112 protein-coding genes (1 of these 112 running past the window's edge) are annotated in these 115,343 nt (G+C 35.5%); 32 read left to right on the top strand and 80 right to left on the bottom strand.

Going from position 1 to position 115,343, the window contains the following annotated elements:
* Positions 1-55, bottom strand: partial view of a metallophosphoesterase gene (locus tag H599_RS0109520; protein WP_026713926.1) — the beginning only. The gene continues 3,677 nt to the left of window position 1, outside the view; 55 of the gene's 3,732 nt are visible here — the first part of the coding sequence; it begins with the start codon at positions 53-55; the stop codon falls past the left edge of the window.
* Positions 56-80: 25 nt separating this feature from the next.
* On the opposite strand from H599_RS0109520, the gene H599_RS0109515 reads away from it, so the two are divergent.
* Complete coding sequence (locus H599_RS0109515) at positions 81-1,271, top strand: Pycsar system effector family protein (RefSeq protein ID WP_026713925.1); 1,191 nt, start codon at positions 81-83, stop codon at positions 1,269-1,271.
* Here H599_RS0109515 and H599_RS0109510 read toward each other — a convergent pair.
* The 9 genes from H599_RS0109510 to H599_RS0109465 all read right to left on the bottom strand — a co-directional run bounded on the left by H599_RS0109510 (position 1,268) and on the right by H599_RS0109465 (position 9,377).
* Complete coding sequence (locus tag H599_RS0109510) at positions 1,268-3,631, bottom strand: GAF domain-containing protein (protein ID WP_026713924.1); 2,364 nt, start codon at positions 3,629-3,631, stop codon at positions 1,268-1,270. The two genes, H599_RS0109515 and H599_RS0109510, sit on opposite strands and share 4 nt — an antisense overlap.
* Before the next feature lie 78 nt (positions 3,632-3,709).
* Positions 3,710-3,955 carry a hypothetical protein gene (locus H599_RS0109505; RefSeq protein ID WP_026713923.1) on the bottom strand — a complete coding sequence of 82 codons (246 nt, stop codon included), beginning with the start codon at positions 3,953-3,955 and terminating at the stop codon, positions 3,710-3,712.
* 195 nt (positions 3,956-4,150) lie between these two features.
* Entirely contained in the window at positions 4,151-5,209 is a 1,059-nt protein-coding gene (locus H599_RS0109500) for a nucleoid-associated protein (protein ID WP_026713922.1), read from the bottom strand.
* Positions 5,210-5,254: 45 nt separating this feature from the next.
* Entirely contained in the window at positions 5,255-5,614 is a 360-nt protein-coding gene (locus tag H599_RS0109495; RefSeq protein ID WP_026713921.1) for a four helix bundle protein, read from the bottom strand.
* Positions 5,615-5,692: 78 nt separating this feature from the next.
* Positions 5,693-6,232 (bottom strand): IS1096 element passenger TnpR family protein, encoded by a 540-nt coding sequence (locus H599_RS0109490; protein ID WP_026713920.1) that lies wholly within the window; start codon positions 6,230-6,232, stop codon positions 5,693-5,695.
* Between the two features lie 101 nt (positions 6,233-6,333).
* Positions 6,334-6,936, bottom strand: a complete 603-nt coding sequence (locus H599_RS0109485; protein WP_026713919.1) for an HPP family protein — start codon at positions 6,934-6,936, stop codon at positions 6,334-6,336.
* Positions 6,937-6,947: 11 nt separating this feature from the next.
* On the bottom strand, positions 6,948-8,222 hold the full coding sequence (locus tag H599_RS0109480; RefSeq protein ID WP_026713918.1) for a chloride channel protein: 1,275 nt from the start codon (positions 8,220-8,222) through the stop codon (positions 6,948-6,950).
* Between the two features lie 192 nt (positions 8,223-8,414).
* On the bottom strand, positions 8,415-8,804 hold the full coding sequence (gloA2, locus tag H599_RS0109470; RefSeq protein ID WP_026713917.1) for an SMU1112c/YaeR family gloxylase I-like metalloprotein: 390 nt from the start codon (positions 8,802-8,804) through the stop codon (positions 8,415-8,417).
* Positions 8,805-8,819: 15 nt separating this feature from the next.
* Entirely contained in the window at positions 8,820-9,377 is a 558-nt protein-coding gene (locus tag H599_RS0109465; RefSeq protein ID WP_026713916.1) for a sugar O-acetyltransferase, read from the bottom strand.
* A gap of 1,132 nt (positions 9,378-10,509) precedes the next feature.
* Here H599_RS0109465 and H599_RS19425 point away from each other — a divergent pair.
* Together H599_RS19425 and H599_RS0109450 are read left to right on the top strand one after the other, a co-directional pair.
* Positions 10,510-10,986 carry a TlpA family protein disulfide reductase gene (locus tag H599_RS19425; protein ID WP_051590695.1) on the top strand — a complete coding sequence of 159 codons (477 nt, stop codon included), beginning with the start codon at positions 10,510-10,512 and terminating at the stop codon, positions 10,984-10,986.
* An 11-nt stretch (positions 10,987-10,997) separates the two neighbouring features.
* A complete protein-coding gene (locus H599_RS0109450) occupies positions 10,998-11,603 on the top strand; it encodes a thioredoxin family protein (protein ID WP_026713915.1) in 606 nt (201 codons plus the stop codon).
* Positions 11,604-11,641: 38 nt separating this feature from the next.
* Here the strand turns inward: H599_RS0109450 and H599_RS0109445 are convergent, their stop codons facing one another.
* The 6 genes from H599_RS0109445 to H599_RS0109420 form a co-directional block, all read right to left on the bottom strand.
* Positions 11,642-12,421 (bottom strand): CDP-alcohol phosphatidyltransferase family protein, encoded by a 780-nt coding sequence (locus H599_RS0109445; RefSeq protein ID WP_026713914.1) that lies wholly within the window; start codon positions 12,419-12,421, stop codon positions 11,642-11,644.
* A 223-nt stretch (positions 12,422-12,644) separates the two neighbouring features.
* Entirely contained in the window at positions 12,645-13,673 is a 1,029-nt protein-coding gene (locus H599_RS0109440) for a COX15/CtaA family protein (RefSeq protein WP_026713913.1), read from the bottom strand.
* Positions 13,674-13,711: 38 nt separating this feature from the next.
* The gene (locus H599_RS0109435; protein ID WP_026713912.1) at positions 13,712-14,071 is read right to left on the bottom strand and encodes a four helix bundle protein; all 360 of its coding nucleotides are present in this window, start codon (positions 14,069-14,071) and stop codon (positions 13,712-13,714) included.
* Between the two features lie 77 nt (positions 14,072-14,148).
* The gene (locus H599_RS0109430; RefSeq protein ID WP_026713911.1) at positions 14,149-15,570 is read right to left on the bottom strand and encodes a CCA tRNA nucleotidyltransferase; all 1,422 of its coding nucleotides are present in this window, start codon (positions 15,568-15,570) and stop codon (positions 14,149-14,151) included.
* A gap of 29 nt (positions 15,571-15,599) precedes the next feature.
* Positions 15,600-15,983 carry a GxxExxY protein gene (locus H599_RS0109425; protein ID WP_026713910.1) on the bottom strand — a complete coding sequence of 128 codons (384 nt, stop codon included), beginning with the start codon at positions 15,981-15,983 and terminating at the stop codon, positions 15,600-15,602.
* A 40-nt stretch (positions 15,984-16,023) separates the two neighbouring features.
* Positions 16,024-16,593: an L-threonylcarbamoyladenylate synthase gene (locus H599_RS0109420; protein ID WP_026713909.1), complete on the bottom strand. Its 570-nt coding sequence runs from the start codon at positions 16,591-16,593 to the stop codon at positions 16,024-16,026.
* A gap of 184 nt (positions 16,594-16,777) precedes the next feature.
* On the opposite strand from H599_RS0109420, the gene H599_RS0109415 reads away from it, so the two are divergent.
* The 3 genes from H599_RS0109415 to H599_RS0109405 all read left to right on the top strand — a co-directional run bounded on the left by H599_RS0109415 (position 16,778) and on the right by H599_RS0109405 (position 19,261).
* On the top strand, positions 16,778-17,545 hold the full coding sequence (locus H599_RS0109415) for a lipopolysaccharide kinase InaA family protein (protein WP_026713908.1): 768 nt from the start codon (positions 16,778-16,780) through the stop codon (positions 17,543-17,545).
* Positions 17,546-17,617: 72 nt separating this feature from the next.
* Positions 17,618-18,433 (top strand): glycosyltransferase family 2 protein, encoded by an 816-nt coding sequence (locus tag H599_RS0109410; RefSeq protein ID WP_026713907.1) that lies wholly within the window; start codon positions 17,618-17,620, stop codon positions 18,431-18,433.
* Between the two features lie 15 nt (positions 18,434-18,448).
* Positions 18,449-19,261, top strand: coding sequence for a glycosyltransferase (locus H599_RS0109405; protein ID WP_026713906.1), 813 nt, complete (start codon positions 18,449-18,451; stop codon positions 19,259-19,261).
* A 73-nt stretch (positions 19,262-19,334) separates the two neighbouring features.
* Here H599_RS0109405 and H599_RS0109400 read toward each other — a convergent pair whose 3' ends face one another.
* On the bottom strand, positions 19,335-20,150 hold the full coding sequence (locus tag H599_RS0109400) for a 2,3,4,5-tetrahydropyridine-2,6-dicarboxylate N-succinyltransferase (protein ID WP_026713905.1): 816 nt from the start codon (positions 20,148-20,150) through the stop codon (positions 19,335-19,337).
* A gap of 99 nt (positions 20,151-20,249) precedes the next feature.
* On the opposite strand from H599_RS0109400, the gene H599_RS0109395 reads away from it, so the two are divergent.
* The 4 genes from H599_RS0109395 to H599_RS0109380 all read left to right on the top strand — a co-directional run bounded on the left by H599_RS0109395 (position 20,250) and on the right by H599_RS0109380 (position 22,778).
* Positions 20,250-20,483, top strand: a complete 234-nt coding sequence (locus tag H599_RS0109395) for a hypothetical protein (RefSeq protein WP_026713904.1) — start codon at positions 20,250-20,252, stop codon at positions 20,481-20,483.
* Positions 20,473-20,754 (top strand): type II toxin-antitoxin system RelE/ParE family toxin, encoded by a 282-nt coding sequence (locus H599_RS0109390; RefSeq protein WP_026713903.1) that lies wholly within the window; start codon positions 20,473-20,475, stop codon positions 20,752-20,754. The genes H599_RS0109395 and H599_RS0109390 overlap by 11 nt, the downstream gene beginning before the upstream one ends.
* Complete coding sequence (gene ruvX / locus H599_RS0109385) at positions 20,755-21,171, top strand: Holliday junction resolvase RuvX (RefSeq protein WP_026713902.1); 417 nt, start codon at positions 20,755-20,757, stop codon at positions 21,169-21,171.
* A gap of 113 nt (positions 21,172-21,284) precedes the next feature.
* On the top strand, positions 21,285-22,778 hold the full coding sequence (locus tag H599_RS0109380) for a malate:quinone oxidoreductase (RefSeq protein ID WP_026713901.1): 1,494 nt from the start codon (positions 21,285-21,287) through the stop codon (positions 22,776-22,778).
* A gap of 38 nt (positions 22,779-22,816) precedes the next feature.
* On the opposite strand, the gene H599_RS0109375 is transcribed toward H599_RS0109380, so the two are convergent.
* Positions 22,817-25,042: an FUSC family protein gene (locus H599_RS0109375; RefSeq protein WP_026713900.1), complete on the bottom strand. Its 2,226-nt coding sequence runs from the start codon at positions 25,040-25,042 to the stop codon at positions 22,817-22,819.
* A 198-nt stretch (positions 25,043-25,240) separates the two neighbouring features.
* On the opposite strand from H599_RS0109375, the gene def reads away from it, so the two are divergent.
* The 4 genes from def to H599_RS0109350 all read left to right on the top strand — a co-directional run bounded on the left by def (position 25,241) and on the right by H599_RS0109350 (position 28,875).
* On the top strand, positions 25,241-25,828 hold the full coding sequence (gene def / locus H599_RS0109370) for a peptide deformylase (protein WP_026713899.1): 588 nt from the start codon (positions 25,241-25,243) through the stop codon (positions 25,826-25,828).
* An 84-nt stretch (positions 25,829-25,912) separates the two neighbouring features.
* Positions 25,913-26,389: a DUF5606 family protein gene (locus H599_RS0109365; protein WP_026713898.1), complete on the top strand. Its 477-nt coding sequence runs from the start codon at positions 25,913-25,915 to the stop codon at positions 26,387-26,389.
* A gap of 81 nt (positions 26,390-26,470) precedes the next feature.
* Complete coding sequence (gene mazG / locus H599_RS0109360) at positions 26,471-27,244, top strand: nucleoside triphosphate pyrophosphohydrolase (protein WP_026713897.1); 774 nt, start codon at positions 26,471-26,473, stop codon at positions 27,242-27,244.
* A 443-nt stretch (positions 27,245-27,687) separates the two neighbouring features.
* Positions 27,688-28,875, top strand: coding sequence for a transglutaminase-like domain-containing protein (locus H599_RS0109350; protein WP_026713896.1), 1,188 nt, complete (start codon positions 27,688-27,690; stop codon positions 28,873-28,875).
* An 83-nt stretch (positions 28,876-28,958) separates the two neighbouring features.
* Here H599_RS0109350 and H599_RS0109345 read toward each other — a convergent pair whose 3' ends face one another.
* The 16 genes from H599_RS0109345 to H599_RS0109270 form a co-directional block, all read right to left on the bottom strand.
* Positions 28,959-29,321, bottom strand: a complete 363-nt coding sequence (locus H599_RS0109345) for a hypothetical protein (protein WP_026713895.1) — start codon at positions 29,319-29,321, stop codon at positions 28,959-28,961.
* Between the two features lie 336 nt (positions 29,322-29,657).
* Complete coding sequence (locus tag H599_RS0109340; RefSeq protein ID WP_026713894.1) at positions 29,658-30,290, bottom strand: response regulator; 633 nt, start codon at positions 30,288-30,290, stop codon at positions 29,658-29,660.
* A complete protein-coding gene (locus H599_RS0109335) occupies positions 30,287-31,942 on the bottom strand; it encodes a sensor histidine kinase (RefSeq protein WP_026713893.1) in 1,656 nt (551 codons plus the stop codon). Before H599_RS0109335 ends, H599_RS0109340 begins: the two co-directional genes overlap by 4 nt.
* A 790-nt stretch (positions 31,943-32,732) precedes the next feature.
* Positions 32,733-33,152: a hypothetical protein gene (locus H599_RS0109330; RefSeq protein ID WP_155960767.1), complete on the bottom strand. Its 420-nt coding sequence runs from the start codon at positions 33,150-33,152 to the stop codon at positions 32,733-32,735.
* A 197-nt stretch (positions 33,153-33,349) separates the two neighbouring features.
* Positions 33,350-34,144, bottom strand: a complete 795-nt coding sequence (locus H599_RS0109325; RefSeq protein WP_026713891.1) for an alpha/beta fold hydrolase — start codon at positions 34,142-34,144, stop codon at positions 33,350-33,352.
* A 167-nt stretch (positions 34,145-34,311) separates the two neighbouring features.
* Positions 34,312-35,811 (bottom strand): FGGY family carbohydrate kinase, encoded by a 1,500-nt coding sequence (locus H599_RS0109320; protein ID WP_035141395.1) that lies wholly within the window; start codon positions 35,809-35,811, stop codon positions 34,312-34,314.
* A 216-nt stretch (positions 35,812-36,027) separates the two neighbouring features.
* Positions 36,028-37,002 carry an ABC transporter permease gene (locus H599_RS0109315; protein WP_026713889.1) on the bottom strand — a complete coding sequence of 325 codons (975 nt, stop codon included), beginning with the start codon at positions 37,000-37,002 and terminating at the stop codon, positions 36,028-36,030.
* 2 nt (positions 37,003-37,004) lie between these two features.
* Positions 37,005-38,495, bottom strand: a complete 1,491-nt coding sequence (locus H599_RS0109310; RefSeq protein WP_026713888.1) for a sugar ABC transporter ATP-binding protein — start codon at positions 38,493-38,495, stop codon at positions 37,005-37,007.
* Position 38,496: 1 nt separating this feature from the next.
* A complete protein-coding gene (locus tag H599_RS0109305; protein ID WP_026713887.1) occupies positions 38,497-39,111 on the bottom strand; it encodes a DUF2291 domain-containing protein in 615 nt (204 codons plus the stop codon).
* A 2-nt stretch (positions 39,112-39,113) separates the two neighbouring features.
* Entirely contained in the window at positions 39,114-40,034 is a 921-nt protein-coding gene (locus tag H599_RS0109300) for a D-ribose ABC transporter substrate-binding protein (RefSeq protein WP_026713886.1), read from the bottom strand.
* A gap of 250 nt (positions 40,035-40,284) precedes the next feature.
* A complete protein-coding gene (locus H599_RS0109295; protein WP_026713885.1) occupies positions 40,285-41,244 on the bottom strand; it encodes a transketolase family protein in 960 nt (319 codons plus the stop codon).
* Positions 41,244-42,080 (bottom strand): transketolase, encoded by an 837-nt coding sequence (locus H599_RS0109290; protein WP_026713884.1) that lies wholly within the window; start codon positions 42,078-42,080, stop codon positions 41,244-41,246. Before H599_RS0109290 ends, H599_RS0109295 begins: the two co-directional genes overlap by 1 nt.
* An 11-nt stretch (positions 42,081-42,091) precedes the next feature.
* A complete protein-coding gene (locus H599_RS0109285) occupies positions 42,092-43,495 on the bottom strand; it encodes an L-fucose/L-arabinose isomerase family protein (protein ID WP_035141388.1) in 1,404 nt (467 codons plus the stop codon).
* Between the two features lie 50 nt (positions 43,496-43,545).
* Positions 43,546-44,307 carry a DeoR/GlpR family DNA-binding transcription regulator gene (locus H599_RS0109280; protein WP_026713882.1) on the bottom strand — a complete coding sequence of 254 codons (762 nt, stop codon included), beginning with the start codon at positions 44,305-44,307 and terminating at the stop codon, positions 43,546-43,548.
* Positions 44,308-44,645: 338 nt separating this feature from the next.
* Positions 44,646-44,969 carry a type II toxin-antitoxin system PemK/MazF family toxin gene (locus H599_RS0109275; protein WP_026713881.1) on the bottom strand — a complete coding sequence of 108 codons (324 nt, stop codon included), beginning with the start codon at positions 44,967-44,969 and terminating at the stop codon, positions 44,646-44,648.
* Complete coding sequence (locus H599_RS0109270; RefSeq protein ID WP_026713880.1) at positions 44,960-45,205, bottom strand: AbrB/MazE/SpoVT family DNA-binding domain-containing protein; 246 nt, start codon at positions 45,203-45,205, stop codon at positions 44,960-44,962. Before H599_RS0109270 ends, H599_RS0109275 begins: the two co-directional genes overlap by 10 nt.
* Positions 45,206-45,409: 204 nt before the next feature.
* On the opposite strand from H599_RS0109270, the gene H599_RS19420 reads away from it, so the two are divergent.
* Positions 45,410-45,868 carry a DNA adenine methylase gene (locus H599_RS19420; RefSeq protein WP_051590694.1) on the top strand — a complete coding sequence of 153 codons (459 nt, stop codon included), beginning with the start codon at positions 45,410-45,412 and terminating at the stop codon, positions 45,866-45,868.
* Positions 45,869-45,948: 80 nt separating this feature from the next.
* Here the strand turns inward: H599_RS19420 and H599_RS0109260 are convergent, their stop codons facing one another.
* Positions 45,949-46,626 (bottom strand): Crp/Fnr family transcriptional regulator, encoded by a 678-nt coding sequence (locus H599_RS0109260; RefSeq protein WP_026713879.1) that lies wholly within the window; start codon positions 46,624-46,626, stop codon positions 45,949-45,951.
* A 109-nt stretch (positions 46,627-46,735) separates the two neighbouring features.
* On the opposite strand from H599_RS0109260, the gene H599_RS0109255 reads away from it, so the two are divergent.
* From H599_RS0109255 to H599_RS0109215, 9 genes are all read left to right on the top strand, one after another.
* Positions 46,736-49,147 (top strand): heavy metal translocating P-type ATPase, encoded by a 2,412-nt coding sequence (locus tag H599_RS0109255; RefSeq protein ID WP_026713878.1) that lies wholly within the window; start codon positions 46,736-46,738, stop codon positions 49,145-49,147.
* A 113-nt stretch (positions 49,148-49,260) separates the two neighbouring features.
* Positions 49,261-49,476, top strand: coding sequence for a cbb3-type cytochrome oxidase assembly protein CcoS (gene ccoS, locus H599_RS0109250; protein ID WP_026713877.1), 216 nt, complete (start codon positions 49,261-49,263; stop codon positions 49,474-49,476).
* 34 nt (positions 49,477-49,510) lie between these two features.
* A complete protein-coding gene (gene ccoN, locus H599_RS0109245; protein ID WP_026713876.1) occupies positions 49,511-51,691 on the top strand; it encodes a cytochrome-c oxidase, cbb3-type subunit I in 2,181 nt (726 codons plus the stop codon).
* Between the two features lie 100 nt (positions 51,692-51,791).
* Entirely contained in the window at positions 51,792-51,965 is a 174-nt protein-coding gene (locus H599_RS0109240; RefSeq protein WP_026713875.1) for a cytochrome c oxidase subunit IV, read from the top strand.
* 21 nt (positions 51,966-51,986) lie between these two features.
* The gene (locus H599_RS0109235; protein ID WP_026713874.1) at positions 51,987-52,877 is read left to right on the top strand and encodes a cbb3-type cytochrome c oxidase N-terminal domain-containing protein; all 891 of its coding nucleotides are present in this window, start codon (positions 51,987-51,989) and stop codon (positions 52,875-52,877) included.
* A gap of 109 nt (positions 52,878-52,986) precedes the next feature.
* Positions 52,987-54,420, top strand: coding sequence for a cytochrome c oxidase accessory protein CcoG (gene ccoG, locus H599_RS0109230; RefSeq protein WP_026713873.1), 1,434 nt, complete (start codon positions 52,987-52,989; stop codon positions 54,418-54,420).
* A 39-nt stretch (positions 54,421-54,459) separates the two neighbouring features.
* A complete protein-coding gene (locus tag H599_RS0109225; protein ID WP_026713872.1) occupies positions 54,460-54,912 on the top strand; it encodes a FixH family protein in 453 nt (150 codons plus the stop codon).
* A gap of 87 nt (positions 54,913-54,999) precedes the next feature.
* Positions 55,000-55,701: a sulfite exporter TauE/SafE family protein gene (locus H599_RS0109220; RefSeq protein WP_026713871.1), complete on the top strand. Its 702-nt coding sequence runs from the start codon at positions 55,000-55,002 to the stop codon at positions 55,699-55,701.
* 229 nt (positions 55,702-55,930) lie between these two features.
* Complete coding sequence (locus H599_RS0109215) at positions 55,931-56,212, top strand: hypothetical protein (RefSeq protein ID WP_026713870.1); 282 nt, start codon at positions 55,931-55,933, stop codon at positions 56,210-56,212.
* A 129-nt stretch (positions 56,213-56,341) separates the two neighbouring features.
* Here H599_RS0109215 and H599_RS0109210 read toward each other — a convergent pair whose 3' ends face one another.
* From H599_RS0109210 to H599_RS0109035, 35 genes are all read right to left on the bottom strand, one after another.
* On the bottom strand, positions 56,342-57,013 hold the full coding sequence (locus H599_RS0109210; RefSeq protein WP_245600505.1) for an SNARE-associated domain-containing protein: 672 nt from the start codon (positions 57,011-57,013) through the stop codon (positions 56,342-56,344).
* Positions 57,014-57,071: 58 nt separating this feature from the next.
* Positions 57,072-57,647, bottom strand: a complete 576-nt coding sequence (locus H599_RS0109205; protein WP_026713868.1) for a dihydrofolate reductase family protein — start codon at positions 57,645-57,647, stop codon at positions 57,072-57,074.
* Between the two features lie 44 nt (positions 57,648-57,691).
* Positions 57,692-58,189, bottom strand: a complete 498-nt coding sequence (locus tag H599_RS0109200; RefSeq protein WP_026713867.1) for a hypothetical protein — start codon at positions 58,187-58,189, stop codon at positions 57,692-57,694.
* Positions 58,190-58,314: 125 nt separating this feature from the next.
* Positions 58,315-59,166: an SGNH/GDSL hydrolase family protein gene (locus tag H599_RS0109195; protein WP_026713866.1), complete on the bottom strand. Its 852-nt coding sequence runs from the start codon at positions 59,164-59,166 to the stop codon at positions 58,315-58,317.
* A gap of 294 nt (positions 59,167-59,460) precedes the next feature.
* Positions 59,461-59,994 carry a dihydrofolate reductase family protein gene (locus H599_RS0109190; RefSeq protein ID WP_026713865.1) on the bottom strand — a complete coding sequence of 178 codons (534 nt, stop codon included), beginning with the start codon at positions 59,992-59,994 and terminating at the stop codon, positions 59,461-59,463.
* 201 nt (positions 59,995-60,195) lie between these two features.
* Positions 60,196-60,672 carry a hypothetical protein gene (locus H599_RS0109185; protein WP_026713864.1) on the bottom strand — a complete coding sequence of 159 codons (477 nt, stop codon included), beginning with the start codon at positions 60,670-60,672 and terminating at the stop codon, positions 60,196-60,198.
* 156 nt (positions 60,673-60,828) lie between these two features.
* Positions 60,829-61,179, bottom strand: coding sequence for a hypothetical protein (locus H599_RS0109180; RefSeq protein ID WP_026713863.1), 351 nt, complete (start codon positions 61,177-61,179; stop codon positions 60,829-60,831).
* 268 nt (positions 61,180-61,447) lie between these two features.
* Positions 61,448-62,269, bottom strand: a complete 822-nt coding sequence (locus H599_RS0109175; protein ID WP_026713862.1) for an ABC transporter ATP-binding protein — start codon at positions 62,267-62,269, stop codon at positions 61,448-61,450.
* Between the two features lie 27 nt (positions 62,270-62,296).
* Positions 62,297-63,136 (bottom strand): ABC transporter ATP-binding protein, encoded by an 840-nt coding sequence (locus H599_RS0109170; RefSeq protein ID WP_026713861.1) that lies wholly within the window; start codon positions 63,134-63,136, stop codon positions 62,297-62,299.
* A gap of 66 nt (positions 63,137-63,202) precedes the next feature.
* Positions 63,203-64,291, bottom strand: a complete 1,089-nt coding sequence (locus H599_RS0109165; RefSeq protein WP_026713860.1) for an ABC transporter permease — start codon at positions 64,289-64,291, stop codon at positions 63,203-63,205.
* A 184-nt stretch (positions 64,292-64,475) separates the two neighbouring features.
* A complete protein-coding gene (locus H599_RS0109160) occupies positions 64,476-65,855 on the bottom strand; it encodes a CmpA/NrtA family ABC transporter substrate-binding protein (RefSeq protein WP_026713859.1) in 1,380 nt (459 codons plus the stop codon).
* A 28-nt stretch (positions 65,856-65,883) separates the two neighbouring features.
* A complete protein-coding gene (locus H599_RS0109155; RefSeq protein WP_026713858.1) occupies positions 65,884-67,146 on the bottom strand; it encodes an alginate export family protein in 1,263 nt (420 codons plus the stop codon).
* 424 nt (positions 67,147-67,570) lie between these two features.
* Positions 67,571-67,993, bottom strand: coding sequence for a DoxX family protein (locus tag H599_RS0109150; protein WP_026713857.1), 423 nt, complete (start codon positions 67,991-67,993; stop codon positions 67,571-67,573).
* A 125-nt stretch (positions 67,994-68,118) separates the two neighbouring features.
* On the bottom strand, positions 68,119-69,687 hold the full coding sequence (locus H599_RS0109145; protein ID WP_026713856.1) for a S41 family peptidase: 1,569 nt from the start codon (positions 69,685-69,687) through the stop codon (positions 68,119-68,121).
* Between the two features lie 68 nt (positions 69,688-69,755).
* Entirely contained in the window at positions 69,756-70,553 is a 798-nt protein-coding gene (locus H599_RS0109140; RefSeq protein ID WP_026713855.1) for an alpha/beta fold hydrolase, read from the bottom strand.
* A gap of 71 nt (positions 70,554-70,624) precedes the next feature.
* Positions 70,625-71,221 (bottom strand): Crp/Fnr family transcriptional regulator, encoded by a 597-nt coding sequence (locus H599_RS0109135; protein WP_026713854.1) that lies wholly within the window; start codon positions 71,219-71,221, stop codon positions 70,625-70,627.
* A gap of 185 nt (positions 71,222-71,406) precedes the next feature.
* On the bottom strand, positions 71,407-72,003 hold the full coding sequence (locus tag H599_RS0109130) for a hypothetical protein (protein WP_051590693.1): 597 nt from the start codon (positions 72,001-72,003) through the stop codon (positions 71,407-71,409).
* Positions 72,004-72,263: 260 nt separating this feature from the next.
* Positions 72,264-73,025 (bottom strand): tryptophan synthase subunit alpha, encoded by a 762-nt coding sequence (gene trpA, locus H599_RS0109120; RefSeq protein ID WP_026713851.1) that lies wholly within the window; start codon positions 73,023-73,025, stop codon positions 72,264-72,266.
* A 152-nt stretch (positions 73,026-73,177) separates the two neighbouring features.
* Positions 73,178-73,498 carry a gamma-glutamylcyclotransferase family protein gene (locus H599_RS0109115; protein ID WP_026713850.1) on the bottom strand — a complete coding sequence of 107 codons (321 nt, stop codon included), beginning with the start codon at positions 73,496-73,498 and terminating at the stop codon, positions 73,178-73,180.
* Positions 73,499-73,578: 80 nt separating this feature from the next.
* The gene (gene trpB, locus H599_RS0109110; RefSeq protein ID WP_026713849.1) at positions 73,579-74,760 is read right to left on the bottom strand and encodes a tryptophan synthase subunit beta; all 1,182 of its coding nucleotides are present in this window, start codon (positions 74,758-74,760) and stop codon (positions 73,579-73,581) included.
* Position 74,761: 1 nt separating this feature from the next.
* Positions 74,762-75,385: a phosphoribosylanthranilate isomerase gene (locus H599_RS0109105; RefSeq protein WP_026713848.1), complete on the bottom strand. Its 624-nt coding sequence runs from the start codon at positions 75,383-75,385 to the stop codon at positions 74,762-74,764.
* Positions 75,386-75,481: 96 nt separating this feature from the next.
* The gene (gene trpC / locus H599_RS0109100) at positions 75,482-76,273 is read right to left on the bottom strand and encodes an indole-3-glycerol phosphate synthase TrpC (RefSeq protein WP_026713847.1); all 792 of its coding nucleotides are present in this window, start codon (positions 76,271-76,273) and stop codon (positions 75,482-75,484) included.
* A 9-nt stretch (positions 76,274-76,282) separates the two neighbouring features.
* Positions 76,283-77,275 (bottom strand): anthranilate phosphoribosyltransferase, encoded by a 993-nt coding sequence (gene trpD, locus H599_RS0109095; RefSeq protein ID WP_026713846.1) that lies wholly within the window; start codon positions 77,273-77,275, stop codon positions 76,283-76,285.
* Positions 77,276-77,336: 61 nt separating this feature from the next.
* Complete coding sequence (locus tag H599_RS0109090; RefSeq protein WP_026713845.1) at positions 77,337-77,903, bottom strand: anthranilate synthase component II; 567 nt, start codon at positions 77,901-77,903, stop codon at positions 77,337-77,339.
* 66 nt (positions 77,904-77,969) lie between these two features.
* On the bottom strand, positions 77,970-79,370 hold the full coding sequence (locus H599_RS0109085; protein WP_026713844.1) for an anthranilate synthase component I family protein: 1,401 nt from the start codon (positions 79,368-79,370) through the stop codon (positions 77,970-77,972).
* Positions 79,371-79,616: 246 nt separating this feature from the next.
* Positions 79,617-80,888, bottom strand: coding sequence for a hypothetical protein (locus tag H599_RS0109080; RefSeq protein ID WP_026713843.1), 1,272 nt, complete (start codon positions 80,886-80,888; stop codon positions 79,617-79,619).
* Positions 80,889-81,087: 199 nt separating this feature from the next.
* A complete protein-coding gene (locus H599_RS0109075) occupies positions 81,088-81,651 on the bottom strand; it encodes a YceI family protein (protein ID WP_026713842.1) in 564 nt (187 codons plus the stop codon).
* 29 nt (positions 81,652-81,680) lie between these two features.
* Positions 81,681-82,313: an NAD(P)H-dependent oxidoreductase gene (locus H599_RS0109070; protein ID WP_026713841.1), complete on the bottom strand. Its 633-nt coding sequence runs from the start codon at positions 82,311-82,313 to the stop codon at positions 81,681-81,683.
* Between the two features lie 8 nt (positions 82,314-82,321).
* A complete protein-coding gene (locus H599_RS0109065; protein WP_026713840.1) occupies positions 82,322-82,777 on the bottom strand; it encodes a MarR family winged helix-turn-helix transcriptional regulator in 456 nt (151 codons plus the stop codon).
* A gap of 223 nt (positions 82,778-83,000) precedes the next feature.
* Entirely contained in the window at positions 83,001-84,227 is a 1,227-nt protein-coding gene (locus tag H599_RS19415) for a cation:proton antiporter (RefSeq protein WP_051590692.1), read from the bottom strand.
* Between the two features lie 171 nt (positions 84,228-84,398).
* Positions 84,399-84,692: a chaperone modulator CbpM gene (locus tag H599_RS0109055; RefSeq protein WP_026713839.1), complete on the bottom strand. Its 294-nt coding sequence runs from the start codon at positions 84,690-84,692 to the stop codon at positions 84,399-84,401.
* Complete coding sequence (locus tag H599_RS0109050; RefSeq protein WP_026713838.1) at positions 84,689-85,591, bottom strand: DnaJ C-terminal domain-containing protein; 903 nt, start codon at positions 85,589-85,591, stop codon at positions 84,689-84,691. The genes H599_RS0109055 and H599_RS0109050 overlap by 4 nt, the downstream gene beginning before the upstream one ends.
* 471 nt (positions 85,592-86,062) lie before the next feature.
* A complete protein-coding gene (locus H599_RS0109045) occupies positions 86,063-88,303 on the bottom strand; it encodes a cation:proton antiporter domain-containing protein (RefSeq protein WP_026713837.1) in 2,241 nt (746 codons plus the stop codon).
* Between the two features lie 142 nt (positions 88,304-88,445).
* Complete coding sequence (gene purB / locus H599_RS0109040; RefSeq protein WP_026713836.1) at positions 88,446-89,792, bottom strand: adenylosuccinate lyase; 1,347 nt, start codon at positions 89,790-89,792, stop codon at positions 88,446-88,448.
* Between the two features lie 154 nt (positions 89,793-89,946).
* Positions 89,947-90,642, bottom strand: a complete 696-nt coding sequence (locus tag H599_RS0109035; protein WP_026713835.1) for an SIR2 family NAD-dependent protein deacylase — start codon at positions 90,640-90,642, stop codon at positions 89,947-89,949.
* 288 nt (positions 90,643-90,930) lie between these two features.
* Here H599_RS0109035 and H599_RS0109025 point away from each other — a divergent pair, with 288 nt between their 5' ends.
* Positions 90,931-91,590: a TrmH family RNA methyltransferase gene (locus tag H599_RS0109025; RefSeq protein ID WP_026713833.1), complete on the top strand. Its 660-nt coding sequence runs from the start codon at positions 90,931-90,933 to the stop codon at positions 91,588-91,590.
* Between the two features lie 54 nt (positions 91,591-91,644).
* Here H599_RS0109025 and H599_RS0109020 read toward each other — a convergent pair whose 3' ends face one another.
* The 8 genes from H599_RS0109020 to thrA all read right to left on the bottom strand — a co-directional run bounded on the left by H599_RS0109020 (position 91,645) and on the right by thrA (position 102,712).
* On the bottom strand, positions 91,645-93,240 hold the full coding sequence (locus H599_RS0109020; protein WP_026713832.1) for a PepSY-associated TM helix domain-containing protein: 1,596 nt from the start codon (positions 93,238-93,240) through the stop codon (positions 91,645-91,647).
* Positions 93,241-93,334: 94 nt separating this feature from the next.
* Positions 93,335-95,491, bottom strand: a complete 2,157-nt coding sequence (locus tag H599_RS0109015) for a TonB-dependent receptor (RefSeq protein WP_026713831.1) — start codon at positions 95,489-95,491, stop codon at positions 93,335-93,337.
* Positions 95,492-95,585: 94 nt separating this feature from the next.
* A complete protein-coding gene (locus H599_RS0109010; RefSeq protein ID WP_026713830.1) occupies positions 95,586-95,966 on the bottom strand; it encodes a hypothetical protein in 381 nt (126 codons plus the stop codon).
* A 625-nt stretch (positions 95,967-96,591) separates the two neighbouring features.
* Positions 96,592-97,059, bottom strand: a complete 468-nt coding sequence (locus tag H599_RS0109005; RefSeq protein ID WP_026713829.1) for a hypothetical protein — start codon at positions 97,057-97,059, stop codon at positions 96,592-96,594.
* A gap of 27 nt (positions 97,060-97,086) precedes the next feature.
* A complete protein-coding gene (locus H599_RS0109000; RefSeq protein WP_026713828.1) occupies positions 97,087-97,740 on the bottom strand; it encodes a DUF4468 domain-containing protein in 654 nt (217 codons plus the stop codon).
* Between the two features lie 141 nt (positions 97,741-97,881).
* Positions 97,882-99,171, bottom strand: a complete 1,290-nt coding sequence (thrC, locus tag H599_RS0108995; RefSeq protein ID WP_026713827.1) for a threonine synthase — start codon at positions 99,169-99,171, stop codon at positions 97,882-97,884.
* A gap of 78 nt (positions 99,172-99,249) precedes the next feature.
* Entirely contained in the window at positions 99,250-100,170 is a 921-nt protein-coding gene (locus H599_RS0108990) for a homoserine kinase (RefSeq protein ID WP_026713826.1), read from the bottom strand.
* Between the two features lie 94 nt (positions 100,171-100,264).
* Positions 100,265-102,712: a bifunctional aspartate kinase/homoserine dehydrogenase I gene (thrA, locus tag H599_RS0108985; RefSeq protein ID WP_026713825.1), complete on the bottom strand. Its 2,448-nt coding sequence runs from the start codon at positions 102,710-102,712 to the stop codon at positions 100,265-100,267.
* Between the two features lie 582 nt (positions 102,713-103,294).
* Here thrA and H599_RS0108980 point away from each other — a divergent pair.
* From H599_RS0108980 to H599_RS0108970, 3 genes are read left to right on the top strand one after another with little or no spacing between them, the layout of a single operon-like run.
* Positions 103,295-103,939: a DUF47 domain-containing protein gene (locus tag H599_RS0108980; RefSeq protein WP_026713824.1), complete on the top strand. Its 645-nt coding sequence runs from the start codon at positions 103,295-103,297 to the stop codon at positions 103,937-103,939.
* A 31-nt stretch (positions 103,940-103,970) separates the two neighbouring features.
* Positions 103,971-105,305: an inorganic phosphate transporter gene (locus H599_RS0108975; RefSeq protein ID WP_026713823.1), complete on the top strand. Its 1,335-nt coding sequence runs from the start codon at positions 103,971-103,973 to the stop codon at positions 105,303-105,305.
* Between the two features lie 27 nt (positions 105,306-105,332).
* A complete protein-coding gene (locus H599_RS0108970; RefSeq protein ID WP_316930440.1) occupies positions 105,333-106,214 on the top strand; it encodes a DMT family transporter in 882 nt (293 codons plus the stop codon).
* Here the strand turns inward: H599_RS0108970 and rimK are convergent.
* The gene (gene rimK, locus H599_RS0108965) at positions 106,195-107,583 is read right to left on the bottom strand and encodes a 30S ribosomal protein S6--L-glutamate ligase (protein WP_035141384.1); all 1,389 of its coding nucleotides are present in this window, start codon (positions 107,581-107,583) and stop codon (positions 106,195-106,197) included. The genes H599_RS0108970 and rimK overlap by 20 nt on opposite strands.
* A 145-nt stretch (positions 107,584-107,728) precedes the next feature.
* Positions 107,729-110,278 (bottom strand): ATP-dependent Clp protease ATP-binding subunit, encoded by a 2,550-nt coding sequence (locus tag H599_RS0108960; RefSeq protein WP_026713820.1) that lies wholly within the window; start codon positions 110,276-110,278, stop codon positions 107,729-107,731.
* A 255-nt stretch (positions 110,279-110,533) separates the two neighbouring features.
* On the opposite strand from H599_RS0108960, the gene gyrA reads away from it, so the two are divergent.
* The 4 genes from gyrA to H599_RS0108935 all read left to right on the top strand — a co-directional run.
* Positions 110,534-113,179 (top strand): DNA gyrase subunit A, encoded by a 2,646-nt coding sequence (gyrA, locus tag H599_RS0108950; RefSeq protein WP_026713819.1) that lies wholly within the window; start codon positions 110,534-110,536, stop codon positions 113,177-113,179.
* A 45-nt stretch (positions 113,180-113,224) separates the two neighbouring features.
* Complete coding sequence (locus tag H599_RS0108945; protein ID WP_026713818.1) at positions 113,225-114,499, top strand: tetratricopeptide repeat protein; 1,275 nt, start codon at positions 113,225-113,227, stop codon at positions 114,497-114,499.
* A gap of 80 nt (positions 114,500-114,579) precedes the next feature.
* Positions 114,580-115,095 carry a transposase gene (locus H599_RS0108940; RefSeq protein ID WP_026713817.1) on the top strand — a complete coding sequence of 172 codons (516 nt, stop codon included), beginning with the start codon at positions 114,580-114,582 and terminating at the stop codon, positions 115,093-115,095.
* Between the two features lie 50 nt (positions 115,096-115,145).
* Positions 115,146-115,343 (top strand): IS3 family transposase (locus H599_RS0108935; RefSeq protein ID WP_155960745.1); only part of this gene is annotated, 198 nt, incomplete at its 3' end.

Raw genomic sequence — 115,343 nt, 5'->3', positions numbered from 1 at the left:
AAGCAACGGAAAATATTTTAATTTTGTTAAATCGCATAACCAAAAACAATTTCATAATTTAGTAGTATAAAAATTTACCTATGAACTTTACAGATCAAGTACAGGATTTTGTTTATAATTTACTCAAAGATAAACTTTCTAGTTCATTTTTATACCATAATTTCAACCATACTACTGATGTGGTTTCGGCCGTAAAAACACTTGCGCAAAGCGAAAGTATGGATGATAAAACCATTGAAATGCTGGTGGTTGCAGCCTGGTTTCATGATACAGGTTATGTTAACGAACCGGATAATCATGAAGAGGCAAGTGTGCAAATTGCAGCTGAATTTTTAAAAGCTAATGGAAAATCCGAGGATTATATCGCGCAGGTAAGTGCTTTTATTCGGGCGACTGTTTATCATAATATTCCGCAAAGTATTGAAGAAAAAGTAATTAAAGATGCTGATTTCTTCCATTTTACTACCGAAAACTATTGTGATCGTTGTGAACTTTTAAGAAGCGAATGGAAAAATGTAAAGTGTAAACAGGTTTCAGATTTAGAATGGGCGCAGGAAAATTTAAATATGCTCACCCAATGTCATCAGTATTATACGGATTATGCAAAAGAAAACTGGCAGCCTTTGAAAGAAAAAAATATTCGCTTAATTCAGGGAAAAATCAATAAGATGGAAGAAGGAACGACTCCTAAAAAATCTAAAAAAAATAAGGAAGCTAAGGCTGCTAAAGTCTCTAAACCTGATCGTGGCATTGACACCTTGTTTAGGATAACTTTGAGTAATCACACCCGATTGAGTGGCATTGCCGATAGTAAAGCCAATATTTTATTGTCCGTAAATGCCATTATCATTTCAATCGCATTATCTACGATAGTGCCTAAATTAGACAGCCCGGGAAACGCTCATTTAGTGATTCCTACGTTTGTGATGCTTACTTTTAGTGTGATTTCTATCATTTTTGCCATTTTGTCCACGAGACCTAAAGTAACCAGCGGCACTTTTACCCGAAAAGACATTGAAGACCGAAAAGTGAATTTGTTGTTTTTTGGGAATTTTTACAAAATGCCATTGGATGAATACGAATGGGCGGTTAATGAAATGATGAATGACAATACTTATTTGTACAATTCGATGATTAAGGATTTGTATTTTTTGGGTGTTGTTCTCGAAAGAAAATACAAATTGCTCCGCATTACTTATAATATTTTTATGTTTGGAATTATAGTGTCTTTCTTGGCTTTTTTCATCGCTTTTTACATTACCAGAAATTAATCTAAAGCACTTAATAATTCTTTGTACGTATAAGTTGTGTCTAAATTTTCATCGGTATTCATGACTTTGATTCGGATGGCTTTTAGTCCGTAAACGCCTTGTAATTCTTCGACTTCAAATTGTTCAATAGCAGGTTCTAAGATGTTTTTGAACTGAAGGAATTTGATGTATTTTAAATATTCAACTTCTTCGTATTGATGCGAATAAACAATCGTAATTTTCTCTTTTTGCGTAATTCTTTCGTTGGTTCCTTTAATATGGGCTTTGTCAATACGTTTTTTAACTACTTCATAGCGGGCATTGTAAGTGCCATCAACATCAAAACGCTTTTCGTCCATTCGAAAGCGGATGGAAATTGGCGAACTGAAAACTAATATCAATGAGCTGACTTCCAAATTATACGGCAAAACTTTTTTTAAGCGATGGTGTTCCAGTTCCATCTTGCATAAAGTTTGCAATTGCCACAATCTCAGGTTGTTTAAATACATTATATTAAAGGATTGCGCAGGAGTAATGCTGGCACCAATATATAAATTGTGTTCTACACCGTCGGTTTTAAAGCGTTCGTAATAATGTGGAAAAATACTTTGCGCTTCGTTTTGTTCCTGATCTAAAACATCGGCCATTTTTTTATTGACGATAGCCATCGCTTCGTCAAATTGTTTTCGGGCCTGATAAAACAGTCCGGTTTTAACATCCAGATTTTCAAAATAGCTTGCAATCAAATTTTGATCTTCGGCGTCAATAATTGAATTGTTCAATAAAGGATGAATTTCTTTATCAATATAATTTTGAATTTGTTGTTCGGTATCGGCCTTTAATTCTTTTGTTAATTCGCCTAAAAAAGAATGTATTTCAAATTTTTGTTGTTCTAACAAAGGAATTTTGCGAATACTTTTTGATTTTTCAAAAATTCTTAAAATGCTTTCTAACTGATTTTTTAAATCTTCTTTTACTGTGTTGTTGCGGTGTTCGGAAGATTTATTAATATCAATTTGTCCGTAAAGCGGATAGACTTCTTTGAAAACAATTTCTTTAAAATTGTAGTTTGTATTGGAAGCGTTAGTTTGCAAATATTTTTGTGCTTCGGCTTTGAATTTCCAGTAAACGCTGGAATGAATAGCCGTATATTCTCTTTGAATAACCGCTTCAATTTGATTTTGTAAATCGGTGTTGTAGCGCTCTAAAGTGTTGACAATATTAGGAAGTATTAAATTGAGATTGTTTGCATTAATACTGTTTAATTGTCGGGCAGTGCCCGAAACCAGCTCGATAACGCCCAGTAATTTACCTTCTTTGGCAATAGGAGTAAAGATGCAACTTTTAATATTTTGTTCTAATAATATTTGAGCAAAATTTTCATTTCCCGGAATTTGGGCAAAAGCCTCCACATTAGAAATGGTAAAAAGCTCCTGCGTTTCTAAAAGTTTGTTCAAAGAACAGCCTAAAAAGGCATTGCAACAGGCTACTTCGGTTTTGTTTTGAAGTATAAAACTTCCCATTTTTGCTTTTTCAAAAGGCAATTTGGTAAATGTTTTTTCTTCATCGTTATACAAACTGATTCCGATTCTTAAATCAGGAATTTTGAAAAAAGATCTGAAAATGTTTTCTAAAGTATTATCGTTTTCTTCAGGATCTTTTTTACTTCTTAAAAGATTACTTTTTAGGTTGGAAATAGCACTTTCTTTAGTAGCATCAAAAAGGCTGATGATTCCAAAACCTTTTAAAACCCAGCTTTCCAAAGGGAATTTTTCTTTCCACAGCGCCACATTTCCAAAGTTATCCATGAGTTCGTCTATGTCTTCCGAACTCAAATCAGGAGCTTCGGCTAAGGGATATATTTCTATAAAATCGGCGTTGTAAAGAATTCGATAATGATAGATTACATCATTGGCATCGGGAATATCATAAAATAAAGGTTTGTTATAATCAAAATTTTGTTTGTAATAAGCATTCAAAATCAAAATACAGCTGAGAACATAAAACTGATCCTGATTAAAATCACGGATGGTCAAGTCGAAATTTCCGGCGTTTTTAATGATTTTTTTAAATCTTTTGGTGTAATTGAAGGTTATATTCTGAAACGGAATAGTAACCGCCTTAATTTCATTATTAGTCAATGCCGTCGGGAATAAATCGGCAAGTAAATTTTTAATAAGTTTTTTGTTGTCCGTAATTATAGCTAAATCTTCGATCCCGGTTCTAAATTCGGGAATATGTTCGGTTTCTTTTAGTAACGATTTAGCGTAATTAGAGCGGTAATCAACATCTGATAAGGCAATTTCTTCCAGTGTCTCAATGAGTTTATGAAAAGAAATAAGGGTTTTGAAAGGACTCTCTTCAAATAAACGATGATTCATCTTGATTTTTGTTTAGCTTACAAAAATAGTGAATTATCCTGTTAGGACTGTTTTTATTTGAAATAGAAAAAAGAGATTTTAGTGTTGTTTTACTAAAATCTTTTTTTGATAAAAAGAGATTAAGGCTTCGTTCACTTCTTTCAATTCGGGAGTTAAATAGGTAATATCGCCTTCTTCGTCATTTGTTAACTCCATTTGACATACCGTACATTTATATTCTTTTAAGTGATTAGTAATGTTTCTGGAGGTAATCATTTTATGACCAAAAATGGAACATACAATCTTTTTACCAGTAATCAGTGCTTTGAAATCTGTTAAATTCATAATAAAAAGTAGGTTAATTTTGTTTGGGAGTGATAAAAATAGAAAATTATAGATAAAAATACTTAAAAAATCGACTAAGTACGCTTTTTTGATAATTTCATAAGTATAAACTTATTTTCTATTAAATGATTTTAAAAAAAAATCTCCAACTGCCTAAGCAATTGGAGATGAATTAAGTAGTGAATTGTAAACTAACTAGGATTTTTGCTCTTTATTGAAATAAACCAGGTAATAATACATTTGTTTTTCTTCGTCCCAGCCTTTTTCTACAAATTTTTCAGCACTTTCCGGATTAATAAAATCCATCTTAATCTGAATGTTAGTATCCAGATTGATAACGTTTTTAATTGATTTTCGGGCATCACTTACGGCGGCATTTGCAATTGGGAATGAAGTGACATCCTCAATGCTGTATTTTTCGCCTTTGTCAACTTTGTAGTTTTTAAATTCAGGAATCAAGTCCGGATTATCCAAAACTTCGTTTAAGAACTCTGTTTCTTCAAATTCATCATTTTTGGCAAAATAATTCACCGAACGGTTCATGAACATTACTTCTTCTTTTTTGTCTTCGGCAGGGAAAACTACGTCTTTGGCAAAATTTTGACAAAATTTCAAATACTTTTTAGTGATGAAGTTTTCGTCTTCAAAAGCATCTACCGATAAGAAATGCTCTAGCCAGTAGCGGGCATCATAACGGTTGCTGTCCACTGTCAGGATTTTGTAACCTTCTTCTTTTTTATGATTAAAAATCAAACAGCCTTTGTCTAATTTATTCAAATTGATTCCCTGTAGTAAAATCATCTCCAGATTAGATTCTTTTTCTTCAAATTGCAGGAAATCTGTTTGCAATTCGCTTTTAAAGATTCCGATAGCATCTACAGGCGTATTATCGATGTTTACGTTAGTTAAATAAGTTACATAAACTTCTCCGTTTTTGATGTGCGGATGATTGGATTGTTCAAAAAGATGTTTGGTGATTTTTTTGGAAGTTTCATGTAAACTCCCCGGATTGTTAAAAATCTCAGAAGTGTATTTGTACATGTCATTATAATCCAAATCGACTTCGTGAGCAAACTGATAATAGTTTTCTTCTTTTTCACGAAATGGTTTCAGGAAAAATTCTTTGATAAGCGGAACAATTTCGTCCTGAAGGTTAAAAGGCTGCTCCGATAAAAAGATAGCTTCATTTCGGCTTTTATTTCCTACCCGGTGGATAGAAAGGGTCTCAATGTGTGCGTTGAATAGGTTGATCATTTTTTGAAGTGGCTGAGGTTCTAAGTTTCTGAGGTTTTGTGTATGTTAGTTTCGTTCTTTTAATTTTTTAATGAAAGAAACTAACATACGTTCGATCTCTCGACTGTCCTCAAATATATTATTGAATTCGTTTTCGTTTAAATAGTTAATATTCTTTGCAATCTCCAATTGTGTTTGTAATTCAAATAAAGAACCAATGGAAATATTTAAAAATCGTAAGAAGTCCTGTTTGCTTTCCCGTCCAAAGCCTTCGGCAATATTACTTGGGATAGAAATGGCACTTCTCCTAATCTGTGAAGTTAAGCCAAAAATTTCTTCTTTTGGAAATTGATTTGTTGATTGGTAAATTTGTGTGATTAAGGTCATTGATTTTTGCCAAATCAAAAGGTCTCTAAATGTACTCATCTTTCTTTAAATTTAAATTTTATTAAAAATAAGAAAAACTTAACAACTCAGTGACTTAGAACCTTAGGAACTAAAAAACTAATTCCAATTTTCTTCAAATCCGTAATCTTCGTAGCTGTCGTCTCCTTCAAACATATCCATGTCGTCATCGTCTAAGCCGTCTTCAAATTCGTCATAAAAATCATCTGCATTGTCTGCTTCAAAGTTTTTCTCCAAAGCTTCATCAGGCATTTCGCCATGAGCAAATAAAGTTTCCGGATAAGTGGCTCCGGCAGTTTGATCTTCAATTGCTGCAAGTTCTACTAAGAAAGTCCACATATTGATAAAATCATATACATAGATAATTTTAGTGTTTTCTTCGTCAAGAATATCCGAAAGTTTATAATCGCTCATGATGCGTTGTTCTCCGGGAACATCGCCGGTGTCAAAAAGTGAAATTTCATCTTCCTGATTCCAGGTGTCATCACAAGTGTAAAAAGAAGCAACCTCCATACCATCAAATCCAAAAGAATTAAAGATAGCGTTGTGTAAATCTTCTAATGTATCGTCTTCCAAGATGGCGATATCTCTGAAAATATCTTCTTCTGCGTCTAAGATTACTCTAAATTTATAAACCATAATCGTCATTTTTATAAAAGCCAAAGGTACATTTAATCCTTTTTAATCCCAATGCGATTTGTGAAATTTTATCAAAAAAACAGCGAGGGTTTGGTTGTGAATTAGTTGCCTTTTATCAGCCGTTTGATACTTCTTAAATAGCGTTTGTGATAGGTGCTGTGCGCCGGGTATCTTCGGCTTGAAGTCATGTTGTTAAAAATTAAGGCGGTAAATAGCAGGATAAGCACTCCGGTTAAAACCGGCGATAGAACATACCAATAGCCTAAAGCTTTAATTTTTTGTGTTCCAATGATAGCAATCAAAGCCGTAGCTCCTCCTGGCGGATGCAGGGTTTTGGTTATTTGCATCATCACAATCGATAAGGAAACAGCCAGAGGCGCAGTAATAAATATAGTATCCGGAAATAATTGATGAACTGTCACTCCGATAAAAGCTGAAATTAAGTGTCCTCCAACCAAATTTCGGGGTTGGGAAAACGGACTTTCGATGATTCCATATACCAAAACGCTCGAAGCGCCAAAAGAACCTATTAAATATACCACATCCTGATGTGAGAATTGCTGGCTTTGGAAATAGGCAATCAGTCCGATGCCAACAAAGGAACCTAAAAAGGACCAAAATTGTTCTTTGTAATCAATTAAAGTTTCTTTGTAAAGGATGTAACGGGTTTTGCGGTAACCGCGTTTGATTTTGTGTGTTGGCATGATTTTAAAATTTAAATGCTGGGAGCAAAGGTGTAAACCGTATTAGGGTAAATCATTTTGGCTGTATATTTTGAAATGAAACAGGCTGCCAGAATTGGGAAAAATAAGGTGTAATTATTGGTCAGACCACAAACTAAAAAAATTGCGGTAAACGGAGCATGAATACTCGCACTTAAAACAGCAGCCATTCCGATAACCATAAAATTCATTGGGATAATTTGGGTATCAAAAAAAGTATTGAGTACCGAAGCAACTAAAAGTCCCAAAAAAGCCCCAATAAAAAGGCTGGGAGCAAAAACGCCACCGTCGCCACCGGAAGCCAGTGTAACGGAAGTAACAACCGGTTTTAAAAACAATATTCCTAAAAAGCTGAAGGCTAATGTAAGTGTTAAAGGAATTTCGTTATGGGTTGAAGTAATTGTTTTGATGGCATGATAACCTTCGCCGTAAAGCTGCGGAAAAATAAAAAGAGAAATGCTTAATACAACGGAACCAAAGATGATTTTGTAATAATGCGTTTCAATTTTGGCAAATTGTGCTTTGAAGAACAACACGCATTTCGTTAAATAAACCGAATTTATTCCCGCTAAAATTCCCAGTAAAATAAAATATGGAATCGCTCTTAAATGCCAGTTTGCAATCTTAACGGCAAAAAGAGGTTCTTCTTTTAAGAGCGTTAACAACCCAAAAGAAATAGAAACGGCAATTAAATTTGAAATGATAAAGGCACGGGTAATTTTTCTTGAAATAACTTCTATAGCAAATAAGATTCCGGCGATGGGACTGCTGAATAAAGCAGTGATTCCGGCTGCTACACCTGCACAAATTAATTCGGTTTTGTACTGACGGAAAATATTTTCTTTTTGGTGCGCTACCGAACCAATAGTAGCTGTAGCCACCACTGTTGAAACTTCGATTCCGGTAGAACCGCCAAAAATTACAGTTAGTAATCCATTAATCGTATGCGATGGGATCTTGTAAGAAGGAAGGTTTTTGGTTTTTGAATTAGTGCTTTCAAAAACTTCTTTGATGCCTTTGTTTTCTTTTTTCTTAAAAAGATATTCTCGCAGAAAATAAATTACCGATAAGCCAAAAACCGGAAAAAGAATATAGAAAAAGGGGTTTACGCTTGCCTGATGAAAGAAAATCTCTTCATAATATTCGGTAATTTTTTTTAGACTAATTCCTAAAAAAGCAGAAAGAAAACCAATTAAAAGAGAGACGATTACTAGTTTTTTAAATTTAATAAGGTGGTAGTTTTTTTTAATTTGTGCAGTAGTTTTCATTACTTGAAATCTTTAATGAATGGCAAAATTATATAAAAAAACAAAAAACCTGCGTTTTCGCAGCAAAAAACAAGTTTTTTTTAACTATAGAAAAAAGTCAAATATCTGTTTTTGATTTAGATTACTAATGAGATTTTATAATGAGAGGGTTTGTTAATCTGGTTTTTTGGGGTTTAGAAATAAATTAAGAAATTAAAGTTCGTAAAGTTCTATAGGTAATAAATCAGGGTCGGTAATGAAAGTAAAACGTTTTCGAGTGAATTCATCAATTCGAATTGGCTCTGCAATAATGTTTTTTGAATTCAAAAAAGAAACATTCTTATCTAAATTTTCAACGGCAAAAGCTAAATGACGCAATCCGCAGGCTTCCGGATTAGAGGGTCTTTCAGGTGGGTTTGGGAAAGAAAATAATTCGATGCAGTAATGTTCGTTGATGGCTAAATCGAGTTTGTATGATTTTCGGTTTTCGCGATAAACTTCCCGGATTATTTTCAGTCCGAGGATTTCGGTGTAAAACTGTTTGGATTTTTCGTAATCAGAACAGATGATAGCAATATGATGGATGTTTTTTAGAGACAGCATTTTGATAGTAGTTGGTTATTGATTCAGTTTTCGAATTACTTTGGCGGGATTGCCAACGGCGAGTGAGTTGTCGGGGATGTTTTTGGTGACAACCGAACCGGCGCCAATGACGCTTCCTTTTCCGATGGTTACTCCGGGACAAATGACCGAATTGCCACCAATCCAACAATCGTCTCCGATAGTTATGGGTAGGGCATTTTCAAGTGTCTTTCTGAGTTCGGCATCGAGCGGGTGAGTGGCGGTGTAAAGTTGTGTTGCCGGACCAAAAAATACATTCGAACCAATAGTGACTTTTGCGCAATCAAGAACCACGCAGTTGACATTGAAATAGATGTTGTCTCCGCAAAAAATATTATAACCGTAATCGCAATGAAAAGGTGGTTCGATGTATAAATTGTTTCCGGCGTTTGGGATGAGTTCTTTTAAAATTTCTTTCGCTTTTTTAGTTAGTCGGTATTCAGTTACATTGAGTCGGTGGAGTAAATTTTTAGCTCTTCGACGGTCTTTTATCAAGGTAGGGTCTCCGGCTAAATAATAGTCTTTGTTAATCATTTTTTCTTTCTCAGTTTTCATGTTTTTTGGGTTGCTTTTTTAGAGGTTATTTTTGGTGTTTTTTTCGGGTCAAAAAAGAGGTCTTTTTTAGTGTTGAAAAAGAGTCTGAAATAAGTGTTTTTTTAAGCTGGTTTTTAGGTGTTTTTTTGTTGCTTGTAAAGATAGGTTAAAAATGTAAAAGGACTGTTTCGGAGAAGAAGTAGTTTTAATAATTGCCTGGAAAAATAGTTCTTCTTGTTTGTGAGTTGTTAAAATGAAATTAAGAAAGGGGATTGTTTTTTTGGGGCAGATTGTTGTCTTTTTTGTGTTTGTATCTAAAGGATTTTTTTGATTGTTGTTTACTTAAAGTAATTGTTTAGATTAATCACTTTAAATTTTTAATTATGTTTTAGTGTTTTAACTGGTTTGGGTTTTCAATACGTGTTTTTGTTGTTTTTGGCTTAAAAACAACAATGTTAATTTTTTAGTTTAATTAATTATATATAAAAATCTGGTATTTAATTTTTTAATATATTAGTATAGATTATTTCTATGGTGATTTTTTAAAAGTTTTTGAGGTCGTATTTGTATTTTTTGATAATATAAAGAAGCTTATAGTTCGAAAAAAATTAAAAAAAATAAAATTAACTTTTATCAGTTATGTGTTGTGAAAATAGTTTTTATTTTTAAACCAGTAATTGTTTTTTTTTTGATGTTTTTCAGGCGGAATTTAGTCTTGCCGGATTTGTGGTTTTTGGGAAATTCGGATTATCTAAAAATGATTTTTTGCTTGTTGGTTTTTTAACTTATTTATGGGTTGTTTTTTTAGAGGTTGTTTTTTCTTTTTGAAATTTCGATTTTTAGGGGTGTTTTTTCGGGGTTGGAAACTTGTTTTTTTTGGGTGATTTCGAGGTGTTTTTTTAGCTTTTTTTGAAGTGTTTTTCGGAGTTGAAAAATATCAGAAATATATCTGTGAAAAAGGTTCTTTTTTGAGGTGAAAATTAGCTGTTTTTTCAGACTGTTTTTTTGATAAAATGTTCCTTTTTGAAGTAAGAAAAAATGGAAATAAAGAATGTTGTTTTGATATTGTTGAGCAATAATTTTTTGTTAATGAAGTTCGGAAAACAATTAAAAGATTGTAAATTCGTTTGGTCTATAATTTAAAAAAACGAATATGAAATATTATGTTTTAGCAGTAGCGGCATTTCTTTTTTCGGTACAAATTCAGGCGCAAAAAGTAGCTGTTTTTGATTCCTATTCTGATTTAGAAAAAGCCGTTTTGGGAGATGAAAACACCACTTATGTAGTCAATTTTTGGGCTACCTGGTGTGCTCCCTGCGTGAAAGAATTACCCTATTTCGAACAGTTAAATTCCGAAAATAAAAAGCTAAAAGTAGTGCTCGTAAGTTTGGATTTTAAGACACAATATGAGACAGCATTATTGCCTTTTTTGAAAAAAGAACAGATACAATCGGAGGTGGTTTTGCTTACGGATAAGGATTATAATACATGGCTTCCTGCTGTAGATGAAGATTGGTCGGGCTCCATTCCGGCTACTTTAATTCTTAAAAACGGGAAAAATTTTTTTGTAGAAAAGATGTTTTCTGACTACAATGAGTTAAATCAATATGTGAATTCAATTATTAATTAACAGTTTTTATTATGAAAAAATTATCGGTTTTGTTATTGTTTGTTGCTGTGCTATTGGTATCAGCTTTTACGGTTATAGCTCCTTCTGGCTATAAAATTGGTGATACCGCTACTGATTTTAAGCTAAAATCGGTTGATGGGAAAATGTACAGTATGTCAGATTATAAGGGCGCAAAAGGTTTTATTGTTGTGTTTACCTGTAATCATTGTCCTTTTGCTAAAAAATACGAGGATCGTATTAATGATTTGGCTAAAAAATATAAGTCTAAAGGCTATGTTTTATTAGCAATTAATCCAAATGATCCGTCCGTGCAACCTGATGATAGTTATGAATTAATGCAAAAAAGAGCTAAAGAAAAAGGATTTGTTTTTCCTTATTTATTTGACGAAGGGCAAAAAATTTTTCCACAATACGGAGCGACTAAAACGCCTCATGTGTTTTTATTAGATAAAAATCGTGTGGTAAAATACATCGGAGCGATTGATGATAATGTGGATAGTGCGGCTGAGGTGAAAGAGAAATATCTTGAAAATGCGATTGCTGCCCTGGAAAGCGGAAAAGCACCTTCTCCGGAAGTGACTAAGGCTATTGGTTGCAGTATTAAAGTTAAAAACTAACTTTTTGAAAAATAGCAGAAGAAGAGTAGGTGAAGAGCCTACTCTTTTTGTTTGATACAGTTTTTCCTAATGATAATTAAAACAGGGATTAGGAGTGAGTAAGCGATGAAAAAAGGAATGATGTGTTCTGTCCATCCCATAGCCAGCATTAATCCGATTAAGAGTAGTTGAAATCCTAATCCGTAAAGGGAAACTAAGGTCATAAACCAATGGGGGAAGTTGGATAAAGCCGCAGCTGAATAGTCTAATTTTTGAATGATTTTGTCAAAAACTCCATAGCTCATTTGGTAAGATTTGAATAGGATTCCAACCCATTTTTGGCTTTCTCCGGCAAAGGCTTTCGGTATTTTGTTTTCGAAAATTTGGCTTGTTTTGTCGGCTCCTTTGCATTTGGAGCGCAAAATAACATAATAATAATTGTATAAAGTTCCCTGTAATTCGATGCAAAAGAAAGCCAGAAGTGTGGCCTGAAAGGAACTGTCGGAAACGAAACAGATAGCGGTTAAAATTAAAAAGTTAAGAAGCATATCCAATAAACTATCCAGATATCTTCCGGTGTAAGAAGGCGTTTTTCTGATTCGGGCCAATTCGCCATCGGCTGCATCGATTATTGATTTTAAAATTAGAAAAAAACAAGCCCAATACTGGTGATTGCTGAGAATACAGTATATGGCAATTAAGCCCGAAACTCCAAAAAGCAAGCTTACATGAATAGGTGTAAAACGCGTGTTTTTTAGTGTTTGGGCAATTTGGGTTCCTGCAGTTCTTCCGTAATCTGAGAAATCAAGAAATTTGTCTTTTGTAGCAAGTTTGGCCATTTTTTACAAATGAATAAGAAAAATGCGATATAGTCTATTATAAATATAGGTAAAAAAATCGTATTTAAGCTGATTGCGGGATAAGACAGTTTGTGAAATAGTAATAAATTAAAGTATAATATGTCATTAAGTTAAATAAAAAACAGCAGGCAGATTATGCCGATTTGTTCATTGTTTTCTGCTCAAATCTGCAAAATCTGCGTGAAAATAAAAAATAACAATCTTATTTAGACAATCGGTGGAGGCTGTAAGTCATAGCCGAAAGCAGGAAAAATGCGTTGATTTGGTGAATTAAACCCAGCCATAACGGAACTCCGTAAAGTAAAGTAAAAACTCCTAGTGCAAATTGTACAAAAACAAGAAATACCAACGTTTGAATTCCTTTTTTCTGGTTAAAGTCTAAATTGAATTTTCGGCTTTTGAAGTATAAATAAAGCATTATTCCAACAACTACATAAGCTAAAGTTCGGTGGATAAACTGCACGCCGCTTTTCCCTTCAGTAAAACTCAAAAGTAAATTGTCCTGTTCCAGAAAAACACTGTCGTGAATAAATCGTCCGTCACTCATTAAAGGCCAGTGATTGTGGATTAAGCCTGCGTTTAAACCGGCAACAAATCCACCGTAGATAATTTGTAATAACAAGAAGAATAAAGCGTATCTGGCGATATTGCGAAGTGATTTTTCAACATTTCTCTTTACCGGATAAATTAAATCTAAAGCTACCCAAAGTGTGTAGGCAAAGGTGATAAAGGCGAAAGTAAGATGAAGTGCCAATCTGAAATGACTCACATCAGGATCGTTTATTAATCCGCTTTTTACCATAAACCAGCCAAAAAAACCCTGTAAAGCTCCCATTCCTAAAAGAATAATAGATTTTTTGATGGTTGGTTTGTCCAGTCTCTTTTTAATTAAAAACCATACAAAAGGGATGATGAAAACAATTCCTAAAATACGGGCGATAAATCGGTGGAACCATTCCCAGAAATAGATTTGTTTATAGTCTGAAATAGAAAAACCACCGTCTTTGAATTGATTGATTTTTTGGTATTCCGGAAATTGTTTGTAATGTTCAAAAGCTTCCTGCCATTTAGCTTCAGTGAGAGGAGGGAAGGTATCTTTGCCTAAATGCCAATCGGTCATGGACAATCCGGAATTAGTCAATCTGGTGATGCCACCAACAATAACCATTAAAAATATTAATAAACAACCTGAAAATAACCAGATAATTACGGCTTTGTTTTCTTTTTTCATTTTCTTTTTTAGGGTTTCAAAGTTTCAAAGTTTCAGAGTTACAAAGTTTCTTTTATTTTTCGAATAAAAGGACTTAGCATTCTTTCAACTTCTCTACTGTCATTATATAGTAAATTGAAATTTTCTTCATCAATGTATTTTAAATTGTAAGCTATTTCAATTTGTGTTTGGAATTCAAATAAGGATCCAAGTGAAATGGTTAAGAATCTAAGATAATCTTTGTTTGTGTCTCTGCCAAAGCCTTCTGCAATATTACTTGGAATTGAAATAGAACTTCTTCTAATCTGAGAGGTTAAGCTGAAAAGTTCTTCTTTAGGGAAGTTTGAAGTAATCGAATAGCATTTGGTAACTAATACCATTGCTTTTTGCCAAACTTGTAAATCTCTAAATGTTTTCATTTTCAATTATAAATTTATATACAATCTTGTATGCGACTTTATGGAACACTTTGAAAATTTGTTACTTAGCGACTTTGTTACTTAGTGACTTTTTGCAGTCCCATCTTTTCAGCGCGTTTTAATACAAATTGATAAGCAGCTTCATATTCGTTTGGAATTTCACCTTCCAAAATAGCTTCTTTAACCGCTTCTTTCAAAATACCAATTTCTCTGGAAGGTTTTAAATCAAAGATTTCCATGATTTCCTCGCCGGAAATAGGTGGTTGAAAGTTTCGGATAGAGTCTTTTTCTTCTACTTCGACGATTTTTTTACGAACGATTTCAAAGTTTTTATGGTATTTTTTGAATTTCGCCGGATTTTTTGTGGTAATGTCAGCTTCGCAAAGTGTCATCAGATTTTCTACATCTTCGCCGGCATCAAAAACCAAACGACGCACTGCCGAATCGGTCACAATATCTTGCGAAAGCACGATAGGTCTGGAACTCATTACGACCATTTTTTGAACAAATTTCATTTTTTGATTCAAAGGCATGTGCAAACGTTCAAAAATTTTTTTAACCATTTTTCCGCCTAAAAACTCGTGTCCGTGAAAGGTCCAGCCTTGTTTTTTGTTGAATTTTTTGGTTGGAGCTTTACCAATATCGTGCAATAAAGCTGCCCAACGCAACCAAACATCGTCGGTGTTTGGGCAAATGTTATCCACTACCTCTAGTGTGTGGTAAAAATTGTTTTTATGAGTTTGTCCTTCGATTTCTTCCACCTGATTCAACGCGGTTAATTCCGGTAATAAAAGGTTTAAAAGTTCCGTTTTGTATAAAAGCAAAAAACCAATTGAAGGTTTGTCTGTAGCCAGAATTTTGTTCAGCTCATCTACAATACGTTCTCCGGAAATGATTTTGATGCGCTCTGCATTTTTTGTAATTGACTGCAGTGAATTTTCTTCAATTTCAAAATTCAGCTGTGTGGCAAAACGAATGGCACGCATCATGCGCAAAGGGTCATCTGAATAGGTTATATCAGGATCCAAAGGCGTTTTTAGGATTTTGCGTTCCATATCCTTAAGTCCGTCAAAAGGATCTAATAAATCTCCAAAATTAGATTCGTTCAGCGACAATGCTAGCGCGTTAATAGTGAAATCACGTCGGTTTTGGTCGTCTTCCAAAGTTCCGTTTTCCACAATAGGATTGCGACTGTCTCTTGTATAGGATTCTCTTCGGGCACCTACAAACTCGATTTCCGTGTCTTCAAAACGCAACATGGCTGTGCCGTAATTTTTAAAAACCTGAACTTTTGGTTTTTTGGGAAGTAAATCAGAAACTTTTAAGGCTAATTCGATTCCGCTTCCAACTGCAACAATGTCGATGTCTTTTTTAAAATCACGACCTAAAATTAAATCTCTTACAAAACCGCCAATGACGTAGCTGTCAACATTCAATTCTTTTGAAGCCTGAGAGATTATTTTGAAAATCGGATGATGTAAGGATTCTTTGTAGTTCATAGTTAATTACCGCAGATTCGCAGATTATTTTACTTTTTTGTGCGAACAATTCGTTTGTATTCTAGGGAAACTGAATTAAAATTCACTAATAAAGCTAATTCATTTTCAGAAACTTTTAAATAATTTAAGCATTGGTTATAATGACTATTGTTGAAGCAGTCTACAGTTTTAATTTCTAAAATGATAGAGCCGTAAAGGGCAAAATCAGCATAAAATTTGTGATTTAAAACAGTGTTTTTGTATTGTACTGCGTATTCTTTTTCTTTTTCAAACGGAATGTTGTTTTCTTTAAATTCAAATTCTAATGCGTCTTTATAAACGATTTCAGCAAAGCCCTTTCCTAGATTTTTATGTACTTCAAATAAAATTCCGATAATTTTATAAGTTTCATCTGCGGATAAATATTCTTCCATTTTTTTAAATTAAATCTACGAATCTGCGGTAAAAAAAAAACTATTTTCGAATCACTTTCACTTGGCAATCATTAGTCAACTTAATAATGGTTGATGGATTCTGGCAAATTTTATCGCGCTGCAAATTTACAACATAGTCCACGCCTTTTATAATTTCGGGACTGATTTCTTTAAAACTTTTTGGAGTGGGCTCACCGGAAATATTAGCAGAAGTAGAAACCAGAGGTTTTTTCATTCGTTCCAATAATTTATAGCAAAAAGGCTCTTTTACAATTCGAACGCCCAGTGTTTTATCTTCAGCAATAATATTCGGAGCTATATTTCTCGGATTGTCTAAAATTAAAGTGGTTGGTTTCTCAGATAAATCGATAATTTGCCAGGCAACTTCCGGAATATCTTTAAAAACGTTGTACATCATTCGTTCGCCATTCATCAAAACGATCATGCTTTTGGTTTCCTCGCGCTGTTTTAAGGCGTATATTTTTTTTATAGCTTCCGGATTGGTGGCGTCACAGCCAATTCCCCAAACCGTATCAGTAGGATAAAGGATGATGCCGCCTTCTTTGATGATTTCAAAGGCTTTGTGAACCTCTTCGTTTAGATTTTCCATTTTTATGTGTTAGAATTGGATATCAAAAAATGTATGCAAAGAAACGAATAATAATTTTGAAAAAGTAATCCATTGTTTTAGAAAACACATTTTTTAAAAAGGGCAAGGGTGTTGTTTTACTTGGTTTTTTCAATAGGAATACTTTGTTGTAATAGCTATCTTTGCACTCTAAATTAAATTAGGAATGATTGTAAAAATTGATTCTCATTTTCAAAAATTTGCGTCCAATTTGTTGCAAATGGTTGAAAAATTTAAAACTTCCGGACAGCTTTTTGGAGACGGAAAGCGTAATACGATTAAGCTTTTTGAATTAGAAGATATAAAAGTAAATATCAAATCCTTTAAAGTTCCACATCTTATTAATAGTGTTGTTTACAAATATTTTAGGAAATCCAAAGCCAGAAGGTCTTATGAATATGCGGTGCGTTTGTTGGAAAACGGTATCGGAACGCCACAACCTATAGCTTATTTTGAAAATGCCAATTGGTTAGGATTGAAAGATAGTTATTATGTAAGTGAACATTTGGAAGTGGATTTAACGTACAGGGAATTAATTCATAATCCCGATTATCCGGATCACGAGAATATTTTGCGTCAGTTTACACGATTTACTTTTAATTTACATGAAAAAGGAATTGAGTTTTTAGATCATTCGCCTGGGAATACTTTGATAAACAAGGGAGAAAATGGTCAGTATCAATTTTATTTAGTCGATTTGAATAGAATGAATTTTCATGCTTCAATGAATTTTGAACAGCGAATGAAAAATTTAAGCCGTCTTACTCCAAAAAAAGAAATGATTGCCATTATGAGTGATGAATATGCTAAATGTTATAAGTCTAAAAGTCCACAGGAAATTCTTGATACAATATGGAAAGAAGTCTGTCGTTTTAGAGCAGGATTTGAAAGAAAGAAAAGAATAAAGAAAAAGTTGAAATTCTGGAAAGTTTAAAGTTATTTTCGTTTCCCGATTTTATTTTAAAAAGCAAAAATATACTTACATTTGTCCCAATAAAAAAATAGAATGAAAGCATCAGTAATAATGAGTACCTATAATGCCGAAGCATGGTTAGAGAAAGTGCTTATAGGTTTTAGTGTTCAAACAGAAAAGGATTTTGAGATTATTATCGCTGATGATGGTTCGGGTTCAGCTACAAAAGAATTGCTAGATAAATTACGTAAAGAAATAACAATTCCAATTGTTCATGTTTGGCACGAAGACAATGGTTTTCAGAAATCACAAATTTTAAATAAGGCAATTGTAGCTTCTAATTCTGAATATTTGATTTTTACTGACGGGGATTGTATTCCTCGTAAAGATTTTGTTGAAGTGCATTTGAATTATCGGGAAGAAGGGGGTTTTTTATCAGGTGGTTATTTTAAATTACCAATGGATATTTCACAATTAATTTCGAAAGAAGACATTCAAGAACAACGTTGCTTTGATATTAATTGGTTAAAAGAAAATGGACTAAAAAGGAGTTTTAAAAATATAAAGTTCACAGCAAAAGGGAGTTTAGCAGTTTTTCTAAATTGGATAACACCGACAAAAGCTACCTGGAATGGGCATAACGCATCCGGATGGAAAAAAGATCTTGTGGCTATAAACGGCTTTAATCAGGAAATGCAATATGGAGGGCAAGACCGTGAGTTAGGAGAGAGATTATTTAACTACGGATTGAAATCCAAACAAATTCGTTACAGCGCTATTTGTGTACATTTAGACCATAAAAGAGGATATGTAAATGAAGAGACCTGGAAGAAGAATTATGCTATTCGGGAAAATACACGTAAAAATAAAGTTGTACGAACGCCGATAGGAATTGATTCTAATTTTTGATTAAAGTTAAGGAAGATGAAAAAAGTAGCATTAATAATATCTGTATATAAAAATACTCGGGATTTAGAGGTGGTTTTATATTCTGTTGAACAACAAACTTATAAGGATATAGAGGTTATTATCTCCGAAGATGGTAATTCAAGTGAAATGAAAGACTTTGTGAGTAATTATAAGGGGAATTTAGATTTAACTCATTTAACACAAGACGATGTAGGTTGGCGTAAAAATATTGCTTTAAATAATGCCATAAAGTATACTGATTGTGAATATATAATTTTTATAGATGGAGATTGTGTACTCCATCCTGAATTTATTGAGAATCATGTTTTTTTTGCGCAAAAAGACAGGGTTTTGGCAGGGAAAAGGATTAAATTAGGATCAAAATATTCGAATGAATTAAGGCTTTCAAAAAACATAGCTGATTTTTGTAAGCGTATTTTACCTGAGTTTAGGTTGATAAAAAAAGATGGTGCAAAGTTTTGTGAGGAAGGGATATATATATCGCCTCGTTCAGTATTTGGATTTATTCCTAAATTAAGAAGTATGAAACAACTTAAAGGCTGTAATTTTTCATGTTATAAATCGGCATTAGAAACGATAAATGGTTTTGATGAAGATTATGTTTTGCCTGCTATTGGAGAAGATATAGATCTTACTTGGCGATTTAAAGGAATGGGTTTTGAATTATTTTCATTAAGAAACTTTGCTGTTCAGTATCATTTGCATCATAAGGAAAATTGGACTGATCAAAGTGAGAATGAGAGAATCATGTATGGGAAGATTCAAAAAAAACAGTTCATTGCTATAAACGGTTTGGTAAAAAATTAAACAGAGGTGTTTATTGAGTAAAAAAAGAACTTGTTGTGGAAACAACAAGTTCTTTTTTTACTCAATAAACATATTATACCGCTACATCATATTCTCTCAACGCATTGTTTAGAGATGTTTTCAAGTCGGTAGAAGGTTTACGTGTACCAATAATCAAGGCACAAGGAACCTGGTATTCACCGGCGGCGAATTTTTTAGTATAACTTCCCGGAATCACTACTGAACGGGCAGGAACAAAACCTTTCATTTCAACGGGTTCCTCACCTGTAATGTCGATAATTTTTGTTGAAGCAGTCAAACATACGTTAGCACCAAGAACAGCTTCTTTACCTACGTGAACTCCTTCTACTACAATACAACGGGAACCGATAAAAGCGCCGTCTTCAATGATTACCGGAGCAGCTTGTAATGGCTCTAATACACCACCAATTCCAACACCACCACTTAAGTGAACGTCTTTACCAATTTGAGCACAACTACCTACAGTTGCCCAGGTATCTACCATTGTTCCGGCATCAACATAAGCACCAATATTTACATAACTTGGCATCATGATTACACCGCTTGAAATAAATGAACCGTAACGTGCAGAAGCACCCGGAACTACACGTACTCCTTTGGCAGCATAATCTTTTTTCAATTCCATTTTATCGTGGAATTCGAAAATTCCGGCTTCCCAAGTTTCCATTTTTTGAATAGGGAAGTACATTACTACGGCTTTCTTAACCCATTCGTTTACCTGCCATGAATCGCCTTTTGGCTCAGCAACACGCAGTTTTCCTGAGTCTAATAATTCGATAACCTCTCTAATCGCGTTAGTTGTTGTTTCTTCCTGCAACAAAGCTCTGTTTTCCCAGGCTTGTTCTATAATTGTTTGTAAATTGTTCATGATTTAAAATTTTTTGGCAAATATAGGCTTTTTAACTAAAAGCTAAAAAGAGAAAAGTATTGAAAATGTTATATATTTGTATATTAAATTGTTTGGATTATGGAAGCGATTAGATTAGAATTTAAATCAGAAATCAAAGAAAAAATATTAAAATTGTTAAGTGTTTTTTCTTCTGAAGAATTAAAAATTGTTCAGGAAGATCCGGATTTCGATGCAAATAAGAAAAAACTGGATGCTGCTTTGGAGAAGATAAAAAACGGAACGGCTGAAAGTTGTACTTTGGAAGAGTTAGATGCGTATCTGGAAAAGACAATTTCAGAATATGAAAATTGAAATTACTGAAGATTTTAGATTGGATTTAGATAGTCAGATTAGGTATATTTCGAAAGACAAACCTATCGCAGCAAGAAAATTTAAGGCTGATTTAATTAAAAACATAAAGAAAAATTTAGAAAATCCTTTTAATTTTAAGAAATCCAGATATTATGATGATGAAAACATAAGAGATTATGTTTTTAAAGGTTATACTGTTGTCTATTATATAGATACGGAACAAGAAGTTATTTCCGTATTCGGTTTCATAAAATATAAAAACTCTTTATAAATGCCAAGAATACTTTGTATTGATTACGGACAAAAACGTACAGGAATTGCAGTTACCGATGAATTACAAATTATAGCTTCGGGACTAACTACTATTCCCAGTCATACCGCAATTGCTTTTTTAAAGGATTATTTTTCGAAAGAAAAAGTAGAATTGGTACTCATTGGCGAACCGAAACAAATGAACGGCGAACCTTCGCAAAGTGCTTCCATTATTAAGGGATTTGTAACGCATTTTACCAACCATTTTCCGGAGATGAAAATAGAGCGGGTAGATGAGCGATTTACTTCTAAAATGGCCTTCCAAACCATGATTGACAGTGGTTTGAATAAAAAGCAACGTCAAAATAAAGCCCTTATTGACGAAATTTCGGCTACAATCATGTTGCAGGATTACTTATCCCGCAAAATGTTTTAATAATTCTTTGTTAAAACCGCAAAACTTAGTGATAAATGTAACTTTTTCCCTTAGAAAGGCTCTTTTAATTACAAGAATATTAAAGTATCTTTGCCGCCTATAAAAACAATATTATGTCAGATACAACTATACGTTCCCATTGTGATGTGGTTCTTATCGGAGCAGGAATTATGAGTGCTACTTTAGGAATTATCCTGAAAGAATTACAACCCGATTTAACTATTGATATTTACGAAAGATTAGACAATGCTGCAGCCGAAAGTTCAGATGCCTGGAATAACGCCGGAACAGGACACTCCGCTTTTTGTGAATTAAATTATACTCCGGAAGGAAGTGATGGAAGTATCGATCCTAAAAAAGCCATTAGTATTGCTGAATCTTTTGAGGTTTCCCGTCAGTTTTGGGCCTATTTAGCTCAAAAAGGAATTGTAAAATCTCCGGAGAATTTTATCAAAAGAATTCCACATATCAGTTTTGTTTGGGGGGATAAAAATGTAGAATTTTTAACCAAACGATTCAAAGCTTTGCAAGCCAATCCGCTTTTTGAGGAAATGCAGTTCAGTACTGATTTTGCCGAATTGAAATCATGGATGCCATTGGTTATGGAAGGCCGAAAAGAATCTGAAAAAGTAGCCGGAACGTCTATGGCTATTGGTACAGATGTGAATTTTGGTGAATTGACCCGAAATATGTTTCAGTATCTGACTCAAATGGAAGGTGTGAATATGTATTTTGGTCATGAAGTTAAAAAACTAAGACAAAAAGAAAATAAAACATGGAGGATAAAAATCAAAAATTTAAATGATGGTTCTATTCGAAAAGCCTATCCTAAATTTGTTTTCATCGGAGCCGGAGGAGGTTCGTTGCCATTGTTAGAGAAAGCAGATATTCCGGAAGGAAAAGGTTTTGGCGGTTTCCCGGTAAGCGGACAATGGTTGAAATGTACTAATCCGGATGTGATTGCGCAACATGAATCAAAAGTGTACGGAAAAGCTAGTGTGGGTGCGCCACCTATGTCGGTTCCGCATATTGATTCGCGTATGATAAATGGTGAGAAACAATTATTGTTTGGGCCTTTTGCAGGATTCTCAACCCGTTTTCTGAAAAACGGAAAATACTCTGATTTACCAAAGTCGATTCAGTTGGACAATATTATGCCGATGCTAATTGCCGGATACAAAAATATTCCGTTGACTAAATATTTAATTGAGCAGGTGCGTCAATCTCCGGCTGACAGAATTAAAGCTTTGAGAGACTATGTCCCGGGGGCAAAATCTAAAGACTGGGTTTTAGAGCGTGCCGGACAACGTGTTCAGGTAATTAAGAAAGACGAAAAAGAAGGAGGAAAGTTAGAGTTTGGAACAGAGGTGATTACTTCTGCCGATGGAACTTTATCGGTATTACTTGGGGCTTCGCCAGGGGCTTCTACAGCAGTTTCAATTATGATTGATGTAATTAGCAGATGTTATAAAAATGAAATCAAAACTCCGGAATGGCAGGCTAAGTTTAAAGAAATGATTCCTTCTTACGGACAAAAATTAAATGAAAATCCGGAATTGCTTAAAGCAGTTAGAGAAAATACCGCTACCGTTTTGAAATTAAAATAATAGCAATACCACTTTATGAGGAATCCCGTTAGTCATGGCTAATGGGATTCTTTTTTTTCAGACATCAGTAATTCGGTAGTTTTTACAATGTTTTCGGATAAATTGGTCATCCAAATCAATTGTTCAATAACCAATTGGGCTTCCTGCATTTTGATTTGATACGCTTCTTTGTCAATCAATTTGATTTGTTTTAATTCTTTGGAACGAATATTTTTCAACTCTGTTAGTCGTTGATCCAGTTCTTCATTGGACTGCGTTGGAGCGGAATCAGGATTACTGAGTAAATTCATAGCAAATTCTAAATTTCCCAGTACTTTATCCACCACCACATTGAAGGCTTTAGAAGCTTCGGTTGTTTTGTGCGACTGAATATAAGTTCCTAAAGAAGCCAGCGAAGACAATAAAGAATGATTTAGTACCACTAATTTGTAAACCTGAGGCAGTTTGTTTTGTTTGGATTTAGGTTCCTGAAGCATACGCTGAAAAGAAGCCATTAAATTTCCAATTTCAATAAAAGCCTGTTTTCGGGCCAGTCGGTATTCGGTAGAAACTTCTGTTTTTTTATTATAGATAATCGAAATTTCTCTTAGATAATTTCTGTTGGCTTCAATTGCACTTTCAATGTAAACCGGAAGGCTTAAAAATTCCCAGGACGGCCATAAAAAATAATTAGCGAGCAAACACAGAGAAGCGCCCACAATCGTATCTAAAATGCGGTATTCAATCACATTGCCGTTATCAGGAGCCAGGACACCATAAATTAAAACCACATAAATAGTGATAAAGGTGGCGCCAATTTTATAATTGCTGGGATTGAAAGAAAATCCTAAGAGCATGGCAATTATCGCCAGCGTACTAATTACATAAGAATCGTGAATAACCGAAAGTATTCCAAAAGCAATAACACCACCCAGTAAAGTCCCAAAAATACGGTGATACGTACGTTCATTCGTTTGCCCAAATCCCTGTCTCATAATCACTACAATGGTCAGGATAATCCAGTAAACGTTTTCTAATGGAAGGATTTTTCCAATCATGTATCCTAATAAAATGGTAACGGTTATTCGCAGCGAATGCCTGAAAACAGTTGAGGAAAAGCTGAGGTTTTCTACAAAAGTACTCAGCGGATAATATTGGGGTTTTATGAATTTTTCAATGTCTTTGTCGCGTCCTTTGATTAAATCTTTCGAATTAATGTTATCTGTGTAAGCACGTTCTAAAGTGATAATTTTTTCTACCTGTTTTTCAGCATAATGCAGCATGGTAATGAGCATTAATACTTCTTCCGAAGAAGATTTGGTCTTCAAGTTTTTTTTGTAAGAAGTTATTGTTTCTTCAAACTGGTGTAAATCTTCAATCAGATTGTGTTCGGAGGTGTAAGCTTCGTGTTTTTCGATGCTTTGCGACAATAATTTTAAGCTTTTAGCTAAGCTGTAAGCCAGATTTTGATAGGTTTCCAGTGCTTTAGGATAGCTGTCAAATTTTTGATGTAATTTATTATGGTCAAAAGAAGTAGCGATAGCCAGTTCTAATATTTCGACCAAAGAAATAAAACTGAGTAAAAATTTTCGGTTTTGTCCTGAAGAACCTGATTTGGTTCGGTTGGTAATTAGAATTTCCCTAATATTTTCGTGTAAAATATTCAGTTCTACCTGAAGATGCAATTGTTTTTTAGTAATTGCTTTTCGGTTCGAATTAAGTTCCCATAAATCACCACGTAGTTTCAGGTATTTAGCCGTAAGTCGGATGCACTCGGCCATTTGCAATTCGACATAATGATTGGGTTTTATAAAGAAAAAAAGCAGCGAAATAATGGTATAAAATAATCCTCCGGCTAATAAAAGTCCGGCGTAGTGAAGCATTTCCCAACCTGAATTTAAATGTGCAAAAGCCAGTGAAAGCGACAATAAAGCCGAAAAAGAAACCATCGTAGCCCGTTGTCCGTACACCAGAATCATCGAAACACAAAAAATAAGCGTAATGAGTACCGGATAAAAAATCCACGCATAAGGATAACACAAATTGATAATCAGATTAACCCCGGCAATGATAAATGAAGTCACTAATAATCCGTTGATTTTATGTTTCAGATTGCTGGGAATATCACTCGGAAAAGTAAAAAAAGCACCTAAAGCGATGGTAAAACCAATTTGAAAATGATCAAAATAGGAAAATAATAATACGGGAAAAACGGCGGCAATGGTGACTTTCAAAGCATTACTGAAATTGGTGCCGGAAATGAATTTCTGAATTTTTGAAATCATAAATCTTAGGGATTATACACAAAGGTATGAATTGTCGCATTTATCAATGGGATAAATACCTTTGTTTTTAGGATTAAATTTTAAAAACACTATTTATTGTTAATCCCTTTTAAGCATTGTTTAAATTTTACTATTTTTGGCAATCCTAAATTTAGGATTTAAAGCTTTAAAAAGCTACTAATATTTAATACAACAACAATGATTTTACCAATTGTAGGATACGGTGATCCGGTTTTGAGAAAAGTAGGAACGGAAATTACAGCTGAATATCCTAATTTGAAAGAAACAATAGCCAATATGTATGAAACGATGTATAATGCATCCGGAGTAGGACTGGCAGCGCCGCAGATAGGACTGGCCATACGTTTATTTGTTATAGACGCAACACCTTTTAGTGACGATGAAGATTTAGAAGCTGATGAGCAAAAACAATTGAAAGGTTTTAAACGTACTTTTATTAATGCAAAAATTATCAAGGAAGAAGGGGAAGACTGGGCTTTTAACGAAGGTTGTTTAAGCATCCCTGATGTTCGTGAGGATGTATATCGTAAAGAAAGAGTAACTATCGAATACTGCGAAGAAGATTTTGTGATGAAAACCGAAGTTTTCGATGGTTTAGTAGCGCGTGTTATTCAGCACGAATATGATCATATTGAAGGAATTTTGTTTACCGATAAAATTTCTTCGTTAAAGAAACGTCTTATCAAAGGGAAACTAAAAAATATCATGGAAGGCAAAACTTTTCAGGATTACAGAATGCGTTTTTTTGGAAAAAAAAGCAGATAATCATTCTTTTTAAAAGTCTTTTTGGTATCGTTTTTGAGCAATAGCCAAACAATTATAAGAATTCTTAAATAATAATTATATAACATGAATTTAGAAAAAATATTAGCGATTTCAGGAAAACCGGGTTTATATGTTTTAAAAGTGCAAACACGCACCGGTTTTGTCGCAGAATCATTGGTTGACGGAAAAAAAATCACGGTAAACTTGAGAAGTAATGTAAGTTTGTTGTCTGAAATTTCAGTATATACTTATGAAGGTGAAAAACCGTTAAAAGAAGTAATGAACAGCATTGCTGAAAAAGAAAACAACGGTCCGGCTATTTCCCACAAAGAAGATGTAGCGGCTCAGGCAGCTTATTTTAAAGAAATTTTGCCAAATTATGACGAAGAAAGAGTATATGCTTCGGATATCAGGAAAATTTTAAACTGGTACAACACTTTACAAGCTAAAGGTTTGGTAACAACTGAAGAAGCTGTAGCCAAAGAAGTAGTGGAAGCAGTTACTGCAGAAGCAGAAGCTCCGGCAGAAAAACCAAAAAAATCTAAAAAAGTAGCAGAATAATTTTTGCTGAAATGTTATAAAATCCTGTGTTCTAAAGCGCTTAGAACACAGGATTTCTTATTTTTACACAAACTTCTTCTTATGAATACAAGACAAAATCAATTGCAGGCTTTTGAACAATTATTAGATATTATGGACGATTTGCGTGAAAAATGTCCCTGGGATAAAAAGCAAACTTTGCAAACGCTCCGGCATCTTACTATTGAAGAAACCTACGAATTAGGAGATGCCATTTTGGATAATGATTTAAATGAAGTTAAAAAAGAATTAGGCGATTTGTTGCTGCATATTGTTTTTTACGCCAAAATAGGCAGCGAAACCAAGGATTTTGATATTGCCGATGTTTGTAATGAGATTTGTGAAAAATTGATTCACCGTCATCCGCATATTTATGGTGATGTAGAAGTAAAAGATGAAGAAGAAGTCAAACAAAACTGGGAAAAACTCAAACTAAAAGAAGGAAAAAAATCCGTTTTGGAAGGCGTTCCCCGTAGTTTACCGGCCTTGGTTAAAGCTAGTCGCATTCAGGATAAGGTAAAAGGCGTAGGTTTTGACTGGGAAGAACCGCATCAGGTTTGGGATAAGGTTCAGGAAGAATTAGAAGAACTTCAGGTAGAAGTTAAGTCGGGAAATCAGGATGAAATAGAGGCCGAATTTGGCGATGTTTTGTTCTCCATGATTAATTATGCCCGTTTTTTAAAGGTTAATCCGGAAGACGCCTTAGAACGAACCAATAAAAAATTCATTAAACGCTTTCAGTATTTGGAAAGCAAAGCTGGCGAATTAGGAAAATCACTCTCTGATATGACTTTGGCGGAGATGGATGTTTTTTGGGAAGAAGCTAAAAAACTGTAGAAAGCAGAATTTAGATTTTTTTCACTGAAATGTTAAGTAAATCAACCAATCAAAATTTTATATTGAGTTTTTTCGGATGAATTTATTCCTGATTTTTCAAAAAGACTTTTGTACTTTTGATGAAAGCCTAATTTTATAAAAGGGACATTATTTAAAGATTCCACGTTAAAGAATATTGATTTTTTTACTAAAAAAAATTAAGCTGTGAATAATTACTAATTCCCTAAGACAGCTTGATTATGTTACATCGCTATCACCACTTAAATGCGGGGTTGGTGTCTGTTAAATATAGCATTTTTTTAAATTTCTCTTTAATCATTCTATTGTTTTTTGCTAATTTTAGTTTTCAAAATTCAATTTTTAAAGCTAACAATAGTCCGTAAATCCTATAATCAGATATAAAGTAGATTTAATTTTTTATATCTAAATATTTTTTTACACACATGAAAAAAATTAGTTGCCTCGTTCTCGTCTTTACCATTATTCCTTTTTTGGCGTTCAGCCAAATTAAAAATCGCGTTTTTTTACCTAAATACGAAGCTTTATTACATACTGCTTTAGAGAAATCCGGAGACAGAAAGGATTCTTTGCAGTATCTTTTAAATACCGTGCCGATGCATCATTATGAAGCAGCTTCTTTTCTTATTGCGTATATGCCGGAACGGGATTTAAAATCTTTATCCATTCCTTATATAAAAGATCAGCTTGATGGTGCGTATAAGGTTAAAAAAGAATTTTCATGGTGTGCTAAATTACCGGATTCTATTTTTTTAAATGAAGTGTTACCATATTATTGTTTTGATGAAAACAGAGATAACTGGAGAAATGATTTTTATTTAAAGTTTTCGCCATTAGTTAAAGATAGTAAAAACGTTAGGGAAGCGATTAAAGCGGTTACTGCTAACATCAGAAATGTTTTATCGGTTGATTATAATGTGAATCGCAGCATTGTAAATATCAGTCCGTTTCAATCTATAAAGGAAAAAATGGCTACCTGTACCGGACTTTCTTTTTTATTGGTGGATGCGTTCAGGTCAGTTGGAATTCCTGCTAGAATGGCGGGTACTCCTATGTGGACCAATATGAAAGGAAATCATAGCTGGGTAGAAGTATGGGTGAATGGGCAATGGTATTTTACTGAATATTATCCGGAGGATTTGAATAAAAGTTGGTTTTTAGCCGATGCTGGAAGAGCTGATATTTCCAATCCAAGACACTGGATTTATGCTTCTTCTTATAAACCGAAAGAAACTTATTTTAGATTAGAATGGGATACACTTTCTACAGCTATTCATGCCGAAAATGTGACGCAACGTTACATTGATTTATATGAAAAAGAGAAAGTCTTAGAAAATCTAAAACCCGATGAGGTTTGGATTAGTTTACAACTTTACAAATCGAATAAAAAATTACAACGGATTTCTGAAAAAGTTGCTATAGTTCAAGAAGGAAAAGAATTGGATTTTGGGTTTTCTCCTTCGCCTATAGACGATTTAAATAAGTTTCTAAAGTTTAAAGTAACAAAAAATAATACGTACCAATTTGTTTATTTAGATAATAACGGAAAAGAAAAACGCAGTAATATTACTGTGAAAGATAAAGAAGAACTATTTGATTTGTACCAAGAGTAGTCAGTTGAGATAAAAAAATGAGGCTGTCAGAAAAGTAATTTTCGAACAGCCTCTTTCGTTTCTTATACTGATTCAGTTAACTTTTATTTTTCATCACCAACTGTTTCCAAAGCAACCATTTCTTGTTTTGAAGTGTTGTTCCAAGGGCCATGATTTTTGTAAGCCGGTCCTGTTAATTGTTGTCTTTCAGAACCTGTAGTTTGCACCAGAACCAAATTTTCTTTAGAAGTGATTTTTCCTGGCTTTTGGTTTTTGTATGCAGGTCCCTGAAGAGCTACTTTATTACTTTCTGAATATACTTTTGTTGGCACGGCTTTGTGCATCCAGGATTTAAAATTTTTAAAAGCCGGACCTTTTAAATCATTTTGTTTTACATTATTTTTTTCTTGTGCAAAGGCGCTTAAGGAAATTACTAAGAATCCTAAAATTAATGCTATTTTTTTCATGACTATTACTTTTTTATTGTTTTATACAAAATTACATTCAGTAACAGGCTTTTAGGGTTATGTGAATTTACTCAATTCGCATCCGTATTTATACGGATATTGTTGTTTTGTTGCGATTAGATGAAATTATTAAAAACGTCAGTTCGATTGTTTTTTGTATAATCCCGACACTTCGGGACGGAACAAAAAATGTCCCGATAGTTATCGGGACGAGAACCGTTTTCGACACTAAATTTTCTTGTTCTCGATACAATCCCGTCCAAAAACGGGATTACTCGAACTGACGAAAATTTAATGTTGGAAAACAATTTTACCCAAGAGTGTATTTTTAATAGATTAAATTAAATTCATTTTTGCTGCTTTTTTAATGAGTTCGGCGGTGTTTTTTACCTCTAACTTTTTCAAAATATTAGCGCGATGGGTTTCTATGGTACGGGAACTCACAAATAATTTTGTGGCAATTTCTTTTGTGGTTAAGCCCTTGGCAATTAAGCCTAAAACTTCGGTTTCTTTATTGGACAAAATATTCTCACTGATGCTTTGTTCCGACATAAAGTTGATCATTTTTTCTGAAATTTCAGCACTAAAATATTTTTTCCCCTTATGAATACTTCTGATTGCTAAGATTAATTCAGCTTCATCGGTATTTTTTAGCAGGTAGCCGTAAGCGCCCATTTTTGCACATTTAGCAATATAATTTCCATCATCGTGCATGGAAATTACAATAGGTTTTATGTTGGAATTTAAGGTTTTTAACTGTTTTAAAACTTCAAAACCATCCCTATTGGGCATGGTGATGTCCAGTAATACAATATCAGCATCAAATTGACTCTTTACAAGCTCCATAAATTCCACACCATCCCCAACACTTTTCACGATTTGGATGTCGTCATGTTTTCTTAGCAGCTCAGCGAGTCCGTTTCTAAAAAGCTCATGATCATCGGCTATTATTAGTTTAATTTCTGTCATAATTCTATAGGTAATTCAATTTCAAAACTGCTGTTTCCTGAATTTGCATTGATGATAATGGTACCATTGCAAATTTCTACACGTTCTCTGATGTTAATAATTCCTAAACCTAATTTAACGGTATTGATATCAAACCCAATTCCATCATCAAAATAAAACAGAGAGATAAATTCGTCAAATTCTGAAAGGGTAATTCGAATGTTTTTTGCTTTAGCATGTTTTAAAGAATTATTAATTAATTCCTGGCAAATTCTAAAAAGATTAATCGCCTGTTGGTTGGTAATATTAGAACCTTCCTGACGGGTTAAATCTTCATATTCAATAATTACCGTTGTCGATTTTTTCAGACTTTCGATAAAATTTGTCAGGGTAACACCAATTCCAAAATCGTCTATAGAAGCCGGCATCAAGGCATTGGACATCAGTCTGATTTCAGAAATAGTAGCATCTACTATTTTTTTCATTTCTGTTTTTTTAACTTCATTTTCCACTCTGTTTTCAATGTAGTGTTTCAAAGAAGTTAAATACGGACCCACACCATCATGAAGCTCGCGCGCCAGGCGGCGTCTTTCATTTTCTAAACCGTTTACTAACATTCGTTTGGATTGTATTCGGGTATTTTCTTCCTTATTTCTAAACTCAATGAGCTTGTCTCTCATTGTCAAAAGGCTTTTTCCCAATAAATCATTCGGACTTTTAGGTTTAAAATCGGTATTTAAATTCATTTTACCAATGTCATCCGAGAATTTTACCGCGCCTTGCAAAGAAGCTTTCAAATTGTCTAACGCATCAAACATTTCTTTGATTTCGCTGGAATTTTTGATAAATTGATTGGTTTGATTATAGTCACCTTCCGCCATAATTCGGAGGCTTTTTTGCATATTCTTAATAGGATTGGTAATAATTCGTATCAAAAAAAGAGAAAGCATCACCGCCAGTAAAAATATGGCAAGCGTTAAAAAAAGAAGTCTTTCCTTCAACTCTTGTAACGGAATTGTAACTTCATCGACATCCATTTCAGAAAGGATAACCAATTTTAAATTCCGAATTTTGATGAGGCTGTACACGCTATACACATCAATTCCCCTGTAATCTTTAAAAACACCTCTGCCGTTTATTCCTTTAAATGCATTGTTCACCCCTTTCGTTTTTACAGTTATGGTGTAAGGAATTTTATTGGGATAAAAACGGGATTGCGAACGCATCCGGAAATCTTCGCCCACCAGATAAGATTCACCACTGTCGCCCATACCGGTGCGTTCCAGAAGTATATTTCTGATTTTGTTGTAATCTAAAATTTTAATTATTGTACCCCTTTTCGAATGGGAGATAAAAGCAATGGTTGTTTTTTTAGCTTTATGGTAAGGAGTCAAATCGTAAATTCCGGTACTGTTTTTAATGCTGTCCGGAAGTTTTAATAGGGAAGTGTCAATATTTTGGTTGTGCCAATCCGAAGCTTCGAATCGTTCCCATTCTGATTTTAATAAATGTTCAATCTGGTTTTGTTTGAGTGTTTTAATCGAATTCAATTGCAGCAAAATACGATCGTTCAACACATCCGAAAACTGCTGATAAGACGAAAAAGACAATAATCCAATGACCAATGCGATTAAACTATTAATGATAATCAGGATTAGTGTTTTGATGTGCATGTTTTTCCTTTTTTTAATTGATGTAAATATACTTGGTTTGCCGATTTAAAAGAAACTTTAAAGCATCAGTTCGGCTGAATTTTCCGGAAATACTGAATCATTGATTGGATTTAACCGCAAACTTGTCCTGCTGACGAAGGAAGTTTTTATTGAACCATAAAAAAATGATGGCACGCAGATTCGGCAGATTTTTTTTTATTTTCTGCGTAAATCTGCGTAAATCTCTATGAATCTGCGTGAAAATGAATATGAATATGAAGTTTTTAGTCTTAATGCTATTGATTTGACTTTTTATAAGTGAAATTTTCAAGATTAATACTTTCTCACAATCTTGTCATGCTGACGAAGGAAGCATCTCATCAAGATTTTTTAGTTTACCGCATTACAAATGCTACGATTTGTTTTTTAATGTAAGTTGGCACTCGTTGCAAACGAGCGCCAGAGAGGGAAAAAATCGCACGCAGATTTGGCAGATTTTTTTATCATTTTCTGCGCAAATCTGCATAAATCTGCGTGAAAATAAAATAATTAAATTCCTTAAATTTAATGACATGAGGTTATAGGGAAAGTAAAAAATGTATCGTTATGATTTTCTCACAAAGGTGTCAGAAACCAAATCTGACAGGTTTTATAAACCTGTCAGATTTAATATAGGTTACAAGATTTTTTAGTGTACCGCATTACAAATGCTACGATTTGTCTTTTATTGTAAGTAGACACTCGTTGCAAACGAGCGCCAGTGGGAGTATTGTTTTTCATGTACCGCTTTGTAAACGATAGCCATTAAGTGTTAAAAATCTATTTTTAAACTAAGTGAAGCTTGTTTTTTAAAAGCTACATCATAGCCTTGAGGAAAAAGTATATTTTGATTGTCAATGCTTATGGCTACAGCTAATTTTTTGTTTTTTGAAGCATTCACAAAGCAAGGAATACTTGCCAGAGACACAACACCTCCTCCAATAGCAATATAGGCTCCGGTAAAATCAAAATCGAATCCTGAACCATAAGACGTTTGGTTTGAATTGCTTAATTGGACAAGACCGCCAATAGCAGCTAATCCTAAACCGCTTCCCAGTATCATCCAGGCTGTCTTTTTTTGTTTTTTACTTTTTTCTAAATAATAATCTTTTGAAAGTGGAGTAGTTGGTGTTTGACCAAATGAATTTAGAATGAAAAACACCATCGATAGCGAAAGTAGCATTTTTTTCATGACCTAAATAATTAATGCCTACTCTTTCAATATGCAGTTTTCGGCTACTCTGATGTATTTATTTTCCGAATTTCCCAAAAAAAATAAGGACTTGAATACAAGTAGTAAATTAATGAAAAAAACGATACGGAGCTGTTTTTTAGTTGATTAAGTTGTTGATTAGCAGTTCGCCCTTTTTCTGTTCGTATTTTTAAGTATTATTTATTTAGGAATTTTTCAATCATTGGAATTACAAGCTCACTTTCCTTAAAATCAGCTGTTATTGTTGTAATTTCTCCAATATATTGTCCGTGTCCACCCGGAATTATTGCTAATTCAGCGTTTTCAATTTGTCTGTGCAATTCAATAGCGTGTTCCGGAGTGATAATGTCTTTGTCGCCAATAATGATTAAAGTAGGTGCTTTAATAGATTTAATTTGCTCGTCCGGAATGTCTTTGAAGTTTAGCATTCTCTTGGCATCTCTGTCGTGCATAACTTGTAAACCATTGGCATCTGCGGCTACTTTTTTGTAGCCCACTTTTAAAAGTTCGGGCATGTTTTCCAATTTGGCATTTTCCATAAATTCCCAAAACCATTCAGGAACTCCGTTTCGCTTGGCAAGTGCTGAAGCTAAAATTATTTTGTTAACTGCTTCAGGGTGGCGAATAGCGATTTGTAATGTAGTTGTCCCACCATTGCTAAAGCCCAAAAAGTCTGCTTTAGCAATGTTTAAATTTTTAAGAAATTTGGCAACATCGTCTGCGTCCTGTTCAAATGATAGGTCCGCATTTCGGTCATTTGTACGTCCGTGAGCCTGAAGTTCAACAGCAATTACTTGTCTGTTTTTAGCAAGTAGCGGAATGATTTTCTCAAAATTGGTCAGAATTGTTGAACCACCACCGTGAATTAAAACAATAGGCTTTCCCTGTCCGTGGATTTCATAATACATTTTCAGACCATTCACTTCAGAATATCCATTTTTAAAAGTCAAACTGTTGCTTCTTGCTGTCATATTTTAGCTGTATTTTCTGTTTTGTTGTTGCATGAAGCCAACGTAAAAATCGTCAACACTAAATAGCGCAATACAAAAATAAGAATATTTCTTACATACACAAAAACAGCCGCTTTTAAAGCGGCTGTAAATTGATACTATTTATTTTATGTCCCGAGATTTCGGAACTACAATCTGGCAATCTTTTCTTTCCAACCCTGATAACCATTAGTTGGTAAATCATTAGTTGTGTTGGCTAAAACCTGCTCTGTCTGTGCTTTGTTAATTGTAGCAAGTTGGGAGATACTCTCATAAACACCACTTTTTAATCCCGATAGATAAGCAGCTCCTAAGGCAGAAACATCAGGATTGCGTTGTTTGTTCAATGGAATACCCAGCAAATCAGCCAGAAAGTGAATCACAAATTCGTTTTTGGTCATACCTCCATTGACTGAAATGGATTTTAAAGCCGCCTGCATGTCTTGTTCCATGGCCTGCACCACATCCTTAATTTGGTACGGAATACTTTCCAGAGCAGCTCTCACGATATGATTTTTAGTAGTGCCAAAAGTCATGCCTTCAATAGAGGCTTTTCGGCTCATTTGCCAGTGTGGTGCGCCTAATCCGCTAAAGGCAGGAATCAGATACACGCCGGCATTGTCAGCAATTGCTGTTGCCATAGCCTCGGTTTCAGAAGGAGAAGAGAACAATTGCAATTCGTTTTTTAGCCATTCAATCGTAGAACCACAGGAAACAATAGCGCCTTCCAAAGCATAATCTACACGGTCTTTGGTACTCCAGCAAATCGTGGTCAACATTCCGGAATTGGATAAAACGGCTTTGTTGCCAATGTTCATCATAATCGAACTTCCGGTTCCTAAAGTGACTTTGGCAGTTCCTTTTTCAAAACAACCTTCCCCAAAAGTCGCCGCATGCGAATCGCCAATTAAGGCCGTCATCGGGATGGAGAAAAATTCTTTTAAATTTAAAATAGAGCCCCAGTCGATGGTCGCAAAATGATGCGAAGAAGGGCAGGCCAAGGGCAAATTCAAATTAGATAATCCCCATTTTTCCAGGATTTCGCTGTCCCATTCTAAACTATGAATATTAAACAGTAAGGTTCTTGATGCATTGGTATAGTCGGTTTTGAATTGGGCTCCATGCGTCAATTTGTACAAAATCCAACAATCAACAGTTCCAAAATACACTTCGCTATTGCTTACTTTTTGCTTTAAATCGGCGTCATTTTCCAGTAGCCAAAGTAATTTGGTTCCGGAAAAATAAGGGTCTAACAACAAACCTGTTTTGGCTTTGATCCAATCGTTTTGTCCTTTTGCTATCAACTCATTACAAACGCCAATCGAACGTTTGCAGGCCCAAACCACAGCTGGAGCCAGCGGTTTTCCGTTTTCGTCCCAAAGCACAAAAGTTTCTCTCTGATTGCTGATACCGCAGGAAACAATATCCTGAATGTCAAAGCCTTTTTGGGTGAAATCCTTTAAACATGCGGTTACCGAATCCAGTACGTTTTGATAAATGTCTTCCGGATTTTGCTCCACAAAACCATTGTCAAAATAATTGGTTTTTAAGTCCACGCAGCCTTTGGCAGCAGCCTGACCTGATTCGTCAAAAAGTATGGTTTTGGTACTGCTCGTGCCCTGGTCTATGGCAAGTATATATTTTTTCATTTGTATAATTTGACAAGAAGCTTTTTTTAAAACCATTAAGAAATTAAGAAAATTTAGGTTTAATACTTCTTAATTTCTTAATGGTAAATTATTACACCTCCCTAACCCTCCTCAAGGAGGGAGTTGTGACTTGAAAACCTGAGCGGTTCCCCTCTTGAGAGGGGTTAGGGGTGTGTTATTTGTTCTATTATTTTAAACTTAGGTTGTTTTTTAGATTTACTTATTTTTCTGATTCATTTTATCAATAATCACCGCTAATAAAATTACGATACCTTTTACAACCTGTTGCCAAAAAGGCGAAACATCCAGTAAAACCAATCCGTTGTTCAGGACTCCGATGATGATGGCACCAATAACAGTTCCGGTAACGGTTCCTACACCGCCGGAAAGGGAAGTCCCTCCGATAACTACCGCTGCGATAGAATCCAGTTCGTAACTCATACCGGCATTAGGTTGGGCCGAGTTTAATCTGGAAGTAACCAAAACTCCGCCAACAGCTGCCATCATTCCGGCAATTCCGTAAACTGCCAGTTTGATTTTATTGATATTAATTCCCGATAAAAAAGCGGCTTTTTCATTTCCACCAATAGCATAAATATAGCGTCCGAAAGCGGTTTTATTGGTTAGAAAGACCACAATTAAAACTATAATCAGCGAAATCCAAACCGGAACAGGAATGCCTAAAATCCAGCCTGAACCGATAAATTCGAATTTTGGACCTAAGTTTGAAATCGGAATTCCTTCGGTATATAACATGGTCAAACCGCGGGCAATGGTAAGCATTGCCAAGGTTGCGACAAAGGGCGGAATGGCAAATTTGGTAATGACCCAGCCATTGAATAAACCCAGCAGCATACCGATAAGCATGGCGGCCAAAATAGCGCCTAAAACCGTAAATCCTACAAATAAATCTAAGGATTCAAAGGAAAGTCCGCTTTTTAATAAACCGGCACAAACGGCTGCCGAAAGTCCTAAAACCGAACCTACGGATAAGTCAATTCCGGCCATCAAAACCACTAAAGTCATTCCGACCGAAATGCACACATTCACAGAAATTTGTCGCAAGACATTCCAAAGATTGGTGCTGGTCATGAATTTGTCTGAAAGCAGACTAATGAATAAACACAGGAGAAATAAGGCAATCAATGATTGCGATTTTTTGATAATCGGGTGGTTAATAGCTATGTTCATAATTATTCAGGTAAGGCTGATTTTAATAATTTGTCTTCGTTGGCTTCTGCGGCTAAATAGGAAGCTTTGATTTTTCCTTCGGCCATGACTAAAATCCGATCCGAAAGCGCGAGGATTTCGGGAATTTCAGAGGAAACTAAAAGAATACTCATTTGGTTGGCTGCGAGCTCTTTTATCAGATTGTAAATTTCGTTTTTGGCATTAATATCAATACCGCGTGTTGGCTCATCCATCATTAAAATTTGCGGATTGGTTGCGAGCCATTTTGCCAAAACTACTTTTTGCTGGTTTCCGCCGCTCAGGTTTTGGCACAATTGCGTTTCGGAAGGTGTTTTAATGCGTAGTTTTTCAATATAATCTTTGGCGGAAGCCTTATCTTTTGTATTGTTCAAAAGTCCTAAAGCCTTTAAATTCGTCAGGCTGATATTGGACGAAATATCCATTCCTAAAACCAAACCTTCGGTTTTGCGGTCTTCGGTTACAAAAGCCAGTCCGTTTTCGATAGCGCTTTTTGGTTTTTTATGAATGCTTTGGCAGCCATTAATTTCGATATCAAATTCGCTGTTGGCAGGATGCATCCCAAAAATAGTTTCCAAGAGTTCCGTTCTTCCGGCGCCCATCAGACCAAAAATCCCCAGAATTTCTCCTTTTTTTAATTCAAAAGAAATGTCCTGAAGTAATTTTCGACTTTTATTATTCGGATTGATGAGGTTGAGGTTATTTACTTTTAAAATAGCATCTTCAAAATGGTTTTCGGAAGTTTTCTTTTCGATAAGCACTTCACGACCTACCATTTTCCGAATCAAATCCTGTTCGGTAGTGGCTTTCATTTCGCCGGCATCGATGGTATTTCCGTCTCTTAAAACGGTGTAACGTTCGGCAATGCGGAACAATTCGTCCATTTTATGGGAAATATACACGATGGTTTTATTTTCGGTTTTTAACTGGGCGATGATGCGGTGTAAATTGTCAATTTCCTTATCACTCAGGGCCGAGGTAGGTTCGTCCATCAAAATTATTTCGGCATTGGACAATAACGCTTTGGCAATTTCTACCAATTGCTGTTCGCCCACTTTTAGTTTTTGTACCAAGGTTTTCGGGCTGACGTGCAATTGTATTTTATCGAAAATAATTTGGGCTTCGGCTTCCATTTTTGGGGTATCCAAAAGTCCGAAAGCGGTTTTGATTTCTCTTCCTAAAAATAAGTTTTGGGTTACATTCAATTCCGGAATCAGGTTTAATTCCTGATGAATAATAGCAATTCCGGCATTTTGTGCTTCTTTGATATTTGAAAAGCGAACGGTTTCTCCGTCTAATTTAATTTCGCCTTCGTATTCGGTATATTCGCCGGTAAGGATTTTTAACAGCGTCGATTTACCCGCACCGTTTTCTCCTAAAATAGCGTTCACCTGAGCCGGGTAAAATTTAAAATTTACCTGATTCAGCACTTTTACGCCCGGGAATTCTTTGGATATATTAACTGCTTCTAACAACTTACTGACGTTTTATTTGAGATGGAATTACGGTAATGTCTTTGAATAAACTTTGTTTTTTGCTCAGTTTGATGGCTCCCGAAAAGGAAACACTGTCGCCAATGCCTACTTTTTTGATTTCATTCGGGATGACCTCGTTTCGGATGATATCATTTATGGATTCGGAAACTTTGTTAAACTGCGCATTGGTTTTAAAATCGGTTAGTTTTACCAAACCGGAAGCATCACGGATGGCGTTTCCGAAAATGTATTTGGTATCAATATAAATCACGCCGTTTTTTGCATCAGCAATGGTGTACAATCCGTCTTTGATGTCGATGATTTTTCCGGTACTCTGAATCATAAAATAAGCTGAATTTCCTATTCCCAAACGGTTTCCGTATTTTTTGAAAGCTGTTTCCGGATTGCTTTGTACCATGGCTATTAAATCCGTCAGGGCAATATTTTTTTTGCTTTTTAAAATGCCTTTGTAATAAATGGAATCGGCGTAAGCCTTGAAATTAAAATCTTCTTTGTTAGCGTTTTTAACATCGCTTAATTTTTTGAAATAAACCGAATTATAGCCCAAAACTGCCAGCAGTAAAAGAACTAAAAGAATTACATACTTTTTTTTCATGCTTAATAGTCTTTAATGTTTGACGCGTTGACCAACTCAACTTCAACCGGAACTCTTTGCGGAAAAATGCGTCTTCCTTTAAAGTATTCATCGGCATATTGTGCTGCTGTTTCGGCCATTACTTTCGGGAATTGCATGCCGGTAGCTACAATTTTCTTTTCACGGATTTTTTCAATGACATCGCTGGCTCCGTCAAAACCGAAAATTTTAACTTTATACGCTTTTCCGGCTGCCTGTAAGGCCTGGAAAGCGCCCATAGCCATGGCATCGTTGCCACAAAAAACGGCATCAATGTCCGGATTAGCCTGCATGATAGTTTCTAATACTTCCATGGCTTTGTTACGGTCGAAATTGCCACTTTGTTGTGCTACCATTTTCAAATTTGGGAATTTATCCACCACTGAATGAAATCCGCCCGAACGTGCCCAGGTGTTGTTGTCGCCCACTAAGCCTAGTATTTCCACATAATTTCCTTTTTCTTTCAATTCTTTCACAAACTCAATTCCGATAGAAACACAGCCAGAATAATTGTCCGAAAGAATTTGGCTGGTAGCCGCATCATCGGCATTGATTTCACGATCCATACAAAAAACCGGGATTCCGGCCGTTTTGGCTTTCAGAACATTCGAAATAGAACCGTCAGAATCGGTTGGGTTCAATAAAATGGCATCGTAACCTGAGGAAATCAAATTTTCAAAATTGTCTGATTCTACCGCCGGATTGTTTTGCGAATCAAATATTTTGGCTTCATAGCCTAATTTTTCAGCATTTTTTGCTGCCGATTCGGCCAGCATTACAAACCAGGGATTGTTGAGAGTAGATACTACAACTGCTATTTTAGGTTTTTCGTTTTTGTCTTTTGAAGAACAGCCAAACACTAAAATCAAAGTCAGGAGGAGCAGCGAAAGCTGTTTTATTTTCATAGCTAACTTTTTATTGGTTTTCAATGGTCTTGGTTGGTTAATATTGGTTTATACTTTTGTAGCAATTTGTTTTTGATGATCATTTTTGTCAGTTCGAGTGATTTTTTTCCGAAGGAAAGCGTAGGGAAGAAAATAGTATCGAGAACAAGAAAAATGTCATTAAAAACGGTTCTCGTCCCGATAGCTATCGGGACATTTTTTGTTCCGTTGCACTACACAAAAAATACTCGAACTGACGTTTTTACTAATTTTAATCACGTTTTATTATGTTTAACGCGGTGTTTTTTAATCCTTCAGCTGAGATACCATAATGGTTGAATATTTCAATTTGTGAACCCGAAACCGTGTGGTCGTCCGGTAAGCCTACAATTTTAAATTTATTGCTAAAACCATTTTGGAACAATAAAGAAGCCACAGCTTCGCCTAAACCGCCGTAAATGGAATGTTCTTCAACGGTAATAATTGGTTTTCCGTTGGCTGCTGAAGCTAATAAAAGTTCGTTATCTAATGGTTTTATTGTATGAATACTCACAATTTTACAGGAAATATTGTGTTCTTTTTTCAATAATTTAGCAGCTTCTACACAAGGTAAAACGGCTTCTCCGGTAGCCACAAAAGTTAAATCAGTTCCTTCCTGAATAACGCGTCCTTTCCCGATTTTGAAATCTGTCGTATTGGAACTTAGGTTTACCGGCATGGTTTTTTTACCGAAACGCAGGTAAACCGGACTTTTCATTTCGGCGGCTGCTTTAATGGCTTCGGCGGTTTCAAAATTATCGGCAGGAGCCACAACAGTGATGTTATTTATAGCTCTCAAAACCGCATAATCGTGCAAACTGTGGTGGGTAGTTCCCAAAGCTCCGTAGCTCACTCCGGCACTGATTCCTATTAATTTTACCGGATTGTCTGAATAAGCGACGTCGTTTTTTATTTGTTCCAAAGCTCTGGCGGTCAGGAAGCAGGCAGGGGAGACCGCAAAGGCCTTTTTGCCCATGCTGGCTAATCCGGTGGCAACACCTACCAGATTTTGCTCGGCAATACCCACTTCTACAATTTGTTCCGGATATTTTTGACCAAAAGGCACTAGTTTTCCCGAGCCACGAGAATCGCTAGTTACGACCATTATATCTTTATCGCTGGCAGCTAAATTTTGAAGTACTTCTGAAAAAACTTCTAAATTAGCTGTTGCAGTTGTTTTTGTTTCTTCCATTATTCCTTAGTTTCAAGTTCTTGTAATTGCTTGTCTAATTCATCCATAGCCAGTTGGTATTGCTCTTCCGAAGGTACGCCGTGGTGCCATTTCAGGACATTTTCCATATAGCTGATTCCTTTTCCTTTGGTGGTATGCGCTATGATAAAGCTTGGTTTTCCTTTTTCCAATGGCAGTCCTTTCAGGGTTTGAGAGAGTTTTTCAATATTATGTCCGTCTACATGTTTTACGGCCCAGCCAAAGGATTCCAGTTTTTTATCGATAGGTTCTAAACCTAATACATCTTCATTGGCTGCGGTAATTTGGAGTTTGTTGTAATCTAAAATCGCGCAAAGGTTATCCAGATTGTAATGAGCTGCAAACATCATCGCTTCCCAATTGGAACCTTCTGCCATTTCACCATCCCCTAAAATGGTGAAAACTTTTACCGGAGAATTGTCTTTTTTGGCAGCTAATGCTGTTCCGGCACAAATAGGCAAACCATGTCCTAATCCGCCGGTGTTTTGTTCAATTCCCGGGATGGATTTGGTAGGATGCCCAATGTAAGGAGAGTTATATTGGCACAATGTCAATAAATCTTTCTCAGGAAAGAATCCTTTGTCGGCCAAAACCACATACAAAGCTTCGACGCTATGACCTTTACTTTGTATGAATCGGTCTCTGTCGTTCGAGTGAAAATTTTCCGGAGAAACATTCATCACATCGTTGTACAATACATTCAGAATATCTAAAATAGACAAACTTCCTCCTGTATGACCCGCTTTCGCATTATAGATGTATTTGAGCACTTTTTTTCTGTTCTCAAGGGATTTTCGTTGTAATTCAGCTATATGCATGTTGATTGTTTTTAGTGTTTGTAAACTTCCCAACCCATGTAGTTTCCTAGTGCTTCTTCCAGAATGGCAGCTGTTTTGGAAGCATTCATTACTACGTGGTGTTCGAAACCGTTTTTGCAAACGTATTGCATTAATCCTTGTAAATCAGGAATTTGAGCTACGGCTCGGTTACCAAAAGTATTGAGTTCGTCGTTGGTCAATTCGCCTTCGCCAATGTACACTTTGATAATTCCTTTTGGGTCATCGGTACTGATGCGGCCATAAGTTAATGGCATGGCTGGCGTTCTTCCGTCCAAAGCCCCATAAGTGTTTTCAACCCCAACAGAAGTTCCTAAAATTGGTGCATTACTCAATTGAATATCCGGCAAGAAAGATTTTGCCCAGTTGCCACAGTGGAAAAGCACACATTTTTCAGGATCGTTGGCGTAGTTGTTGTTCCAGTCCACCAAAGCACTTGGCGACCCCGAAGCCAATTGCATCGCATACATACTCAAAGTTCCTGTTACGTCCACTTCGCAGGCACTTGGCAACATGTTTTCGCTCATGATACTCATGCTGGTACATACGTTACAACCGTAATTTTGCTGTAAAGAAGTCCAACATTGGATAGCAGTAGCATCAAGGGCGTATTCTTCCATGTATTCTTTTAAAACCACATCCAGTTTGGCAATTTGAATCATCGCCTCGTTTGGAGTTTTGCCCTGAGCCACGTAGGCATTGATGGATTCTAAATGTGCTTTTACTTTGGCGTCCTCAGCGGTTAATTTATTGGCTTTTCCTAAGATTTCAGATAAGTCGAAAGTGGTTACGCTGATACCGTGTCTTTGTAATATTTTTTCAGAATAACGAACGGTGTTAAAAGCACCCGGTCTGGCGCCGATTGCACCGATGCGAACATTACGCATCCCTTTTACCACACGACAAACGGCAGTGAAATCCAATAAGTCTTTTTGGAAAATTGGGTCAGAAGGGCTCATGACATGCTGGCTTGTCAATGAGTATTTGATACCGTACTGGTATAAGTTGTTGCAAACCGAAATTTTTCCACACCAGGAATCACGACGGTTGACTACGTTCATTTTAGTCAATTCATCCGGATAGGCCTGAATTAAAACCGGAACATTTAAATTGGCTAATTTCAAAGTGTCGGCAACACCTTTTTCGTCTCCGAAATTAGGAAGCAACACCAGTACTCCCATAATTTCTTCCTGGTGTTTTTTGAATAAATCCGCGCATTTTTGTGCTTCTTTATAGGTTTCGACACCGCCCAGTTTGGTAGCGTTGCTGTCTAATAAAATAGGTTTGATGTTTAATTTTTCAAACACTTCAATGATTTCAATTCTCGCTTTTTCTACTAAACTGTCCGGGAAAAAATCTCTGTTTCCTATAATTACTCCTAATGTTGATGTTGCCATTTTTATGAATTCTTTAGTTTTATTTTTTAATTTTTTTGTTTTTATTTCAATCAGGAAACAATGACTTCTATTTCATTGTCTCTGAATACTTCTTTGTGTTTTTCTTCGATGTTACCATCGGTAATGATGTAATCAATTAGGGATAAGGCACCCAAACTGGCTAAAGCACTTTTGCCAATTTTAGTGCTGTCGGCTACCAAATAAGTGACCTCGGCTGCTTCAATCATGGCTTTTTTTACTACTAAATCGCTGATACTTGGGTAGGTAAGTCCTGATTTAAGTGATATTCCCGCTGTAGCCAAAAATAATTTTTGCACATTTAAGCCTTTGAAGAAGTCGGCGGCTTTTTGACCGGTTAAGGATAATGTAGGCGGTTTGAATTCGCCTCCTGTCATAATCACTTCAATGTCAGGGTCGGTACCTAACAGTAAAGCAATGTTTAACGCATTGGTAATTACTGTTAATTGCTTGTTTCCTTTAAGTTTTTTTGCAATTTCAGTGGTTGTCGAACCGGAATCCAGAATGATGGTGTCTCCGTTTTCAATAAATTCCAGACATTTTTGAGCGATTGCCGATTTTTGTTCTAAATTTTCCTGACGCTGAAGCGAAAAGCTTCTTACCTGATCTTCAACGTTTTTGATGCTTGCTCCTCCGTGTTCTTTTAAAATTAGCCCCTCACTTTCTAATTTTTCAAGGTCCTGACGGATGGTAACTTCAGTAACTTTGAATAAACGCGCTAAATCGATAACCTTAGCAAAACCGTCTTCTTTTAATAAATCGAGTATTTTTTCTCTTCGTTGATTCGGTAACATTTTTTATGTATTGTTTTTTTGTGTTAGTGAAAAACAAATATAAAAGAAAATAAACGAAAGAAAAAGAAAATAAAAGTTAATTTTTGATAGAGTGAGCTAAATTTTAAGAATCCATTTTATTATTCGAAAAAATAATCAGGTTTTGTTGATGGATTGTTATCGAATAATTGAGAATAACAGGTCGCTCCTACGGAGCTAAAAACCCGAAAAACCCTCTATTTCTATAAACAGAAAGTCCCGATGGGACTTTGACTAACTCCGTTAAGAGTGAAATGTTTGTAGAAAAAAAGAATCGATGTAAAGAAAGCTCCATAGGAGCGAGCTGTTTCAAGGTGTTGTCAGTTAACAAATGTTTCTCTTAAAGTTTCTTTGACTTTTGTGATTTCTTTTTCAGTCAAATTTCCCAGTATTTTAATTATTCTTTGCCTGTCAATCGTTCTGATTTGATCTAAAACTATCCAGCCTTTTTTCTTCTCGGGATTGATTTCAACCCTGGTTGGATAAGTTTTGGAACTACTGGTCATAGGTGCGATGACAATTGTCTGCAAATACTTATTCATTTCGTTTGGCGAAATTATAACGCTTGGACGCGTTTTCTTCATTTTGCTTCCAATTGTTGGATCGAGATTTACCAGAACGATTTGATATTGCTTTAAATCCATTCTTCAAGATTTTCGTCTTCAAATACATCATCAATCAGCAATTTATCATCGCTATTTTCATGCATTTTTTTAAATGATTTATCCCAACCAGTTCTGGGTTTTGATTTTGGTTTTAAAATGATATAACCTTTTTCTAAAATAAGCTCCACTTTATCTGTGATATTGTATTTTTCAAGTAAAGTTTTTGATAATCTTATTCCTTTTGAGTTTCCTATTGCTATAACTGAAACATCCATAACTATATTTTTTTTGTAAGTACAAGGCTATTACTTTATTTTGAAGTTTCTAATTGTGAATGAAGTTTTTACAATGGCATTGATATATTTTTTTAAGAATTATTTTTTAGTGAACCGCGTTGCAAACGCTACGATTTATCTATTTATGTAAGTAGGCACTCGATGTAATCGAGCGCCAGTGGTGGGCAAAAAGGGAACTATAAAATGGATTGTCGTTTTAATAAAGATGAAATTGTTTCAAGAATAAAATTAATTTCAACTTATTCAAACTATATTTCTCTCTACAATTTAGACGCTATTGAACTTATTGATAAAGTAGAAAACTTAGAAATTCCGAATACTATTTTTTATTTTGATCCACCATATTATTTAAAGGCAGAATCATTATACATGAACCATTACAATGATTTAAATCATATATTGTTGAGTGATAAAATAAAAAAATTTGAAAATTCAAAATGGATTGTGTCATATGATGACCATGAATTTATTGAAAAATTATATTGTAATTATGGAATGAAAAAATATAGTTTTAATCATTCAGCATTCGAGTCGAGAGAAGGAAAAGAATTACTGTTTTTTAGTGAAAGCTTAATACTACCTCTTATGGATAATTTTATACCTACTAGTTTTAAATTAAAAAAGACTAAAGAAAGAAAATAAATTATATATCAATAATTTATTTTAGAAATTGAGTTACAAATCTACTAATATTATTAGTCTATTTGTAATTGAAGAAAACCTTAAACCATCTTTTTAAGCTGAGGAATATTTTTAAGAGTGATTTTTTTAGCTTTCAATTCGATTAAACCTAATTTATTAAAATCAGATAATAAACGAATACAGCTTTCGGTAGCGGTACCAATCATGCTGGCGAGTTCGTCACGGGTGAGTTGAATTTTTAAGCTGCCGTCTTCATTTTTGCCAAAGGTATCCTGAAGATAGAGCAGGGTTTCGGCCAGACGTTGTTTTACGGTTTTTTGAGCCATGTTTACCATTTGGCTGTCGGCATCTTTCAGGTCACCACAAATGGTTCTCATTACATTCATAGAAAACTGATTGTTTTTGTCAAAGAATCCCATGATTTCGCTTTTCGGGATAAAGCATACCTGCATATCCTCAAGCGCTACAGCACTCAGGTTGACAGGTTCTTCACTTATCATCGAACGTTGTCCTAAAAGTTCTCCTTTGGTTACCAGTTTTACGATATGATCTTTCCCATTCGGACTCAGTTTGGTCAATTTGCAAACACCGTCTTTTATGCAAAAAATGCCATTGACATTTTCGCCTTCTTCAAAGATCACTTCTCCTTTTTTTACTAAGCGTGAGGTCTTGCATTCGGCAAGTTTTACTAATTCCTCTTTGTTTAGCGCTTTCAGGGAGCTGAATTCTCTAACGATACATTGTTCGCATTTGCTCATTTTGAATGGATGATTTGATTATTTGCAAAATTAGTCATTTATATGATATATATCATATTTTATAAGCTGTTCCTTTAAGAATTTTGCATTAGGTAAAATGAGTAAAGTTATGGATACACAAAATTGTTTCCATTGTGGTTTAGATATTGTAAAAGAAGCTGAAATTGTTTTTGACGCGAAAACATTTTGTTGTGCCGGTTGTAAAACGGTTTACGAAATTTTTAGTCTGAACGATTTGAGTTGTTATTACGATTTTGAAAAATCACCAGGAGCAAGTCCGCAGGACATAAAAGGAAAATATGATTTTTTAGAAAATGAAAACATCGTTTCGAAATTATTGGAATTTCAGGAGGCTACAACCGCTATTGTTTCACTTAGCATTCCTCATATACATTGTAGTTCTTGTATTTGGATTCTGGAAAATTTACAGCGTCTTCAAAAAGGAATAAGCAGTTCTCAGGTTAATTTTCCGGAGAAAAAAGTACGTATTATTTACAATCCCGCCGAAGTTTCGCTAAGTACTATTGTGTATTTGCTAGGATCTATTGGTTACGAACCTTATATCAGTTTAGAGAATTACGAAACACCACAAACCAAAACCGACAGAAGTCTGACCTATAAATTAGGAGTCGCTTTCTTTTGTTTTGGAAATATCATGCTGCTTTCGTTTCCAGAATATTTTGAGGTAAAAGAATTTTGGCTGGACAATTACAAACCGTTTTTCCGCTGGCTGATTTTTGCCCTGTCGCTGCCTTCTTTTTTGTACTCCGGAAGCGGTTATTATGTTTCGGCTTACAAAAGTATTCGATCTAAAATGTTAAACATCGATGTGCCTATTGCTTTAGGGATTATCGTGATGTTTATCCGAAGTGTAGTTGACATTATTTTTGATTATGGTTCTGGTTTTTTTGACAGTTTGACCGGTTTGATTTTCTTCATGCTTTTAGGGAAAATGTTCCAAATTAAAACCTATAGTTTCTTGAGTTTTGAAAGGGATTTTAAATCCTATTTTCCGGTTGCCGTTACCCGAATTAATGTCGACAGTTCTGAAGAAAGCGTTCCGGTTTATGATATTCAAAAAGGCGATCGATTATTGATTCGAAATCAGGAATTAATTCCGGTGGATGGGATTTTAATGAGTGACAATACCGCTATCGATTACAGTTTTGTTACCGGAGAAGCCATTCCGATAAACAAAAAATCCGGGGATAAAATTTTTGCCGGAGGAAAACAACTAGGCAAAGTAATTGAAATGGAAGTGCTGTTTTCGGTTTCTCAAAGTTATTTAACCCAATTGTGGAGCAATGCTGTTTTTCAGAAAAAAGTAACACAAAAACACAAGAGTATTACCGATGCCATCAGTCGTTATTTTACGGTGGTTTTGCTGCTGATTGCTTTCGCGGCTTTTGGTTATTGGATTTTTATTGATACCAATAAAGCTTTCAATGTATTTACTGCGATTTTAATTGTGGCCTGTCCTTGTGCATTGGCCTTGACAGCTCCGTTTACTTTGGGAAATATTCTGCGAATTGCAGGCAAGCAAAAATTCTATCTTAAAAATGCATTGGTTATCGAACAATTGGCAAAAGTAGATACGCTGGTTTTTGATAAAACAGGAACGATTACTTCTAATGCAGCATCAAATATTTTTTATGAAGGGAAGCCTTTTACGGAAGCTAATTTGGTTCGAATCAAATCGGTGTTGCGCGGTTCTAATCATCCGCTGAGCAGGATGTTGTATGATTTATTGCCTGAAATTGGAAAAATAACCATTAGCGAATTTGAAGAAATTACCGGAAAAGGAATACAGGCGCGGGTAGTGGGAAGTTTGGTAAAAATTGGTTCGGCTGCTTTTGCCGGAATGCCGGAAGAACAGCAGAGTTTGCAAACTTCGGTACATATCCAAATTGACGACGTTTATTTTGGGAAATATATTTTTAAAAATCAATATCGGGAAGGATTAAAGCTTTTGTTTAAAAGTTTGCATAAAAAATACCAAATCAAAGTTTTATCAGGCGATAATGAAGGTGAAAAAACGGCTTTGAAAAAGCTTTTGCCAGCCGGAACCGAATTAGTTTTCAATCAAAAACCGGAACAAAAACTGGAATTTATCAAAAAATTACAGGATTCGGGCAAAAATGTAATGATGGTTGGTGACGGACTGAATGATGCCGGAGCTTTGGCACAAAGTGATGTGGGCGTTTCGATTTCTGAAAATGTGAATGTTTTTTCTCCCGCCTGCGATGCTATTCTGGAAGCGGGACAATTTCAAAAATTGCATTATTTCTTAAAACTTTCTAAGAAAGCCATGAAAGTAATCAAGATGAGTTTTGGTTTGTCTCTGTTGTATAATGTGGTAGGGTTGAGCTTTGCAATAACAGGCCATTTGAATCCTTTAATAGCCGCGATTTTGATGCCTCTGAGTACGATTACTATTGTGAGTTTTGTAACGTTGATGAGTAATTACTATGCGAGGAAGCTGGAAGTTATGAGTTATGAGGTGGAAAAACTTTGCGAATAATCTTTGTGTTCCGATAGCTATCGGGATTGCGGTAAAATAAAAATAGCTTGTATGATAAATGTCATATTTTCTGTAAAAGGTCTAAAGTAATTTTGTTAACACAAATTTAAGGTATGAGTGTCATTTATTTATTAATCACCATTAGCATTTTCGTGGCTATAGCATTTTTAATAGCCTTTTTTATGGCAGTTAAAAGCGGTCAGTATGATGACGATTATACGCCATCGGTCAGGATGCTTTTTGACGACGAAACAGCCAGGACGCAAAGCAGAAATCAGAAGGCAAAGTCCGTCAATCAGAATACAACAACGAGTTCTGAAAAAGAGTAAAGCAATAATTTTTAAATCATTTTAATTTTAATATATGGAAATGCAGCAGTTTTATTATGACAACAAAATTGTTAAAAAGTTCATTTACGCTACTATAGTTTTTGGAGTAGTCGGGATGACGGTCGGACTTTTATTAGCTATCTTATTTTTATTCCCAAACCTGACTGATGGTTTTTCCTGGTTGAGTTTTGGTCGTTTAAGACCTTTGCATACCAATGCTGTAATTTTTGCCTTTGTTGGGAATGCAATGTTTGCGGGAGTGTATTATTCCTTGCAACGTTTGTTAAAAGCCAGAATGTACAGCGACTTTTTGAGTAATCTTAATTTCTGGGGCTGGCAATTGATTATTGTGGCTGCCGCGATAAGCCTTCCGCTAGGTTACACTACTTCAAAAGAATACGCCGAATTAGAATGGCCTATCGATATTGCAATAGCGCTGATTTGGGTAGTTTTCGGAATCAACATGATTGGAACTATCTTAAAAAGAAGAGAGCGTCATTTGTATGTAGCGATTTGGTTTTATTTAGCCACTTTTGTTACGGTAGCTGTGTTGCATATTTTTAACAGTTTGGCTTTGCCGGTTTCTGCCATGAAAAGTTACTCTGTTTACGCAGGGGTTCAGGATGCTTTGGTACAATGGTGGTACGGACACAATGCGGTAGCTTTTTTCCTGACTACTCCGTTCTTAGGTTTAATGTATTATTATATTCCTAAAGCGGCTAATCGTCCGGTATATTCTTATCGCTTGTCTATTGTACACTTTTGGTCTTTAATTTTCTTATACATCTGGGCGGGACCACACCATTTATTGTATTCTGCTTTGCCTAACTGGGCGCAGAATTTAGGAGTTGTTTTCTCAGTAATGTTGATTGCGCCGTCTTGGGGAGGTATGATTAACGGATTGTTAACTCTTCGTGGTGCCTGGGATAAAGTACGTGTAGAGCCGGTATTGAAATTTTTTGTAGTGGCAATTACCGGTTATGGAATGGCAACTTTTGAAGGACCGATGTTGTCTCTTAAAAATGTAAATGCTATTGCGCACTTTACCGATTGGATTATTGCTCACGTACACGTGGGAGCCTTAGCATGGAACGGATTTATGGCTTTTGGTATCATTTATTGGTTGATTCCGCGAATGACTAAAGGACCGTTGTACTCTTTGAAATTAGCCAATGTGCATTTTTGGTTAGGAACCTTAGGAATCATTCTTTATACACTGCCATTGTATGTTGCCGGATTTTTACAGGCGTCCATGTGGAAACAATTTAATCCTGACGGAACGCTGACTTATGGTAACTTCTTAGAAACCGTAACTCAAATTATTCCAATGTACTGGATGAGAGCCGTGGGAGGAACTTTATATGTTACCGGAATGCTTATTCTAGTGTATAACATTTATCAAACGGTAAAAGCGAATAATGTTGTAGAAGACGAATTAGCTGAAGCTCCTGCTTTACAAAGAATAAGCAGCGCCCGATTAGCCGGTGAAAAATTCCATCCTTGGTTAGAAAGAAAACCTATTCAATTGACCATTTTGGCAACAGTAGCTATTTTAATTGGAGGTATTATTCAAATTGTACCAACGATTATGGTAAAATCGAATATTCCAACTATTAGCAGTGTAAAACCTTATACACCATTGGAATTAGAAGGTCGTGATTTGTATATCCGTGAAGGTTGTGTAAGCTGTCACTCTCAAATGGTTCGTCCGTTTAGAAGTGAGGTAGAGCGTTACGGACCTCAGTCTAAAGCGGGAGAATTTGTGTACGATCATCCATTCCTTTGGGGATCTAAACGTACCGGACCGGACTTATTAAGAGTAGGAGGGAAATACAACGACAACTGGCATTTTAACCACATGTGGTCTCCTCAAAGTACATCTGCCGGTTCTATCATGCCGGGATACAAATGGTTGTTTGACAATAAAGCGTTGGATATTTCAGATATCGAAGGAAAAATGGAAGTGATGCGAAATTTAGGAGTTCCTTATACAGATTCAGATATTGCAAATGCACAAAAAGCCATAGACGCTCAATCTCAGGAAATTGAAAACAGTTTGCATGCTGATCCTGATTTTGTTAAAAGTTATGATGAAAGCAAAAAGAAAGCAGCGGCGAGAGGAGAGGAATTTGTTCCAATGAAAAACAGAGAAATTGTAGCCCTGATTGCTTACATCCAAAGATTAGGAACTGATATTAAGGTGAAAACGAACTAGTAAAAAGAAGTATCAAAGTGGCATAGATTCAAAGTGACAAAGCCTAAAAGTTGGGATAACTTTGGAACTATGCAACTTTGATACTCAAAAACTCAAAAAAATGTTTGAACAAATAAAACACAACATGGAAACCATCGCGGGAGTTGCGATTTATCCAATAGTATCCTTATTGATTTTCTTTTTCTTCTTCATGGGATTAGCACTTTGGGTTTTTACCTATAAAAAAGATAAAATCAAAGAGATGAGTCAGATTCCGTTGAAAGACAGTTTGTAGTATAATTTCAAAATAAACAAAATGAAAAAAATAATTCCAGCATATGTAAGAGTACCGGTGATTTTCTTCCTCATTTTTGGTGCTATCGAATATTTTATTGACTCCGGAGACCGGGCGGCTTTTATCAAATACCCAATGGTTGACGTCATTTTATTGGTGGTATTGTTGTTGCTAATTGCTATCGAAATGGTAATTAAAGCGGCTGACAATATTGTGTACCAATTGTTGCCGGAAGAAGAAAAAGCCCGATTAGCAGCCGAAGAACAATTGCCATTAAAAGAATCAGCATGGTTTAAAAACCTGATGAACAAGCTTACCCGCACGGTTCCTATCGAAAATGAAGCCAGCCTGTTGATGAATCATGATTACGACGGAATCAAAGAATTAGATAATAATTTGCCACCATGGTGGGTGTATTCTTTCTATGCCTGTATCGTTTTTGCTGCTATTTATTTAGTGCGTTACGAAATGCTGGGAGCCGATAATCAGGAAATGGAATTGAAAAAAGAATTGGCTCAGGCCAAAATTGAAGTGGCGGAATACATGAAAAATGCACCTGATTTAATGGACGAAAAAACGGTTACCCAACTAACGGATCCGGCCGATTTAGCAATTGGAAAAACAACTTTTGAAACCAATTGTGCCGCCTGTCACCGTGCTGATGCGGGAGGGCAAATTGGTCCTAACTTAACCGATGACAACTGGATTTTGGGGGGCGGAATCAAGAATATTTTCCACACCATTACTAACGGGGGGCGTGACGGAAAAGGAATGATTTCCTGGAAAGGAACTTTGAAACCAAAAGAAATTCAAAAAGTAGCCAGCTATATTATATCTTTAAAAGGCAGTAATCCTAAAGATCCAAAAGCGCCGGACGGTGAAATTTGGGTTGAGGAAGCTGCAGCAAAATAAAAATTTTAAGCCATTAGGGAATTATGAAGATTTGGCTCATGGAATTCTAATACATAATTCCTTAATGGTAAAAACAATCTATTGTTTTAGATTAAAAATCACAAATAAAATGTCAAAATTAGCCGACGAAACATTTAGTCACGAAAGCTTTCGGGACAGCATTGGAACAATTGACAATGAAGGAAAAAGGAAATTTGTTTATCCTAAAAAACCATCCGGAAAATTTTATAATTACCGAAAGGCACTGAGTTATGTTTTGTTGTTAATTCTGGTTGCTAATCCTTTTATAAAAGTAAATGGCAATCAGTTTATGATGTTCAATATTCTGGAGCGTCGTTTTAACATCTTCGGATTTCCATTCTGGCCGCAGGATTTCTATCTTTTTGTGCTCTTTATGATCATCGGAGTGGTGTTTGTGATTTTGTTTACGGTTATTTTCGGGCGTATATTTTGTGGCTGGATTTGTCCGCAAACTATTTTTCTGGAAATGGTTTTCAGACGAATTGAATATTGGATAGAAGGTGACAGAGGTGCTCAGATGCGATTGGCAAAACAGGAATGGAATGCCGAAAAAATCAGAAAGAAAGCCTTGAAATGGACGGTATTCCTGTTGATTTCTTTTGGGATAGCCAATATTTTTCTGGCGTATTTGATAGGAAGTGATACTTTGATTGCGATGATTGAAGATAATCCGTTAAATCATTTGAAAACGCTGATTTCGTTGGCCATTTTTACCGGAATCTTCTATTTTATTTTTGTTTGGTTTCGGGAACAGGTTTGTATCATAGCCTGTCCTTACGGAAGATTGCAGGGCGTATTATTAGACAATAAATCTATTAATGTAACGTATGATTTTGTTCGAGGCGAAAAAGAAGCCGGACGTGCCAAATTCAATAAAAAAGAAGACCGTGTTTTAACCGGAAAAGGCGATTGTATCGACTGCCATCAGTGTGTGAATGTGTGTCCTACCGGAATTGATATTCGAAACGGAACGCAGTTAGAATGTGTAAACTGTACGGCCTGTATTGACGAATGCGACAGTATTATGGAAAGCGTGGGCTTGCCTAAAGGTTTGATTCGTTATGCTTCGGAAGATGAAATTGAGAAAAAAGCACCGTTTAAATTCACCACCCGAATGAAAGGCTACACCGCTGTTTTAGTCATTTTGGTTGGAATGTTAGTAGGGCTGTTGTTTTTACGCACCGATGTCGAGGCGCTTATTTTGCGATTACCGGGACAGTTGTATCAGCATAAAGGAGAAAATATCAGCAATGTGTTTACTTATAAAATTATCAATAAAACCAACGATGATTTTAATGATATTCATTTCAAACTGAAAAACATCAAAGGAAATCTGAAAGTAGTAGGAAAACAAAGTTTAAAAGTACCTAAACAAGGGATGAGCAGCGGAACTTTATTTATTGAAATCAATAAATATTTGCTGGAAAGCGATATAACGAAATTAAAAGTAGAAGTATATAACGGCGATCAAAAAATAGAAACCACCAGTACGAGTTTTTTAAGCCCGAGAAGTTTTGATTGATAAAGAAAGAGAAAGGTTTACTTTAAAAAATATAGGACGATGAAAAGAATCAATTGGGGAACAGGATTACTAATAGCCATAGCGTTGTTTATGAGCTTTATATTATATTTTGTAATAAAAGTACAATCCAATTCAAAGTATGACAACGAATTGGTTGTGGAAGAATATTACAAGCATGATGCCCGCTTTCAGGAAGAAATGGAGCGTGTTCAAAATGCTCAGGATTTGAAACAAAAACCAATCATAACCAAAACCGATGCGGGAATTACTATTGAATTTCCGCAGGAGTTTGCACCGAACCAAATTACAGGAATAGTGTCCCTTTACCGACCGTCTAACAAAAAATTAGATTTCGACACTCCGATTTCGTTATCTAATCCAACTTTGCTCATACCTAAATCAAAATTGGTAGGCGGTCAATGGGACATTAATATGGAATGGCAATATGCCGGGAAAAAATACCTGACTAAGGAACCGATTTATATTCAGTAAAAAGTTGTGGGTTATGTGTTATGAGTTTTATGGAGGAACAAGTAGAAAATTTATAATTCATAATTAACAATTTATAATTAAAAAAGAATGCTTTACACCGCTTTGATATTTGGATTACTAAGTAGTTTTCATTGCATTGGGATGTGTGGTCCTATAGCGATGATGCTGCCTGTGGATCGAAATAATCCGGCTAAGAAAGTAACGCAGATTATTACCTATCACTTGGGGCGGATTGCGGCTTATGCCGGTATCGGTTTTATTTTCGGATTGTTAGGTAAAGGTTTTTTTATGGCGGGAATGCAACAAAAATTGTCTGTTATTATTGGAATTTTAATGATTGCAGCCATCGTAATTCCCGAAAGAACATTTGCTAATTATAATTTTTCAAAACCAATTTTCAGAGGAATTTCTAAGTTAAAACAGGTTTTAGGAAATCAGTTTAAGAAGAAAAGTTATCAATCTCTTTTTACGATTGGTTTGCTAAACGGATTTTTGCCCTGCGGAATGGTTTATGTGGCTTTGTTTGGCGCTATTGCGATGCAAAGTAGTGGTTTAGGGGTTTTGTATATGATTTTGTTTGGATTGGGTACCGTTCCTTTAATGAGCAGCGTGGTCTATATTAATTCGTTTTTAAATTTGGCTACCCGAAATAAAATTCAAAAAACCATCCCTTATGTGGTGGCGGTTATCGGGTTGTTGTTTATTCTCAGAGGATTAGGTTTGGGGATTCCTTATGTGTCTCCTTCCACGATGAGTTTATTTGTACAGGCTAATCCTGATTGTCATTGAGTGATTTTAGTTTTAAATAGTTTTTAGATGAAAAAAGACGGTTTTACCAAGTGTAGAATCGTTTTTTTTATTTGCATCAAATTCTAATTTGTATTGAAAAATTAATAAAAAATTGGCATTTACATCAAAAGATTGTTTTTAATTTTATAGTAGGTTATTGCTGAAAGGATAGCGGTAAAACCCTTTCTGTCGTTGCGATAGCCATTAGTATTAATTAAAAATTTCGATCATGACAGAAGAATTCACAATCATAGAGAAAGAAGATATTGCTTCTCTAAAATTTCCTGCTACAGATGTGCTTGATGATGACAGCGAGGTAAAAACCCGAATAAGCGAAATTAACCGGGCTTTGTCATTAGGTAATTTGGAGCATTCTAAAATTAAAATTTTCTTTGAAGACAACGAATCGAAAAAAATTGTAAACACCACCGTGTGGGCGGTAACCGATAAAAATGTTGTTTTAAAACAAGGCGTGGTTATCCCAATTCATCGCATCTACAAGTTGTTTTAGTGATTTAACTGTCATCTTAAAAGCCCAATAAAAATTGTTATTCCGAATGTTTTGGGATAGAAAACGGCGCAGGTCTCCACGGAGTTTGCGCCGTTTTTTATTGCTGTTGTTGGGATTTTTTGTTTGGGTTTATTTCCAAATTTTAAAATTCAGCCTGAATTGTTTTTTTTCAATCAGGGCAAACCAATCGATGAAAAGTAAGGCTGCAATGAATAATAAACTAAGTACTAAACTGAGAATGGAATTCCAGGAAAGAGCTTCATTTAGGATGTCGTCGATGCCTTCTGAGGCAAAATCGCCCAAATGTACAGCAATTGCGTCACTGATAAATTTGCCAACAAAAAAAGCCGGAATAATTTGAATGGGTTTTAGTCGAGCCATTCCGGCAGCTAAAAATAATGGTGTAGTAGGCAGGGGCATCAGTGAATAAGTCAGAATTACCATTTGGCTTTTCCAACCTTCTTCACTTATTTTTTCGCCTAAAAACTGTACTTCTTTGTTTTTTTGAGGTTTGAATATTTTGTCGGCCAGTAACGGAATGTACAAAGTAAGGGTGTAGCGTCCCGCAATAGAGCCCAATACTCCCAGAATAATAACCCACCAGGTATCTAAGTCAAAAAGTATTTTTAGAGTTACCATTATGGTAAAAGCAGGCGGAAACGGAAACGGAACAACATCAAACAGAAAAGCTCCTAAAAAAACGAGTAGATATTGCCACCACATAGTTGTTAATTTACAAAAGTCAGATTGGTTAGCACTAATATGCGGAAATAAAATGACTTTAGCGCTCTTTGATTTCAAAAAAGATTAGAAATTTCAAAGAGAACGTTCTTGAACAGAAATTTTAAAAAGGAGGTGCTTACTCTTTTTTGTTTACCAAATAATTCAGCTCTATAACACCACAGTCAAAACTGTGGCTGCCGATGAGTTGAAGCGCAGTTTTTTCTTGAACATCTTTAAACAACGGAATTCCTTTTCCCAGAATAACCGGATTTACAAAAAGCCAGTAACCGTCAATTAAGTTTTGCTGTATCAGTGCATGAGTAGCAGTTGGGCTGCCAAAAAGTAAAATATCGTTAAGAGTTTGTTGTTTTACAGCATTAATTTCTTCGGAAAGACGCTCGCTGATAATGGTGGTGTTGACCAGCTTTACATTTTTTAAGCTTTGGGATAAAACCACTTTATGTACTTTGCTGTACCATTTAGAATGTTCTCTGTCGTGTTTGCTGGCATTGGGTTTGTCGGCGGCGGTAGGCCAGTAGCTTTCCATCATTTCGTAGGTTTTTCGACCGTACAAAGCAGTATTTCCGGTGCTGATGCGTTTGCCTACAAAATCAAAAATTTCTTCATTTATTTTAATCCAGTCCATTTCTCCGTTTGGTCCGGCTACAAAACCGTCGAGTGAGATATGCATAAACGAAATTATTTTTCCCATGATGCTGCTTTTTAAAGTTGGTTTTAAAGATAAGCAAATTTAAATTAACCGCCGGTTGCAATGCTGTTCATGTAGTAATTGACACAATGTAACAGGGTTAGTAAAAATAGTTCTCTGCTGTCCAATTGTTCAAAAACCGCTGTTGTTTCGATATGATAATCATAACTGAATTTACTCCATTTAAAATCGGTTTCAGCCACCAGTAACTCGGTTTTTTCGGCGTCAATCAAGGTGAATTTATTACTGAACAAACCTTTAAGTTTGAGTAAATAAGTTGTTTCTTTTGTATCAAAAAAACTTTTGATAAGAATGCCTTTCCAACCCATTTTAAACTCCAGTAAAATATTTTGACTACTGTCTTTCAGTTCTATTTTTGAATCCCAAAGATCTTTCGATTTTAGTTCGTATTTTGAACCATCCGCGAGTAAAATGTCTGCGTTGAAGGAATACCATTTGGAGTAAACTAACGCTCCAATTTGTTGGTCGTCTGAGGTCAGATTAAAATTGTGAGAATTAATCGAATTGGCTTTATAGTGTCCCATTTTTATTGTCTTTTAAAAACTTAGAAATGCTATTTTGTTGCAAGCCAATTTTTCTAAGTTCTACTTTTACTCAAAAATAGGAATAAAAAAGTGATTGTTATTAGGACAACCACTTTTTTCAGATTTTATTTTTGTACAAAACCGGAAGGCAAAGCTAGTAATTGGTACTGAATGGTTTTAGCCAAACGATAATCTCCCAAAGCGTTAGGATGCAGTCTGTCTGTATCTTTATTATGAAAATATTGCAAATGCGATTCCGACATAGGGAACAAGCCACTAGTTGAATACAAATCAATTAGTGGAACAGCCCAATAGGAAGCCGCCTGTTTTAGAACCTCTATATAACTATCGATGTACAAACCCTGTTCGTTGCAAAAGTTTTCGTCCGGTTGCACATTTTTGTCATTAAATTTTGCATACCCCCTGTGAATAGGAGTCATGATAACAATTTGCTGCTGCGGAAAATTGTTTTTCAAATAAGCCATCGCCTTGTTAATTCTTCCGCAAAAGGTAGTATCATTGAAAATGGGTGTGCGGTATTTACGACTTACTTCTTTGCCGTTAAAGTTGGTTTGTTTTGTTGTTTCAGTAAAAAAGTCACCAATAGGAGTGCCGTGCATGTAATCATTGGTTCCGGCAAAAATGATGATGGCATCCAGATCTGTTCCTTTTTCGGCTTTTAGTTTTTCGGCTTGTTTGTAAATATGATTCCATTGATTACCGCTGATGCCGTACACAAATGATTCTATTCCTAACAATTCATTCAGGTATTCCCAGTACACATAAGTTGTCCCAACACGGCGTTTATCGGTCATGGAATCTCCCAAAAATGCGACCTTTTTGCCCTGCCATTGCGATTGAAGTGTTTTTTCGGTTTCGGTTACAATTACTTTTGGAACAACGGTAGTTTGTTGTGCGAATCCTTTAGTGCTGATTGCTAATAAGAGTAAGTAACTCAATTTGATGAGGTGTTTCATTTTTTTATTTTTTTTTTTAGCGATTTTTGCTTTTTGTGTCTCGTCCTAAAAAAAGTTTACATATTTATACTTAATCCTAAAATAGATTTACAACTCATTTTTAGTCCTGTTATTGGCTTACAATTTGCGATAGAAAATCGTAAGCCAGTATCGAGAACTCTAGTTTAAACAAGACTTCTCGATACAATTTTAAATAATAAAGCTCCCGCATTATTATTTAAAATCACTCGAAGTGACGACAAAAAGCTTAACTTCATAACATTGCGCTTGCGCTAGCAATAGAGGGGGTGTTTTTTATTTTTTTCGTTTGTAATGCAATTGTGTTAATCCCGTATCAAATGTTTTTGCTTTTACAAATTCGAGTAATTGTTCAGGACGTCCATCTTTAAATAATCTTGTCCCATTTCCTAATAAAACAGGAATGACAGAGATAATAAATTCATCAATCAAATCATTTTTTAATAGTTCATTAATTACTTCTGCACCGCCATCACAATATATGTTTTTCCCATTTTCAGATTTTAGTTGTTTTACTAAATCGGTCAGTTTACCTCTGTAAAAAGTTGTTCTGCCAACACTTGGTCTTGAGGTTCTTGTGATAACATATACCTCTCTTTGTCCATTGTCGTAATGAGAGGAACCAATTTCTTTAAGGACATAATTATAGGTTTTTCTGCCAATAATCAAAGTGTCAATTGTATCTGTAAATTCTTTATAACCATAATCTTCGCCTTCCTTTTCGACGAGTTTCAAAAAACTAAGATCATCATTCGGCTTTGCAATGTAGCCATCTAAACTTGTAGCAATGAAAAGTGATGTTTTTCTCATAATGTTTTTTTATGTAACTAATGTTTGGCTAGTAGGCACAGGTTGGGATTAAAAATACGATTGTTTTTCTGTTAAAACTAATTTGTGTAGATACAAACTCCCTTTGAAATCGCTTTAAAAGAGGTTGAAATGGTATCATTTTAAAAAAAATCAATCCAAAATTGGGGTTGTCCAACAGCTACCGCTTTTGTGCGAAGGTTATTATTTTTTCTCAAACCAAGGGTTGTAATACTCTTCTACTCTGTAATAAGGTTTTCTTTCTTTTTTGATTTTCAATTTTCCATTCTTATCTATTTGAAATAACTTCCCTTTCTTGTAAAATAGTTTCTTGAAAATATTTCCAGTTTGTTCGCCTGAGGATTCTGGCCAGTATATTTCGTTTAAATTCTTCGAGACAATGAGATTTGGCTTTTTAGTGGACGATAATATTAATGAATCTTTTTTTCCAGGAATTCTTAATGTATCATATATTAGAATTGGATATAGATAAATGGTGTCATTTTTCATTTTCCAATTTCCTTTTGACCATCCTGAATAAGTGTCGAAATAATAATTATATTCATAAGTATAGTCAGAATTGAGCGTGATATCATCTCCAAATCTTTTGTATTTTCCGATAACTTCACTTTGTGAAATTATTTGAAATAAGAGGATTAATATGATTACATTTATTTTCATACTTTTTGCACTATTGTGAGACTTTCGTATAACTTAATATATAGCCCAAACAAACTTTCGTATATAGATGGACAGACGATTTTTTTTGTTTAAAAGGTTGTGTGTGATTTTTTTACTATGCAATACAAAAATAAAAATATTTCTTACATGTAAAAATTATTGCAAGACTTCAGTCATTCTAAAAGCACGTTCCGTTCCTAAAAATAGTGGATTGCCATGTTTTTCTGACCAGAAACCGTCTAATACATCTTTCGAAATACAGCGATAGACCACCACACCTTTGAAAAAAATGTCGTTTTCACCCAAATATTTGAAATTGATCACCAGAATATTATCTCTGAAAAAGCCGCTGCCGGTTTGAACCTGTTCGTTATTGATGAACCATTGGGCTTTGATTCTTTTGTTGCGGTCGAGTCGCAAAGTGAGGGTTCCTTTGTAAGTATGGTCTTCGGCATCCTGATTGCTGCCTGTAATTTGGAATTTGCCTACTAAGTCTTCGATATTCATTGAAAAAAAATTATGTTTTTTCTTTTTAGCTAAATCTTTTAATAATTGCCACAGATTAAAAGGATTGAAATAGATTAATCTGTGAGAATCTTTCCAATCTGTGGCTAATAATATTCTGTGTTATCTTTTTTTCTAAAAAAAGTTTTTCATTCCTGCAAGAATACTCATTTCTTATGGAAAGGACATAAAAAAAATCGAAGTTTTTAGGCTTCGATTTTTTAGAGTAAAAATAATTAGAGTAAGATTCCGGGGCATTATCGAGGTGGAATTAATGTTCCAGAAAATTAATCAGGTGTTCTCTGTTGTCGTAATAAGTAGGATGTTCCAAGATGGCTTTACGGTTTCGGGGTCTTTCGTAATTGATGTCTAAGATATCGCCAATTTGCGCTTTCGGTCCTGAAGTCATCATAATGACACGGTCGGCAAGGAAAATGGATTCGTCCACATCGTGCGTAATCATGATTCCGGTTGTTTTTTCTTTATTTAAAACTTCTAAAAGTACGTCCTGCAATTCGCCACGGGTTAAAGAGTCTAACATTCCAAAAGGTTCGTCCAATAAAAGAATTTGTGGTTTTAGTGCCAAAGCTCGGGCAATTCCCACCCTTTGTTTCATTCCCTGTGAAAGGTCTTTGGCTTTTTTGTCAAAAGCACCATCCAATCCTACTTTGCTTAGGTAATATTTACAAATATCAATGCGTTGTTTTTTGGTCGCATAAGCGAAAACTTTATCTACTCCTAAAGCCACATTTTCAAGTGCAGTCATCCAAGGCAATAAACTTGGCGACTGGAAAATAATTCCTCTGTCGGGTCCGGGACCAGAAATAGGTGAGCCGTTCAACACAATTTGTCCTCCGGAAATGGGATTTAAACCGGCAATCATAGAAAGCAGAGTGGTTTTTCCACATCCAGAATGTCCAATGATGGAAATAAATTCGCCTTCTTTTATTTTTAAATTCAGGTTTTCCAATACCACAAAATCACCGGTTGGAGTAGGATAGACCTTTGTTAGATTGTTTAATTCCAACATGTATTTTTCAAAACCTGCCGGATCGTGTGGGACTGTTTGTGTATTTACTATCGTTTCTGTCATGATGTTTTTTCTTTAAAATGAGTACTTTTAACTGAATTGTAACGGAACTAAATCCGGTAATTCGTAAGTGCTAACTTCCTGTCCGGCGGTTCTTTCAGCGCCTATTTCCATTAAATATTCGATAATGGCATTTCGTAGTTTTTTGAAATTATCATTATGATTCAAAGCTGTCTTGTCTCTGGGACGGTCAATTTTAATTTCAAATTCAGGGCCTAAAGTAGCTTTTGGTCCCGGACGAAGCGGAATTACCTTGTCGGCCATAAAAACACTTTCGTCAACGTCATTGGTAATTAATAAAGCAGTACGCTTGTCTTCACTCCAAATGTTTAAAATTTCTTCCTGCAAATTTCCTCTGGTCAAAGCATCCAAAGCTCCTAATGGCTCGTCCATTAAAATTAACTCCGGTTTCATAGCCAAAGTTCTGGCTACCGCCACACGCTGGCGCATTCCTCCTGAAAGTTCTTTTGGTTTTTTATGTGAAGCATGCGAAAGATTTACTTTGGCAATAAAACTATTCACATGTTCTTCTACTTCTTTTGGTTTCCAATTCGGGAAAACCGTTTTTACAGCCATTGCTACATTTTCGTAAACCGTTAGCCAGGGCAATAAGGAATAATTTTGAAAAATAATTCCACGTTCGTGACTGGTTCCCTGAATAGGTTTTCCTTTGAAAAGCACCTGACCGGAATCGGGTTCGATTAAGCCGGAAATCAAATTAATAAGCGTGGTTTTTCCGCTTCCTGTAAATCCAACGATGGCTACAAATTCTCCTTCTTCAATTCTTAAATTGATATTTCTTAAGACTTCTGTTTTGTTTTTTCCTTCTCCGTATGATTTACAAACATTTTTTAGTTCTAAATAAGCCATTTCTTTTAGTTTTTAGGTTCATAGGTTCTAAGTTGCTTAGCAGCTTAGTTTCTTAGTAACTTCTTTTTAATTATTGAAGGTTAGTAATTTTTGGAAAATCATCATGATGCGATCCAGCATGAATCCGATTAACCCAATCACAAACATGGCTACAATAATTTTCGAATTGGAATCACTGGAACCATTTTGAAATTCTTCCCAAACAAAAGAACCTAATCCAGGGCTTTGTGCCAATAATTCAATAGCAATTAATACCATCCAGGCTACAGAAAGCGTAATTCGTAATCCTGTGAAAATCATTGGGAACGAAGAAGGTAAAATAATTTTGAAGATTTTTTGGTAATTACCAAGTTGCAATACTTTAGCAACGTTGATGTAATCTTTATCTACTGAGGAAACTCCTGCACTCGTATTTACCAAAGTAGCCCACATCGAACACAATCCCACACTGATAAAAGAAATTACAAATGATTTTTCTACATCGACATTGGCTAAAATAGTTTTTACAATCATCGAAACTAACAATAACCAAACTACCGGAGATACCGGTTTGAAAATTTGTACAATCCAGTTGAACGATGTTCTCAAAGTTTCACTTAATCCTAACAAAATTCCCATTGGGATAGCAATGATGATAGACAATAAAAATCCGGCAAAAACGGTTTTTAAACTGGTAAAAATCTGATCTACAAAAGAAGGTCTTCCGGTGTATTTAATTTCGGTTTCTCCTTTAGCCAAGCGTTCTTCGTTTACAGCAGCATATTGTTGAATAAAATCTGCTTTTTTGGAAGATAATAACAAGTGATCATCCCATAATTTTCCTAAAGCGCCTACTACCATTAAAGGAGAAGGTAAAGAATTTGGTCGACAGCTAATGTCTCCCGAAGCAATACATTCTTCTAATTTTTTAGCCGCTTCCGGTCCCTGGTCCTGCAACGCTTTTTCAATTTTCATTTCTGATTCCACATTATTTAAATAATCTGAAAATGATTGCCATAAGAGAATAAAAAAGAATACAGAAAGTAAAGGAATCATGATTTTTTTGAATGCCTCCTTTGCATTTTTTTTCACTTCTTCACCTGCAATCAATCGGATAAGGGGTTCTAAGTAACCTAATCCTATAAATTTCACCGTTTTTATTGTCATTGTTTTCATAATGCTTGTATTTAATAATGTTGGTTTAAAAGCGTTTAAAAAAGTATGATTTCGTAAAATCCTTTTTAAACTTTTTAAGTCAGAATATAAATGGAGTTTCACTATTTTTAAAACTCAAACTGTTTTGTTTTTTAAATAATGCAGAGACTGTCCTGGAAACAGCCCCCACATTATGAACTTTTATTTAGTTTTTGTTACCAATTTTTAGGCTTTTCAAGTATTCCAATGGTTTTTTACCGTCGTAAGTAATACCGTCAATAAATTCGTTTGTTGGAGCTTTATAACCATCTGTTTTTGGGATGTCAGCCAGGTCTAAGTTTCCTTCTTTAACCAATAATTCAGCAGCTTTTGTCCAAATTTCCGGTTTGTAAACTTCTTTGATTTTTGAAGCATACCATTCAGCAGATTGCGCTTCTGTGATTTGTCCCCAACGTCTCATTTGAGTCATGTACCAGATACCGTCTGAGTAGAATGGATAAGTCGCATTGTATTTGAAGAATACGTTAAAGTCTGGTTCCTCACGTTTGTCTCCTTTTTCATATTCAAAAGTTCCTGTCATTGAGTTTTTTAACACATTTTCATCAGCACCTACATAAGCAGGACTTGATAAGATTTTAACAGCTTCCGCTCTGTTTTTTGGATCATCTAACCATTTTCCGGCTCTGATTAAGGCTTTAGTGATAGCAATAGCCGTATTTGGATTTTTCTTTACAAAAGCTTCTGTCATTACGAATACTTTTTCCGGGTGATTTTTCCAGATATCACTTGAAGTAATTACCGGAACTCCAATCCCTTTAGCAACTGCTTGTTGGTTCCAAGGTTCACCTACACAGTATCCGTTGATTGTTCCTGCTTCAAGAGTAGCCGGCATTTGTGGAGGAGGCGTTACTGATAGTAATACATCTGAGTTGATGTTTCCTTGTACGTTGTCTTTAGTATATTGTCCAGGGTTGATTCCTCCGGCAGCTAACCAATATCTTAATTGGTAGTTGTGAGTAGATACAGGGAATACCATCCCCATTTTGAAAGGCTTGTTAGCAGTTTTGTATTCTTTGATTACTGGTAACAAAGCACTGGCACTGATTGGGTGAACAGGTTTTCCGTCTTTCAAAGGAATTCCCGGTTTCATTTTTGACCAAACATCGTTAGAAACTGTGATTCCGTTTCCATTCAAATCCATAGAGAAGGTAGTAACTAATTTGGCTTGTCTACCAAAACCAACTGCTGCAGCAATAGGTTGACCTGCCAACATGTGCGAACCGTCAATTTGTTCGTCAATTACACGGTCTAAAACGTTTTTCCAGTTAGATTGTGCTTCCAGAGTTACAAATAAACCTTCGTCTTCAAAGAATCCTTTTTCTTTGGCAATGGCAAGAGGAGCCATATCGGTTAGTTTGATGAAACCTAAAGTTACCTGAGGTTTCTCTAATGCTAATTTTTCAGTTTTAGAAGCGCTTGCAGTTTCAGCTCCGGCTTCCATTTCTTTTTTAGCTTCTTTTTTACAGCTAACAACACTTAAAGCTGTTAATGCTATCATCGATAATCGTAATGCTATTTTTTTCATGAGAATGTTTCTTTGATTATTGGTTTAATTATTTTTTTATTGAGAAAATTTGTGGGTTGATGTTTACCATTAAGTAAGCCCAGTTGTTTGTAGTGTCTTTCAAACCCGTTCCGCCTTTTAAGGCTACCATGGCATCTGAAGCAAACATTTGAGAGTATCCTGCAATTAAGGTGATGTCTTTACTTGCTTTGTAAACCGCTGTTAAGTCAACCTCTGTTCCTAAGTATTTATCGCTGGTTGCAGCTAATTCGTTAGCCGTATAGAATAAATGAGGAGCAACAGAAAGGTTTACTTTTTTGATAGGGAAATCTAATTTTAATGTAAGATCTTGCAATCCCACAGAATTAGCATGATTTCCTACGTAGAAATAATCCATGAAACCGTTGAAAGCGTGGTTAGTTCCAAAAACCGGGTTGAATGATTTTACTACTGAAGAAGTGGAACTTTGATCTTTTCCGGATAAGAATTCATATCCTACAGTTGCTTTGAATTTTGGTGTAAAAGTATAACCTAAGTTAGCTGCTGCTTCGTAAGCCGAAACCTGATTGGCTCCAATTTTTCCGGTTTGTCCGTAGAAACTAAAGTCTAAGCTTAATTTTTTGCCTGTATAATTAACGTAAGTTCCTAAAGTTTGGGAATAATTGGTTTCAATTTCAGAAACCGTTTTTTGGTATTCTTTACCTAAGTTTAAAGCTAAAAAGCTAATGTTTAGTTTTTTTATACTGGTGTGGTACCAGGCATATTGCATGTCTTTAAAATCAGTAGCATAAGGTGTAGATGGGGCAACTTTTCCTTCTGAATCTGCATTTAAGGCAAATCCTAAATCCAACTGGCTTTTTTCACCTTTGTATTTGATTAAAGCGGCATCAAAGCTTCTCCCTTGATTTGCCCAATCTAATCCTCCGAAGATTCTTTGATTGTCATAAGAAATCATTTGACGTCCTACTTTAGTACCCCATTTGTCAGTGAAATTGTATTGAGCCCAACCTTCGTATAATGCAAATCCGTTTTTGTCAGTAGATGTATTTCCTAAAGTACTTACATTTCCCCAGGTACGTACATTTTGCAAAGCTACTTTTACTTTTAATTTGGTATCAGCATAGTTCAAATTGATTCTTGAACGTTGACCCACGAATGAAGTATGCGCTGTTGTAGGGGTTAATAAAGTTCCAAAACCATTAGTGTATTCGTATCTTGGTCTTAATTGGATGTCAGAACTAAATTCCTGAGCCATAGCAGCAGTACCTATTAGGCCAAGTACTGATAAAGAAAGTGTTTTGAATAGTTTCATAATAAGTTGATTTAAAAATTTGTTTTTGTTAATTATTACATTGCAAACATACTTACGTAATTTTACTTATGTATAACGTCTTGCGCAACAAAAACTAGTTTTTTAAACCAGAAACTTTTGTTTTATATCACAATAAAAAACAGGTGTAAAAACAATTTACGCCTATAAGTTATTGATTTTTAGTGTTTTAAAAATCACTTATTCGCACTAAGTAACTTTTTGAAAACTAATTATTTAGGGGTGTTTTACTTAGGCTTTTTGATTGTTTGAGATTCAAAAAGAGTTGGAAATACGTAGAAAGAATATTTTATTCTATAAAAAACAAAAAGCCCGATAGAATATCGAGCTTTAGTTTTATAAAATAAACAGAATAGAAACTTAATTAATTTGGGCTTTGTGTTTAAGCGGTTTTAGGAATTATTATTTATTGATACATTTTAAAATAATAGTCAGCAGAATGTTTTCCGCTTCCATAAACCATAAAAAATAAACAAACAGCCAAAGTTCCTAAGGCTAAAAATAAATTTTCAGAGTGCATTTCGCCCATAAAATTCACTAAAACGGCACCAAATAAAATAGGCAATTGTGCAATAATAGCCCAGCGGGTGAGCAATCCGAAAGCAATCATTATTCCGCCAATCATGTGGGCGGGTGTAATGTAATGAACGAGGAACATTCCTCCTCCAATTTGGTCAATAGGAGAAATCAACTCGACCAAATACTGAATATTGGTGATGAATTTAACTCCTTTTACGAATAAAAACACGCCAAGTGCAATTCGTAGTAAATCTAAAGTGAAATAAGTGTGCGTATTTGCCCATTTATTTAATTCTTTTACACTGTTCATATTGCTGTATGTTTAAAATTGGTACTACTAAGTTAGTGATTTTTAAAACAATAGAGAAAAACAGCCTGTTAAAATAAGGATAGATTGGATTTTTTGATTAAAAAAATAAGGGCTTTCGGAGTAAATCAGGGGTGTTTTAAAATCCAATCCAGTTCAGGATCTTTTCCCTGAATTTTATCTTCCAGAGTGGGGTGAATGCTTATATCCGGGAAAATTCCATGTCCTTTGACGGGAGTTTGATAAAAGGGAGCAAAATTCATAATGCCCATTCGGACTTTTAATTTCGAATGAGGCATTTGAATAACGGGCATAAAACCGGCTACGGTTCCGTTATAATCGCCACCCGTTTCTGTACCCACAAAGGTGGCTCTTTGAGAACCTTTTAAATTGGAAGAAAGAATACTCGATGCCGAAAAACTACCGCCGTTTATCAGCACAAATAATTTTCCGCCAAAGGCATTTTTAGCTATTGGATGGGGTTTGGTTTCGGTGGCAAAATAATTTTTACCGTCTTTGTCTTTGTGAACCGTCAGTAACAAATAGCTGTAAACAAAAGGGACCAAAAGAGATTTGGCAATTTTTACCGGAAAAGAACCTTTGTTAAAATAAGCACCTTCAAACAAACTGCCTTTGGAAACCACTTCCGATTTTTGCAGAAAAACAAAAGTTGAGTCGGAGAGGAAGGAGTAGAGTTTGATAACTTCATTCAATCGGCCGCCGCCGTTGTTTCGTAAATCCACAATCAGCGTTTGAGTATTTCTTTTTTGAAGTTCGGCAAAACAGTCTTTGTAGAATTTTCGAAAACCCCCTTCTTTAAAACCGCTGATTTTTAAATAAGCAACGCTGCTGTCATTCGATAGAAAACGCAGCTCCCGAATGAAAGTTTTGGAAGTTTTGTCAAAACCGTTGATGCGTTTTTTCTTTTTTAAAGCTTTGATTTTATTTTGGTCAGCAACAGAAATTTTTTGGACTGCTTTTTTAGCTTTTTGTTCTAAGCTGTCTTTTTTAAAGCGTTTAATTGTAATGTTTTGGATGCTGTCATGGATTTTAAAAACATAATTCAGGCTGTCTTTAATGCCGTTTTCAATTGTAAAATAAGCAACAAATCGTTTGGAGGCGATTTCTTCTTTAAAAGTAGTATTAAAGCCGTCTGAACTAAAATAACGGTTGTATTCGTTGATAAGGTTTTGCGGCTCGATACCGTTCACCGAAAGCACTTCGGTTCCAGGCAGAATTGTTGGGTTAGAGGATTTGTTTTTTACCACATACAATTTGTCTTCGTAAAAAGTAAAATCGAATTGGGAAAACGGACCAATGCCTTTTTTAAGTAAGGCTTTCGTTTCCTTCTTGCTGTATTCTTTTTCGGGAGGCAAAACGTAGCTGTGTCCCTGTTTGACGGCTGCCACCAACGGACTAATTTTTTTATAAAATTCAAGCGGAGTTAAAGAATTGTTGAGGTTGGATTTTAAACTGTCAAATTTAAAATCCAATTGTTCTTTGCTGATGTAATAATCCAGTTTTGGATGGAGTTTTTGCAGTTTTTTATGGGTAAATGCTACGTCCTTGCGGAGTTTTTCTGCGGGAATTACAGTTTGTAAATGCGCATTGTTAGTAGAAATGCTGCTGCATTGGGAGAAAAATAAAATCAAAAGCAAGAGGATAATTTTTTTATCTAAAAACAGATTGGGAATCATTTGCTTCGAATTTTTTTTTTTTCGAAAATACAATAAAAAGCGGTAATCCGGCTATTTTGCGTTCCGTTTTATGCCGGAATCAATTCTAGCGTACCGTATTTGATTAGTTTGGAAATCAAATTAGAAACTTCATCCGGACTTTCTAACGGACTAACATGACCGCCATTGACGATAATCGTTTCCAGAAAGATAGAAGCAGGTACAAAATCATCTTTGCCGTTGATGGCATAAGCCTTTACTTTTAAATTCTGAATTAAATCGGAAGCATCCGTTGGGTCGAGAATAACGGTTTGATCGATTTCTCTGATTTGTTGGTTAGACAAAAGAGCCATCGGTCTTTTTAAGTGGTAGAATAATAAAGGATTTTTTTGCAGAGAATTTTTGGCAAACAAAACTTTAGCAGCCTGTTTGCTATAAAAATTTCGGAATAAAAGCAGGGAATGTTGCAGGTGTTGTAGTATTTTTTGTTTTGCAGATGCAGCCTGAAAAGGCATATTACAAAGCCCGATAGCCGCAAAGCGATCCGGATACAGGCTTGCGGCTCTTAAAATGCTCATACTTCCCCAGGAATGTCCCACAGCAATTGCTTTTGGGATTTCTAAGTTGTTTAAAATATCCACGAGCATTTGGGCGCAATCCTCCAAATTCCAACCATTTTTAATGTCTTCCTGACTTTTTCCGTGCAAAGGCATATCAACAGCAATAACGGTTCGGTCGGTTATGGAATAGATGTAATGCTTCCAGAGTTTATGGTCAAAATAAAGGCCGTGAAGAAAAATTACCGGAGTTTCATTTAATGGTTTTTCTTTGATGTAAACGGCAATTTTACCAATAGAGGTGAATATATTTTTACGCTTAATTTTCATGAGGGTATTAACAATAAAAAATAATTCTGCAAATTATAACCAGACCTCATGTTTGTGTTGACACAAAAGTGTCAAAATGTATTTTGTGCTATTTTTTTTCTGATTCTGGTGAGCGATTGACGTTCAATTCCTAAGTAAGAAGATAAGTCGGAAATAGAAACCCGATTGAATAATTCGGGGTTTTCTTTGACGAAATTCAGGTATCTGGTTTCGGCATTTTCGAACAAAAAACTTTCAATTCTTTTTTGTTGCATGTGCAAAATTGCCTCAGCAATCAATCGGCCGTAGCGTTCTACATTTGGAAATTTTTTATAGCCTTCCTGAATGTGTTCGTAAGGAAGATTCACCATAATTGTTGGCTCGATACATTGAAAATGATATTTGCTGGGTGTCTGCTTTACAAAAGAAGTGTAATGCGTAGCATATTTATTTTCCGAAATAAAATTGACGGTTTTTTCGTTGCCATTTTCATCTACATAATAGGAGCGCACTAAACCGCTGAACACAAATCCGATGGCTTTTTGAACGGTATTGGCTTCTAAATAAAATTGTTTGGGTTTGAACTTCGAAATAGTAAGTCCCGTTTTTAAAAAATCTAATTCAGCCTCTGTCAAGGAGGGGCAAAGTTTTGTATGCGCAATAGTAATGGCAGTAAAGGCAGCTTCCAATTTTGAAATATTTATAGTGTTAAATAAAACGGATTACAAACCTAAGCATTTTTGAAATAGTTTGAAAATTATGTTGAAGGAAAGGTTTTAGCTGTTTGCGGGTTTTATTTTGTTTGTGTATCAGTAATATAATTGTGTTGCTTCGAAGTCAGGAGACTTCGGAGAGCAGGGAGGTTCGTTGTTTTTTATATTTCTAATGTGTTTAGAAGTCCGTAAAATTTAACGGTGCTTATGTTTTTTATCAAAATTGGTGGTTCTTCTTTCCATCTTTTACTTAATGCCATTCCTCTGTCTGCTAATTCTGCCCAAATTTCAGTTGAACCATAAATATAGTTCATAATGGCTGCTTCAAATCGAGCTCTTTCTCTTTTGTCTGGAACTTTTACAACAAAAATTCTGAACGACTTTAATTGTTCTTCTACTGCATTTAAAATTTCTTCCTTTCGTTCGTTGAACTCTTCACGATGAGCCCTTGCATATGACCATCCGTGCCAAATTTCTACTCGTTTGCCTTCTTTAGCTTCATTAACATTAAATACTGTATAGTTACCACTTTTGTATTCTAGTGTATGTTGTCTAAATCTTGTTCGAGTAGATTTTGTTATTCCTGCACAATAAATTAAATAACCGTCTTTATATTTAAATGTCCAGAGGTAAACTCCTTCAATATCAGGAAGTTTGTTAATACCATTTTGATTTTCATATCCTAACCATGAAAATGGACCTTGCCATTCAATCTCTTTAGTATTAGTTCCTTTAGCTTCGATTTCTTTTGATTCCAATTTTTAGTATAAAATTTTGTTTGTTGTGAGTGGTGTTCTATAATGACCGCCAACTCGTTTATATGTGTGACAAAATCACACAAAGCCATCCAATTTTGGGTAGATATATGGGACAAACGCCACATAATTTTTCAATTCAAATATATAAAAATAATTTTTCGAATTTTGAAACAGCTAGTATTCAAAAACAAAAAAAAACGCAAATTCACAAATTTTTTAATCTGCGAATCTGCGGTAAATAAATTTATATGGAGTAAAAACTATCGAATGCTTTTCACAAAATCGGCTATTTTTCCGGTTCCGTTTTCAGATAAATGTTTGATAAAAGCACTACCAATAATGGCGCCTTTAGCGTATTGCGTAGCCTGATTGAAAGTTTCGGCATTGTTGATTCCGAAGCCTACAATTTGTGGGTTTTTTAAATTCAAATTGGCAATGCGTTTGAAATAATCTTCCTGTACATTTCCAAAACCGGCTGAAGATCCGGTAACACTCGCCGAGCTTACCATATAGATAAATCCGCTGGAAACGCTGTCAATAAAACGAATGCGCTCGTCAGAAGTTTGTGGTGTAATCAAAAAGATGTTGATTAAACCGTATTTGTCAAAAATAGCTTTGTATTCTTCAGCATAAACCGCAACTGGTAAATCCGGAATGATTAAGCCGTCAATCCCGATTTCGGCACATTTTTGACAAAAAGCTTCTACACCATATTGCAACATAGGATTGAAATATCCCATGATGATTAACGGAATAGAAACGGTTTTACGGATGTCTTTTAATTGGTCAAATAAAATCTGAGTGGTCATTCCGTTTTGTAAAGCCGCAGTGGAACTTGCCTGAATGGTTGGTCCGTCTGCAAGGGGATCACTAAATGGCAATCCAATTTCAATTAAGTCCACACCATTTTTTTCGAGTTCCTGAATTATAGACGCCGTGTCATTCAGATTAGGAAATCCCGCCGAAAAGTAGATGGAAAGTATTTTTTTATCTTCCTGTAATTTTTGTTCGATTCTGTTCATTGTATCTTTTTTAAACACCTGAAAAGTCATTCCGAGGAACGAAGGAATCTCACTATCTAAATCACTTGATGTGATTGATTCACTAGTTCGCTATCGCTTGTATCTTTTGTTCCTCGGAATGATATATTGAGTAACTATTTTAGTTTTCTATTTTAATTGGTAACAATGTAAGCCCAGGCCGTTTGCAGGGATTCTAAGGTTACTTCGATGCGCTTGTAATGCAAACCTTCGTAGGTATCGGCAAGATGAACGTCTTCTTCGGTAATATCATAAACTAAACCGTTTACAATATCGTCAGGATTGTTGGTAGCTGTGATAATTGGGTATTTCTCTAATCCGAATTCTTCTTCAATTTCGATATAGTTAATGACAAATCCGATTAATCTGTCGGGAGTTCCGGATAAAGAGCGCCCAAAAATATTTTCCTGAATGTCTTTATCTTTTAAAGTTCCGTAAGCGAATAACTTTTCCATTTTTGCTGTTTTGAAAATTGAACTTTCTTATTTTTTATATTGGCAATGGTCTAAAAACCATTCCCGTTTTTAGATAGCTGTTAGTATTTGAAATAATCGATATAGGTGTTTAAATCCTTATCGCCACGACCGGAAAGACAAATTACCACAACATCTTTGGGTTTGAATTTCTTATCGTTTAATACTGCCAAAGCATGAGAAGATTCGATGGCCGGAATAATTCCTTCCAGTTTACAAAGATCTAATCCGGCTTTCATCGCTGCGTCATCGGTAACTGAGAAAAATTCAGCACGTCCGGTTTCTGCTAAATGAGCGTGCATTGGTCCGACTCCCGGATAATCCAAACCAGCTGAAATGGAATAAGGTTCCGTGATTTGTCCGTCAGGAGTTTGCATCAACAGGGTTTTACAACCGTGGATGATTCCCACTTTCCCTAATTTGCTGGTGGCGGCACTGTGTCCGGAATTAACGCCTTTTCCGGCGGCTTCCACCGCTACGATTCCTACTTCCGGTTCGTGTAAAAAGTGGTAAAAAGTTCCTGCGGCATTACTTCCTCCGCCAATACAGGCTACCACATAATCCGGATTTTCACGTCCTTCTTTTTCTTTTAACTGCCATTTTATTTCTTCGGAAATTACGCTTTGAAAACGCGTTACCATATCCGGATAAGGATGTGGCCCAATGGCTGAACCAATGATATAATGCGTATCTACCGGATTGTTAATCCAGTCGCGAATGGCTTCGTTAGTAGCATCTTTTAATGTTCTTGAACCGGAAAGAGCAGCGCGAACTTCGGCTCCCAGCATTTTCATTCGGGCAACGTTTGGCGCCTGACGCTTGATGTCAATTTCTCCCATATATACAATGCATTCCAAGCCCATTAAAGCGCAAACGGTAGCGGTTGCCACACCGTGCTGTCCGGCACCGGTTTCAGCAATAATGCGTTTTTTGCCTAGTTTTTTAGCCACCAAAATTTGTCCGATGGTATTGTTGATTTTGTGCGCGCCGGTATGATTTAAATCCTCTCTTTTCAGATAGATTTTAGTATTGTATTTTTCAGATAATCTTTTGGCAAAATACAACGGACTTGGACGACCGACATAATCTTTTAACAATTGGTCAAATTCGGCTTTAAATTCCGGTTCGGCCATGATTTTTAAATATTGCTGGCGTAATTCCTCCACATTTGGATATAACATTTCCGGAATGTAAGCTCCTCCAAACTGGCCATAATAGCCTTTTTCATCAACGTTGTATGACATTTTAACTGTTTTTTATTGCGATGCACTGTTGTAGTGCTTCGGTATTTTTTAATCCTGGTTCTATTTCAAATTTACTGTTTACATCAATGGCAAAAACGGGTAAATTGGTTTTTAGTATTTCATTAACGGCTTCCATTTCATCTAAACCAATTCCGCCACTGAGGAAAAATGGTTTTGTTGACGGATAATTTTCTAATACTTTCCAGTCAAAGGTAGTTCCGTTTCCTCCGGGTAATTTTCCTTTGGTATCAAAAAGAAAATAATCGCAGGCTTTTTCAAACGGTTCTAAAACGGAGAAATCAAAATCATCGGCTACCGAAAATACTTTTATGATCTCAATATCTGCTGCTAATTGCGTTTTCAAATTTAAACAAAATTCTACAGATTCATGTCCATGTAATTGTACCGCCTGCAAATTGTATTTTTGTACTTTTTCGATAATATTCTCGACAGTTTCATTGACAAAAACACCTGTTTTTTTAATTGAATTGGGTAAATCAGGCATAATACCATCAAAATATCGGGCTGATTTTTCCCAAAATATAAATCCCATATAATCGGGTAGGAGTGCGCCTACTTCGAGCATATTGTCGGGATATTTCATGCCACAGACTTTTAGTTTCATAATCTATAATTTTTTAACCACAAAGAGCACTAAGTTTTCGCAAAGCTCACAAAGCTCTATGCTTTCTTTTAATTGATAGTTTGTAACTTCCATCTTCTAACTTCTAACTTCTAACTTATCAATAAATTCCTTTGCTGCTTTTCCGGCATTGTCAGTTTTCATAAAGTTTTCACCAATTAGGAAACCTTTGTATCCATAAGGCTTTAATTCGTTGATCGCTTCAATGGAACTGATGCCGCTTTCAGAAACTTTTACAAATTCATTTGGGATTAAATCGGCCAATTGCTTGCTGAAATCTAAACTTACTTCGAATGTTTTAAGATTTCTGTTGTTTACGCCAATCATGTTCAAACTTGGCATAATGGATTTTTCCAATTCTTCCTGATTGTGAACTTCTAATAAAACTTCTAATCCTAAACTTTGCGCAAATTCCGATAAGGATTTGATCTCTTCGCGGGTTAAAACCGCTGCAATCAGCAAAATCAAATCGGCTCCGTGTGCTTTGGCTTCTAATATTTGGTATTCATCAACGATGAATTCTTTTCGCAAAAGCGGAATATTTACCGATGCTCTGGCTAATAATAAATCGTCCAAAGAACCACCAAAATATTTCCCGTCAGTCAAAACAGAAATTCCACAGGCACCGGCACTTTCATAACCTTTCACCACTTCTTCCACCGTAAAACCATAGTTGATTTCGGCTTTAGAAGGTGAGCGACGTTTGTGTTCAGCAATAATTCCCGAGTTGCTGTTTTTTAAATTATTACTTAAAGAAATTGTTTTTTTGCAAAAGAAAACCGAAGCTTCCAATTGTGAAACCGGAATTATGGATTTCTTAAGAAAAACTTCTTGTTTTTTGTCAACGATGATTCTATCGAGTATGTTCATTTTTTTAATTTAAAGACTTAATTCCTGTAATTTTTTCAAGGCAGCTAATCCTTTTCCTGAGAATAAACTTTCCTTAGCCTGTTCAAATCCTTCTAATGGCGTGCATCCGGTTACGGTAGCGATGGCCAGACCTGCATTGGCACAAACCACATTGTTTTGGGCTTCGGTTCCTTTTCCGGAAATGATATTCAGGAACATTTGCGCCGATTCTTCCACGGTTTTTCCGCCTTCAATTTCACTTTGCTTTATCTTTTGAACACCAAAATCTTCCGGGTTTAGCATACCTTCAGTGCTGTGTGTAATAACTTTTGTAGCACCAGTCAAAGATACTTCGTCATAGCCGTCTAAGGCATGTACAATGGTAAAATTGCTATCGGTATTTTGATACAAATAACCATACATTCTGGCCAATTCCAAGTTGAAAACTCCTAATAATTGATTTTTAGGAAACGACGGATTAATCATTGGTCCCAAAATATTGAAAATAGTTCTTACACCCAATTCTTTTCGGATTGGGCCGACGTTTTTCATCGCCGGATGAAATAGAGGAGCGTGCAGGATACAAATTCCCGCTTCTTCTACACATTTTTTTAGGAAACCGGCATCATTGCTGAATTTGATTCCTAAACTTTCCATTACATTACTCGAACCCGTGATAGACGAAACTCCGTAATTTCCGTGCTTGGTTACTTTTACTCCGGCTCCGGCTGTTAAAAATGAAGCCAGCGTTGAGATGTTAAAAGTGTCTTTGCCATCACCTCCGGTTCCTACTAAATCGATAGTATTGTAATCGGATAAATCGATGCGAACGCACAATTCCTGAAGGGCTTCTCTAAAACCGGAAAGTTCTTCAATACTAATGCTTCGCATCATGTAAACGGTTAAAAAAGCTGCAGTCTGGCTTGGATTGTAGCTTCCGTTTGAGATGTTAACCAAGACGTTTTTAGCCTCCTCACGGGAAAGCAATTCGTTATTGATTAATCTATTTAATATGTTTTTCATTGTTAAGTTTTTTAGCCGCAAAGGCACAAAGTCCCAAAGTTTTTTAACTGAATACTAAAAATTAGCTATTCACCCAGTTTTCCAACATTTTTTTACCGTTTGGAGTCAGTACGCTTTCCGGGTGAAATTGCACACCACGAACATCATAGGTTTTGTGACGCAAAGACATCACCTGACCATTTTCGTCAAAAGAAGTGGCTTCTAAATCTTCTGGTAAAGTAGCATCTACCACCCAGGAATGGTAACGGCCTACTTCAAATTCTTTTTCTAATCCCTGAAATAAAACTTCGTCGTCCACAACGGTTTTTACGTTTGTGGCCACTCCGTGGTAGACTTTGTCCAAATTTGAAAGTGTTCCGCCATAAACTTCTCCAATAGCCTGTTGACCTAAACAAACTCCAAATATGCTTTTGGTAGGACCGTATTTTGCAATAACTGGTTTTAATAAGCCTGCTTCGTCCGGAATTCCAGGCCCCGGAGATAGGAGAATTTTGTCGAATTTGGCTACTTCTTCCAATTCAAATTCATCATTTCTATATACCGTAACTTCACAATTTAAATCTTCCAGATAATGCACCAGATTGTATGTGAAACTATCATAATTATCTATAACTAATATTTTTTTCATCTTTTTATGTCATTGCGAGGCACGAAGCAATCTCACGTTATTTTATTTCTGTAAACTGAATACTTTTTATATTGTTTCTGCCAAATCTAAAGCGGTGTTTAAAGCTCTCAATTTGTTGTAAACTTCCTGCATTTCACTTTCTTCATCAGAACTGGCAACGATTCCGGCTCCTGCCTGAGAGTGCAATTGATGATTTTTGCTTAGGAAAGTTCGTATCATAATGGCATGGTTAAAATTGCCTTCAAAATCCATAAAACCGATAGCGCCTCCATAAAAATTACGGTTTGTTTTTTCATAATCTTCAATTAACTGCATCGCTCTGTGTTTTGGTGCACCACTTAAAGTTCCCGCCGGAAAAGTATCGGCAACTACCTGCATGGTTGTGGCATCGTCATGCAAATGTCCGGTAACTTTAGAAACCAAATGAATTACGTGAGAGAAAAACTGTACTTCTCTGTATCTTTCCACGTTTACATTGTGTCCATGACGGCTCAGGTCATTTCGGGCCAAATCAACCAGCATTACGTGTTCGCTGTTTTCTTTTTTGTCTTCTGATAGTTGTTTGGCAAGAACAGCATCCTTTTCGTCATCTCCGGTTCTTTTGAACGTTCCGGCAATTGGGTGAATTTCGGCTTTACGGTTTTTTACAATAATTTGAGCTTCCGGCGAAGAACCAAATATTTTGAAATCACCATAATCAAAGAAGAATAGGTAAGGCGATGGGTTGATACTTCTTAAAGCTCTGTAAACATTGAATTCATCTCCTTTGAATCCTTGGGTAAAACGTCGGGAAAGTACTAATTGAAATACATCACCACGGAAACAGTGTTTTTTTGCTAAAGCTACATTGTGTTTGAATTCTTCGTCAGTCAGGTTAGAGAAACCTTCGCCTTCTTTGGTGAATTTATACGAAGGAATGTTTCGGGATTGCATTAATTGCTCAATTTCATCAATGTTGTTGTGGTCGTCAACGCTGTGGCAAAAAATATAAGCCTCATTTTTAAAATGGTTGATAGCAATAATGTTTTGGTAAATGGCATAATACACATCCGGAATCGTATTGCTGTTTTCTTTTTTAGCGATAGTTACTTTTTCAAAATAACGAACGGCATCATAAGAAATATAACCAAATAAACCGTTATTGATGAATTTGAAATTATTCTTTTCTGATTGAAACTGACCTGAAAACTGCTGAATTACCTCAGGAATATTAGTTTGTGCATCGATAGCAGTAGTTTCGGAAGTTCCGTCAGGAAACTGCTTGAAAATGGTTTCGTTTTCAATTTTTATCGAAGCAATCGGATTGCAGCAGATATAGGAGAAACTATTGTCGTTTCCGTGATAATCGCTACTTTCCAGTAAAAGACTATTTGGAAATTTGTCTCTTATCTTAAAATACACGCTAACAGGAGTAATCGTGTCAGCCAGTATTTGTTTGTATTTTGTATTGAGTTTAAAAGATTTCAATTGTATTAAATTTTAAAAATTATATGTTGTTGTTTTTTGTTTGGCATAAAAAAAAGGCCTGTCGTGATGACAAGCCTTTTATATTTATTGGGATAATACCATAGGAGCTTAGTTCACGACTACTGACGTAAATTATTCCACCACCAAGTATTATTTGTAATTCTTTCCATATCGCAAATATAGGAATGTAATTTTAATTTGCAAATAGTTGAAAGTAAAAAATGCAATTTTAATTTTCGAAATACATTAATCGTTATTTGCAAAGCTGTTATTTGGCTGAATTCTAAAATCAGGTCTGCTTTTGGAACCTGAATCTATGAATAATTCAGTGTTGGTTAGTTGGCTAAATTCTACCGTAGCATTTTTTGAGTACCAATTATTTAATTCGCTGTTGTAATTAGGTTCTTCGCTTTCAAAACTTCCTTTGCAATTATTAATTAAAACATTGGAAAATGAAATTTTGGATAAATTAGCGGTATAAGGTTCGATATTTTTATCCATCAAAATAAAGGGAGCAAATCCGGAAATAACACTATTGGTTAAATTTAATTGACTGTCTTTTTTTATAAAAATGGATTCTCGAACTAAGCCCTGTTCGTTATTTTCCATGTTAATTAAGGTGATGTTGTTAGCTGTAATTTGGGTCATTTTTTTATTAAAATCGGCATTTTCAGCTTTGTCATAAGAGTCGATTTCAAAACTTCTGGAACCCGAAAAGTCGGAGCTGTAAGGATAGCGAATGGCAATACTGTTAGAAATATTGCCCTGAGCTCCCTGAGTAAAATCAAAATCATCATCGGTACAACGATATGAAATCAGGTTGTCCAGATTGACATTGCCACCATAGCATTCGAAAGAATCATCGTTAGAATAACTAATTTGGATGTGACTCAGGATGGTTTTGTTACCGATTCCCGCCATCGATAAACCATTTAGTTCTTTTAATTCATTGAGTTTTCTTCCCGAATATTCAATGTGGACGTATTTTAAAATTCCGGAATTGTCTTCGGGATTTGAACCTCCATACTGACACATGGCGGGATTTAAATTAAAATCCAGAAAACTCATGCCGCTAATAGTATTAATGGGAGCATTGCCTAACAGGATAATTCCACCCCAGTTTCCCGGTTTTCGGCTGTATCCGTCTTTGTTGGATGTAAAAATAATAGGATTAGTTTCCAGACCTTCGGCCAGTATTTTAGCACCGCGGGTAATGACTAAGGTACCACATGTTTTTTCGTCGCCTCTGATAACAGTGCCGGGTTCAATAGTAAGCGAGGCATTTTTTACGTAAACAACTCCAACTAACAAATAAGTGTTTTTGTTGGATAAAGTCATGTCTTTATCGATTATTCCCGATAAAATGTGTGTGGCGGTATTGTATTCTGCCGACGCCGGTTTGAAATTAGTCCAGTTGTTGAATGAATGAGGAGGGCTGCTAATTCCTCTGATGTTTTGTGCTATGGTTGTTAAACTAAAGCATAATCCTAAAACAGCCAGTGTAATTTTCTTTTTCATGATTTTATATTAGATAGTTATGGGGCTTGATTTTCTCTAATAAAACAGGCATTTGCAAAATTATAAACTGTGTTTTTGAGGATGTTTTCTTAAGATTGTATAAAGGTTAAGTGGTTGTTATTTTTTTGTTTTTTGAAAACAAAAAGGAGACTGTCTCGGTAAAACAGTCTCCTTTTTTATATACAGGGTAAAATGAAAATTAGAATTTCAAAGCTACAGCCAATTCAAATTCGTCATCAATAGCTTTGTCTCCGATAGTACTGAAAATGCTCGCGGAGTTGTATTTGATGTCATATTTAGTTCTGTCTACTTTAAAGGTTGTAGTTGCCGTGTTTCCATTTACAGCAAGGTCAAAACTAACTGGTTTTGTAATTCCTTTGATTGTTAAATCGGCAGTTACAGCATATACGTTTTTCGCTTTTGCCCCAATTTTTTTAATTACCAATGTTGAAGTTGGGAATTTATCTGTTCCAAAGAAATCGTCAGCTTTTAAGTGTCCGTTTAATTTTTGTTGGTATTCTCCTGTCAAATCAGTAGCTGTTAAGGAAGTCATATCAACTGTAAAAGTTCCTCCAACTAATTTTGTTCCTTTAAGCACTACAGCTCCGTCTTTGAAGTTTACCGTTCCAGAGTGTTGTCCGGTTACTTTTTTTCCAACCCAGTTGATTGTAGAAGCTTTTACATCAATTTTTTTAGTTTGCGCGTTTACTGAAACTCCGGCAGCTAAGAATAAAGCGATTGCAAGTGATTTTAAATTTTTCATGTTGATTTAAATTTGATTTTAATTAATGATTATAGTGTGATAAATAATTCTTTTTCTGATTTTCTAACTTTTTTATAGTGTTGGGTTGCGTCTTCTTCATGACGGTATCCCAAGGTTGCAATTAAAGAAGTATTAAGTCCTAATTTGTCTAAACCTAATATTTCGTTTACCTGCTCCGGTACAAAACCTTCCATTGGTGTTACGTCAATTTTTAATTCGGCAGCGGCATTTAATAAATTACCTAAAGCCAGATAAGTTTGTTTTGAAGTCCAGATTTGTTTGCTTGCTTCCGGAAGGTTTATAAGCTTAGATTTCATAAAATCGCCATAACCAGCTAAAGATTCAACGGGAATGTTTCGGGTTTCACTAATGTTGGCAATATAACTGTCAATCGTTTTTTCTTCCACCTGAGTTTCATTGGCAAAAATAATCAGGTGAGAAGCCTCTACAATTTGCGATTGTCCCCAGGCTGCGGGTTGAATTTTAGCTCTTAATTCAGGATTTTCAACAATAATTACTTTGTAAGGTTGTAATCCGTAAGAAGAAGAACTCAAGCGGATAGCTTCTTTTAATGTTTTTAAATCTTCTTTTGAGATTTTTTTGGTAGCATCAAATTTCTTTGTTGCATATCTCCAGTTTTGATTTTCTATAAATGTGCTCATGATTTTATTTATTGATTTCTAAATTTTTCTAATAAATGATTTAATTGTTCTAATTCGGTAGTGTCTAACTTCGCGGTTGTTGCTTTTTCATGATCGTTAACTTTTGGATCTAAATCCGCTAAAACATCCAGTCCTTTTTGCGTGATTAATACTTCTATTTTTCTCCGGTTTTCCGGACAGACATTTCGGGTTACTAATTCTTTTAGCAAAAGTTTGTCAACCAGTCGGGTAGTGTTGCTGGTTTTGGCAACCATTCGCTCCTGAATGACACACATATTGGCCGGATTTCCTTTTTGCCCTCTAAGAATGCGCAAAACATTGTATTGTTCCCCGGATAAGTCATAAGGTTTTAAGATCTCATTAAACTTTTCACTCAAAATATGTTGGGTGTACATGATATTGAGAATTATTTTTTTAGGAAGATCTAAGACAACCGTACTTTTTATTTCATCTTCAATTTTCATTTCAATACCGTTTTTGTTTGTTGGTACAAATATAATGCTTTTTTATTTGTATATACAAATATTGTAATGTAAAATTTTGATTAAAAATGAAAAAATGATTGTTTTGTAGGTTTTGTTACTGTATTTTTTTTAATAAGAGGAGAGAAATACCATATAATAATTAAGGCAGATTAATAAAAAATGCCCAAAAAGAGAGGATCTTATTTTAAGGTTTCGCATTATTTTAATATAGGTTGGTTTCTTTTTCCTGATGGCTATGCAGTGCTTTTCGGGTTTCTTCAATGGCTTTTTTCCTTTTAACAGTGGTAAACATAATGCCCAGCATCATAATGATAGCGGTTAATAAAATGACCTGAATAATAAGCGAATTATTAACTAATTCTATCTGATTTTCAGTGGCAATGGATAAAAATAGAAGAATAGTAATTAATCCTCTCGGAGCTACAAATAATAAAGGAAATTGAGGTAATCCCGAAATTTTAAGCTGTAAAAAACGGATTGCCAGAATGATTCCCACAATTGCCAATGCCCAGGGAACCGTGTCCGGATTGATGATTTCGGAAGTTTTAATAAGATAACCAAACAGTAAAAAGAATAAGGCTCTTACTAAAAAAGTAGCTTCGGTAATTAGTTCTTTAAATTTATGAACCTCGTTGTTTAATAAATCAGGTCTGAATTTCTGAATCCATTTGAAATTTTTTAATTCATCTAAATTCCCGATAGAAAGCCCAAAAATCAGGATGAAAACCAGAGCCGGAAGATGGAAAATTTTAGAAATTTCATAAATTAAAATAATCAGTAAAATGATGGGAACAAACTTAATATGATGATCAATTTTATTTAAAAGAAAGGATAATAAAATGGTGGCCACAAAAGAAATAATAATAATAATCAGGATTTCCAGGCAGAAATAACCAAAAGTATTCATTCCGAAACTGGTGTTGAATGCCACAAAATTGAAGCAAATAACGCCGAAAATATCCGATAAACTGCTCTCGTAAATCACAAATTCCTTATAGTTTTGACGAAGGTTTCGAACACTGGGAATGGCAATCGCGCTACTAATTACACAAAAAGGGATAGCATTACTCAGGCAGGTTTTGAAGTCGTATTCGCTGTAATAATAAAACAGCCAGGCCAGACAAAAGGCCATCGCAATCAAAGGAATAAAAGCCCCTAAAGAAGATTTTTTTATCAAATGGACTTTGGATTTATTCAATTCTAATTCCAGCGAACCTTCCAGTACAATCAAAATCAATCCAATAGTTCCTAAAATTGGTAAGGTCGAACTTAAATCGGGAAGTTTTATATAGAAAAAGTTGGTGATTTCTTTGACAAACCAGCCCAAAAGTAAAAGTAATATTACCGAAGGAATTTTAGTTTTTGAAGCTGTTAAATCAAATAAATAAGCAACGAGTAATAAAATACAAAGAGAAATTATAATTGTCATATTTTTTATTTTATATCGAAATCCTATCTAAAATACCAATTATAGTAGTATTTTGTTAGGTAAGATACTTTAATTTGAGGTTAAAATATGAAAAAAATATAATTTAATATACTTTGAGTTTTGGTTTTAAGTTAAATTTTGGTTTTGTTAAAGCGAGATTTTGCTTGAAAATTAGTTTTCATAGAGCAACAATCTGTTTCTAACTCGTAGTAACTCAGTTTGTAAGCTGTCAATTTTTTGAAGTAAGTTTAGCACTACATCAATGCCCTCAATATTTACATCCAAATCTTTATGCATGCGAACTATTTTCTCAATTTCATAAATTGATTCTTTGTGAACATACTGGGTATTGTCCACAAGCAAAATATCTATTAAACCGTTTTCATCAAGATGATTAAAAAAACTTATTTCCAGTTTATAATGCTGGCATAAAGTGCTAATAGGGATAAAATTTTCGGTATTCATGATGCTCTTAATTTTGATAGTTCGTTAAATAGTTCCATTTCTTTAGCAGAGAGATGGGTGGGAATTTTAATTTGAAATGTAATATATAAATCGCCAAAATAGCCTTCTTTTTTATAGACGGGAAATCCTTTTCCTTTGAGTTTTACTTTAGTTCCGTTTTGAGTTCCCGGAGCTACTTTTAGCTTGGCTTTTCCGTCAAAAGTGTTCACGGTAATTTCGCCGCCTAAAACTGCTTTGTACAAATCCAGAGAAACCGTAGCATACAAATTATCTTTGTCTCTTTTAAAATCCGGATGATTGTTAATGATAAAAGTAATGTACAAATCCCCTTTGGGACCACCGTTTCTGCCATCGCCGCCATGACCGGCAATTTTAATCGTCTGACCGTTTTCAATTCCGGCAGGAATGGTAAAACGAATATTTTTCCCGTTTACGGTAATTGTTTTTTTATGCGTCGAATAAGCTTCTTCTAAATTCAATTGTAATTCAGAGGTGTAATCAGGGCCTTTAAATTGATGTGTTGAGCGGCTTCTTCGACCTGCGTTTCCAAACAATGATTCAAAAAAATCCGAATAATCGTCGTTTCCGTCCCGACCATAATTATTAAATTCTTCCTGAGTACCGCCGGAACCGTAATAACGTTGATTTTGATTAGCTTTTTCAAATTCGGCGGCATGTTGCCAGTGTTCGCCGTAAGCGTCGTATTTTTTTCTTTTTTCGGCATTTCCTAATACCTCGTTGGCCTCATTGATTTCTTTGAATCTTTTTTCGGCTTCTTTGTCGTTCGGGCTAATGTCCGGATGGTATTTTCGGGCCAATTTCCGGTAAGCCTTTTTGATTTCGGCTTCGGTAGCTTTTTTATCTACTTCCAATACTTTGTAATAATCTATAAATGCCATAAAAAAATGATTTTCAATTACCATTAATTTTGAACTCTTACAGTAATTTCAAAAGGAAATTTTAGTAAAAAGAGTTGATTTTGTGTTGTCTTGGTACTATAAATTTACTTAAAATTCTATAGAAAAAGAATAGCCGCATATTTATTTTTTGAAAGTATTTTAAAAAAAATAAATGGTTTTAAACCCGTTGGGTGAAATTAATTTTTGATTATAATTTTTCGTCAGTTCGAGTGATTTTCTCCCGAAGCCTCGGGAAGAAAATCGTATCGGGAACAAGAAAAATTTCATTAAAAAAGGTTCTCGTCCCGATAGCTATCGGGACATTTTTTGTTCCGTTTCACTACACAAAAAACACTCGAACTGACGTTTTAGTAATTTCATCCAACGGGTTGGTTTTAAAAATAAAAATGCCCAAACTGCTAATAAGTTCAGGCATCGTAAAAGATTGAGAAAAAACAGCTTTTTTAAAAGCTATTCTTTAAATAATTCGGACATTAATTTTTTGCTGCCAACGAGCCATAATAAATCATTTTTTTCCAAAATAATATTCGATTCCGGATTTAAGATTCGATTCCCTTTTCGTTCGACACCTACCAAAAGCCCTTTCGTACGTTCTCTTAATTTGGATTGACCAACACTTTTTCCAATAAAATCTTCATTGGTTAATTCAATCTGACGTAAAACAATTTCGTCGGGAGTTACTGTTTCCGGAACTTCAACCTCATGTTGGGTTAAAAAGTTAGAAAATTCTTTGACCTGAGCATCAGAACCAATCACGCAAATTTCATCTCCAGGAAACAAGCGCTCCATTTTGTTTGGAATCTGAATCACAATATCGCCGCGTTTTATATAAGCAATATTAACACCAACTAATTCCCTCATTTTGATTTCGCGCAGGGTTTTTCCAACCAAATTGGATTCTTTTGAAATTTCAAAAGTAGTCATGTGACCGTCCCAGGAACTTAAATAAGCATAACGGCGGTCGATCTTTTTTTCTTCTCTGTCGTTGAGGTTGGTCAGGAAATGACTTTCAATTTTATGATATTGCTCGTGTAATTTTTTAGGAAATAGCAAATAGATTACAATTGCGACAACCAAAGCAAAAAATGCAATGACCGGAGAGAAAAAGATATTCAATAAAAATCCGATGTAGAATACCGCTAATCCCATTCTGAAGAAGAAAAGCATCAGGATAGGACCTCGGTATTTTCGCTCTTCAAATAGCTGATTCACTTCTTTTACGGCAACTCTTCGCAACGAAAGTGCCCATAAAAAAGGGGAAATAATAATTATCGTAATCAATGCGGCAATGGTGTTTCCAAATTTTGAATTTTCGACCAAAGGCAATACAAATTTAGACGACATCAAAATCACCGAAGTAATAATAATGGTATGTAAAATAATTTGCAGCAAATGCGCTCTGATTACGATTTGCCAGGTACTTACCGAGCGAATCGCCTGAGCATTGGCACTGTAAAGAGCAATTCTTCGGGTCCATTTTCGGGGTAATTTTTTTTCCAGATAAACCGAAAAAGGAACTGCCATCTTAACCATAAAAGGCGTTGTAAAAGTGGTAACTGCCGAAACCGCCACTACTACCGGATACAGGAAATTACTGGTTACATTCATCGACATACCCAGTGTAGCAATAATGAAGGAGAATTCCCCAATTTGCGACAAACTCATCCCTGTTTGGATGGATTGTTTTAAAGGTTGTCCCGAAATCAACGCTCCTATAGTAGAACTGATGGATTGTCCAAAAATGGTAACGAAGGTTAAAATAACTACCGGAAGTGCATATTCATAAAGCGTATGCGGATTAATCAACATTCCGACCGATACAAAAAATACCGCTCCAAATAAATCTTTTACCGGTTTTACTAAATGTTCAATGTGTTCGGCATGAGTAGTTTCCGCAATGATAGAACCCATGATAAAAGCTCCTAAAGCAGGTGAAAAACCAACATTTGAAGCCAATATTACCATCATTAAACACAAAGCCAGTGAAATAATCAGCATCATTTCATCGGTTAGTAAGTGTTTGGTTTTCTTTAATAATGTTGGAATAAAAAAGATGCCACCCACAAACCAGGCAATCAGGAAAAAGCCTAATTTTAATACAGAAAGTAATAATTCACTGCCTGAAAATTGCTGACTTACTGCTACCGTGGACAGCAAGACCATCATTAAAATGGCTACAATGTCCTGAACAATGAGCGAACCAATAACAATTCCGGCAAATTGTTCGGCTTTTACTTTTAATTCGTCAAAAGTTTTTAAAATAATAGTGGTGGAGGAGATAGAAAGTATCACACCCAGAAAAATACTGTCCATTTCTTTCCAGCCCATCCATTGTCCTGCCAGATAACCTATCAGCACCATGGTTATAATTTGAGTAATCGCGGTTATTGAGGCTGTTCCGCCTACTTTCATCAGTTTCTTAAAACTAAATTCAAGTCCCAGACTGAAAAGCAAAACGATAACGCCTATTTCGGCCCAAATTTCTACACTGTGAACGTCTTTGACCGAAGGGAAAAAATCAAAATGATTTCCTGCTAAGAAACCTGCAATTAAATAGCCTAAAACCAACGGCTGTTTTATTTTTTTAAACAGCAACACAGCAATCCCGGCAGTCATCAGGATAAGTCCTAAATCGCTGATTAAGGGTTTTAAATGTGTGGTGGTTTCGGCAACGGCAGCTACGGTACTCATATTTTTTCTTTCTTTTTTAACCAATTTTGCTAAATATAACAAAAGCAGTTTGGATGTACAATATTGTCTGTTATTAATAGGGTATTTATAAAAAAAGTCCCGATGGAATCGGGACTTTTTAAAAATTTATAGTTTGAATTTGTTAAATTCCTAAAAAGTTACTTGGCGTAATTTGTAACAACTCCGCTTTGATAGCCTCAGAAACTTCCAGAGTTCCGATAAATTCATGAATAGAATTTTTGGTAATCGCTTCGTTAGTTCTGGTTAAACCTTTTAAAGCCTCGTAAGGATTTGGATAAGCCTCACGACGTAAAATAGTTTGAATGGCTTCAGCTACAACCGCCCAGTTGCTTTCTAAATCCTCGTGGAATTTAGCTTCGTTTAATAATAATTTGTTCAATCCTTTCAAAGTAGCTTCAAAAGCGATGATGGTGTGTCCCATTGGAACTCCAATATTTCTCAAAACCGTACTATCTGTTAAGTCACGTTGTAGTCTTGAAATTGGTAATTTGGCAGAAAGGTGTTCGAAAATTGCGTTGGCAATTCCTAAGTTTCCTTCTGAATTTTCAAAATCAATCGGGTTTACTTTATGAGGCATCGCTGAGGAACCAATTTCTCCCGCTTTGATTTTTTGTTTGAAATATTCCATCGAAACATACGTCCAGATATCGCGGTCTAAGTCGATGATGATGTTGTTAATTCTTTTTAGAGTATCAAAAAAAGCAGCAAAATGATCGTAGTGCTCAATTTGTGTGGTAGGGAATGAATGGTGTAATCCTAAATTTTCCTCAACAAATTTAGTTCCGAATTGTTTCCAGTCGATTTGTGGGTAAGCCACGTGGTGCGCATTGTAATTTCCTGTTGCACCACCAAATTTAGCTGCAAAAGGAACGTTGAATAACAAACGCATTTGCTCTTCGATACGTTCTACAAAAACAGTAATTTCTTTTCCTAAACGGGTAGGAGAGGCCGGTTGTCCGTGGGTGCGGGCAAGCATTGGTACGGCTGCCCACTCAATAGCTAATTCTTTTAATTTGGCAATCAAATTAATTAAAGAAGGCATATACACTTTTTCAAAAGCTTCTTTGGTAGAAAGCGGAATAGCCGTATTATTGATGTCCTGGGAAGTCAATCCGAAGTGGATGAATTCTTTGTATTCCGACAAACCTAATTTTTCAAAGGCATCTTTAATAAAATATTCAACAGCTTTAACATCGTGATTGGTTACTTTCTCTGTCTCTTTGATCCAAAGTGCATCTTCGGTAGAGAAGTTTTTGTAGATGTTACGTAAACTTTCAAAAACAGTTGGGTTTACATTTTTTAATTGCGGCAAAGGCACTTCGCACAAAGCGATAAAATATTCAATTTCTACCAATACACGGTATTTAATTAAGGCTTCTTCAGAGAAAAATGGCGCTAAAGAAAGCGTTTTATTTCTATATCTTCCGTCAATTGGAGAAATTGCATTCAATTCGTTTAAAGTCGTCATTGTCTTTTTTATGCTAATAAAAGTTGATATTTAATCCGAAAGCATTTGTGAAATCGGGCTTATTTTTTTGAAAGGCACAAATATAATGAGAAGTTAGAAGTTAGCCGTTAGAAGTTGCAAGTTTTTTACAGTTTACTAATGTTTTTTCTTCTTTTTATTGAAATTGAGCTAATAAATGGTTTTTTAGGACAGAAACCCCTTTTGTTGCCGTCATCGGAATTGTTTCCAAAGGATTTCTTAAGTCCGGTATTGAAATAGGATTTGGATCAATATAAAAAACCGGAGTGGTTGGTGGAACAAAAGCCAATAGTCCTGCGGCAGGATAGACCTGTAAGGAAGTCCCGATAACGGCAAAATAATCGGCGGTTTCAGTAATATTTAAAGCTTCGTCGAAAGCAGGCACCGATTCTCCAAACCAAACAATATGCGGGCGTAACTGATTTTTAAAAGAATCTACATCGCCTAAATTCAAATCGCCTTCCCATTCTAAGATGTGTTTTGGATTTTTAGTACTTCGTACTTTCAGGAGTTCGCCATGCAGGTGCAAAACTTTTTTGCTTCCGGCGCGTTCGTGTAAATCATCCACATTTTGGGTAATGATGTGTACGTCAAAATGAATTTGCAGTTGCGCCAGTTCCTGATGTCCCAAATTAGGTTGTACTTCTTTCAGTTGGCGTCTTCTTTGGTTGTAAAATTCCAAAACCAATTCCGGATTTTTTTGCCAGCCTTCCGGCGAAGCTACTTCCATGACATCGTGACCTTCCCAGAGTCCGTTGCTGTCTCTGAAAGTTTTTAAACCGCTTTCGGCACTCATTCCTGCTCCGGTAAGAACGACTAATTTTTTTTTCATGGACTTATTTTTGGGATAATACTGATGCTAAATATAGCTTTTTTAAATTGAAGATTTTACTAGATTTAATTAAAAGGAACACAGATTGGAGAAATTTAAGAAATTTTATAAAATAATTATAATCTGCGATTATTTTTCTAATTTCTCCAATCTGTGTTTCATAAAAAATCGAAATCGGGATGGATTTGTGAAATTTAATCTGCGGTTTAATTTTCATAAAGGAATTAGTGAATTCGTGGCTTTTTTTCTTTTTACTATTTTTGCTGCAAAAAAAAATATAAAAGCCTAATGATTGATTTAGATTACCTCGCTTATTTAGAAACTATACTAACGGATAACCGCAAAGAACGTTTTTTAGAAGTTTTAGAAAACCGAACCAAACATTTTACGGTTGCCGTAGAAGATGTGTATCAGTTGCATAATACTTCAGCGGTAATGCGCAGTTGCGAGGTTTTTGGTATTCAGGAATTGAATGTTATCGAACAGCGTTTTGGAAAACGAATAGACAAACAAATTGCTATGGGTGCTCAAAAATGGGTCGATATTATTCGTCATGATTCGGTTTCGGGCTGTATCCATTCGTTAAAAGAACAGGGCTACCAAATTATTGCGACCACTCCGCATGAACAGGATTGTACCCTGGAAAAATTTGATATAACGAAACCCAGCGCTTTGTTTTTTGGAACAGAAAAAGAAGGACTTTCGGAAGAAGTGATGCAAAACGCCGATGCTTTCCTGAAAATCCCGATGGTGGGTTTTACCGAAAGTTTGAATATTTCGGTTTCGGCAGCGATTATCATTCAGGATTTAACTAACCGATTGAGACGTTCGGATATTGATTGGAAACTAACTCCGGATGAAATTTTGCAAAAGCGTTTGGATTGGGCTCGCAATTCCATTCGAAATATAAAGGGAATTGAAGAAAGATATTATCAGGATAAGTTATGAGTTGTGAGTTGTGAGTTGTTGGACAAACTCATAACTCACAACTCATAACTTTTTTTACTTTTTGATAAAAAGAATCAATCCCAAAATACTAACGACCAAGATAGAAAGTGCCGCCAAAACCATTGTCAGGTCGCGGATATTTTTCCCGGCCCAGTCCATAAATAAATATTTGTGCAAAATGGCAAAAGAATAGCCTTCTGCAATATCCGAATTGTTAATTTTTGCAGCCAGTCGGGAAGTGACTGTTTCTATAAAATAAGTTGTTTTTTCGGGCGTATCATAAGCCAGTTTGATAACCGGTAAACGCTTGTTGACAAAACCATATTCCCGATTTTCAAAATTCGTAATCACTTTGGACTCTAACAATTTTACATTTTCTAATGAAACTTCCGATTCTTCCGGGATTTCCGGAGACATCATCTCGCAACAAGGTGCTTTTGGCGCGCCATCGGTAAAATAATAGGCTAAAAATTCAGCGTATTGTAAATCAAGATTTGGTGTGATTTTATTCGTTGCCGCATTGATATAAACAACTTCTGTATTTGGTGTCTCTTTTTTATTCCATTTCGAATTGCCGTCGAATCTCGGCTTTTTGAATTTGCTTTTGGATTGTTTCTCCAGCTCACAACGGTAATAAATGCTGTCGTTGAAGCTGATGATACTTTGATTTTGAAAACGATTCCAGTCCAGATTCAGTTTGTTATTGGCTAAAGGAATATCGCCGGCATTAAAAGTAGGCTCGTATACCATTTGGTCTAAGGTATAAGGATCCCATTTGGTGGTGGCATGATAAGCTCCGCTAAAAGCAAAAGTCAGCGTGAATACCGAAACCCAGATTCCAATTTGGCGGTGGTATTTTCGGATGCCATTTTTCGACTCTACGCTGTCGGATTTTTTAAATTGTTTCCACAAAAAGCCATAAATCACGATGCCACTAATGGCTGAAAGCCCAATGATGGACAACAAGAAAATCATCGTAATGATACGAATACTGTTGTTGCTGATAGCATCAAGAAACGACCAGTTGTGGAAAACATCGAAAAACCAGATAAAGAATTGTCGGGATGCAGGATTGAATGTCGCTAATTTACTTGACGAGGTTTCAACATAAACCTCCATCGTATCCGGGCGATCCAGAGTGATTTTATAAACCGGCAAATAACGATTGACATATTTGTACTGATGGTCAAATTCGGTGATGAGTTCGCTTTTTTTCAGGCTGCTTTTTTGATCGTCCAGAAAATAGCGGGAAAGCCATTCGGCATAGATTGCGTCTCCGTTTTTTAATTCTTTTCCATTTGAAGCATCAAAATACAATAAATCTCCGATGTTATTTTTGACCTGATAAAAAGTGTGGTTGTTAAACGACACCATTCGGAAATTCTTGAATTGTTTGATGTCGTTTTTTGCTAAAACGTCCTGAATAGAAAGCGAAATTGGCTCCGGATGAATAAGCGTTGTTTCCAGTTTGTCATGCGCTATTTCGGGTTTGAAAAAATGCGCCATAAACGGATGCATCAAGCCCGAAAGCGTCCAGAAAATAACCGGAATAAGTGTGATAATCCCAATGGTACGATGCCATCGGTACATGTGTTGTTTGATTTTTTTAACGAATTTAGAATCTTTCTTTTTGTTGTTTTTCTTGCTCATTGTAGCATTTTTTTACTATTAAGGAATTAAGGAAATTTAGTTTTAGGGCTTAATAAACCTAATCTCTTAATGGTTTTATTTTATGTTGTTGTACTTATTTTTTCAGCGAAAAATGATATTGAATCCCAAAAACGAATGTTCTTGGTGCAGCAGCAGTATAAGTTGGTACAGCACCACTAGTATTGGTTCGCGAAACATTGTAAGCATATAATTTATCGGTAAGATTCATAATGTTTCCGTAAAATTCAAATGCTTTCCATTGGTAGCCTACACGGGCATTGAATAAATCATATCCGGCATATTTAACGGTATTGATTTGATTTTGATAATAACTGCCTACATGTTGCCACTCGATTGCAGCTCTGAATTTAGGCAACCAATTGGGGTAATAACTGATTTCTGAATTTCTGGACCATCTTGGCGCAGCCGGCATTTCTTTTCCGTTTAAGTTTTGTACCGGATCAGAAGGTTTGTTAGAAACTAAGAAATCGATAAAAGTATGTTGAGCATAAGTTCCTCCTAAACGAAAATTGAATTGTTTTGAAGGAGTGTAATTTGCGCCAAATTCAACTCCTTTATGACGGGTTTCACCAGCCGAACGATAATCAGTTGTATTGTCTTCCAGTTTTACGCTTAATAATTCGTTTTTTCCTTCCATGTAGTAAAAAGCATAGTTTAGGTTCAATTTGTTTTCCAACAAATTCAGCCATCCACCCACTTCATAATTTTCAAAAGTTGCCGGTTTTAGATTGTAATAGAACTCCGCTGCAACTCCTGTAGTTCCGCCGGTTCCTGATTTTGGAGTAAAGATGGAAGTGATTCCCGGAGGCGCAAAACCTTGCGAATAGTTTACGTAAAAACCGGCTGTTTCCAATGGATTGTAATTCATTCCGGCTTTAAAAGTCGCTTTGTCATAGATTTTAGTTCCGGTAGAAAGGTCGATTGCATTATTGTAAGTGACTTTCATATTGTCATAACGACCACCTAAGGTAACCACAACTTCATCGATGGGGTTGAAATTAAACTGTGCATAAGCCGCTTTATTGTAAATATCCGCGGTATAATCGCTGATACGAATGTCGGGTCTTTCGGCAAGAATTTCGTAGTGATCAACAGTTGGAGTTGCCGCTTCTGAATTTAATATTGCTTTTAAGTCAACACGGTAAGCCCAATATGTTACCGGCGAATAGTCATATAAAGCACCAGCTACTAATTTAGCATTTAGAAGATCAAATTTTTGAGTGTGTTGTCCCAAAAGGCCGTAGCTTTTAAAGTTGTTTGAATTGATTTCACCCGTTGCTGTGGTCGGATTGCTGGTGGCGCTCCATTTGATTCGGTAGGTTGGATTTTGACCTAATTTATTGTCTCTGAAATAAGCCGTCAGGAAACTGGCTGAATTGTCTTTCCAGTCGTGTTCCAAAGTTAATCTTGTACGCAAAGCATCTGATTTTCGATAGGTAAAATCAGAAGTGCTGTTGTAGGTTCGGTTGTAAAACGAGTCTTCGTTAACCGTTCCGCTCATTTGAGAATAATATTTGCCATACATCGTATTGCTGATTAATCGGGTAGAAGGAGAGATGTTGTAATCCATGCGGGCGTTTAAATTATCTTTATTATAATCGGAGTTTTTCATCCAACTATGGGTTTGTAAACTCGAAATTCCGGCAAGGTGAAAGCCGATTTTTCCAATCGTAGCGCCGCCGGCAGCCTGAATTCTGCGAAAACCAAAGTTGTCTGCCTGAATTCCAAATTTAAATTCAGGATTTAAACCAGGTTTTAAGGAAATAAAATTGACGGCGCCACCTACCGCTTCCGGTCCGTATAAAGAAGAAACAGGTCCTTTAACAACTTCAATACTTTGCAAATTAAACTGGTTGATTTCCAATAAAGCATTGTGGTTAAAAATTCCCATGGGACGTATAGGTAAACCGTCTTCCAGATACAAATAATAGGCATTGGTAGTCATGGGCTGACGAATAGCCATCATGTGTTGTTCGTTGCCTAAATTCACCATCAACACACCAGGCGTTTTGTTTACTATTTCGTAAACAGCTGTGGCTTTGGTTTCGTTGATCGTTTTTGCGTTTAGTTTGCTAATAGCAACCGGAGTTTTTTTTCGTAAAGTAGCGGTACGATTGGCAGTTATAAAAATCTCTGCCAGTTCCTGAGTGCTTGTGGTGTCAACTTGTTTTTTATGTTGCGCAACAGCAAATTGGCTAATCATAAGGAAAGCCAGTAGAATATGTTTCATTTAGAATGGATATAAATTTAAGAATAAGCTCGTTTTCCCCGGAGGATAACCGCGGAAGTTTTCAATTGAAAAATTGAAAAACGATTTTAAAAATTTATATCAAAAAGGACGGCGGTCTGAAAGTAGTCAGTGCTACCGAAGCCGTTTTCTTTTCTAAGGTGTAAAAAAGGGATTTTTCGGAGTAATTTGTCTCCGGAAATTGAAAGTTTTTAGCAATAAAACTATTTTGAATGTAAACCAACTCTACTTTGTTGTCCAAGTTGTTTTGCATTCTTTTTTCGTTGTCGCTGTATTTTTTAAGGCTTTTTTCCAGTTCGCATCGCCCGTTACAGCTGTTGTTGACTAATTTGCGTTGCACACAAATGGTTTTGGCAATTTCGTCCTGATGCAATTTGAATGAGGTATAGACAAAAAAACTACCAAAAGAAGGCAGGAGCAAAAGAATAGAAAGTACTATGCTGAAAAAGGACTTCAAAAAAAGTGTATTTTGTTTCTGACTGCAAAAGTAAGAATAAATATTTTTTTTAGTTTGTTTTTTTCAAGATAATCTGTGGAAATAGTATGCATAAACTTGTCATCCTGACGAAGGAAGGATCTCATTAAGTAATTCGACAATAATATATCAACTATTTCACTTTAACTTTTGGGATTTTGGTTTCAGTGATGGTTGCAATCATTCTCTGGTGCTTGCCCAATGTCATTAAGTTAAGCTTTTGTCGTCACTTCGAGTGATTTTAAATAATAATGCGGTAGCTTTATTATTTAAAATTGTATCGAGAAGTCTTGTTTAAACTAGAGTTCTCGATACTGGCTTACGATTTTCTATCGCAAATTGTAAGCCAACTCGAACAGACGTATCCTTCACTTAATGACATTGGGTGCTTGCCTGCAGCGAGTTTTTAGTTTAATCATAAAGGAAAAATGTAGCGTTTGCAAGCGGTATAATAGTGTTTTTAACCGCGTTACAAACGCTTTGATTTGTTTATTGAAGTAGGTAGGCACTCGTTGAAAACAAGCGCCAGTGGGAGGGCCAGTAAGGTGTTTGTATCGCTCTGTGGGCACTGATTGTAAATCCACGTTTATAAGTTTACCAAACGGTTTTATTTTAAATCAATTCCCCAAATCAATTTAATTAAATATATAATGAGGGCAAATATTATAGTAGAAATCAATTTGTTTTCCGAAATCAGTTTCCAGAATTTTACAATAGTTTTTGTTTTTAAGTCCGCTTTATTATTTGCTGTTATATTATTTGTTTGGGGAGTATTAGAAAAATTAGATGATTGATTTATTTGACCAATTGTAGAGTCATTAATATTATAAACTATGCTTTTTTCTTTGTTAAAATGCCATTTTTCAAACTCCGATAATGATTTTAAATCGATTAGTTTGTCAAAAGATATTTTATCATTTATTTTGAGTGTCCGTGAACTTTTTTGTTCTGATATAATATTTAATGATTTTAAATCAGCCACTAATTCTTCTATTTCAAAGTCAGTTGATTTTCCGCAAGTAGCAAGCTTGTTTTTTTTGAAATCTTCTAAGTATTTTATTTGTTTATCGGTCATCTCTAAATGTTTATATGCGGGTAGGAATTACCATTCCTGATTTTTTTTATTCAAGTAATCTTGCAAACTAATAAAAAGTGCATTTATTTTATTATTCATTCCTGTTGAGACTTCTTTATCGTGCATGAAATTAGCATCTAAATATCTTTTTAAACTATCAAACTTTCTATTTACCTTTTTTTCATTGTTATTGTTTTGTGCATTTAAATTTTTCTTAGCAATTTCATATTGATTTTCTATTGTAAATTCATTCAATAAAGTATATTCGTTAATATTAAAAAACCAATCTGTATTCAAGTAGTTTAACGTCTTTACTTTTTCCGGAAAGGAAATATCAACTTTACATTTGTAATCTTTTATAGAAATAATTAGAGTATGGTCAAAAATAATGTGTGCTGGTAAATAAACAATTCCATTAAATAAATCAGTAAAAGGTTTGTTTGAGTCAATTACAAAGCTTCCTTTTGCAATAATTTTATCTTGAGAACTATGCTGTAACACATCATTTGCAGATTTATAATTTAATGCTATCCAAGCTGAAATTTTAGATTGAATTTCTTCAGCTTTTAAATTATCTACATTAATAATTAAAGTTTTCCCATTAACTTCAGCATTATAAGATTGAGCAAATACAGAAATCTCAAATACAATAAAAAACAAAAGAAAATACTTTTTAATCATTTTTTCAATATTAAGGTTTTAATTTTCAGCTAAAATATAAATAATAGTTTACAAATTATTAGGTTGCTAAAATAATTCGAGAAAAAAAAACGGCTAAAGAGTACTCCTTAGCCGTTTGTGGTATATTTATGTTTTGAACGTTTATCCTAAAAAGGCTTTCAATTCTTCGTAAGTTTTAATTTTAGTGCTTACTTTTTCTTTGTTCAGTACGCTTTCAATTTGTGTTGGAATTGCCAATTGTACGTTTAATACAGCTTCTACAATATCCAAAAACTTAATTGGGTGAGCGGTTTCTAAGAAAACCCCAATAGAATCCGGGAAACGCTCTAATTCTTTTTTCAATCCTAAGTAACCTACCGCTCCGTGTGGCTCGGCAATGTAACCATCGGTGTTGTAGATGCGCTTCATGGCTTCTTTAGTTTCTTCGTCGTTATAGGTATAGGAAGAAAAATCTTTTTGGAATTGCTCTAAATCGTTGTTGTAAAGTTCCTGAATACGGATAAAGTTACTTGGATTTCCTACGTCCATCGCATTCGAAATGGTAGCGATAGACGGTTTTGGGTCATACACACCGTTTACTAAGAATCTTGGAACCGTATCGTTTACATTAGTAGAAGCAACGAAATGTTGTACCGGTAAACCCAGTTTTTTAGCCATGATTCCGGCACAGATATTTCCAAAGTTTCCACTTGGGCAGGAGAACACAATTTCTTTGTTTTGGGATTTCAAAGCTTTGTAAGCAAAGAAGAAATAAAACATTTGTGGCAGCCAGCGCGCAATGTTAATCGAGTTCGCCGAAGTCAGGTTTTTGTGTGCCAAAGTTTCGTCTAAGAAGGCTTTTTTCACCATGTCCTGACAGTCGTCAAAAACGCCATCTACTTCCAGCGCTTTGATGTTTTGTCCCAGCGTAGTTAATTGTCTTTCCTGAATGTCGCTCACTTTTCCGGAAGGATATAAAATCACTACATCCACACCCTGAACACCAAGGAAACCACTGGCAACCGCTCCTCCGGTATCTCCCGAAGTCGCTACTAATACGGTGTTTTTGTTGTCTTTTTTATCTTTGTTAAAATACCCCAAACAACGCGACATGAAGCGGGCGCCCACGTCCTTAAACGCCATTGTAGGTCCGTGGAATAATTCCAAAGAATAGATTCCGTTTTCAACCGGAACAACCGGGAAATCAAAGCATAATGTTTCGGCAATGATTTCTTTTAAAGTTGCTGTTGGGATTTCGTCGCCTACAAATTGTTGGATGGCTTCGAAGGCAATTTCCTCGTGACTTAAATTTTCGATGTTATCAAAAAAAGATTGCGGAAGCGGCGTGATGCTTTCCGGAAAATACAATCCTTTATCGCTTGCTAATCCCTGAATTACGGCTTCCTGAAAAGAAACTTTTGGTGCGTTATGGTTTAAACTGTAATATTTCATTTTTATAGTGATTAGTGAGTAGTGAATGGTGAGTAGTCCATACTAATTACTACTCACTATTCACCATTCACTGAATTATTAAATTACTTTCATTCCGGTGTCGTTCACTTTACACACATGAATTTCATAAGGTAAATTGATTTCGTCGTAAACGGCACACATTCCTTTGGCGATTTTTTCGGCAGTTTCCTTTCCTCTGCTCAAGGCAAAAATAGAAGGGCCTGAACCTGAAATTCCCGAACCTAAAGCGCCGTTTTCGTAAGCCGATTGTTTGATTAAATCAAATCCCGGAATCAATACGCTGCGCAATGGTTCTACGATTTCATCGTGCAAAGAGCGTCCGATTAAGTCGTAATCCTGTGTGTACAATCCCGCTACTAATCCGCCTACATTTCCCCATTGTGTGATGGCACTTTTTAGCGAAACGGTTTGTTTTAATACCGAACGCGCATCGGATGTTTTCAACTCAATTTGAGGATGAATTACGGTGGCGTACAATTCGTTTGGACTGTCAATTTTGATAATATCCAAAGGATTCGAACTTCTTACCAAAGTAAAACCGCCTAAAAGGGCAGGGGCAACGTTATCGGCATGGGCATTTCCCGAAGCCAGTTTTTCGCCCTGCATGGCAAATTTTACCAATTCTTTTCGGCTAAAAGGTTGACCCAATAGTTCATTGGCGCCAAAAACCGCTCCGGCTGAACTGGCTGCCGAACTCCCAATTCCACTTCCGGCCTTGATGTGTTTGTATATTTCGATTTCGAACCCGAAATCAGCGTTCGTTTCTTCTAACATGGCTAATAAAGCAACACCGGCAACGTTTTTCTCTGTTTCCAGTGGCAAGTTAGCGCCTTCGATTTTAGTGATACGAATGCCTTTTTCAGCCGTTTTTCGAATAATCATTTCGTCGCCCACATTGTCTAAACACAATCCCAGCACGTCAAATCCGCAGGAAAGATTGGCAATGGTAGCCGGACAAAATACTTTTACTTCATTCATTTTTTTATAGTTTCTGAGTGGCAAAGTTCCAAAGCGGCATAGTTTCATATTTAAACTTTGAAACTTTGCGACTTAGCATCTTAGTTACTCTTTTTTAAACATTTCCAATTCTGATTACATCAGCAAAAATTCCAGATGCAGTTACCGCAGCACCGGCACCGGCACCTTTGATTAATAAAGGCTGATCTACGTAACGGTCGGTATAGAATAAAACGATGTTGTCTTTTCCTTCCAAATTGTAGAAAGGATGGTCTTTTGGGATGAATTGTAATCCAACATTCGCTTTTCCGTCAACGAATTCGGCTACAAATTTCAATCGGCTGTCTTTTTGATTGGCTTCCGCCAAAATACCTTCAAAGTGACTGTTGTATTCAATTAAAGATTTGAAAAAATCTTCGTTGTTAGTTGTTGCCATGCAGGCAGCCGGTAAGAATGATTTGTTTTCAATATCTTCAATTTCCATTTTGTAACCGCTTTCGCGAATTAAAATCAGGATTTTACGGGCAACGTCAATTCCACTTAAGTCGATTTTTGGATCAGGCTCTGTAAATCCCTGAACACCAGCTTCTTTGACTACATCGTGGAACGAATTGTTTTCGTCAAAATTGTTAAAGATAAAGTTCAGACTTCCTGATAAAACCGCTTGAATTTTGTGTACTTTATCTCCCGAAGCGATTAGGTTTTTCACCGTGTCAATAATTGGTAATCCCGCACCTACATTGGTTTCAAACAAGAAAGGGGCGTTGTATTGACGTGATAATTTTTTCAGTTTTTTGTAATTGTCGTAAGCCGAAGCACAGGCAATTTTGTTACAGGTTACTACACCAACACTTCTTTTTAAGAAACGGTCATAAATAGCCGCAACATCAGCATTGGCAGTGATGTCCACAAAAATAGAGTTACGCAGGTTAAGCGCAGCTACTTTTTCAACGAACAATTCTTTATCGGCTGTTTCACCGTTTTCTAAAGTGTTTTGCCAGTTGTCTAAATCAATTGCGTCATCGTCAAAATGCATTTTTCTGGAGTTAGACAAAGCAATTACACGAACGTTGATTTTTAGATTTTCTTTTAAGAATTTCTTTTGTTGGTGGATTTGTTCGATGAATTTTTCACCTACGTTACCCACACCCATTACAAACAGGTTTAATTGTTTGGTGTTTTCCTCAAAGAAATTTTCGTGCAACGTATTCAATGCTTTTTTAACGTCTCTATCGTTAATTACCGCCGAAATGTTTCTTTCGGAAGCTCCCTGAGCAATCGCACGGATGTTTACGTTATTTTTACCTAAAGTACTAAACATTCTTCCGCTTAGTCCCTGGTGATTTTTCATGTTTTCGCCTACTAAGGCAATGATGCAAAGGTTTTTTTCTACAATGCATGGATCGATTTTGTTTTGGGCAATTTCGATTTCAAAAGCTTTGTTGATAGCGTTTTCAGCTACTTCTGCATCCGAATTTAAAATTCCGATACAAATAGAATGTTCAGATGAAGCCTGAGTAATGAAAATAACATTGATGCTTTCCTGAGATAAAACCTCGAAAAGTCTTTTGGATGATCCTGAAACTCCAATCATTCCCGGACCTTCAAGAGTTATCAAAGTAATATTATCAATATGACTGATTCCTCTTACCGGAGTTCCGTTTGAAACAGATTCACTTGAAATATAAGTTCCTTCCGCATCCGGTTCAAATGTATTTTTGATGTGAATTGGAATATTTTTTCTTAAAACCGGTTGGATTGTTGGCGGATATAAAACTTTGGCACCAAAATGTGACAATTCCATTGCTTCCTGATAAGAAATAGAGGCAATCGGTTGGGCTTGTTTTACAATTTTAGGATTAGCGGTAAACATTCCGTTTACATCAGTCCAGATTTCCAACTCAGCTGCATTTAAAGCTCCGGCAATAATCGCCGCAGTATAATCGGAACCACCACGACCTAAAGTGGTGTTGATTTCGTCTAACGAACAAGCGATGAATCCCGGCATTATTACTACCTGAGAATCATTAGCACTAAAAAATGCAGTAGTTAGTAAGTTAGTTACTTCAAAATTTACGGCAGCTTTTCCGTAATTGTTGTTAGTTTTAATCAACTCACGGCTGTCTTTGTAGCTGCTGTTTTTTAGGTTTTGTTTTAAGGCTTCGGCAATGATATAGGATGAAAGTAATTCGCCAAAACTTAAAATAGTATCTGAGGTTCTTGCTGATAATTCGCCTAAAAGGAAACAACCATCCAAAATAGTTTCCAGGTGGTTGATGATTCTTTTAATGTGACTTAAAGAACTGCTTTGTTCGCTAACCGGAATTAATTCTTTTAAAGCATCTAAGTGTTTTTTCTCAATTTCGGCAACGATATCTTTATAAGTTTCGTCGTTAGCGGCAGCTTTAGAAGCGGCTAATTGCAATAAATCGGTTACTTTGCTTAATGCTGAAACGACTACTACTAATTTGTCTTTTTTGGCTTTGTTCAGAACGATATCCAGAACTAATTTTATATTTTTTGCATTGGCAACCGAAGTTCCGCCAAATTTTAATACTTTCATTTTGTTTATTTTATTTTAAAAATGCAATATTTTATATACACCCAATACCTTTCTTCTAATAAAAAAGTATGTATGAATTCAGGATTATATGTAATAGATAAATACCCCTAAGGGGTAGTAGTAGTGGTAACAGAAATGGCAACCCCAACTGGAGTTGAAATCGAAGATTGATATGTAGTTCTGTTGTTTTTCATAAGAGTTCCCAAAAATACAGTTTTTTATAAAAAACCAAAAGCTTTATGAGGTTTTTGTGAATAATTTTTTAAAAAAGCAAATATATGTCTTTACGCTCTTTAATTGAAACGAATTGTTTTTAATTTTTTTGAAAAAAAATGCTTTTTTGAAAAAAAATAATAAAGCGGCGTGAAACTTTCTGTAGCCGGGTTTGGAGCCTTTTTGCGATTTTTATGTGTTTTGACCGGTGTGAAAAGTCAGAATTGTATTTTGGTTGCTCGGAATCCGGGGAGGGGGAAAGAACCGGTATGAGACAAAAAAAGCAGGGAATGAATGATTAATTTTTAAAATATCTTTAACATGAAATAAAAAAAAGTATTTTTGCTTTCTAAAAAAATTAGTTAAAAAATGTCAATAAACAGTATTTTCCAATTTTTAGTACCAAAGGATAAAAAATTCTTTCCTCTTTTTGAAGAAGCTTCCAGTAATTTGATTGAATTAGCTTCTAATTTGCACGAAGCTGTAAATCTTCCTTTAAAAGAAAGAGAAGTGCTTTTCCAAAAAATTGATGAGTTAGAACAAAGGGGAGAAGATATTACACGTCAAACCAATTTAGAGTTGAGTAAAAACTTTATTACTCCTTTTGATCGTGAGGACATTCACTCTTTAGTTACTTCTATTGATAACGTAGCTGACCGTTTACATGGTGCTTCCAGCATTATGCGTTTGTATCAGGTAGATAAGATTACAAAGTCAATTAGAAAACTAACAGAAATTAACTTAGATGCCTGTCAGCATATTGAAATTGCGGTAAAAGAACTGCGTGATTTTAAAAATGCTCATAAAATTAAAGCGGCTTGTGCTAAGATTTCGAAATTGGAAAACAAATCCGATAATGTTTATAATAAAGCTGTTTTTGAAATTTTTGAGAATGAAACAGATGCTAAGAGCATTATTAAATATAAAGAAGTATTGTCTATTCTGGAATCAGCTACGGATAAATGTAAAAGTGTAGCCAGCGTTTTAGAGTCTATTTCGGTTAAACATTCTTAAAATTTAAATTATTCTTTTGAAATAAAAAGGTATGGCTTTACTTATTACGATTATAGTTTTAGCACTTATTTTTGATTACATAAATGGTTTTCATGATGCGGCTAATGCTATTGCAACAGTTGTTGCGACAAAAGTACTGACTCCGTTTCAAGCAGTGGTTTGGGCTGCTTTTTTTAATTTTTTAGCTTACTGGGTTTTTGGTTTTGGAGTAGCAGATACCGTGGCAAAGACAGCGCATACGATTGATATTAATTTAGTCGTTATTTTAGCGGGTGTAATTGCGGCTATTTGCTGGAATTTATTAACCTGGTGGTTAGGAATTCCATCGAGTTCTTCTCATACATTAATCGGTGGATTTGCCGGTGCAGCTGTAGCTCACGCTATTTATATGCACGGTTTTTCAGATTATACAGTGGTTGAAGACGGGGTAACTATTACCAGACATTGGTATAATATTGTAAACTGGTACGATCCCGGAAAACCAGGCGGATTGCCAACAGGAGTAATAATCATTATTGTTTTTATTGTTTTGGCGCCATTAGTAGGAGCGATTGCTTCTTATTTAATTTCGATTTGGTTATTACATTCAGCAGGAAAAAGTATTTATCCTAAGATTTTTACAGCCGCTTTGATGGTTTTAACCGTTTGGTTTGTTGCTCACATGGTAGAGACTGAAATAGAAAAACCAAGATTTGAATCTCATTTTTGGAGTGTGGCTTTAGAACCTCATAATATCAAATGGTTTTTGGTTGGTTTTATTGTGTTATCGGTAAGTACTTTTTGTTTGTTTTTTAGTAGTTTAAACTATAATCAATCGGAGTCAATTCTTAAAAAAATGCAATTGCTTTCTTCTGCGGCTTTCAGTTTAGGGCATGGAGGGAATGATTCTCAAAAAGTAATGGGGATTATTGCTGCAGCAGTAATTGTTTACATTAATAAAGAAGGCGTTGTTTTGGAAGATATGCCAAGCTGGTTGCAGGTGGCTTTACCAGATGGAGATGCACCGGGAATTATGCCGGAATGGATTCCGTTAGCCTGTTATTCAGCAATTGCAGCAGGAACTTTAAGTGGTGGTTGGAAAATTGTAAAAACAATGGGTTCTAAGATTACTAAAGTAACTTCTTTTGAAGGGGTTGCGGCTGAAACTGCCGGAGCTTTGACTTTGTATTTTACTGAGCACTTAAAAATTCCGGTAAGTACTACGCATACCATTACAGGTTCTATTATTGGTGTTGGGTTAACTAAACGTGTTTCGGCGGTTCGCTGGGGAGTAACGGTGAGTTTAATCTGGGCCTGGATTTTAACAATTCCTATCTCGGCACTTTTAGCTGCTATTTGTTATTATCTGTTGAAAATTTTCCTGTAAAATAAAATCTAAAAGCCATTCGTCTGAATGGCTTTTGTTTTTTTATCTAAAATTAGTCTGATGTTGTGTTTGATATTGAGCGTGATTTGCAGTGTTTCGGTAGGTGTGATTTTTAAAATTGCCCGAAATAAGGAAACCAATGCGAAGCAGATTGTGTTGTTTAATTATGTTTTTGCGTTACTACTTTGTGTTGTTGTTTTTTCTCCTGATTTAAAAGCAGTAAATACCCAAATTCCGATTTTTCTTTATCTCGGCTTAGGGATTTTGTTGCCCGTGGTTTTTATGTTTTTGATTGCTTCAATTAAAAATATTGGAATTGTAAAAACCGATGCGGCTCAAAGATTGTCTTTGTTTGTGTCTATTTTGGCAGCCTGGTTGCTTTTTGGGGAACAGTTTGTGTTGGTAAAGCTTATCGGAATCGGAATTGGTTTTGCGGCTTTATTTTGTGTTTTGAATAAAACATCCGATAATCAAAACAGAGCTTTAAAATATCCGGTTTTGGTTTTTTTAGGCTTTGGTTTAATTGATGTTTTATTCAAAAAAGTAGCGGCTTTTGCAGCGATTCCTTATACTACTTCGTTATTTTTGATTTTTGGAATTGCGTTGTTTTTAATGTTTGCAGTGGTGTTGTATGAAAAACTGCGATTAGGAATTGGTTTTGAAGCTAAAAATTTGCTTTTTGGTTTCTTTGTTGGTTGCTTTAACTTTGGGAATATATTGTTTTATTTAAAAGCACATCAAATATATTCCTCTCATCCATCCACTGTTTTTGCAGGGATGAATATGGGAGTAATTTTGTTGGGAAGTTTGGTAGGAGTGATTGTTTTTAAAGAAAAATTATCAAAGCTGAATTACTTCGGACTTGTTTTAGCATTATTTTCAATTGCTTTTATAGTTCTTTCGGCTTAGCATTAGATTCTAATTTAAAGTTTTTTTCAATTGCTTTAATCATTTCTCCGGCAATATCTTTGTGAGTTGCTGTTTCGATTCCTTCCAGTCCCGGGGAGGAATTTACTTCTAATAACAAAGGGCCTTTTGAAGAGCGAATAATATCCACACCGGCTACTTTTAAATCCATCGCTTTGGCGGCTTTAATAGCGATTTTCTTTTCTTCAGAAGTAGCTTTAATTACCGAAGCAGTTCCGCCAAGATGAATATTGGCTCTGAATTCTCCCGGCATGGCTTCACGCTGAATAGAAGCAACGACTTTTCCGTCGATTACAAAACAGCGAATGTCTTTTCCGTTTGCCTCTTTGATGAATTCCTGAACCAGAATGTTGGCATTTAAACTTTTAAAAGCGTTGATAACACTTTCGGCGGCTTTTTTGGTTTCGGCTAAAACGACTCCTTTTCCCTGAGTTCCTTCCAGTAATTTGATGATTAGCGGAGAACCGCCTACCATCTTTATCAAATCGTCGGTGTCCAGCGGAGAATTGGCAAATCCGGTGGTTGGGATTCCGATTCCGCTTTGTAGTAATAATTGCAGGGAAAAAAGTTTATCTCTGGATTGGGTAATGGCGGTTGATGAATTTAAGCAAAAGACATTCAGTGCTTCAAATTGACGCGTTAAGGAACAGCCGTAAAAAGTTATGCTTGGACGAATTCTGGGGATAATGGCGTCAAATTGATTCAGAATTTTCCCGCCACGATAATGGATTTCCGGTTTTTTAGCGTCAAGCTTGATATAGCATTCTTTGATGTTTAGAAAATGCATTTCGTGACCGCGCATTTCGCCGGCCTCCATAATTCGTTTGTTGCTGTACAATTCAGGATTGCTGGCTAGTAAACCAATACGCAAGCCGCTTGGGGCTTTTTCTGAATTTTTATAAATCTCTTTAAGATTGTCGTTAGTAGGTTGTCCAAGCAAAAATTGTTGTTCCGGATCAACCAGAATCCTTCCGCTCATGGCTTCGCGCCCTAGCAGCATTCGGAATCCCATCGTGTCTCTGTTGGTCAGAGTCATTTCTATTGGCCAACTCGATTCGCCAATTTTTAAATTGGTTTGGATAACAAAGCGCTGTTCGCGAAATCCGCTGGAGCTTTTTACGACTCTTTTGTCGATTAGCGGAGCTTCGCAATGGATAATGGTTTTGGAATTGTTTTGTATTGGGTTAATGTCAAATTTAACCCAGTTAGAATCATTTTTGGTGAACGGAGCAATGTTGATAGCATGCAAGGCAGAAGTTTTAGCTCCTGAATCGACTCTGGCTTTAATGATTGGAATGTCTAATTCTGGAAAAGAACACCATTCTTCGCTACCGACTATTACTTTATTCATTTTGCTTTTTATTGAATTGATGGAATTTTTATAAACGTCAAAAGTAGTTATTTGTTATTGAAATGAAAGGAAATTGTGTTAAAAGAATAAACCCGTTAGGTTATGAAAACGTAACGGGTTTATTAATAAAAAGGATAGCAGTTTGTTATAAATTAGTTGTTTCTCCTGCTTTGTTAATTTTTACACTTAATTCTTGTGAACCGTCTTCTATATCCATAAAAATTTCGTCTCCGGCGGCAATTTTTGAAGTAATGATTTCTTCGGCTAAAGCGTCTTCAACATATTTTTGGATCGCTCTTTTTAGAGGTCTGGCTCCAAATTGTTTGTCGAAACCTTTGTCGGCGATGAAAGCTTTGGCTTTATCAGATAATTTTAAAATGTAGCCTAAATCTGCGATTCGGGCGTATAGTTTTTTCAATTCAATTTCGATAATTAAATCAATATCGTGTTTTTCTAAAGTGTTGAATACAATTACATCGTCAATTCGGTTTAAGAATTCAGGTGCAAAAGTTTTCTTCAAAGCGTTTTCAATGATGCTTTTTGAATTGTCATCAGCCTGAGCTACTTTAGCAGCGGTTCCAAAACCTACTCCCTGACCAAAATCTTTTAATTGTCTGGCTCCTACGTTAGAAGTCATAATGATAATGGTGTTTTTAAAGTCGATTTTTCTACCTAAACTATCTGTTAAGAATCCGTCGTCTAATACTTGTAACAGCATATTAAATACGTCCGGATGTGCTTTTTCGATTTCATCCAAAAGAACAACTGCATACGGTTTTCTGCGAACTTTTTCAGTCAATTGTCCACCTTCTTCGTATCCTACGTATCCCGGAGGTGCTCCAATTAAACGAGAGATAGCAAATTTCTCCATGTATTCACTCATGTCAATTCGAACCAAAGCATCTTCAGAATCGAATAATTCTTTGGCTAAAACTTTGGCTAATTGCGTTTTACCAACTCCTGTTTGACCTAAGAAAATAAACGAACCAATTGGACGATTAGGATCTTTTAATCCGGCACGGTTTCTTTGAATAGAACGGGCAATTTTGATTACGGCTTCTTTTTGACCAATAACTTTACTTTCGATAAGTTCCGGTAATTTAGCTAATTTATTGCTTTCTGTTTGTGCAATACGATTTACCGGAATTCCGGTCATCATCGAAACGACATCGGCAACATTGTCTTCAGTTACCTGAATTCGGTTGCTTTTTGCATCTTCTTCCCATTGTTCCTGAGCGATAGCTAAATCTTTTTCAAGACGTTTTTCGTCATCACGTAGTTTAGCGGCCTCCTCGTATTTTTGTTTCTTAACAACAGCATTTTTTAATTCTCTGATGTCTTCCAATTGACGTTCTAAGTCTAATATTTTCTTAGGAACTTCAATGTTGGTAATGTGTACGCGAGAACCTGCCTCATCCATTGCATCAATAGCTTTGTCTGGTAAAAAACGCTCCGACATGTATCGGTTAGTTAATTTAACACAGGCCTCAATTGCTTCGGGTGTATAGGTTACATTGTGGTGATCCTCATATTTGTTTTTAACATTGTTCAAAATAGTAATTGTTTCTTCTACAGAAGTAGGTTCCACAATAATTTTTTGAAAACGTCTTTCTAAAGCGCCGTCTTTTTCAATGTATTGTCTGTACTCGTCCAAAGTGGTAGCTCCAATGCATTGGATTTCACCTCTGGCTAAGGCAGGTTTGAACATATTAGAAGCGTCTAAAGAGCCTGTAGCTCCGCCTGCTCCTACAATGGTGTGAATTTCGTCAATGAAAAGAATGATGTCGTCATTTTTTTCTAATTCGTTCATCACGGCTTTCATGCGTTCTTCAAACTGTCCTCGGTATTTGGTTCCGGCAACTAAACTTGCCAGATCTAAAGTAACTACACGCTTGTTAAAAAGAATCCTGGAAACTTTTTTTTGGATAATGCGCAAAGCTAAACCTTCGGCAATAGCTGATTTACCCACTCCTGGTTCTCCTATTAATAAAGGATTGTTTTTTTTGCGACGGCTCAAAATTTGGCAAACGCGTTCAATTTCTTTTTCGCGTCCCACCACAGGATCCAGTTTTCCTTCTTCGGCCATTTCGGTCAAATCTCTACCAAAATTGTCTAAAACAGGGGTTTTAGATTTTTTATTGGACTTATTAGCAGGGTTGTTGAAATTGCCTTCTTTGAGACTGTCATCTTGTCCTAAATCGTCATTATAAGAGTCTGTTGCTCTTGGTAAGTTTTCTAAGAATTCTTCTTCGTTTGGTGTCATATTCAAATATTGTTCTTTGGCTACGTCATAATCTATTTTTAGTTTATTGAGTAGCTTGGTTGTTGGGTCATTTTCGTTTCTTAAAATACATAGTAACAGGTGTGCTGTGCTTACTGAAGGGCTTTGGAAAACCTTAGCCTCCAGAAAGGTTGTTTTTAAAGCACGCTCCGCCTGGCGGGTCAAATGCAGGTTTTTCTTTTCTAAATTACTATCTATTCCGGGGATTGCAGGGCTTAGGATTTCTACCTTTCTGCGTAAATGATCCAGGTCTATAGATAAGTTGTTTAATATCTGTATTGCTTTACCATTACCATCTCTAAGGATACCAAGCATCAAGTGTTCTGTCCCAATGAAGTCATGACCTAGTCGTAAAGCTTCTTCTTTACTGTAGGTAATAACATCTTTTACTCTTGGTGAAAAATTGTCATCCATAATATTTATTTCTAGTATTGTAAATTTAGTGAATTGTTAATTGAAAAACAAAAACCATACCTAAGTACTTATGTCAGCTAATTGACGAAAAAAATGAGAAAAATGCTTGTTTTTTTCTTTAAAATAGTAAACAAAAGTGGAGCTTTGTTTGTTAATAAATCTTTGAAATTAGTACGAGGAAAAGCTTTTAAAAATTTCAAAAATCCGTATATTGGCACGTTTTGAAACGAAAATAATTAATTAATATAACAACTTATGTCTGAAGGAGAAAAGTTAATTCCTATTAACATAGAAGATGAAATGAAATCAGCTTACATTGATTATTCAATGTCGGTAATTGTATCCAGAGCGCTTCCTGATGTTAGAGATGGTTTGAAGCCGGTACATCGAAGAGTACTTTATGGGATGTATGATTTAGGAGTAACTTCAAGATCTGCTCATAAAAAATCAGCAAGAATTGTTGGGGAAGTTTTAGGAAAGTATCACCCTCACGGAGATACTTCGGTATATGACACGATGGTGCGTATGGCGCAGGAGTGGAGTATGCGTTATTTATTAGTTGATGGTCAGGGTAACTTTGGTTCTGTTGACGGTGATAGTCCGGCTGCAATGCGTTATACCGAGGCCAGAATGAAAAAGATTTCAGAAGAAATCCTGGCTGATATCGAAAAAGAAACTGTTGATTTTCAGCTGAATTTTGATGATACATTATATGAGCCAAAAGTAATGCCTACACGTGTTCCTACTTTATTAGTAAATGGAGCTACAGGAATTGCAGTAGGTATGGCAACTAATATGCCACCTCATAACCTTACTGAAGTTGTAAACGGAACCTTGGCTTATATCGATAACAATGAAATTGAAATCGATGAGTTAATGACACATATTAAAGCTCCTGATTTCCCAACCGGAGGTGTAATCTATGGTTATGAGGGAGTTCGTGAAGCTTTTAAAACAGGTAGAGGGCGTGTGGTAATGCGTGCTAAAGTTGTTTTTGAAGAAGTTGACGGAAGAGAGTGTATTGTAGTAACTGAAATTCCTTATCAGGTTAACAAAGCAGATATGATTAAACGTACTGCTGATTTAGTTAACGAGAAAAAGATTGAAGGTATTGTTAATATTCGTGACGAATCGGATAGAAATGGTATGCGTATCGTTTATATTTTGAAACGTGATGCTACGCCAAATGTAGTTTTGAATACCTTATTTAAGTTTACACAATTACAATCTTCTTTCAGTGTAAACAATATTGCTTTGGTAAAAGGACGTCCGCAAATGTTGAATCTGAAAGATTTGATTCATTATTTCGTAGAGCACCGTCACGATGTGGTAATTCGCCGAACACAATTTGAATTACGTAAAGCCGAAGAAAGAGCACATATTTTAGAAGGTTTGATTATTGCTTCGGATAATATTGACGAAGTAATTGCATTAATCAGAGGTTCGAAAAATACCGAAGAAGCCCGTGAAAAATTAATCGAAAGATTTAAATTGACCGATATTCAGGCTCGTGCGATTGTGGAGATGCGTTTGCGTCAGTTAACAGGTCTGGAGCAGGATAAATTACGAGCTGAGTATGAAGAGTTGATGAAGTTAATTGATCACCTGAAAGCTTTATTAGCCGACGTAAATTTAAGAACCGATTTAATTAAAGAAGAATTAATCGAAATCCGTGATAAATACGGTGATGAGCGTCGTTCTTCTATTGAATATTCAGGCGGAGATGTAAGTATCGAAGATTTGATTGCCGATGAAAATGTGGTAATTACTATTTCTCATGCGGGATACATTAAACGTACGAATTTATCGGAGTACAAAACGCAAAACAGAGGTGGTGTTGGTCAAAAAAGTGCCGGAACCAGAGATCAGGATTTCTTAGAGCACATGTTTGTGGCAACGAATCACCAATATATGATGTTCTTTACTCAAAAAGGAAAATGTTTCTGGATGCGTGTTTATGAAATTCCGGAAGGAACTAAAACTGCTAAGGGTAGAGCAATCCAGAATTTGATTAACATCGAAAGTGACGATAAGGTAAAAGCATTTATTTGTACTCAGGATTTAAAAGATCAGGATTATATTAAGACCCACAATTTAGTAATGGTGACTAAGCAAGGTCAGGTTAAGAAAACTTCTTTAGAGAAATATTCTAAACCAAGAGCTAATGGAGTTGCTGCAATTACTATTAAAGAAGGTGATGAATTAATAGGTGCTGAATTAACAAACGGAGAAAGCCAAATTATCATCGCTGTTAAATCTGGTAAGTTAGTTCGTTTTGAAGAAACTAAAACCCGTCCGATGGGAAGAACTGCTTCCGGAGTACGCGGAATTAGCTTAAAAGATGAATCGGATGAGGTAATTGGTATGGTTACTGTGGATAAAGATGCGATAAGCGATTCTCAAATTTTGGTAGTTACAGAAAATGGATACGGTAAACGTACCAAATTAGTTGAAGATGATGGTGTAGATGTTTACAGAATCACAAACCGTGGAGGAAAAGGTGTTAAAACACTTAATATTACCGAAAAAACAGGAAGTTTGATTTCGATTTCTGCGGTTACCGATGCTGATGATTTGATGATTATCAATAAATCCGGATTGACGATCAGAATGGCAATTGAAGATTTAAGAGTGATGGGACGTGCTACTCAGGGGGTTAAATTAATTAACCTGAAAGGAAACGATTCTATCGCGGCAGTTGCTAAAGTTATGAAAGACGATGAGGAAGAAGTGGTTGTAGATGAAGAAGGTAATGTGGTTCAAGGGGAATCTATCGAAAGAGTGAAACCTGTTTTAGAGGTTTTAGAAGATGACGGCTCAACTGAAGACGAAGACGACGAAGAGGAAGATGAGGCTCCTGATGATGAAGCTGATGATTCCGATGACGACGATGAAGTATAAATTTAGAATCAAAATAAAAATTATAAATATTAAAAAGGAACAATTATGAATAGTAAGTTTATAATGTTATCATCGGCTTTATTATTATCTGTGGCAACTTTTGCACAGAAAAAAGAATTAAGAGCGGCAGATAAAGCAGCGAAAGCAGGTGATATGAAAGAAGTTTTAGCTGTTTTAAAAGCGGCTGAACCGGTAATAGCTAATGCTTCTGAAGAAGAAAAAGCACAGGCTCTTTTCTTGAAAGGAAATGCCTATATGGATTTTGTGGAGAAAAAAGTAGATACTGATGCTAATATGAAATTAGCGGCAGATACTTATAAAGAATTGATTGCTAACGAAAAAGCTTCCGGAAAAGCGAAGTATTCTGCTCAGGCAGCTACCTCAATTGCCCGAATCAAAGGTTTGTTGATTAATAGCGGAGTAGAGGCAACTAAGGCTAATAATAATATGGAAGGGGCTCAAAAATTATACGAAGCTTATTTGCTAGATAGAAATGATACAATCAATCTTTATTATGCGGCTTCTACTTATGTAAGTGCTAAAGATTATGATAAAGCAATGGAATTGTATTCGGAGCTAAAAAAACTAAATTATTCAGGAAAAGGGACTGAATATTTAGCGGTAAGTAAAGTTAACGGACAGGAAGTAGGTTTTGTTTCTGCTGCTGAAAGAGACAGAGCGGTTAAATTAGGAACTCATGAAAAGCCAAGAACTGAAGAGATCCCTTCAAAAAGAGGTGAAATCTACAAAAATATGGCTTTGATTTTGGTTGATAAAGGACAAATTGCTGAGGCTAAAAAAGCAGTAGCTGATGCTGTAAAAGCAAATCCGGATGATTCATCTTTAAAATTGACTGAAGCAAATTTGTACTTGCAAACCAAAGATTTTGATAAGTACAAAGAAATTATTACCGAAGTTTTGGCTAAAAATCCAAATGATGCAGGATTAGTTTATAATTTAGGAGTTATCGCTTCGAATAATAACAGTAATGAAGAAGCTGAGAAGTATTATAAAAGAGCGATTGAATTAAAACCCGATTATATCAACGCTTACATCAATTTAGCGGTTTTGAAATTACAAAACGAAAAACCACTTATTGAAGAGATGAATAAATTAGGTACTTCTGATAAAGAAATGAAACGTTACGATGTTTTGAAAAAGAAAAGAGAAGACCTGTTTAGAAGTACTTTACCTTATTTGAAAAAAGCATACGAGTTGGATCCGGAGAATCAGGATATAGCTAAAACACTTTCAGGAGTGTATGGAGCTTTAGAAATGACAGCAGAAAAAAATGCTATCAAAGCTAAAATGAAAAAATAAGTTGTTGTAAAACAACATCCAAAGCCATCTTTGATTATGAACATGCCCCAAAAAGTTAGACACTATTTGAGGCATTTTTTATGGAAAGAAAAGTAAAGTATGATTATGCATTTAAATTAGAATGCGTAGAATTAGTTTTAAAGAAACATTATACGGATGGATATGTTTCAAAATTGAAGCAGATTCCGAGATGGAATATTCGTAAATGGGTCAGTTTTTACAAGACTTATGGCGAAATAGGTTTATTGCCACGAATGAATCAAAGTTATTCCTCTGAATTTAAATTAAAAGTGGTTACAGCTATAGAAAAAGAATCTCTTTCATTATTAAGAGCTAGTGTTAGGTTTAATATTCCTGATATTTCCATTGTTTTAAAATGGAAAAAAGATTTTGCTAACTTTGGAATAAAAGGCTTAGAACCAAAACAAAAAGGCAGACCAATTTCTATGAGTGATAAACGTAAAAAAAGCAAACCAAACAAACCTTTAACAAGAGAAGAAGAACTTTTAAAAGAAAACGAAAGACTTCGTTGTGAGAATGAATTGCTAAAAAAGTTACAAGCCTTAATTCAAGCCAGGAGAAATCCCAAGCCATAATAGAGTTAAGGCATAAATTTGATTTAGAATTGCTTCTAGATCTAACAAATATGGCACGAAGTAGTTTTTATTATCATCAAAAACAAAGCCGATTACCTGATAAATATAAAAAGATTAAAGAGTTGATTAAAACTATTTATCAACGACATAAAGGACGTTATGGTTATAGACGAATAACCGATGAACTTCAAAACAAAGGAATCGTTATCAATCATAAAACCGTTTTAAGATTGATGAAACTATTGGGG

Origin of the sequence: Flavobacterium daejeonense DSM 17708, from assembly GCF_000425425.1 — a bacterium.
In the GTDB taxonomy this organism is placed as follows: Bacteria; Bacteroidota; Bacteroidia; order Flavobacteriales; family Flavobacteriaceae; genus Flavobacterium; species Flavobacterium daejeonense.
Note: the sequence above shows the minus strand (reverse complement) of the source record. Positions and strands in the feature narration are given on the sequence as shown.

Bases quoted from the DNA above. Each gene is read 5' to 3' on its own strand.
- H599_RS0109155 (WP_026713858.1), bottom strand. From the start codon at position 67,146: ATGAAACTATTCAAAACACTTTCTTTATCAGTACTTGGCCTAATAGGT.
- H599_RS19415 (WP_051590692.1), bottom strand. From the start codon at position 84,227: ATGACAATTATAATTTCTCTTTGTATTTTATTACTCGTTGCTTATTTA.
- H599_RS0109170 (WP_026713861.1), bottom strand. From the start codon at position 63,136: ATGGCTTATTTAGAACTAAAAAATGTTTGTAAATCATACGGAGAAGGA.
- H599_RS0108990 (WP_026713826.1), bottom strand. From the start codon at position 100,170: ATGAATGAAGTAAAAGTATTTTGTCCGGCTACCATTGCCAATCTTTCC.
- H599_RS0109260 (WP_026713879.1), bottom strand. From the start codon at position 46,626: ATGAGCAAATGCGAACAATGTATCGTTAGAGAATTCAGCTCCCTGAAA.
- H599_RS0109500 (WP_026713922.1), bottom strand. From the start codon at position 5,209: ATGATCAACCTATTCAACGCACACATTGAGACCCTTTCTATCCACCGG.
- H599_RS0109255 (WP_026713878.1), top strand. From the start codon at position 46,736: ATGGATACACAAAATTGTTTCCATTGTGGTTTAGATATTGTAAAAGAA.
- H599_RS0109050 (WP_026713838.1), bottom strand. From the start codon at position 85,591: ATGGCATTTATAGATTATTACAAAGTATTGGAAGTAGATAAAAAAGCT.
- H599_RS0109075 (WP_026713842.1), bottom strand. From the start codon at position 81,651: ATGAAAAATTTAAAATCACTTGCAATCGCTTTATTCTTAGCTGCCGGA.
- H599_RS0109240 (WP_026713875.1), top strand. From the start codon at position 51,792: ATGTTTGAACAAATAAAACACAACATGGAAACCATCGCGGGAGTTGCG.
- H599_RS0109295 (WP_026713885.1), bottom strand. From the start codon at position 41,244: ATGGAAGAAACAAAAACAACTGCAACAGCTAATTTAGAAGTTTTTTCA.
- H599_RS0109415 (WP_026713908.1), top strand. From the start codon at position 16,778: ATGATTGTAAAAATTGATTCTCATTTTCAAAAATTTGCGTCCAATTTG.
- H599_RS0109325 (WP_026713891.1), bottom strand. From the start codon at position 34,144: ATGACAGCAAGAAGCAACAGTTTGACTTTTAAAAATGGATATTCTGAA.
- H599_RS0108970 (WP_316930440.1), top strand. From the start codon at position 105,333: ATGGCTTTTGTTTTTTTATCTAAAATTAGTCTGATGTTGTGTTTGATA.
- H599_RS0109140 (WP_026713855.1), bottom strand. From the start codon at position 70,553: ATGAAAATTAAGCGTAAAAATATATTCACCTCTATTGGTAAAATTGCC.
- H599_RS0109340 (WP_026713894.1), bottom strand. From the start codon at position 30,290: ATGACAGAAATTAAACTAATAATAGCCGATGATCATGAGCTTTTTAGA.
- H599_RS0109145 (WP_026713856.1), bottom strand. From the start codon at position 69,687: ATGATTCCCAATCTGTTTTTAGATAAAAAAATTATCCTCTTGCTTTTG.
- H599_RS0109285 (WP_035141388.1), bottom strand. From the start codon at position 43,495: ATGGCAACATCAACATTAGGAGTAATTATAGGAAACAGAGATTTTTTC.
- H599_RS0109275 (WP_026713881.1), bottom strand. From the start codon at position 44,969: ATGGATTTAAAGCAATATCAAATCGTTCTGGTAAATCTCGATCCAACA.
- thrA (WP_026713825.1), bottom strand. From the start codon at position 102,712: ATGAAAGTATTAAAATTTGGCGGAACTTCGGTTGCCAATGCAAAAAAT.
- H599_RS0109175 (WP_026713862.1), bottom strand. From the start codon at position 62,269: ATGACAGAAACGATAGTAAATACACAAACAGTCCCACACGATCCGGCA.
- H599_RS0109390 (WP_026713903.1), top strand. From the start codon at position 20,473: ATGAAAATTGAAATTACTGAAGATTTTAGATTGGATTTAGATAGTCAG.
- trpC (WP_026713847.1), bottom strand. From the start codon at position 76,273: ATGAACATACTCGATAGAATCATCGTTGACAAAAAACAAGAAGTTTTT.
- H599_RS0109450 (WP_026713915.1), top strand. From the start codon at position 10,998: ATGAAAAAATTATCGGTTTTGTTATTGTTTGTTGCTGTGCTATTGGTA.
- gyrA (WP_026713819.1), top strand. From the start codon at position 110,534: ATGTCTGAAGGAGAAAAGTTAATTCCTATTAACATAGAAGATGAAATG.
- H599_RS0109045 (WP_026713837.1), bottom strand. From the start codon at position 88,303: ATGAGTACCGTAGCTGCCGTTGCCGAAACCACCACACATTTAAAACCC.
- H599_RS0109280 (WP_026713882.1), bottom strand. From the start codon at position 44,307: ATGTTACCGAATCAACGAAGAGAAAAAATACTCGATTTATTAAAAGAA.
- H599_RS0108980 (WP_026713824.1), top strand. From the start codon at position 103,295: ATGTCAATAAACAGTATTTTCCAATTTTTAGTACCAAAGGATAAAAAA.
- H599_RS0109025 (WP_026713833.1), top strand. From the start codon at position 90,931: ATGATTGATTTAGATTACCTCGCTTATTTAGAAACTATACTAACGGAT.
- H599_RS0109345 (WP_026713895.1), bottom strand. From the start codon at position 29,321: ATGAAAAAAATAGCATTAATTTTAGGATTCTTAGTAATTTCCTTAAGC.
- H599_RS0109205 (WP_026713868.1), bottom strand. From the start codon at position 57,647: ATGGGAAAAATAATTTCGTTTATGCATATCTCACTCGACGGTTTTGTA.
- H599_RS0109485 (WP_026713919.1), bottom strand. From the start codon at position 6,936: ATGCCAACACACAAAATCAAACGCGGTTACCGCAAAACCCGTTACATC.
- H599_RS0109270 (WP_026713880.1), bottom strand. From the start codon at position 45,205: ATGGATGTTTCAGTTATAGCAATAGGAAACTCAAAAGGAATAAGATTA.
- H599_RS0109225 (WP_026713872.1), top strand. From the start codon at position 54,460: ATGAAAAGAATCAATTGGGGAACAGGATTACTAATAGCCATAGCGTTG.
- H599_RS0108975 (WP_026713823.1), top strand. From the start codon at position 103,971: ATGGCTTTACTTATTACGATTATAGTTTTAGCACTTATTTTTGATTAC.
- H599_RS0109400 (WP_026713905.1), bottom strand. From the start codon at position 20,150: ATGAACAATTTACAAACAATTATAGAACAAGCCTGGGAAAACAGAGCT.
- gloA2 (WP_026713917.1), bottom strand. From the start codon at position 8,804: ATGCTGTCTCTAAAAAACATCCATCATATTGCTATCATCTGTTCTGAT.
- H599_RS0109105 (WP_026713848.1), bottom strand. From the start codon at position 75,385: ATGAAACTAAAAGTCTGTGGCATGAAATATCCCGACAATATGCTCGAA.
- H599_RS0109015 (WP_026713831.1), bottom strand. From the start codon at position 95,491: ATGAAACATATTCTACTGGCTTTCCTTATGATTAGCCAATTTGCTGTT.
- thrC (WP_026713827.1), bottom strand. From the start codon at position 99,171: ATGAAATATTACAGTTTAAACCATAACGCACCAAAAGTTTCTTTTCAG.
- rimK (WP_035141384.1), bottom strand. From the start codon at position 107,583: ATGAATAAAGTAATAGTCGGTAGCGAAGAATGGTGTTCTTTTCCAGAA.
- H599_RS0109375 (WP_026713900.1), bottom strand. From the start codon at position 25,042: ATGATTTCAAAAATTCAGAAATTCATTTCCGGCACCAATTTCAGTAAT.
- H599_RS0109495 (WP_026713921.1), bottom strand. From the start codon at position 5,614: ATGAGTACATTTAGAGACCTTTTGATTTGGCAAAAATCAATGACCTTA.
- H599_RS0109380 (WP_026713901.1), top strand. From the start codon at position 21,285: ATGTCAGATACAACTATACGTTCCCATTGTGATGTGGTTCTTATCGGA.
- H599_RS0109215 (WP_026713870.1), top strand. From the start codon at position 55,931: ATGACAGAAGAATTCACAATCATAGAGAAAGAAGATATTGCTTCTCTA.
- H599_RS0109185 (WP_026713864.1), bottom strand. From the start codon at position 60,672: ATGAAAATAAATGTAATCATATTAATCCTCTTATTTCAAATAATTTCA.
- mazG (WP_026713897.1), top strand. From the start codon at position 26,471: ATGAATACAAGACAAAATCAATTGCAGGCTTTTGAACAATTATTAGAT.
- H599_RS0109365 (WP_026713898.1), top strand. From the start codon at position 25,913: ATGAATTTAGAAAAAATATTAGCGATTTCAGGAAAACCGGGTTTATAT.
- H599_RS0109405 (WP_026713906.1), top strand. From the start codon at position 18,449: ATGAAAAAAGTAGCATTAATAATATCTGTATATAAAAATACTCGGGAT.
- H599_RS0109335 (WP_026713893.1), bottom strand. From the start codon at position 31,942: ATGCACATCAAAACACTAATCCTGATTATCATTAATAGTTTAATCGCA.
- ccoN (WP_026713876.1), top strand. From the start codon at position 49,511: ATGGAAATGCAGCAGTTTTATTATGACAACAAAATTGTTAAAAAGTTC.
- H599_RS0109320 (WP_035141395.1), bottom strand. From the start codon at position 35,811: ATGAAAAAATATATACTTGCCATAGACCAGGGCACGAGCAGTACCAAA.
- ccoG (WP_026713873.1), top strand. From the start codon at position 52,987: ATGTCAAAATTAGCCGACGAAACATTTAGTCACGAAAGCTTTCGGGAC.
- H599_RS0109000 (WP_026713828.1), bottom strand. From the start codon at position 97,740: ATGATTAAAAAGTATTTTCTTTTGTTTTTTATTGTATTTGAGATTTCT.
- H599_RS0109150 (WP_026713857.1), bottom strand. From the start codon at position 67,993: ATGAACAGTGTAAAAGAATTAAATAAATGGGCAAATACGCACACTTAT.
- H599_RS0109445 (WP_026713914.1), bottom strand. From the start codon at position 12,421: ATGGCCAAACTTGCTACAAAAGACAAATTTCTTGATTTCTCAGATTAC.
- H599_RS0109020 (WP_026713832.1), bottom strand. From the start codon at position 93,240: ATGAGCAAGAAAAACAACAAAAAGAAAGATTCTAAATTCGTTAAAAAA.
- H599_RS0109395 (WP_026713904.1), top strand. From the start codon at position 20,250: ATGGAAGCGATTAGATTAGAATTTAAATCAGAAATCAAAGAAAAAATA.
- H599_RS0109315 (WP_026713889.1), bottom strand. From the start codon at position 37,002: ATGAACATAGCTATTAACCACCCGATTATCAAAAAATCGCAATCATTG.
- H599_RS0109300 (WP_026713886.1), bottom strand. From the start codon at position 40,034: ATGAAAATAAAACAGCTTTCGCTGCTCCTCCTGACTTTGATTTTAGTG.
- H599_RS0109235 (WP_026713874.1), top strand. From the start codon at position 51,987: ATGAAAAAAATAATTCCAGCATATGTAAGAGTACCGGTGATTTTCTTC.
- H599_RS0109080 (WP_026713843.1), bottom strand. From the start codon at position 80,888: ATGAAAAAGAAAATTACACTGGCTGTTTTAGGATTATGCTTTAGTTTA.
- H599_RS19425 (WP_051590695.1), top strand. From the start codon at position 10,510: ATGAAATATTATGTTTTAGCAGTAGCGGCATTTCTTTTTTCGGTACAA.
- H599_RS0109290 (WP_026713884.1), bottom strand. From the start codon at position 42,080: ATGCATATAGCTGAATTACAACGAAAATCCCTTGAGAACAGAAAAAAA.
- H599_RS0109165 (WP_026713860.1), bottom strand. From the start codon at position 64,291: ATGAAAACAATGACAATAAAAACGGTGAAATTTATAGGATTAGGTTAC.
- H599_RS0109435 (WP_026713912.1), bottom strand. From the start codon at position 14,071: ATGAAAACATTTAGAGATTTACAAGTTTGGCAAAAAGCAATGGTATTA.
- H599_RS0109465 (WP_026713916.1), bottom strand. From the start codon at position 9,377: ATGAAAACTGAGAAAGAAAAAATGATTAACAAAGACTATTATTTAGCC.
- H599_RS0109440 (WP_026713913.1), bottom strand. From the start codon at position 13,673: ATGAAAAAAGAAAACAAAGCCGTAATTATCTGGTTATTTTCAGGTTGT.
- H599_RS0109350 (WP_026713896.1), top strand. From the start codon at position 27,688: ATGAAAAAAATTAGTTGCCTCGTTCTCGTCTTTACCATTATTCCTTTT.
- trpB (WP_026713849.1), bottom strand. From the start codon at position 74,760: ATGTCATACAACGTTGATGAAAAAGGCTATTATGGCCAGTTTGGAGGA.
- purB (WP_026713836.1), bottom strand. From the start codon at position 89,792: ATGACGACTTTAAACGAATTGAATGCAATTTCTCCAATTGACGGAAGA.
- H599_RS0109425 (WP_026713910.1), bottom strand. From the start codon at position 15,983: ATGGAAGAATATTTATCCGCAGATGAAACTTATAAAATTATCGGAATT.
- H599_RS0109200 (WP_026713867.1), bottom strand. From the start codon at position 58,189: ATGGGACACTATAAAGCCAATTCGATTAATTCTCACAATTTTAATCTG.
- H599_RS0109070 (WP_026713841.1), bottom strand. From the start codon at position 82,313: ATGAGCACATTTATAGAAAATCAAAACTGGAGATATGCAACAAAGAAA.
- H599_RS0109505 (WP_026713923.1), bottom strand. From the start codon at position 3,955: ATGAATTTAACAGATTTCAAAGCACTGATTACTGGTAAAAAGATTGTA.
- H599_RS0109115 (WP_026713850.1), bottom strand. From the start codon at position 73,498: ATGGAAAAGTTATTCGCTTACGGAACTTTAAAAGATAAAGACATTCAG.
- H599_RS0109515 (WP_026713925.1), top strand. From the start codon at position 81: ATGAACTTTACAGATCAAGTACAGGATTTTGTTTATAATTTACTCAAA.
- H599_RS0109420 (WP_026713909.1), bottom strand. From the start codon at position 16,593: ATGGAAAATCTAAACGAAGAGGTTCACAAAGCCTTTGAAATCATCAAA.
- def (WP_026713899.1), top strand. From the start codon at position 25,241: ATGATTTTACCAATTGTAGGATACGGTGATCCGGTTTTGAGAAAAGTA.
- H599_RS0108960 (WP_026713820.1), bottom strand. From the start codon at position 110,278: ATGGATGACAATTTTTCACCAAGAGTAAAAGATGTTATTACCTACAGT.
- H599_RS0109190 (WP_026713865.1), bottom strand. From the start codon at position 59,994: ATGAGAAAAACATCACTTTTCATTGCTACAAGTTTAGATGGCTACATT.
- H599_RS0109410 (WP_026713907.1), top strand. From the start codon at position 17,618: ATGAAAGCATCAGTAATAATGAGTACCTATAATGCCGAAGCATGGTTA.
- H599_RS19420 (WP_051590694.1), top strand. From the start codon at position 45,410: ATGGATTGTCGTTTTAATAAAGATGAAATTGTTTCAAGAATAAAATTA.
- H599_RS0108940 (WP_026713817.1), top strand. From the start codon at position 114,580: ATGGAAAGAAAAGTAAAGTATGATTATGCATTTAAATTAGAATGCGTA.
- ccoS (WP_026713877.1), top strand. From the start codon at position 49,261: ATGAGTGTCATTTATTTATTAATCACCATTAGCATTTTCGTGGCTATA.
- trpA (WP_026713851.1), bottom strand. From the start codon at position 73,025: ATGAACAGAATCGAACAAAAATTACAGGAAGATAAAAAAATACTTTCC.
- H599_RS0109065 (WP_026713840.1), bottom strand. From the start codon at position 82,777: ATGAAAATTGAAGATGAAATAAAAAGTACGGTTGTCTTAGATCTTCCT.
- ruvX (WP_026713902.1), top strand. From the start codon at position 20,755: ATGCCAAGAATACTTTGTATTGATTACGGACAAAAACGTACAGGAATT.
- H599_RS0109005 (WP_026713829.1), bottom strand. From the start codon at position 97,059: ATGACCGATAAACAAATAAAATACTTAGAAGATTTCAAAAAAAACAAG.
- trpD (WP_026713846.1), bottom strand. From the start codon at position 77,275: ATGAAAAACATATTAAATAGATTAATCAATAACGAATTGCTTTCCCGT.
- H599_RS0109480 (WP_026713918.1), bottom strand. From the start codon at position 8,222: ATGAAAACTACTGCACAAATTAAAAAAAACTACCACCTTATTAAATTT.
- H599_RS0109180 (WP_026713863.1), bottom strand. From the start codon at position 61,179: ATGAATATCGAAGACTTAGTAGGCAAATTCCAAATTACAGGCAGCAAT.
- H599_RS0109195 (WP_026713866.1), bottom strand. From the start codon at position 59,166: ATGAAACACCTCATCAAATTGAGTTACTTACTCTTATTAGCAATCAGC.
- H599_RS0109330 (WP_155960767.1), bottom strand. From the start codon at position 33,152: ATGAAAAAAATGCTACTTTCGCTATCGATGGTGTTTTTCATTCTAAAT.
- H599_RS0109220 (WP_026713871.1), top strand. From the start codon at position 55,000: ATGCTTTACACCGCTTTGATATTTGGATTACTAAGTAGTTTTCATTGC.
- H599_RS0109035 (WP_026713835.1), bottom strand. From the start codon at position 90,642: ATGAAAAAAAAATTAGTCGTTCTTACCGGAGCAGGAATGAGTGCCGAA.
- H599_RS0109160 (WP_026713859.1), bottom strand. From the start codon at position 65,855: ATGAAAAAAATAGCATTACGATTATCGATGATAGCATTAACAGCTTTA.
- H599_RS0109305 (WP_026713887.1), bottom strand. From the start codon at position 39,111: ATGAAAAAAAAGTATGTAATTCTTTTAGTTCTTTTACTGCTGGCAGTT.
- H599_RS0109055 (WP_026713839.1), bottom strand. From the start codon at position 84,692: ATGAATACCGAAAATTTTATCCCTATTAGCACTTTATGCCAGCATTAT.
- H599_RS0109090 (WP_026713845.1), bottom strand. From the start codon at position 77,903: ATGAAAAAAATATTAGTTATAGATAATTATGATAGTTTCACATACAAT.
- H599_RS0109430 (WP_026713911.1), bottom strand. From the start codon at position 15,570: ATGAACTACAAAGAATCCTTACATCATCCGATTTTCAAAATAATCTCT.
- H599_RS0109510 (WP_026713924.1), bottom strand. From the start codon at position 3,631: ATGAATCATCGTTTATTTGAAGAGAGTCCTTTCAAAACCCTTATTTCT.
- H599_RS0108945 (WP_026713818.1), top strand. From the start codon at position 113,225: ATGAATAGTAAGTTTATAATGTTATCATCGGCTTTATTATTATCTGTG.
- H599_RS0109490 (WP_026713920.1), bottom strand. From the start codon at position 6,232: ATGGTTTATAAATTTAGAGTAATCTTAGACGCAGAAGAAGATATTTTC.